The organism is Streptomyces showdoensis, from assembly GCF_039535475.1.
Taxonomy (GTDB): Bacteria; Actinomycetota; Actinomycetes; order Streptomycetales; family Streptomycetaceae; genus Streptomyces; species Streptomyces showdoensis.
In genome coordinates this window covers 1-115343 of record NZ_BAAAXG010000026.1, presented here as the reverse complement: position 1 = coordinate 115343, position 115343 = coordinate 1, and the positions used below count along the sequence as shown (strand labels likewise).

The following is a 115343-nucleotide window of genomic DNA, read 5'->3' as shown; positions in this document are numbered from 1 at the left end:
GCGCACGGCATCACCGACGACGTGCCCCTCACCTGGGGCGAGCAGATCGACGTCCAGCCCATCGGCGCCTTCGGCCACGGCGAGGAACTGACCGAACAGGCCGTCGCCGCCTACGTCGCCAAATACGCCACCAAAGCAGCCGAGACCACCGGCACCGTGGACCACCCCGTCGGCAACAAGGAAGCACTCGTCCTCTTCGGCATCCCAGACCACCCCCGGCGCCTGATGGAAGCCTGCATGGACCTGGACGCCGCCTATCCGGACCGGCGGCTCCGCGCCTGGGCCCACATGCTCGGCTTCCGCGGCCACTTCTCCACCAAGTCCCGCCGCTACTCCACCACCCTCGGAGCTTTACGCCAGGTCCGCGCCGACTACCGCGCCACCCAACAGCGCACCGCCCTCGGCCTGCCCGACCCCGACGAACACCCGGAGTCCACCCTCCTCGTCGTCGCCCACTGGACCTACGCCGGCCACGGCCACACCCCCGGCGAATCCTGGCTCGCCGCCAACATCCACCGCGACATCCAGCACAACCGCGAAACCGCCCGTGAGATCCGCGCTGAACTCGACCTGGAGGGGGAGCTGACGTGAAAGACGAGCTCATGACCGTTCGCCAGATCCTCGCCGAGCTGGGTGGAGTCTCGCGGCGGACCTTCTACCGCTGGCGTGAGCTGGGGCAGGGGCCGGCGGCCTTCAAGCTCCCCAACGGAGAGCTCCGAGTCTGGCGGAGCGACTTCGCCACGTGGCTTCGAGAGCTGGAGGCGGCTGCGTGAAGTCGCTTGATGTGAAGGTCTGGAGCGTCCGTAAGCGCGACACCAAGACGCCCTCGTACGGCGTCCGCTGGTCGGTGGCAGGCAACGTCTTCTCGGAGTCCTTCCGTACCAAGGCGCTTGCAGATCACTACCGCGCGAAGCTCATGAGAGCGATGCGGGACGGCGAAGAGTTCGACATAGAGTCGGGCCTGCCTGCCTCGATGGAAGAGAAGAAGTCGGCCGTGTCCTGGTACGACTTTGCCCTCAGGTATCTCGCGTTGAAGTGGCCGCATGCCGCCCCCAATACGCGAGACGGCATCAATGAATCGCTCACCAGCGTGACGGTGGAACTCTTTGATGACCGTCCTGGGCGGCCGGCCGACGAATTGATCCGCAGAGCCCTGCGCAACTGGGCCTTCGTGCTCCCTGGGCCTGGCGAGCGAGAGGTGCCGGACGACGTGAGGAACGTCCTTCACTGGGTATCCAAGGCGTCTCGGCCGCTCGGTGATCTTGCTGAACCTGCCACGGCCCGCGCGGTGCTCGATGCTCTGAAGCTGAAGCTCGATGGGACTGCGGCCGCAGCGGAAACCGTGCGCCGTAAGCGTCGGACCCTCGTGAATGCGGCGAACTATGCGGTGGATCTGGGGGAGCTGCGGGAGAACCCGATCACGGCTGTCCGCTGGCAAAAGCCGAAGGTGTCCAATCAAGTCGACCCGCGGGTCGTCGCCAATCCGGAGCAGGCTCGAAGCCTCCTGACGGCTGTTTCCTATGTGGGTGGATACCGGCGCGCCCGCGGCCGTCGACTCGTCGGCCTCTTCGCCGCGATGTACTTCGGTGGCTTTCGCCCGGCAGAAGCCGTCGGTCTTGCCGAGACGGACCTCGTCCTGCCCGAGCAAGGTTGGGGCTCGGCCCTCCTCCATCGGACTCGACCGTCAGTCGGCAAGCGGTGGACTGATTCGGGGGAGACCCACGACGACCGCGGGCTGAAGAACCGACCGACTGAGGACGTTCGCCGTGTGCCTATTCCGCCGCATCTGGTGGCCGTTCTCCGTGACCACTTGGCCACCTTTGGCACCGCGGTCGATGGGCGCCTGTTCTTCAGCGAGAAGGGCTCGGTGGTCCCCTCCTCGACCTACTACCGGGTGTGGCAGGAAGCCCGGCTTCTCGCGCTGCCACCGGCCGTCGCTGCCTCGCCGCTCGCGAGTCGGCCGTACGACCTCCGGCACTCGGCGCTTTCGACCTGGCTCAACGCGGGTGTCGATCCAACTGAGGTGGCCGAGCGCGCCGGCAACAGCGTCGAAGTCCTGCTGACCCGCTACGCGAAGTGCCTCGATGGGCGCCAGGACGTCGCCAACCGGCGCATCGAGGACCTGCTCCGCGAGTACGAGTGACGGCACCTGACCCGTTCAAGGCCCCTTGGCATCCTGCCTGGGGGCCTCGTCGTTTTGCCGCGCCCACCTGGGGCGTTGCTCCACTGACCCGTCCACGCCTCGTCCACAGCCCCCGACATACGGCCGCTCAGCGCGGCACACGGCTGCACAAACAACAAGACCCCGCGCCCAGCGTTTCCGCTGATCACGGGGTCTTTTGGCACTTCCTGCGAAGTGCCCCCGGCAGGATTCGAACCTGCGCACACGGCTCCGGAGGCCGTTGCTCTATCCCCTGAGCTACGGGGGCGTCCGCCGCGTTCGGCGGCGACGGGTAGAACCCTACCAGCTCGTGGGGCGTGCCTGTGAACAGGTATTTCCGTCGCGTCACCAGGGGGTGTTCCCCCGCACGGGTCGGAAGTGGGCAAAAGCCGGACGCGGCCCTTTCCGTAGACCTACTCTCGACGTGTGTCAGGCGTGTCCGGGCGGGTGCTCGTTGTCGATGACAACAGGGTGATCCGCCAGCTGATCAGGGTCAATCTCGAACTCGAGGGGTTCGAGGTGGTGACCGCGGCCGATGGTGCCGAGTGTCTGGATGTCGTGCATCAGGTCTGTCCTGATGTCGTCACCCTCGATGTCGTCATGCCCCGGCTGGACGGGTTGAAGACCGCCGCTCGGTTGCGGTCCGATCCGCGGACCAGTCATCTCCCCGTGGCGATCATCAGTGCCGGCACCGAATACGAGAGGGAGGGCTCCGCCGCCTCCGGCGTGGACGCCTTCCTCGCCAAGCCCTTCGAGCCGTCCGAGCTCGTGCGGGTCGTGCGTCAGCTCATGCACCGTGAGCGCCGCGGCCGGCACGGCGAGGGGGCCGGGCAGGAGCAGGAGGGCGGCGACGAGCCGCCCGCAGCCAGCAGAGCGCGCGGGGGCCGGGTCCGGTAGGGCGGAGACCGGGGCGGGGCGGTTTCGGAGGGGTGGGCGCGGGCTCACCGCCCACATGCCGAAACCGGTTCGCGTTCTGACCCCCCTCCTCCCCTAGGCTGGTCCCGTGACCCCCGCGGACCTCTCCCTCACCGTGCTGCACGCCGTGCGCCGTGCGGTCGACGAGGGTGCGCTGCGGGTCGACGTGCCCGCGGGCGTCAAGGTCGAGCGGCCCCGGCCGGGTGGTGTCGGCGACTACGCCAGCAGCATCGCCCTCAGCCTCGCGCGGCCCTCCGGGCGCCGGCCCCTCGACGTGGCGGGGATCCTCCAGGAGCGGCTGCACGGCAGCCCCGGGATCCGCGCCGTCGACATCACCGGGCCCGGCTTCCTCAACTTCACCCTCGACGTCGGACAGGGCGGACGGCTCGTCCGGGAGATCGGGGCCGCCGGGCTGCGGTACGGCTACGGGGACGCCCTCGGCGGCGAGCCCGTGCGGCTCGCGCCCTCCGGCGAGGCCCGTGCCCGTGTCGTCGGCGAGACGGTGCTCCGGCTGCTCCGCAGCCAAGGGGCCGACGCCGGGACCGGTGACGGGGGTCAGGACGACGAGCGGGTGCACGTGGTTCCCGCCGCCTACGAGCCCGAGGTCCTCGGGGTCGACCCCGCCCGCTGGGCGCTTCTCCGGCCCGCGCCCCAGGACCACGCCCTGCCCGGCGCCCCCCTCCTCGTCCAGCACGAGCGCAACCCCCTCTTCCGCGTGCGGTACGCCCACTCCCGGGCCCGGGCCCTCCTGCGCAACGGGGCCCAGCTCGGGGTCCGGCCCGCGTACGAAGGGGAGGGCGAGCAGGGCAGTGGCGGGTCCGAGCTCGTCGCGGTCCTCGCCGATCACCCCGGGGTCCTGCTCTCCGCCGCCCGCCACCGCGCCCCCGACCGGCTCGCCCGGCACCTCGAAGGCGTCGCGGACGCGCTCCTCTCGTTCCAGCACACCGTTCTGCCCCTCGGTGACGAGAAACCCTCGGCCGCCCACCGTTCCCGGCTCGCGCTCGCCGAAGCCGCCGGGACGGTGCTCGCCGGTGGCCTCTCCCTGCTCGGCATCAGCGCACCCGACCAGATCTGAAAGAGCCAGTCGCCATGAGCCGTTCCGCACACCCCGCCGGGCCCCGTCACGCCGATGTCCTCCCCGAGGGGCACTACTCCGCTCCGCCCGCCGACCTCAACCAGCTCGACCCCAAGGTCTGGGCACGGACCGTCGGGCGCGACGAGCGGGGGGTCGTGACCGTCGGCGGGATCGGAGTCGACGCCCTGCAGCGGGAGTTCGGCACGCCCGCCTACTTCCTCGACGAGGACGACTTCCGGGCACGCTGCCGCGCCTGGGCCGACGCCTTCGGCAAGGACGCGGACGTCTTCTACGCCGGCAAGGCGTTCCTCTCCCGGGCCGTCGTCCGGTGGCTCAAGGAGGAGGGGCTGAACCTCGACGTCTGCTCCGGGGGCGAGCTCAGCACCGCGCTGTCCGCGGGGATGCCCGCCGAGCGGATCGCCTTCCACGGGAACAACAAGAGCGAGGAAGAGATCCGGCGGGCCGTCGAGGTGGGGGTCGGGCGGATCGTGCTCGACTCCTTCCAGGAGATCGTCCGGGTCGCGCACGTCGCGCAGTCGCTCGGCAAGCGCCAGCGGGTGCAGATCCGGGTGACCGTCGGCGTCGAGGCGCACACGCACGAGTTCATCGCCACCGCCCACGAGGACCAGAAGTTCGGCATCGCGCTGGCCGGCGGGCAGGCCGCGGAGGCCGTGCGGCGGGCGCTCTCGCTCGACGGGCTGGAGCTCATCGGGATCCACTCGCACATCGGCTCGCAGATCTTCGACATGGCCGGCTTCGAGGTGTCCGCGCGGCGCGTCGTGCAGCTGCTCGCCGACGTGCGGGACGAGCACGGGGTCGAGCTGCCCGAGATCGACCTCGGCGGCGGGCTCGGGATCGCCTACACCTCGGACGACGACCCGCGGGAGCCGCACGACATCGCCAAGGCGCTCTCCGAGATCGTCACGCGCGAGTGCGAGGCCGCCGGGCTCGCCACCCCGCGGATCTCCGTCGAGCCGGGGCGCGCCATCGTCGGGCCCACCGCCTTCACCCTCTACGAGGTCGGCACGGTCAAGCCGCTGGAGGGGCTGCGGACGTACGTCTCCGTCGACGGCGGCATGTCGGACAACATCCGCACCGCGCTGTACGACGCCGAGTACAGCGTCGCGCTGGTCTCGCGCACGAGTGACGCCGAGCCCATGCTCGTACGCGTGGTCGGCAAGCACTGCGAGAGCGGTGACATCGTCGTGCGCGACGCCTTCCTGCCCGCCGACGTGGCCCCCGGCGACCTGCTCGCCGTGCCGGCCACCGGGGCGTACTGCCGCTCCATGGCGAGCAACTACAACCACGCGCTCCGCCCGCCCGTCGTCGCGGTGCGGGACGGCGAGGCGCGGGTCATCGTGCGGCGCGAGACGGAGGAAGATCTCCTGCGTCTCGACGTCGGGTGATGAAATAGTCGGGTGATGGAATCGATGTCTCACGATCCGGACCGAGGGCGGAATCGCCCGTCCGGTGAGTGAGACTGGTTCCCACCGTAGGAAACCGTAGAGATACGTAGATCGAGAAGTACCGAGAAACGAGGTCGGATGATGCGTACGCGTCCGCTGAAGGTGGCGCTGCTGGGCTGTGGAGTGGTCGGCTCAGAGGTGGCGCGCATCATGACGACGCACGCCGACGACCTCGCCGCGCGCATCGGCGCTCCGGTCGAGCTCGCCGGCGTGGCGGTCCGTCGACCTGACAAGGTGCGCGGGGGAGTCCCCGCCGAGCTGATCACCACCGACGCCACCGCCCTGGTCAAACGCGGGGACATCGACGTCGTCGTCGAGGTCATCGGCGGGATCGAGCCGGCCCGCACCCTCATCACCACCGCCTTCGAGCACGGCGCCTCCGTCGTCTCCGCCAACAAGGCGCTCCTCGCCCAGGACGGCGCGGCCCTCTACGCCGCCGCCGATCAGCACGGCGAGGACCTGTACTACGAGGCCGCCGTGGCCGGCGCCATCCCGCTGATCCGGCCGCTGCGCGAGTCGCTCGCCGGCGACAAGATCAACCGCGTGATGGGCATCGTCAACGGGACGACCAACTTCATCCTCGACAAGATGGACACCTCCGGGGCCGGCTACTCCGAGGCCCTGGACGAGGCCACCGCGCTCGGGTACGCCGAGGCCGACCCGACCGCCGACGTCGAGGGCTTCGACGCGGCCGCCAAGGCCGCCATCCTCGCCGGGATCGCCTTCCACACCCGGGTGCGCCTCGACGACGTCTACCGCGAGGGCATGACCGAGGTCACCGCGGCCGACTTCGCCTCGGCCAAGCAGATGGGCTGCACCATCAAGCTGCTCGCCATCTGCGAGCGGGCCGCCGACGGCGGTTCCGTCACCGCGCGCGTGCACCCCGCGATGATCCCGCTCAGCCACCCGCTCGCCTCCGTCCGCGAGGCGTACAACGCCGTCTTCGTCGAGGCGGAGGCCGCCGGGCGGCTCATGTTCTACGGCCCCGGGGCCGGCGGCTCGCCGACCGCGTCGGCCGTCCTCGGCGACCTCGTCGCCGTGTGCCGCAACAAGCTCAACGGGGCCAACGGCCCCGGCGAGTCCGCGTACACCCAGCTGCCCGTGAGCCCCATGGGCGACGTGGTGACGCGGTACCACATCAGTCTCGACGTGGCCGACAAGCCGGGCGTCCTCGCCCAGGTCGCGACGGTCTTCGCCGAGCACGGCGTGTCGATCGACACCGTCCGCCAGACGGGCAAGGACGGCGAGGCCTCCCTCGTCGTCGTCACCCACCGCGCGCCCGACGCCGCCCTCTCCGGGACCGTCGAGGCGCTGCGCAAGCTCGACACCGTGCGCGGTGTCGCCAGCATCATGCGTGTTGAAGGGGAGTAAGGACCCATGACCACCAAGGGCACCCACCAGTGGCGCGGCATCATCGAGGAGTACCGGGACCGCCTTCCGGTCACGGACACGACGCCGGTCGTCACGCTCCGTGAGGGCGGCACGCCGCTCGTCCCCGCTCAGGTGCTCTCCGAGCGCACGGGCTGCGAGGTGCACCTCAAGGTCGAGGGCGCCAACCCCACCGGCTCCTTCAAGGACCGGGGCATGACCATGGCCATCAGCAAGGCCAAGGAGGAGGGCGCGCAGGCCGTCATCTGCGCGTCCACCGGCAACACCTCCGCCTCCGCCGCCGCCTACGCGGTGCGCGCGGGCATGGTGTCCGCCGTGCTCGTGCCGCAGGGCAAGATCGCCCTCGGCAAGATGGGCCAGGCGCTCGTCCACGGCGCCAAGATCCTCCAGGTCGACGGCAACTTCGACGACTGCCTCACCCTGGCCCGCAGCCTCTCCGAGAACTACCCGGTGGCGCTGGTCAATTCGGTGAACCCGGTCCGCATCGAGGGCCAGAAGACCGCCGCCTTCGAGATCGTGGACATGCTGGGCGAGGCCCCCGACATCCACGTGCTGCCCGTGGGCAACGCCGGCAACATCACGGCGTACTGGAAGGGGTACAAGGAGTACGCCGCCGACGGCATCGCCGGCCGCACCCCGCGCATGTGGGGCTTCCAGGCCTCCGGCTCCGCGCCGCTCGTGCGCGGCGAGGTCGTCAAGGACCCGTCGACCATCGCCACCGCGATCCGCATCGGCAACCCGGCCTCCTGGGACTACGCGATCGCCGCGCGCGACGAGTCGGGCGGCTTCATCGACGAGGTGACGGACCGTGAGATCCTGCAGGCCTACCGCCTGTTGGCCGCTCAGGAGGGCGTCTTCGTCGAGCCCGCCTCGGCCGCCTCGGTGGCCGGCCTGCTGAAGGCCGCCTCGCAGGGCAAGGTCGACCCGGGCCAGACCATCGTCTGCACGGTCACCGGCAACGGCCTCAAGGACCCCGACTGGGCCGTCGCGGGCGCTCCGCAGCCCGTCACGGTCCCGGTGGACGCCGCGGCCGCCGCCGAGCGGCTCGGACTCGCCTGACCTCGGATGCCGTACGGTTCCTGATCAAGGGTCAAACCCGATCAGGAACCTACATAGGCGCACAGGTTGGCGCGCGACACGCATCGTGCGCCTCCTGTGCGCCCTATGTCGCCACAGAACCTTCCTTCGATAGGCTGTACCGAACCCGCCCCGTTGCATATGCGCGGTGTCGTTGCCGTTGTCGCCCCCGAGGCACGAGCGGCCCCCGGGTTCTCCGCACTTCCGCCGTCACCCCCGCAGTCACCTCGCAGTACATCCCCCCGAGCGATCCCCCGCGATCCCCGCAAGTCAAGGAGAGTCAACGAGCGATGGCCGGTCCCGCGTTCCGCGCCGCCGCCGTACGGGTGCGCGTCCCCGCCACCAGCGCCAATCTGGGTCCGGGCTTCGACGCCTTCGGCCTGTCGCTGGGGCTCTACGACGACGTCGTCGTCCGGGTCGCCGACTCCGGGCTGCACGTCGACATCGCCGGAGAGGGCACCGACACCCTTCCGCGCGACGAGAGCCACCTCCTCGTACGCTCGATGCGCACCGCCTTCGACCTGCTCGGCGGGCAGCCCCGCGGCCTCGAGGTCGTCTGCGCCAACCGCATCCCGCACGGCCGCGGCCTCGGCTCCTCCTCCGCCGCCATCTGCGCCGGCATCGTCGCCGCCCGCGCCGTGACCATAGGCGGCGACGCCCGCCTCGACGAGGCCGCGCTGCTCGAACTGGCCACCGAGATCGAGGGGCACCCCGACAACGTCGCGGCCTGCCTGCTCGGCGGCTTCACGCTCGCCTGGACCGAGGGCGGTGCCGCGCGGGCGATCAGGATGGAACCCTCCGATTCCATCGTTCCGGTGGTTTTCGTCCCCGGAAAGCCCGTGCTCACCGAGACCGCCCGCGGCCTGCTCCCGCGCACCGTCCCGCACGTGGACGCCGCCGCCAACGCCGGCCGCGCCGCCCTCCTCGTCGAGGCCCTGACCCGCCGCCCCGAGCTGCTGCTCGCGGCCACCGAGGACCGGCTGCACCAGGAGTACCGGGCCCCCGCGATGCCCGAGAGCATCGCCCTCGTGAACCGGCTGCGGGCGGACGGTGTGCCCGCGGTCATCTCCGGCGCGGGCCCCACGGTCCTCGCGCTGGCCGACCACGGAACGGCCGACAAGGTCGCGCTGCTCGCGGGCGAGGGGTGGGCCGCGAACCGGCTCGACCTCGATGCGCCCGGAGCGAGCGTCCTGCCGCTCGCGCCCTGACGGGCAGCCCGTGCGGCTCCTGAGCCGGGGCCGCACGGACACGAGATCGCCGGTGACGGAGAGGGGGAATGTTTGTTGGAGCCGGTAGTGTTAACCTCAAGTCTGCACCCGACGTCTTTGTGGCGCGGTGCTGAGTGTCCCCATCAGGGACCGCCAATTCTTCCGGGAGCCTCCTCCACTGCCTGAGCAGCCTGCCTGAGCAGATTCGAGCACGCTCCGGAACCGGCACGACACCCCTCGCTTTTCTTGTTCGAGGGCCGAGCAGGGGGCGCTCGGGCCGGACCCACAGCACGTTTTCTCTCTTCCGCCGTACCCGGCGGGACCACCGCCCCGACACGGTCCACCAAGCAGGACCGCTGCCGGACAGCACAACCGGTCGCCGAGCCAGATGGCCGACGTCCGCTCCAGGGAAGGACCCTTCGTGAGCGACACCACCGATCTGATGGGCGTGACTGCCGACAACAGTGTCGACGCCTCCGCGCCCGCCGCAGGTGCTGCCTCCGGCACCACCGCACGGCGCCGCCGCTCCGGCACCGGCCTCGAGGGCATGGTCCTGGCCGAGCTGCAGCAGGTCGCGTCCGGCCTCGGCATCAGGGGCACCGCGCGGATGCGCAAGAGCCAGCTGATCGAGGTCATCAAGGAGGCGCAGGCCGGTGGCGGCTCCGCCGCCCCCGCCAAGTCGGCCGACGCCGCCGAGACCAAGCCGAAGCGCCGCACCGCCGCCAAGGCCCGTACGAGCGAGGCCGAGGCCGCGCCGAAGGTCGAGAAGGCCGAGCCGGTCGCCCAGCAGCAGATCGAGATCCCGGGTCAGCCGGCCTCCGATGACGCCCCGGCCGGCGAGCGCCGCCGCCGTCGCGCCACCGCCCCCGCCGGTTCGCCGGAGGGCGAGGCCAAGGCAGAGGCCGCGCAGGTCGTCAAGACCGAGGCCCGCGCCGAGGCCAGGACCGAGACGCAGGGCGACGCCAAGGCCGAGGCCGCCGTCGACGCCGCCGAGGGCCGTGGCCGTCGTGACCGCGGCGAGCGGGGCGAGCGCGGTGACCGCCGCGACCGTCAGCGTGACCGCCGTGACCGCGGCAAGGGCGACGAGCAGCAGGGCGGCGGCCAGGGCGGCCAGCGCCAGCGTCAGGGCGGCCAGCAGGGCCAGGGCCAGGCCCAGGGCCCGCAGGGCAGCCAGCCGGCCGGCCCGCAGGACGACGACGACTTCGAGGGCGGCCGTCGCGGCCGTCGCGGGCGCTACCGCGACCGCCGTGGCCGTCGCGGCCGCGACGAGTTCGCCGCCGGCGAGCCGCAGGTCTCCGACGACGACGTCCTGATCCCCGTCGCGGGCATCCTCGACATCCTCGACAACTACGCGTTCATCCGGACCTCCGGCTACCTGCCCGGCCCGAACGACGTGTACGTCTCCCTCGCCCAGGTCCGCAAGAGCGGCCTGCGCAAGGGTGACCACGTCACCGGTGCCGTGCGCCAGCCGAAGGAGGGCGAGCGCCGCGAGAAGTTCAACGCGCTGGTGCGCCTCGACTCGGTCAACGGCATGGCGCCGGAGTCCGGCCGCGGCCGCCCCGAGTTCAACAAGCTCACCCCGCTGTACCCGCAGGACCGCCTCCGTCTGGAGACCGACCCGGGCGTGCTGACCACGCGGATCATCGACCTCGTGTCGCCGATCGGCAAGGGCCAGCGTGGTCTGATCGTGGCCCCGCCGAAGACCGGCAAGACCATGATCATGCAGGCGATCGCCAACGCGATCACCCACAACAACCCCGAGTGCCACCTGATGGTCGTCCTGGTCGACGAGCGTCCGGAAGAGGTCACCGACATGCAGCGGTCGGTCAAGGGCGAGGTCATCTCCTCGACCTTCGACCGCCCGGCCGAGGACCACACCACCGTCGCCGAGCTGGCCATCGAGCGCGCCAAGCGCCTCGTCGAGCTGGGTCACGACGTGGTCGTCCTGCTGGACTCCATCACCCGCCTGGGCCGCGCGTACAACCTCGCGGCGCCCGCCTCCGGCCGCATCCTGTCCGGTGGTGTCGACTCGACCGCGCTCTACCCGCCGAAGCGCTTCTTCGGTGCCGCGCGCAACATCGAGGACGGCGGCTCGCTGACCATCCTGGCCACCGCGCTGGTCGACACCGGCTCGCGCATGGACGAGGTGATCTTCGAGGAGTTCAAGGGCACCGGCAACATGGAGCTCAAGCTCGACCGGAAGCTCGCCGACAAGCGCATCTTCCCGGCCGTCGACGTCGACGCCTCGGGTACGCGCAAGGAGGAGATCCTGCTCGGCAGCGACGAGCTCTCCATCACCTGGAAGCTGCGTCGCGTGCTGCACGCGCTCGACCAGCAGCAGGCGATCGAGCTGCTGCTCGACAAGATGAAGCAGACGAAGTCGAACGGCGAGTTCCTGCTCCAGATCCAGAAGACGACGCCGGGAGCGGCGAACAACGACTGACGCGAGACGTCGGTCACACGGCGAGGGGCCGGCTCCGGCCCCGTAACCCCGCCGTGACCTGCACGAACGAACGCGCCCACCGTGTCCTCACGGTGGGCGCGTCCGCGTTACGGACCGTCGCTCATCGAAACCTCACAGGTACGTATGCAACCCTTTCGGGTGTTTCGCCATCACAGAAGGTGAAACCGAGGCCCGAGGGAAGACGATGAGCGAGCACAACCAGGGAAGCCGAATACGGGGTTCCGGCCGGCGCCGGAAGCCGCCCGCCAAGGGCCGCCGGGTGATGACCGTGGTGGCGTGGAGCACGGCCGCGCTCGTCGTCGTCGGCGGCGCCGGACTCGGATACCTGTACGTCAGGCTCGACGGCAACATCCAGAGCGTCGACATCAACGCCCAGCTCGGCAAGGACCGCCCCGAGGACGTCGACAACGGCTCGATGGACATCCTCGTCCTCGGCTCCGACTCCCGCTCCGGCGACAACGCGGCCTACGGCAAGGACGAGGGCGGCGCCCGCTCCGACACCGCGATGGTCGTCCACGTCTACGAGGGCCACAAGAAGGCCTCCGTGGTCTCCATCCCGCGCGACACCCTCGTCGACCGCCCGCAGTGCACCGACGCCAAGGGCGGCAAGGTGCGCGGCGAGCACCGTGCCATGTTCAACACGGCGTACGAGGTCGGCGGCCCGGCCTGCGCGGTCAAGACGGTCGAGGCGATGTCGGGGATCCGCATGGACCATTACATCGAGGTCGACTTCACCGGCTTCAAGAAGCTCATCGACAAGCTCGGCGGCGTCGAGATCACCACCACGCGGGCCATCAAGGACTCCAAGAGCCACCTCGACCTCGCGCCGGGCACCCACACCCTCGACGGCGAGCAGTCCCTCGGGCTCGTCCGCACCCGCAAGAGCGTCGGCGACGGCAGCGACCTCGGCCGCATCCAGCTCCAGCAGGCCTTCATGAAGGCCTTCGTCGACCAGGTGAAGAGCGTCGGCGTCTTCTCGAACCCCAAGACGCTCTACGACCTCGCCGACACCGCCACCAAGGCCATCACGCCCGACTCCGAGCTCGACTCGGTCAACGAGCTGATCGGCTTCGCCAAGGGCCTGTCCGGCCTCGGTGCCGACGACGTCCACATGATCACGCTGCCGGTCGAGTACGACCCGCGCGACCCCAACCGCGTGGTGCCGCTGGAGGCCCAGTCCCAGCAGGTCTGGAAGGCCCTCAAGGCCGACCGGCCGATCCCCGCCTCGGTCACCCGGGACGCCGCCACCGGCAAGGCCGAGGGCCTCGTGAAGTAGCCCCGGGACCGTCCAGGAATACTTCCGGCCACACCCCGGTTTTGGGAGATGCGGCCGGTCCTGGCAGACTGGTACGTCGGCCCCGGTTCACGCATGTGCATCCCGCACGGCGACCCGGTGCCCTCCCGAAACTAGGAGACACCTTGAAGCGCGAGATCCACCCCGAGTACGTCGAGACCCAGGTCAGCTGCACCTGCGGCGCGTCGTTCACCACTCGTAGCACCCTGACCGAGGGCACCATCCGTGCCGAGGTCTGCTCCGAGTGCCACCCGTTCTACACGGGCAAGCAGAAGATCCTCGACACCGGCGGCCGTGTCGCCCGCTTCGAGGCCCGCTTCGGCAAGGCTGCGGCCAAGAAGTAGCACGTCACTGCGCCGGTCCTTGGTCGCTCCCGCTCGGGGCACCGGACCGGCGCTTTGCCGTCCCCGCAGTCGTTCCCCGCAGCAGCCCTTTCCGAAAACACCCCAGGAGCACCCGATGTTCGAAGCGGTCGAGGAACTGGTCGGCGAGCACGCCGACCTCGAGAAGAAGCTCGCCGACCCTTCGGTCCACTCCGACCAGGCGAACGCGCGCAAGCTCAACAAGCGTTACGCGGAGCTGACCCCGATCATCGGCACCTACAAGGCGTGGAAGCAGGCGGCGGACGACATCGAGACGGCCAAGGAGCTGGCCGCCGACGACCCCGACTTCGCCGCCGAGGTCAAGGAGCTGGAGAAGCAGCGCGAGGAGCTGACGGAGAAGCTCCGGCTGCTGCTCGTCCCGCGCGACCCCAGCGACGACAAGGACGTCATCCTGGAGATCAAGGCCGGCGCGGGCGGCGACGAGTCCGCCCTCTTCGCCGGCGACCTGCTGCGGATGTACCTGCGGTACGCGGAGCGCATCGGCTGGAAGACCGAGATCATCGACGCCACCGAGTCCGAGCTGGGCGGCTACAAGGACGTCCAGGTCGCCGTGAAGACCAAGGGCGGCAACGGGGCCACCGAGCCCGGCCAGGGCGTCTGGGCGCGACTGAAGTACGAGGGCGGGGTGCACCGCGTGCAGCGCGTGCCCGCCACCGAGTCGCAGGGCCGCATCCACACCTCCGCGGCCGGCGTGCTGGTCACCCCGGAGGCCGAGGAGGTCGAGGTCGAGATCGTCGCGAACGACCTGCGCATCGACGTCTACCGCTCGTCCGGTCCCGGCGGCCAGTCCGTCAACACCACCGACTCCGCGGTCCGCATCACCCACCTGCCGACCGGCATCGTCGCCTCCTGCCAGAACGAGAAGAGCCAGCTCCAGAACAAGGAGCAGGCCATGCGCATCCTGCGCTCCCGGCTGCTCGCCGCCGCGCAGGAGAAGGCCGAGGCCGAGGCCGCGGACGCGCGCCGCAGCCAGGTCCGCACGGTCGACCGCTCCGAGAAGATCCGTACGTACAACTTCCCGGAGAACCGCATCTCGGACCACCGCGTCGGCTTCAAGGCGTACAACTTGGACCAGGTGCTCGACGGAGAGCTGGACCCGGTGATCCAGGCCTGTGTCGACGCCGACTCGGCCGCCAAGCTCGCCGCCGCGTAAGACGCGTATCTCGTCAGCCCCACCCGCACCACGGAGGACCAGCGTGAACCTGCTGCTTGCCGAGGTGGCCCAGGCCACCCAGCGGCTGGCCGACGCCGGCGTTCCCTCACCGCGTTTCGACGCCGAGGAGCTCGCCGCGTTCGTGCACGGCGTCAAGCGGGGGGAGCTGCACAACGTCAAGGACGCGGACTTCGACGCCCGCTACTGGGAGGCCATCGCGCGCCGCGAGGCGCGCGAACCCCTCCAGCACATCACCGGCCGGGCGTTCTTCCGCTACCTGGAGCTCCAGGTGGGCCCCGGCGTGTTCGTGCCGCGCCCCGAGACCGAGTCGGTCGTCGGCTGGGCCATAGACGCCGTACGGGCCATGGACGTCGTCGAGCCGCTCATCGTCGACCTGTGCACCGGCTCGGGCGCCATCGCGCTCGCCATGGCGCAGGAGGTGCCGCGCTCGCGCGTGCACGCGGTGGAGCTGTCCGACGACGCGCTCGTGTGGACCCGCAAGAACGCGGAGGGCTCGCGCGTCACGGTCCACCAGGGCGACGCGCTGGACGCCCTGCCGGAGCTCAACGGCCAGGTCGACCTGGTCATCTCCAACCCGCCGTACATCCCGCTCACCGAGTGGGAGTACGTGGCCCCCGAGGCCCGGGACCACGACCCGGACATGGCGCTGTTCTCCGGCGAGGACGGCCTGGACACCATCCGGGGCATCGAGCGCACCGCGCACCGGCTGCTGCGGCCCGGCGGGCTCGTCGTCATCGAGCACGCGGACACGCAGGGCGGCCAGGTGCCGTGGATCTTCAACGAGGAGGCCGGCTGGGCGGACGCCGCCGACCACCCCGACCTGAACAACCGGCCGCGCTTCGCGACGGCCCGCAAGGCAACGCCATGACCAGGCAGACCCGGCAGAACAGCTACGACGCGTACGAGAAGGCAGGCGAGTGATGGCTCGGCGATACGACTGCAACGAGGCGACGGACCGTGCGACGGGTCTGCGTGAGGCCGCGTCCGCCGTACGCCGCGGCGAGCTCGTCGTCCTGCCCACCGACACCGTGTACGGGATCGGCGCGGACGCCTTCAGCTCGGAGGCCGTCGCGGACCTGCTCGCGGCCAAGGGCCGCGGCCGGAACATGCCGACGCCCGTCCTGATCGGCTCCCCGAACACGCTGCACGGCCTCGTCACGGACTTCTCCGAGCAGGCCTGGGAGCTCGTCGACGCCTTCTGGCCCGGCGCGCTCACCCTGGTCACCAAGCACCAGCCCTCGCTCCAGTGGGACCTGGGCGACACCCGGGGCACCGTCGCGATCCGGATGCCGCTGCACCCGGTCGCCATCGAGCTGCTCACCGAGGTCGGCCCGATGGCGGTCTCCTCGGCCAACCTGACCGGGCACCCGTCGCCGGAGGACTGCGACGCGGCCCAGGGCATGCTCGGCGACTCCGTCTCCGTGTACCTGGACGGCGGCAAGACCCCCGGCATCGTGCCGTCGTCGATCGTCGACGTGACGGGCAAGGTGCCGGTGCTGCTGCGCGCCGGCGCGCTCAGCGCGGAGGAGCTCCGGAAGGTGGTACCCGACCTCGAGGTGGCGAATTGACCGCCCCTGAGGGGCGTGGCATAGCGGGGCACCCGAACGACGGCACCACCTTCCGCATCCTCCACGTCAGCACCGGCAACGTCTGCCGCTCGCCGATCACCGAGCGGCTGACCCGCCATGCCCTGAGCGACCGCCTCGGCGATCCGCTGGGCGGCGGCCTCATCGTGGAGAGCGCGGGTACCTGGGGCCACGAGGGCGCCCCCATGGAGGCCAACGCCGAGCTGGTCCTCGCGGACTTCGGCGCCGACTACAGCGGCTTCGTGGGACGCGAGCTCCTCGACGAGCACGTCATCCGCGCCGACCTGGTCCTCACCGCGACCCGCGACCACCGCGCGCAGGTCATCTCGATGGGCCACTCGGCGGGCCTGCGCACCTTCACCCTGAAGGAGTTCACCCGCCTCGTCCGGGCGATAGACCCGACGACCCTGCCCGACCCCCGCGACGGCCACGACACCATCGACCGCGCCCGCGCCCTGGTCCGCGCCGCCGCGGCTCTACGCGGGTGGCTCCTGGCCCCGTCGGCGGAGGCGGACGAGGTGAACGACCCGTACGGGGCGCCCATCACCTTCTTCCGCTCGATCGGCGACGAGATCAACCAGGCGCTGGACCCGGTGGTGACGGCGCTGACGGGCGTGGCGGCGAGGCGCTGACGCCACCTGGTGCCCACGACCGCCGGTCGGAGGCCGGCGCAGCGGCCCGAAGCCGGGGAGGCCCCCTGGGGCCGAGCGGTGCGAGGGGTGCGTGGAGGGCGGGACGGGGCCGTCAGCGCCTCGGTGGGGGGCTGCCGGGCCACGGGTGGCCCAGTGGGGCGGCGGGGGCGGCCCCGGGTGCCTACAGTGGATTTCTAGCCCGCTCACGCCCGGAGCCCCCCATGCCGGTCACCGCGCCTCCCGAGGTCGAGAACCAGAGTCCGAGCCCCCTCGACGTCCTGCGCCGCCAGGATCCCGAGATCGCCGACGTGCTGCTCGGCGAGGTGCGGCGGCAGGGGGACGGGCTGCAGTTGATCGCCGCCGAGAACTTCACCTCCCCGGCCGTCCTGGCCGCCCTCGGGTCGCAGCTCGCCAACAAGTACGCCGAGGGCTATCCCGGCGCCCGCCACCACGGCGGCTGCGAGTACGCGGACGCCGCCGAGCGGATCGCGGTCGACCGGGCCCGCTCGCTCTTCGGGGCCGAGCACGCCAACGTGCAGCCCCACTCGGGCTCCTCCGCCGTGCTCGCCGCCTACGCGGCGCTGCTGCGGCCCGGGGACACCGTGCTCGCGATGGGGCTCGCGTACGGCGGGCACCTCACGCACGGCTCGCCCGCGAACTTCTCCGGCCGCTGGTTCGACTTCGTCCCGTACGGCGTGGACGCGGAGACCGGGCTCGTCGACTACGAGCAGGTCGCCGCCCTCGCCCGGCACCATCGGCCGAAAGCGATCGTCTGCGGGTCGATCTCCTACCCGCGCCACCCCGACTACGGGATCTTCCGCGCCATCGCCGACGAGGTGGGCGCCTATCTGATCGCCGACGCCGCCCACCCGCTGGGCCTGGTCGCCGGCGGCGCGGCCCCGAGTCCCGTCCCGTACGCGGACATCGTCTGCGGCACCACGCACAAGGTGCTGCGCGGCCCGCGCGGCGGGCTGATCCTGTGCGGGGCGGAGCTGGCCGAGCGGGTCGACCGGGCGGTGTTCCCCTTCTCGCAGGGCGGGGCGCAGATGCACACCATCGCCGCCAAGGCCGTCGCCTTCGGCGAGGCGTCCACACCCGCCTTCACCGGGTACGCCCACCAGGTGGTCGAGCACGCCCGCGTGCTGGCCGCCGCGCTCGCCGCCGAGGGCTTCCAGCTGACCACCGGCGGCACCGACACCCACCTCATCACCGCCGACCCGGCGCCGCTGGGCCTCGACGGCCGCACCGCGCGGGCCCGGCTGGCCGCCGCCGGTGTGGTCCTGGACACGTGCGCGCTCCCGTACGGGGACGGCCGGGGCATCCGGCTCGGCACGGCGGCCGTGACCACGCAGGGGATGGGGTCGCCGGAGATGGCCCGGATCGCCGCGCTGTTCACCGCGGCGCTGCGCGACGACCCGCGGGAAACGGCCAGGGTGCGCGCCGAAGTGCGCGAACTCGCCGGGCGTTTTCCCCCGTATGGCCGGTAAAAGGCGGGACCCCGCAACCGTTCACGGTCCCCGTATGTCCTCAAGCATGGGGACGGCCCGGCTAGGGTGTGGGGCTGAGATGGCCAGCGATTCCTGTGGGGCAGCCCGTGCGTGATTACCTGCTGACGCTCTGTGTCACGGCCGCGGTGACCTATCTGCTGACCGGTCCGGTGCGGAAGTTCGCCATCGCGACCGGGGCGATGCCGGAGATCCGCGCCCGCGACGTACACCGAGAACCGACACCGCGGCTCGGTGGCATCGCCATGTTCTTCGGGCTGTGCGCGGGACTGCTGGTCGCCGACCACCTGCAGAACCTGAACAGCGTCTTCGAGCTGTCCAACGAGCCGCGCGCGCTGCTCTCCGGCGCCGCCCTGATCTGGCTGATCGGCGTCCTCGACGACAAGTTCGAGCTGGACGCGCTGATCAAGCTGGGCGCGCAGATGATCTCCGCCGGCGTGATGGTGATGCAGGGTCTGACGATCCTGTGGCTGCCCATCCCCGGCGTGGGCACGGTCGCGCTCACCCAGTGGCAGGGCACGCTGCTCACCGTCGCCCTGGTCGTGCTCACCATCAACGCCGTGAACTTCGTCGACGGCCTCGACGGCCTGGCCGCCGGCATGGTGTGCATCGCCGCCGCCGCCTTCTTCCTCTACGCGTACCGGATCTGGTTCGGCTACACGATCGAGGCGGCCGCCCCCGCGACCCTGTTCGCCGCGATCCTGATGGGCATGTGCCTGGGCTTCCTGCCGCACAACATGCACCCGGCGCGCATCTTCATGGGCGACTCGGGCTCGATGCTGATCGGCCTGATCCTGGCCGCCTCGGCCATCTCCATCACCGGGCAGGTCGACCCCGACGCGCTGAAGATCTTCGAGGGCTCGACCAAGGCGGCGACCCACGCGGCCCTGCCGGTCTTCATCCCGCTGGTGCTGCCGCTGACCATCATCGCGATCCCGATGGCCGACCTGGTGCTGGCGATCGTGCGCCGCACCTGGAAGGGCCAGTCGCCGTTCGCCGCGGACCGCGGGCACCTGCACCACCGGCTCCTGGAGATCGGGCACTCGCACAGCCGCGCCGTGCTGATCATGTACTTCTGGTCGGCCCTGATCGCCTTCGGCACGCTGGCCTACTCGGTGCACTCGACGTCGATGTGGATCGTCCTCACCGTGGTCTTCCTGAGCGCGGTCGGCCTCGTGCTGCTCCTGCTGCCGCGGTTCACCCCCCGGGCCCCGCGCTGGGCGGAGGCGGTCGTGCCGCCGCGCTACCGGCGCCGCAAGCACGTCCCGGTGCCGGAGACGGCGGCGGGCCTCGCGGGGGCGTCCGAGGTGCCGGAGGAGGAGCGGCTGCCCGTGCCGGCCGGGGTCAACGGCTCGACCGCCATCGGCAACCGCGCGCGCTTCTCCGACCGGAGTAAGGCCGGGGCGCGCGGTTGACGCACCCGTTTGCGAATGCCGCATCCGGTGCCAATACCAGACAAGCCACCCCGCTGTCCTGCACACACGGGCGCGTTAACTCTCAGGTGTGACAGTTGGCACACCCCCCGAGTAAAGACCTATTCAAATAGTTTGTGATACGGTTCACGAGACCCGGCGACAGTGCCGAAAGACCGTAGTGCGACGGTCTGTTGGCCCCGAGACCCACCTCGGACCGGGATTACGCTCGTCCTCGACGACACCATCGCCCCCTCCAGCAAGCGGAGACACCGCCATGCCGTCCAACGACGCACGCCTACTGCTGCACACCGCCGTACCCACCGCTGCCGCCGGCGCCATCGCGACCGTCGTCAGTGGTGTCGTCGCGGGCGGCAAGGGCGCTCTCGGCGCCGTCGTCGGCACCCTGGTGGTCATCCTCTTCATGGGCCTCGGGCTGGTGGTTCTGCAGCGGACGGCAAAGAAGCTCCCGCAGTTGTTCCAGGCCATGGGACTCATGCTCTACACGGCCCAACTGCTGGTGCTCTTCGTCTTCCTGGCCTTGCTGAAGGACACCTCGGCGTTCGACTTCAAGGCCTTCGCGTTCACGCTTCTCGCCACGACCGTGGTGTGGGTCGCCGCACAGGCCCGGGCCTACATGAAGGCCAAGATCATGTACGTCGACCCCGAGAACACCGGGTCGAAGTCGTGAAGGGTAGGGCCGGGATAAAGGCGAGTTCGGCTTCCTGCTATCGTCCGGTGCCAACTGCGGCACTGCGGGCGCGGGCATCCGAAACGGCGCCTGTCCCAGCGCGAGGCTCGATGCCGAACCGCCGCCCCCTTATCCGTAAGACCAGTCCAGTGCCGACCCGCGGCTGCGTGCCGCGCCGACACAACGAGGTTGCCGTACCTATGCGCCACGCTGAAGGAGCCCGCGGTGAGTGCTGACCAGACGCTTGCCTTCGACCCGGATTGCCACATCTTCACCGGATGCGGCTTCCCGGCGCCGGGCCTGCACACGTTCATGTACGAGCCGATCGCCACATGGGGAAGCTTCGAGTTCACGAAGCCCATGCTGCTCGCGATCCTGGGCTCGATCGTGGTCGTCGGCTTCTTCTGGGCCGCTTTTAGCAAGCCCAAGCTGATCCCCGGCAAGATGCAGATGGTCGGCGAGGCCGGTTACGACTTCGTGCGCCGCGGCATCGTCTACGAGATCATCGGCAAGAAGGACGGCGAGAAGTACGTCCCGCTGATGGTGTCGCTGTTCTTCTTCGTCTGGATGCTCAACCTCTGGTCGATCATCCCGCTCGCCCAGTTCCCGGTCACCTCGCTGATCGCCTTCCCGGCGGCCCTCGCGCTGATCGTGTACGTCCTCTGGGTCTCGCTGACCTTCAAGAAGCACGGCTTCGTCGGCGGCTGGAAGAACATCGTCGGCTACGACAAGTCGCTCGGCCCGATCCTTCCCCTGGTCGTCGTGCTCGAGTTCTTCTCGAACCTGCTGATCCGGCCCTTCACGCACGCGGTCCGACTGTTCGCGAACATGTTCGCCGGTCACCTGCTGATCGTGATGTTCTCGCTGGCGACCTACTACCTCATGCACGGCCTCGGCTTCGTCTACGCCGGCGCCTCGTTCGTGATGGTCCTCGTGATGACCGCCTTCGAGCTCTTCATCCAGGCCGTCCAGGCGTACGTCTTCGTCCTCCTGGCCTGCAGCTACGTCCAGGGCGCGCTCTCCGAGCACCACTGAGCCGGCCCGGCCTGCAGCACCACCCCCCAACCAACAGTCGTCCGGTGGCCAACCCCCACCGGGTCCTTGAAAGAGAAGGAAGAACCGGCATGTCCGCTCTCGAGACTCTCGCCGCCGTCAACGGAAACGTCGCCTCCATCGGCTACGGCCTCGCGGCCATCGGCCCCGGCGTCGGCGTCGGCATCATCTTCGGTAACGGCACCCAGGCCCTCGCCCGTCAGCCCGAGGCTGCCGGCCTGATCCGTACCAACCAGATCATGGGTTTCGCCTTCTGTGAGGCGCTTGCCCTCATCGGCATCGTCATGGGCTTCGTCTACAAGTAAGCCGGACCGACAGCCCGACCCTTTTTACGGAAGGCACTGATGTGAACGCTCTGCTTCTTGCGGAAGCGGCGGAGCCCCAGCCTCCGCTCATCCCGCATCTCGATGAGCTCGTCATCGGCCTGATCGCCTTCGTCATCGTCTTCGGCTTCCTCGCCAAGAAGCTCCTCCCGAACATCAACAAGGTTCTGGAAGAGCGCCGCGAGGCCATCGAGGGTGGCATCGAGAAGGCCCAGTCGGCCCAGATCGAGGCTCAGAGTGTGCTGGAGCAGTACAAGGCCCAGCTCGCCGAGGCCCGCCACGAAGCCGCGCGTCTCCGCCAGGAGGCGACGGAGCAGGGCACCGCGATCATCCAGGAGATGAAGGCGGAAGGCCAGCGCCAGCGCGAGGAGATCGTCGCGGCCGGTCACTCCCAGATCGAGGCCGACCGCAAGGCCGCCTCCGCCGCTCTGCGTCAGGACGTCGGCAAGCTCGCCACCGATCTGGCCGCGAAGCTGGTCGGCGAGTCCCTCGAGGACGTCGCCCGCCAGAGCCGCACCATCGACCGGTTCCTCGAGGAGCTCGAGGAGAAGGCCGAGGCCGTCCGATGAACGGAGCGAGCCGCGAGGCGCTGGGCGCCGCGCGCGAGGCCCTCGACGCGCTGACCGACAACACGTCGGTCGACGCGGCGGTGCTCGCCGGTGAGCTGGCCGCGGTCACCGCGCTGCTCCACCGCGAGGTGTCGCTGCGTCGGGTCCTGACCGACCCGGCGCAGGCGGGCGAGGCCAAGGCCGAGCTCGCGCGGCGACTCCTGTCCGGTCAGGTGGGCGGCGAGACCGTCGACCTGGTGTCCGGCATGGTCCGCTCGCGCTGGTCGAACTCCCGTGACCTGGTCGACGCGGCCGAGGAGCTGGCGAACATCGCCGACCTCACCGCCGCCCAGCGTGCGGGCGCCCTCGACAGCGTCGAGGACGAGCTGTTCCGGTTCGGCCGGATCGTCTCGTCCAGCCCCGAGCTCCGCTCGGCGCTGACGGACAAGTCGGCCACGGCCTCCGCCAAGGGCGAGCTGCTCCGCAGCCTGCTCGGCGGCAAGGCCAACGCCGTCACCGAGCGACTCGTCGTCCGTCTGGTGACCCAGCCCCGGGGACGTAGCCTGGAAGCGGGACTCGAGTCCCTGTCCAAGCTCGCCGCGGCGCGCCGGGACCGGATGGTCGCCGTCGTCACCTCGGCGGTGCCGCTGAGCGACCAGCAGAAGCAGCGCCTCGGTGCCGTGCTGGCCAAGCTGTACGGCCGCCAGATGCACCTGAACCTGGACGTGGACCCGGCGGTCCTCGGCGGGATCACGGTGCGGGTCGGTGACGAGGTCATCAACGGGACCATCGCGGAGCGCCTCGACGAGGCGACCCGGCGACTGGCCGGCTGACATCAGCCACTAGCAAGACAGCAACATGCGGCCCGGTTGGGCCGTGCAGAGATTGCAGAAGTTCCTGGGGGTCGGCCCCCAGACCCCTAAGAAACTTCGGGCCCAACAAGGAGAGCAGGGAACCCAGATGGCGGAGCTCACGATCCGGCCGGAGGAGATCCGGGACGCACTGGAGACCTTCGTCCAGTCGTACCAGCCGGACGCGGCCTCGCGCGACGAGGTCGGCACGGTCAGCCTGGCCGGTGACGGTATCGCGAAGGTCGAGGGTCTTCCCTCGGCCATGGCGAACGAGCTGCTGAAGTTCGAGGACGGGACCCTCGGTCTCGCGCTGAACCTCGAAGAGCGCGAGATCGGCGCGATCGTCCTCGGCGAGTTCAGCGGCATCGAGGAGGGTCAGTCGGTGCAGCGCACCGGCGAGGTCCTCTCCGTCGGTGTCGGTGAGGGATACCTGGGTCGCGTCGTCGACCCGCTCGGCAACCCGATCGACGGTCTCGGCGAGATCGCGACCGAGGGCCGCCGCGCCCTCGAGCTGCAGGCCCCGGGCGTTATGGCCCGTAAGTCGGTCCACGAGCCGATGGAGACCGGCTACAAGGCCGTCGACGCCATGACGCCGGTCGGCCGTGGCCAGCGTCAGCTGATCATCGGTGACCGTCAGACCGGCAAGACCGCGCTGTGCATCGACACGATCATCAACCAGCGTGACAACTGGCGCTCCGGCGACGTGAACAAGCAGGTCCGCTGCATCTACGTCGCCGTCGGCCAGAAGGGCTCCACCATCGCGTCCGTCCGCGGCGCGCTGGAGGAGGCCGGTGCCCTCGAGTACACGACCATCGTCGCCGCCCCGGCGTCGGACCCGGCCGGCTTCAAGTACCTCGCGCCGTACACCGGTTCCGCCATCGGTCAGCACTGGATGTACCAGGGCAAGCACGTCCTGATCGTCTTCGACGACCTGTCGAAGCAGGCCGACGCCTACCGCGCCGTGTCGCTGCTGCTGCGCCGCCCGCCGGGCCGTGAGGCCTACCCGGGTGACGTCTTCTACCTGCACTCGCGTCTGCTCGAGCGCTGCGCGAAGCTGTCGGACGAGCTGGGCGCCGGCTCGATGACCGGTCTTCCGATCGTCGAGACCAAGGCCAACGACGTGTCGGCGTTCATCCCGACCAACGTCATCTCGATCACCGACGGCCAGTGCTTCCTGGAGTCCGACCTGTTCAACGCCGGCCAGCGTCCGGCCCTGAACGTCGGTATCTCGGTCTCCCGAGTCGGTGGCTCCGCCCAGCACCCGGCCATGAAGCAGATCGCCGGTCGCCTCCGCGTGGACCTGGCCCAGTTCCGTGAGCTGGAGGCGTTCGCCGCCTTCGGTTCCGACCTGGACGCCGCGTCGAAGGCGCAGCTGGAGCGCGGTCAGCGCATGGTCGAGCTGCTCAAGCAGGCTCAGTACCAGCCGATGCCGACCGAGAACCAGGTCGTCTCCGTCTGGGCCGGCACCACCGGCAAGATGGACGACGTCCCGGTCGCCGACATCCGTCGCTTCGAGGCCGAGCTCCTGGCGTACCTGCGTCAGAGCCACTCCGGCCTGATGACCTCCATCCGTGAGGGCAAGAAGATGTCGAACGACACCCTGACGGCCGTCGCCGACGCCATCGCGGAGTTCAAGAAGCAGTTCGAGACCTCTGACGGCAAGCTGCTCGGCGAAGACGCCCCTGCCGCCGTCAACGTCTCGAAGTGACGACGGAAGGGACCTGACTCATGGGAGCGCAGCTCCGGGTCTACAAGCGTCGCATCAAATCCGTCACCGCGACGAAGAAGATCACCAAGGCGATGGAGATGATCGCCGCCTCGCGCGTCGTCAAGGCGCAGCGCAAGGTGCAGGCGTCGACCCCGTACGCCACCGAGCTGACCCGCGCGGTCACCGCGGTGGCCACGGGTGCGAACGACAAGCACGCGCTGACCACCGAGGCGGAGAACCCCAGCCGTGCCGCGGTCCTGCTCCTCGCGAGCGACCGCGGTCTGGCCGGCGCGTTCAACTCCAACGCCATCAAGGCGGCGGAACTGCTGATCAAGAAGCTGGAGAGCGAGGGTCGCGAGGTCGACGTCTACGTCGTCGGTCGCCGCGGTGTCGCGCACTTCAACTTCCGTGAGCGCAAGCTGTCCGACACGTGGACCGGCTTCACGGACGAGCCCTCGTACGCGGACGCCAAGAAGATCGCGGCGCCGCTGATCGAGGCGATCGAGAAGGACACGGCCGAGGGTGGTGTGGACGAGCTCCACATCGTCTACACCGAGTTCGTCTCGATGATGACGCAGACGGCGGTCGAGGCCCGGCTGCTGCCCCTCAGCCTCGACGAGGTGGCGAAGGACGCCGGCGAGTCGGACACGCTCCGCCCGCTGTACGACTTCGAGCCGTCGGCGGAGGACGTCCTGGACGCCCTCCTGCCGCGCTACGTCGAAAGCCGGATCTACAACGCGCTGCTGCAGTCGGCCGCTTCCAAGCACGCCGCCACGCGTCGTGCGATGAAGTCGGCGACCGACAACGCGGGAGACTTGATCAACAACCTCTCCCGACTTGCCAACGCGGCCCGACAGGCCGAAATCACCCAGGAAATCAGCGAGATCGTCGGTGGCACCGCAGCCCTGGCCGACGCGACCGCGGGGAGTGACAAGTAATGACGACCACTGTTGAGACGGCCGCCGCCACGGGCCGCGTCGCCCGGGTCATCGGCCCGGTCGTCGACGTGGAGTTCCCCGTCGACGCGATGCCGGAGATCTACAACGCCCTTCACGTCGAGGTCTCCGACCCGGCCGAGGACGGCGCCAAGAAGACGCTGACGCTCGAGGTCGCGCAGCACCTCGGTGACGGCATCGTCCGTACCATCTCGATGCAGCCCACCGACGGTCTGGTCCGCCAGGCCCCCGTGGTCGACACCGGCGACGGCATCACGGTGCCCGTCGGCGACGTCACCAAGGGTCGCGTGTTCAACACGCTGGGCCAGATCCTGAACGAGCCCGAGGCCGAGTCGGAGGTCAGCGAGCGCTGGTCCATCCACCGCAAGGCCCCGGCGTTCGCGGACCTCGAGTCGAAGACCGAGATGTTCGAGACCGGCCTGAAGGTCGTCGACCTTCTCACCCCGTACGTCAAGGGTGGAAAGATCGGTCTGTTCGGTGGCGCCGGTGTCGGCAAGACCGTTCTGATCCAGGAAATGATCATGCGTGTGGCCAAGCTGCACGAGGGCGTTTCCGTCTTCGCCGGCGTCGGCGAGCGCACCCGTGAGGGCAACGACCTCATCGCGGAAATGGAAGAGTCCGGCGTTCTGGACAAGACCGCGCTGGTCTTCGGCCAGATGGACGAGCCCCCGGGCACCCGTCTCCGCGTCGCCCTCGCCGGTCTGACCATGGCGGAGTACTTCCGCGATGTGCAGAAGCAGGACGTGCTGTTCTTCATCGACAACATCTTCCGCTTCACCCAGGCCGGTTCCGAGGTGTCGACCCTGCTCGGCCGTATGCCCTCCGCGGTGGGTTACCAGCCGAACCTGGCCGACGAGATGGGTCTCCTCCAGGAGCGCATCACCTCGACCCGTGGTCACTCGATCACCTCGATGCAGGCGATCTACGTCCCCGCCGACGACCTCACGGACCCGGCGCCGGCGACCACCTTCGCCCACCTCGACGCGACGACGGTTCTCTCCCGTCCGATCTCCGAGAAGGGCATCTACCCGGCCGTGGACCCGCTGGACTCCACGTCCCGGATCCTGGACCCGCGCTACATCGCGCAGGACCACTACGACGCCGCCACGCGCGTCAAGGGAATCCTGCAGAAGTACAAGGACCTCCAGGACATCATCGCGATCCTCGGTATCGACGAGCTGAGCGAGGAGGACAAGCTCGTTGTCCACCGCGCCCGCCGTGTCGAGCGCTTCCTGTCCCAGAACACCCACGCGGCGAAGCAGTTCACCGGCGTGGACGGTTCGGACGTTCCGCTCGACGAGTCGATCGCCGCGTTCAACGCGATCTGCGACGGTGAGTTCGACCACTTCCCGGAGCAGGCCTTCTTCATGTGTGGTGGTCTCGAGGACCTCAAGAAGAACGCCAAGGAGCTCGGCGTCTCCTGAGCCCCGTGCTCGCCTGAGGGGGGCGGGAGACGTTCCCGTCCCCCTCTTCACGCCCTTTAGAATTGATCCCAACACCCGGCAGCACCGCCGGGTGGTGACCCGAGGAGCCACCCTTGGCTGCTGAGCTGCACGTCGAGCTGGTCGCAGCGGACCGGAGTGTCTGGTCCGGCGAGGCCACCCTGGTCATCGCGCGTACGACCTCCGGCGACATCGGCGTCATGCCCGGTCACCAGCCGCTGCTGGGTGTGCTGGAGTCGGGCCCCGTGACCATCCGTACGAGTGAGGGCGGCACGGTCGTGGCCGCCGTCCACGGCGGTTTCCTGTCGTTCGCCGATGACAAGCTGTCTCTGCTCGCGGAGATCGCCGAGCTGTCGGACGAGATCGACGCCCAGCGCGCCGAGCGCGCGCTGGAGCGCGCGAAGACGGAGTCGGACGCCGCCGCCGAGCGGCGCGCCGAGGTCCGGCTGCGCGCGGTATCGGTCCGCTAGCGGACCGCGCGAGAGCCCAAGCCCTCAGCCGCGGCACGGCTGGAATTTTCCAGACCGTGCCGCGGCTGAGGCGATGCAGATGCAGGTTGTATTCGGTACGGCCGGGTCCACCGGTTACGGGACGCAGCGAGGAGGTCGGTGAAGATGTTCCTCGCTCTGCTCGTGTGCGGCCTGGTCGTCGCACTGGTGGTGATCGGGCTCTTCGTCTTCGGCTTGCGCCGGAGGCTGATCCAGCGGGCCGGCGGCACCTTCGACTGTTCGCTGCGGTGGAACATCGGAGAGGAGCCGGACCCCTCCGGCAAGGGCTGGGTCTACGGCGTCGCCCGCTACAGCGGTGACGAGATCGCCTGGTTCCGCGTCTTCTCGTACGCCCCCCGCCCGCGCAGGGTCCTGGAGCGCTCGGCCATCGAGGTCCTGGAGCGCCGGATGCCCGAGGGCGAGGAGGAGCTGGCGCTGCTCTCCGACTCGGTGATCCAGGGCTGTCTGCACCGCGGCACCCGCCTGGAGCTGGCGATGAGCGAGGACGCGCTCACCGGTTTCCTGGCCTGGCTGGAGGCGGCGCCTCCGGGCCAGAGGGTCAATGTCGCCTGATTCCTTCTGTTCCGTCCGGCCCGGCGAGTGCCATGTGTGGACCGCCCGGGCCGTTTCCGTGTCCGCGTCCGCTCACCTCTGCGCGCTCCTCGACGCCCGCGAGCGCCGGGTGTACGAGTCGCTGACCGGGGAGCCGGTCCGCGCGCAGTACCTGACCGCGCACGCGCTGCTGCGCTCGGTGCTCGGCGCCGCCCTGGACCGGGATCCGGCGGGGCTCGCCTTCGCCGCGGGCCCGCACGGCAAGCCGTACCTCACGGACGCTCCCGTCGAGTTCTCGATCTCCCACTCGGGCGAGCTGGTGGCGGTGGCGCTGTCCGCCGACGCGCCGGTCGGCGTGGACGTCGAGCGCATCACCGAGCTGGCCGAGCTGCCGCTGCCGGTGCTCTCGGAGCGGGAGCGGGCCGTCTTCGACCGGGTGCCGGGGCCGGCCCGGGCGGTGGCCTTCACCTCGTACTGGGTGCGCAAGGAGGCCGTGCTGAAGGCGACGGGGGAGGGGCTGCGGGTGGATCCCGCCCGGCTCACGGTCTCCGCGCCGGACCGGCCGGCCGAGCTGCTGGCCTGGCGGGGCCGGGACGACGTACAGCCGCACCCTGAGGTGCGGCTGTACGACCTGGATGCCGGGGAGGGGTACCGGGGAGCCGTGGCCCTGCTGGGCGGGGCGCATCGGATCGTCCGGCACGACGGGGGCGGCGTGCTGCACCGCCCCCGCCGGATCGTGGGCTAGTTCAGCCCGCTGTTGATGGCGCCGACCAGCTCGCCGTTGCTGGTGTCGCCGCTGAACTCCCAGAAGAAGGCGCCGCCGAGGCCCTGGTTCTTGGCCCAGCTCATCTTCGAGGTGACGGTGGCCGGGGTGTCGTAGCTCCACCAGTTGGTGCCGCAGTGGGCGTAGGCGGTGCCGGCGACGGTCCCGTTGGACGGGCAGGAGTTCTTCAGGACCTTATAGTCCTCGATGCCCTGCTCGTAGGTGCCCTGGGCCGGTCCGGTGGCGGTGCCGCCGGGCGCGGACTGGGTGACGCCGGTCCAGCCGCGGCCGTAGAAGCCGATGCCGAGCAGCAGCTTGTTGCCGGGGACGCCCTTGGCCTTGAACTTGGCGATGGCCTCGGCGGAGTTGAAGCCCTGCTGCGGGATGCCGGCGTACGAGGTCAGCGGGGAGTGCGGGGCCGTCGGGCCCTTCGCCGCCCAGGCGCCGAAGAAGTCGTACGTCATGACGTTGAACCAGTTCATGTACTGCGCGGCGCCCGCGTAGTCGGTGGCGTCGATCTTGCCGCCGGTGGAGGCGTCGGCCGTGACGGCCGCGGTGACCAGGGCGTTCGCACCGAACTTGGCGCGCATGGCCTGCATCATGTTCTTGAAGGCGGCCGGACCGCTGGTGTCGCAGGACAGGCCGCAGGCGTTCGGGTACTCCCAGTCGAGGTCGATGCCGTCGAAGACGTCGGCCCAGCGCGGGTCCTCGACCAGGTCGTAGCAGGACTGGGCGAAGGCGGTCGGGTTCTGGACGGCCTGGCCGAAGCCGCCGGACCAGGTCCAGCCGCCGAAGGACCAGATGACCTTGATGTTCGGGTAGGCCTTCTTCAGCTTGCGCAGCTGGTTGAAGTTGCCGCGCAGCGGCTGGTCCCAGGTGTCGGCGACGCCGTCGACGGACTGGTCGGCGGTGTAGGCCTTGTCGTAGTCCGCGTAGGAGTCGCCGATCGTGCACTTGCCGCCGGTCACGTTGCCGAAGGCGTAGTTGATGTGCGTGATCTTCGACGCGGAGCCGGAGCTGGCGATGTTCTTCACGTGGTAGTTGCGCCCGTAGACGCCCCAGTTGGTGAAGTAGCCCATCTTCACGACGTTCGGGGGCGGGGTGCCGCCTCCGCCGCCCGTGGTGCGGACCGGGGTCGCGGCGCTCGCCGGGCCGGTCTGGTCGATGCTGTCGCGGGCGACGACCGTGTAGCTGTAGTCGGTGCCGGCGGTGAGCCCGCTGTCCGTGTACGTGAGGGCGGTCGTGGTGGTGACCTTCGTGCCGTCGCGCAGCACGTCGTAGTTCTTGACGCCCTTGTCGTCGGTGGCGGCGGCCCAGGTGAGCTTCACCGAGGTGTCGGTGATGGCCGAGGCGACCGGGGTGCCGGGGGCGGAGGGCGGGTTGTCCCCGGGCTGGGTGGAGCCGTCGCAGGAAGCGCCGTTGATCTTACAGCCGCTGGGCGCGCCGGAGCCGCTGCCGTTGAAGCCGAAGGAGACGGTGGCGCCGGGGGCGAGGGTGCCGTTCCAGCTGATGTTCTTGGCGGTCCAGTGGGTCCCGGAGCTGGTGACGGTGGCGTCCCAGGCGGAGGTGACCGCGGTGCCGGAGGGGTAGTCCCATTCGACGGTCCAGGAGGAGAGCGTGGTGGTGCCGGTGTTCTTCACCGTCCACTTGCCCTCGAAGCCGGAGCCCCAGTCGGAGACCTTGGTGTACGTGGCGGTGGCCGAGGTGGCGGCCTCCGCGGGGGCGGCGAGGCCGATCATGGCGGCCAGTGGCAGGACGAGGGCGGTCAGACCGGCGGCAGCCCGGTGTCTGAACCCTGCTCTGCGCGTCGGTGCTTGAGTGCTCAACGGTGCTCCTCAAGTTGCGGACGACAAGGGTGGGGGTGGTCCGAAAAGGTGCGCGCGCCCGCCGAGCGTAGAAAGGTCTGGACCAGCCGTCAAGAGGTCCAGACCAACGTTGGAACGGTCTCTCTCAGATATTTCCCCTCGAGTCATGGCCTCCGGCTCGGATTCCCAACTCCTGCGCCAGCACCGCCGCTTGGACCCGGCTGCGCAGCTCCAGCTTCCCCAGCACCTTGCTGACGTGGGTCTTCACCGTGGCCTCCGCCATGTCGAGGCGGACCGCGATCTCGGCGTTCGACAGGCCCGAGCCCAGCGCCGCGAGCACCTCCCGCTCCCGGGGCGTCAGCCGGTCCACGATCCCCGGATCGACCGTGGGCTCGGGGCGGCGCGGGGCCGCGAACTCGGCGATCAGCCGACGGGTCACCGCCGGTGCGATCAGCCCCTCGCCCCCCGCCACCGTCCGCACCGCCGCGATCAGGTCCTTCGCGTCCGCGTTCTTCAGCAGGAAGCCCGAGGCCCCGGCCCGCAGCGCCCCGAACACGTACTCGTCCAGGTCGAAGGTGGTCAGCACCAGGACGTCCGCCAGCCCCTCGGCCACCACCAGCCGGGTCGCCGTCACCCCGTCCATCCGGGGCATCTGCACGTCCATCAGGACCAGGTCCGGGCGCAGTTCGCGGGCCAGCTCCACCGCCCGCTCGCCGTCCGCGGCCTCGCCCACCACCTCGATGTCCGGCGCACTGCCCAGGATCAGCACGAGTCCCGCGCGCACCGCGCTCTGGTCCTCGGCGACCACGATCCGGATCGTCATGTCTCCACCGTCCTCTCCTCGGCGGGCAGCTCGGCCCGCACCCGCCAGATCTTCGTCCCGTCCGCGTCCGGCACGGGGCCCGCCTCGAACTCCCCGCCGAGCAGCGCCACCCGCTCCCGCATCCCGACCAGGCCGGCCCCCGACCCGGGGGCGCGGGGCCCGGGCCGGTCCCCGAACGGGCTGGTCACCCGTATCGTCAGGGCCCGCGCGTCGCGGGCCAGGGTGACCGTGACCGTCCCGGCCACCGCGTGCTTGAGGGCGTTGGTCAGCGACTCCTGCACGATCCGGTACGCGGCCAGCTCGACCGGCGCCGGCAGCTGCTCCCCGGTCTCCTCGCGGGTGTCGTCGAGCCGGAACGCCAGCCCGCTGGGCGCGCCGTTCGTCCGGGCCTGGGCCACCAGCGCGTCCAGGCCGGAGAGCCGGGGCACGGCCGCCGGCCCGGTGTCCTCGGCGCTGTCCCGGAGCAGGCCGATCAGCCGCCGCATCTCGGCGAGCCCCGCGACGCTGTTCTCCCGGATCACGCCCAGCGCCTGCCGGGTGGTGCCCGCGTCGTCGATCGAGAGCGCGGCGGTGGAGTGGATCGCGATCGCCGAGAGGTGGTTGGCGACCATGTCGTGCAGCTCCCGGGCCATCCGGGCGCGCTCGGCGACGACCGCCTGGGCCCGGTCCATCTCGGCCAGCAGCGCGGTCTGTTCGGCGCGCAGCCGCGCCGAGTCGGCCGCCTCCCGGTGGTTGCGCACGATGGCGCCGGTGACCGCGGGCAGGAACGACACCATGCCGCTGACCACCCCGACCAGCAGGGCGATCGCGTTCTGCCACCACACGAGCAGGACGATCGTCAGCGCGACGGTGATCAGCCCCGTCGTGTACGGGATCCGCTTGGCCGAGGTGGGCGTCCCGTAGACCACGGCGGCATAGACCACGTCCGTGAACATGAGCACGGTGACGAGGTTGCCGTTGGTGAACTGGTCGCCGACGATCGCGAGGGTGCCGACGGTCAGCGCGGTCCGGGGCGCGGTCCGGCGCAGCGCCTCCATGGCGGCCATGACCACGAGCGGGATGAGCGTCGCCCAGGACTGCGGGAAGACGTTGTCGACCTTGTTGTAGAGCCCGAACGACCACAGCAGCAGGCCGCAGGCGAGACCGCAGGCGCCGATGAAGACGTCGTCGCGGTGCGGACGGGGGAGGCGGGGGAGGGGCACCCCTCCATCCAACACGCTGCCCGGGGCCGGGACGTCCACGGACGGGCCGAGCCGCCCCTCCGTCGAAGGATGTAGACGCGGTTCCTCACCGACGACGACGAAAGCGGCCCGGGCGGGCGGGACGCTGGTGGGGTACCGAAAGGGGAGACCCGTGATCGTCACGCTGATCGTGCTCTGCGAGGTCGGATTCTGGGTCCTGCTGGCCGCCGGACTCGCCGCCCGCTACCTGCTGAAGATGCCGCGCCTCGGCCTGGCGCTGCTGCTGTGCGAGCCGCTCCTGGAGGTCGTGCTGCTCGTCGCCACGGCGATCGACCTCAAGAACGGCGCCGACCCGAGCTGGAAGCACGGGCTCGCCGCGCTCTACATCGGCTACACCGTGGGCCACGGCCACCGCACGGTGCGCTGGCTCGACGGGCACGCCGCCCACCGCCTCGGCGGCGGCCCGCCGCCCGAGGGGCCGCCGCGCTACGGGACGGCCCGGGCCCGCCACGAGGGCCGGGTGTGGCTCGGCTCGGTGGTGGCCGCGTCCGTCGCGAGCGGTCTGCTGCTGCTGGCCGCCTGGTACGTGGGCGACTCGGGGAACACCGAGTCCCTCAAGGGCTGGATCGTCGCCGCCTGGCGGGCGGCCGGCATCCACGGCCTGATCGCGCTGTCGTACGCGGTCTTCCCGAAGAAGGCACCGAAGGTGGAGGAGCGGCCGCCGTCTCCTGAGCAGGCCCGCGAACCCGCTCCGGAGCCCGCCCGCGAACCCGCTCCGGAGCGGGCCCGGAAGCCCGCGCAGGGTCCGTCAGCGCTCCCCGCCCGGGACCCACAGCACGTCCCCGACCTCCTTGTTCGCCGTCCGGGCGAGGATGAAGAGCAGGTCCGATAGCCGGTTGAGGTAGGTGGCGGTCAGCGGGTTCATCGTCTCCCCGTGGACCTCGATCGCCGCCCACGTGGAGCGCTCCGCCCGCCGGACCACCGTGCACGCCTGGTGCAGCAGCGCCGCGCCGGGCGTGCCGCCGGGCAGGATGAAGGAGCGCAGCTTGTCGAGCCGCTCCAGGAACAGGTCGCAGTCCGCCTCCAGCTTGTCGACGTACGACTGCTCGACGCGCAGCGGCGGGTACTGCGGGTCGGGGACGACCGGGGTCGACAGGTCCGCGCCCACGTCGAACAGGTCGTTCTGGACGCGGACCAGGACCTTCACGACGTCCTCGTCGAGCCGGCCGAGCGCGATGGCCGTGCCGATGACGGCGTTGGCCTCGTTGGCGTCGGCGTAGGCGGAGATCCGCAGATCCGTCTTGGCGGTCCGGCTCATGTCGCCGAGGGCGGTGGTGCCCTTGTCGCCGGTGCGGGTGTAGATGCGCGTCAGGTTGACCATGGGGCCAGCCTAGTTACGCGTGGGCCTTCTTGAAGGTGCGTGTGCCCACCGTCACGGCGAGTGCCGCGAGGCCGACGGCGACCAGCACGCCGTACAGCATCGTCGTGCCCGTGTACCGCCCGACGTAGGCGTCCCGGACCGCGTCCACCAGGTAGCGGAAGGGCATCAGGTGCGAGAGCACGTCGAGCCAGCCGGGGGCGAGCGCCATCGGCAGCATCAGCCCGGACAGCAGCATCGACGGGACGGCGAGCGTGTTGACCGCCGGGCCGAACTCCTGCGGGCTGCGCAGCTTCAGCGCCAGCGTGTACGAGAGCGAGGCCAGCGCGAAGGTCAGCAGCGCCACGAAGGCGAAGCCGATCAGGATGCCGGCGAGCGGTGCCCGCAGGCCCATGAGCAGGGCGGCGAGCACGAGCAGCACGGCCTGGAAGACGAAGAGGCCGGTGTCCCGCAGGACCCGGCCGAGGAGCAGCGCGAGCCGGCTCGCCGGGGTGACGCGCATCCGGTCGAGGACGCCCCAGTTCTTCTCCATGATGACGGCGAAGCCGGCGAAGGAGGCTCCGAAGAGGCCGAGCTGGAGCAGCAGTCCGGGGACCAGGACCTGCCAGGAGTCGCCCGCGCGGCCGAGCGGCAGGCCGGTGAGCAGGGGGCCGAAGAAGAGCAGGTAGAGCAGCGGCATCAGGACGCCGAAGAAGATCTGGAACGGCGAGCGCAGGGTCTGCCGGGCGTAGCGGGCGAAGAGCACCGCGGTGTCGTGGACGAGCATCGGTGGGGGCTCCTAGACGGCGACGGGCGTGGTGTCGGCGGGCGCGGGGGCGCGGCCGGTGAGGGCGAGGAAGGCGTCCTGGAGGGTGTCCGCGCCGTGCTCGGCCTTGAGCGCGGCGGGGGTGCCCTCGGCGGCGACGACGCCCTGGTCGACGACCACGAGCCGGTCGGCGAGGGCGTCGGCCTCGTCGAGGTAGTGGGTGGTCAGGACGACGGTGGTGCCGTGCTCGTCGCGCAGCCGCCGCACCAGCGCCCACAGGTCGGCGCGGCTGCCCGGGTCGAGGCCGGTGGTCGGCTCGTCGAGGAAGAGCAGCTCCGGGCGGTGGGTGAGGCCGAGGGCGAGGTCGAGGCGCCGCCGCTGGCCGCCGGAGAGGGCGGCGGTGGAGCGGTCGAGGAGCCCGGTCAGGCCGAGCTCCTCGGCGAGCTCCTCGGCGCGGGCCCGCGCGCGGGGGCGGGGGAGTCCGTAGAGGCGGCCCTGGAGCACGAGTTCGGAGCCGACGGTCTCCTGCGGGTCGACGCCGCCGGACTGGGCGACGTAGCCGATCCGGCGCCGCACGCCGACGGGGTCGCGGATCAGGTCGTGGCCGGCGACGGTGGCGGCGCCGCCGGTGGGCGGCAGGAGCGTGGTGAGCATCCGCAGCGTGGTGGTCTTGCCGGCCCCGTTGGGGCCGAGGAAGCCCAGGATCTCGCCGGTCCGCACGGTGAGGTCGATCCCGCGGACGGCGTGGACCTCGCCCTTGGGCGTGCGGAAGGTCCGGGACAGCCCGGAGGTGCTGATGATTGGCATGGTGACCACAAAAACAGAGTCTCTTAAATTTTGCAACGCCTCCAAAATTTCAGGACCCCTAGGATGGGGGCATGGCTGAGGGGCTCAGGGAGCGCAAGAAGCGCCAGACGAAACAACGGATCTCGGACATCGCGACCGGGCTCTTCCTGGAGCGCGGCTTCACGGCCGTCACGGTCGCGGAGATCGCGGAGGCCGCGGACGTCTCCGTCAACACCGTGTACAACTACTTCCCGGCCAAGGAGGACCTCTTCCTCGACCGGATGGAGGGCATCACCCACCGGCTGGCCCGGATGATCCGCGGCCGGGACCCGGGCGAGTCCGCGGCCCGGGCCGTGCTGCGCGAGATCCGCGGCCATGTCACCGCCGTCTCGCCCGCGTACGGGCTGATGGACGGCTACGACGCCTTCATGCGCGTGATCGACGACGCGCCCACCCTCAAGGCCCGGCTCTTCCACCTCCAGCAGGAGGTCCGCGAGGCCACCGTCGCCGCGCTCCGGGAGGACGCCGGCGCGCCCGCGGACGACCCGATGCCGCTGCTCGTCGGGGGCCAGATCGCCTGGATCCAGGACACCGTCATCGCCTTCATCAGCGCCGAGATGACCGCGGGACGCAAGGCGGGCGAGGTCTCCCGCGAGGCCCTCGACCTGCTCGACGAGATCGAGGACCTGCTGGGCGCGAGAGTGCTGGACTACGCGGTGCGGACCGGCTGAGCGGCCAGGACCCCCGCCGCCAGCGCGTGGGCCGCCCGGACCGCCTGCTCCTCGGTGGTGAAGCGGCCGAAGCCCACCCGGATGCTGCCCCGGATCCGCTCCGGCGGCAGCCCGATCGCGGTCAGCACGTGGGAGGGCTCCTGCGCCGAGCTGTTGCACGCCGAACCCGAGGACACGGCGACCGCGGTGACCTCCAGGAGCAGCTGCTGCGCGTCCGCCCCCTCGAACGACAGGTTCACCGCCTGCGGCAGGAACCCCACGCCCGTACCGCTGTTGAGCGTGTACGGCACGAGCCCGGCCAGCTCCGCGAGGAACCGCCCGCGCAGCGCCGCCAGCCGGCCCGCCTCCCGCTCGCGTCCCGCCGCGAGGAGTTCCACTGCCCTGCCGAGGCCGATCACCGCGGCCGTGTTGAGCGTGCCGGCCCGCAGCCCGCGCTCCTGGCCGCCGCCGTGCAGCAGCGGCACCAGCGGCGCCTCGTCCGACAGCGCGTTGGAGACGTACAGGACGCCGATGCCCTTCGGGCCGTAGATCTTGTGCCCCGAGAAGGTCAGCAGGTCCACGCCCAGCTCCCGCACGTCCACCGGGAGGGTGCCCACGCCCTGGGTGGCGTCGCAGTGCAGCGGCACTCCGGCCGCCCGGGTCAGCTCGGCGATCCGGGCGACCGGCTGGATCGTGGAGACCTCGTTGTTGGCGAGCATCACCGACACCAGCGCGGTCTCCGGCCGCAGCGCCGCCGCCACCCGGGCCGGATCCACCCGGCCCTCGGCGTCCACCGGCAGCACGGTCACCTCGTGGCCGCCCGCCCGCAGCGAACGGCAGGTGTCCAGCACGGACTTGTGCTCCACCGCCGTCGTCACCACGTGCCGGACCGGCGCGCCGGAGCCGGTGCCGACGACGCCCTTGACGGCGAGGTTGTTGCCCTCGGTGGCGCCCGAGGTGAAGTAGATCTCGCTGCGCGCGGCCCCGAGGAACCGGGCGACGGTGCCGCGCGCCCGCTCCACCTCGCGGAAGGCGCGGATGCCGGCCGCGTGCGGGCTGGACGGGTTGGCGAAGCACTCGGTGGCGGCCGTGTGCATCGCCTCGGCGACCGCCGGGTCCATCGGGGTGGTCGCCTGGTGGTCGAGATAGATCGTCGCCATGTCGCGCTCCCCTCAGAAGTCGTACGCGGTGTAGGTCAGGGCGATCGGGTCGGCGCACTCCGCGTCGGCGAAGACCAGCGTGATCTCCTCCTCCGACGTGCCCCGGGTGCGCAGGTAGATCTCGGCGCCCTTGGTCACCTTGTCGCGGTCGGCCAGGGAGTTGACGTCGACGACATGGCGGCGCGGGCAGTCGGGGAAGGCCCGCAGCCGGGCGAAGTAGCGCGCGAAGTACTCGGCGACGATCAGCGGGCAGCGCGGCACGACGTGGTCGTCCTTGACCACGCCGGCGAGCACCTTGGCGTAGCTCCGGGAGCGGAACAGGATCTCGTCGCCCTCGCGGGAGAAGGGCGGTTCGAGCGCGGAGCCGCGCACGGCGTGCTTCATGGCGCGGGCGGCACGGTTGCGCAGGGTCCGCTCGCGGGTGACGGAGTACGTGATCCCGGCCGCGGCCGCCGCGGCGTCGAGCGGCGCGAGGTCGAGCACCTCGGGGGCGGCCGTGCCCGGGGCCGGGACCGTACAGACCTCGGTGGAACAGGACAGGCCGAGGTCGTTGACGATGACGTCGTAGAGGACCTTGTTGCCCCGGTGCAGCCGGCGGGCCACGGCCCCGGTCTCCAGGGCGAGGTCGAAGGAGTTCAGTGAGAAGGCGCCGATCCCGGCGGCGGTCTCGAAGTAGCCGCCGGCGACGAGCAGGGCCGTGCGGGTGGTGCGGGAGACGGTCTCCAGGAGGGGCGCGACGCGGGCGGCGCGCTCGGTGCTCAGGGTGGTGGGGCTCATGTCTGGTGCACTCCGTTCTGCTTCGGGGAAGTTCGATCGGACGGTGCTTCGGACGGTGCTTCGGACGGTGTTCCGGGCGTGGATCCGGACGGTCTTGACGATGTGTCGGATACGGATACGGATACGGATACGGATACGGGGTCGAGGTCGGGGGCGGGGTCCTCCGGGGGCGTGGCGGCGCCCACGCCCGTGCCGATCGCCGCGCCCACCACGCAGAGCACGGCGGCCCACTGGAGCGGCGAGAGGCGTTCGCCGAGGAGGGCCAGGCCCACCAGGGCGGCGATGACCGGCTCGACGGTGGAGAGCACCGCGAAGACCCGCGGCGGCAGCCTGCGCAGCGCGGCGAACTCCAGCGAGAACGGGATCACCGTGGTCAGCACGGCCACCCCGAGCGCCGCGCCCAGCACGGCCGGCTCCGTGAGCACCGCGAGCGGCGGCAGCCCGAGCGCCGGCGCGGTCGGCAGCGCGAGCACGGCGGCCACGCCCAGGCCGAGCGCGAGCCCCGCGCCGCCCGGGACGGCCCGCCCGACGCGGGCGCCGAGCAGGATGTAGCCGGTCAGGGCGGCGCCGGTGAGCAGGGCCGCGGCGAGCCCGACCGGGTCGTCCAGGCCCCGCGTGCCGCCGAGCACCAGCAGTCCGGCCGCCGCGAGCAGCACCCAGAGCCGGTCGAGGGCCCGCCGCGAGGTCAGCGCGGCGAGCAGCAGCGGCCCGCTGAACTCCAGGGTGACCACCACGCCCAGTGGGAGGCGGGAGGTGGCCTCGTAGAACGCGAACTGCATGACGGTGAAGACCGCTCCGTACGGCAGCAGCAGCCGCCAGTGGGTGCGCAGCAGCCGCAGCGCGGGCCGGGAGAACAGGCAGAGCAGGGCCGCGGAGAACAGCAGCCGCAGCAGGGTGGCCCCGGTCGGTCCGATCTGCTCGAAGAGCGTCTTGGCGAAGGCGGAGCCGAATTGCAGGCTGACCATGCCGGCGAGCAGCAGAAGCGGCGCGGGGGCGGCTCTCGGGTCGTAGCGACGCATGACACACGATCATATACCCCCCAGGGGTATGGGGTCAGGTGATGTCGGCCGCCGTCGGGGTGTCGCGAGTGTGACGTCCGTCAAACCGGGCGTGACGCGCATTACTTCAGGGTCACTTGGCGCCCCGGGCCCGCTAATCTCCGCCGAAGAGCCAGAAGTGAACAGTTGTCGTGGGCATTGAGGGGTGGAAGACGTGGCAGGGAAGCTCGCCGTCATCGGGGCCGGACTCATGGGGTCCGGTATCGCGCAGGTCTCGGCCCAGGCAGGCTGGGACGTCGTCCTGCGTGACGTCACCGACGCCGCGCTGACCCGGGGCACCGACTCCGTCAAGGCCTCCTACGACCGCTTCGTCGCCAAGGGCAGGCTGGACGCCGCCGAGGCCGAGGCCGCCCTCGGGCGGATCACCGCCACCACCGAGCTGGAGGCCGTCGCCGACGCCGACATCGTGGTCGAGGCGGTGTTCGAGAAGCTGGAGGTCAAGCACGAGATCTTCCGCGCCCTCGACAAGGTCGCCAAGGACGGCGCCGTGCTCGCCTCCAATACCTCCGCCATCCCGATCACCAAGATCGCCGCGGTGACGGAGCGCCCGGAGTCCGTGGTCGGCACCCACTTCTTCTCGCCGGTCCCGATGATGCAGCTCTGCGAGCTCGTCCGCGGCTACAAGACGAGCGACGCCACCCTCGCCACCGCGCGGGAGTTCGCCGAGTCCGTCGGCAAGACCTGCATCGTCGTCAACCGCGACGTCGCCGGCTTCGTCACCACCCGCCTCATCTCGGCGCTGGTCGTCGAGGCCGCCAAGCTGTACGAGTCCGGCGTGGCCACCGCCGAGGACATCGACATCGCCTGCAAGCTGGGCTTCGGGCACGCGATGGGCCCGCTCACCACCACCGACCTCACCGGCGTCGACATCCTCGTCAACGCCACCAGCAACATCTACACCGAGACCCAGGACGAGAAGTTCGCCCCGCCGGAGCTGATGCGCCGGATGGTGGACGCGGGTGACATCGGGCGCAAGAGCGGGCAGGGCTTCTACACGTACTGATTCCGCTCGGGGGGTCGGTGCGGAGTCCGCACAGGGGTCCGACCGCCCCCCGCACCATCGCCCCTCGGGGTGAATTTCGATATCGGTTCGCTTACAAGGCGCAACGCTTCTGCCGATGCGGCAGTCAGTCGTTGCGAAGACGGGCACACGACGGAGCACTCTCGGGGAGCGCATATGCACATCAGGGGCGACCACGTCGAGCTGGTCGTCGGGGGCCGCCTCGACGTCCGCAGCGCGGCGGACGCCCGTACGGTCCTGCACTCGGCCGTCGACGACGGAGTCGGCGACCTCGTGCTCGACCTGACCGGTCTCGACTCCTGGGACGCCACCGGGCTCGGGGTCATCATGGGCGCCCACCGCAGAGCCGGCCGCTGCGGCCGCCGGCTGGTGCTGCGCGGGGTGCCGCCCCAGATGCAGCGCCTCCTCGTCGCCACCCGGCTGCACCGCATCCTCGCCATCGAGGGCGGCCTCGCCGCGGAGTCGCTGCCGCGCGTGTGACCGCGCCCGCCGGTGACCCGGGTGACCGTGTGACTCCGGCGCACGTGTGAAGCCGTTGTGGAAACCAGGCGTCACGCTCAATCCTCACAAGACCGTGACGTCTTGGTCTCCACGGCACCCCGCCTGTTCCCGGAGGTGGGACAACCGTCTAGGGTCGGCTCTCGCCTGCACATCGCCCGCCGCTTGGGAGCTCGACCATGGACCCGATCAACCGGGGACCCGAGGAGTACGGTCACGACACCGAGGGCGAGGACGCCCGCCCCGGACACGCCGCCGCGCTCGTCCCCGCGTCCACCACCCCCGCCCGGGTCCGCACGGCCCGCGTCGTCGCCGGCGGACTGCTGCTCACCGTCAACCCCGTCGACGGCAGCGAGATCGAGGTGTGCCCGCCCGGCGAACAGCCCCCGGCCCCCCGCCGCCGCACCGCCGAGGAGCGCGCCGAGGCAGCCCGCGCCGCCGCACCCCCCGTACCGCCCGGTCCCGCGGCCCCCGCCCTGCCCCTGCTGGAACGGCAGGAGCAGCGCGAACTCCTGGTCGAGCACCTCACCCGGGGCCGCTCCGCGCGCCTCACCGGTCCCGCGGGCTCCGGCCGCAGCACCCTCCTCGCCGCCGTCGCCGCCGACTGCGCCGACATCGCCCCCGACGGCGTCGTCCACCTCTCCGGCCACCACCGCACCCCCACCGAGCTGCTGTACGAGCTCTTCCACACCGTCCAGTACGCGCCCGGCTTCCGGCCCGACCGCGAGGAACTCCTCATCGAGGTGCGCCGCATCGGCGCGATCGTCCTCGTCGACGACCTGGAGTTCGGCGGCACCGCCCTGGACGACCTGCTCGCCGCCACCCCCGACTGCGCCTTCCTCTTCGGCGTCACCCCCGACACCCCCGCCGCCTCCCCCGAGGCCGCCCTCGAAGAGGTCGCCCTCGAAGGACTCGGCCGCGCCGCCGCCGTCGAGCTCCTGGAGAGCGCCGTCGGCCGCGCCCTCACCGAGGAGGAGGCCAACTGGGCCGGCGACCTCTGGTTCGAGTCCGAGGGCCTGCCGCTGCGCTTCGTCCAGGCCGCCGCCCTGCTCCGGCAGCGCGACCGGCTCCGGGTCGCCCCCGCCGAGTTCGACGCCTTCGGCGCCCTGGAGGAGGCCTTCGGTCCCTCCGGCGGCACGGCGGCGCCCGGCACCCCGGCCCCCGTCGCCGCCGACGACCCCGACGTCGAGGTCCGCGACATACCGCTGCCCAGCCTCGGCGAGGGCGCCGCCCCGGCCTCCCTGCTCGCCTCCCGGCTCAGCCGCGCCGCCCAGGACACCCTGCGCTTCGCCGTCGCCCTCGGCGGCGAGGTGCCGCACCAGGCGCACCTGCCCGCCCTCGTCGGCGACACCCACGCCGACGCGGCCCTCGGCGAACTCATGGGCTGCGGGCTGCTCTCGCCGGTCGGCTCCCGCTACCGCCTCGCCGCCGGAGTCCTCACCCAGCTCCTCGCCCAGGGGTACGAGGAGGACGCCGGCGGCCGCGCCCACACCGTCGCCCAGCACTACGCCTGGTGGGCCGGGCACCCCTCCGTCACCCCCGAGCGCGCCACCGCCGAGGCCGACGCGCTGCTCGCCGCCCTCGGTGCGATCGTCCCCGGCACCGAGGCCGAGCACCAGGCGACCGCCGTCCAGCTCGCCCGCGCCGCCGCGCCCGCCTTCGCCGCCGGCCTCCACTTCGGCGCCTGGGAGCGGGCCCTGCGCGGCGGCCAGGAAGCCGCCCGGCGGGCCGGAGAGGTAGCCGAAGAGGCGTACTTCCACCACGAGTTGGGCATCCTCGCGCTCTGCGCCGGCAGCCTCCAGCGGGCCCGCGCCGAACTGGAGGCCTCCATCGGCCTGCGCGGCGCCCTCGCCGACAAGCGCGGCACCGTCGCCGGCCGCCGCGCCCTCGCGCTCGTCGCCGACCTCACCGGCGAGTCCGCCCCGGTCGAGCCCGCGCCGCCGGCGGCCCCCGACACGCCCGCCGGGCCCGCCCGGCGCGAGGGACCGGCCTCGCCGCCCCGCGGCGTCCCGGTGACCGCCCCGCCGCCGGCCAAGCCCGCCTTCCCCGCCCTGGCCGCGCCCACGGACTACTCCGGCTTCTCCGGGTTCTCCGGCCCGTCGGGGGCTCCCGCCTTCCAGAAGGCCCCGCCGACGGTGCCGACGCCCGCCGGCCCGCTCGCCGCCGCGTCCGCCGCCTTCCCCGACGACGCCCCGACCGTCCTCACCGCCCCGGTCGGGGACGAGGACCGCCCCGGGCTGCGCAAGGGCATCCTCGCCGGCGCCCGCCGCAACCTGGCCGCCGTCGGCGCGGGCGCCCTGCTCGTCGCCGTCCTCGGCACGGTCGTCACCATCGGCGCCACCTCCGGCAACGACGAGCACCCGGCCAACGACCGGGTCACCTCCGACAGCACCGCCGACCAGGGCGACGGCACCGGGGACGGCACCCCCGGCGACGACGAGCCGACCGAGGACTCGACCAGCGGCCCCTCGGACCCGGCCGCACCCGGCCCCACCGGCACGGCCACCCCGGGCGGCAGCGGCACCCCGGGCACCCCGACGGCCTCCGTCGGCACTCCGACCGCGACCGGCAGCGCCACCCCGAGCGGCCCGGCCGCGACGACGACGGCGCCGCCCAAGCCGACCCTGTCGCCGACCAGGACCAGCCCGCCCACGAATCCGCCGACCACCCCGCCGACCACGCCGCCCACGACCCCGCCGACGACGCCGCCGACCACCGACCCGACGACGACGCCGCCCACCCAGAACCCCACGGGCTCCGCCTCCGCCTCCCGCTCCGAGTCCGCCCCCGCGGCCACCGGCGGGACCCCGGGCTGACCCGCCGACCCCGCGTACGACGAAGGCCCGGGTGCCGTCCGCACCCGGGCCCTTCTCGTACCTGTGTACGTACGGTCAGAACAGCCGCAGCTTGTCGTCCTCGATGCCGCGCAGCGCGTCGTAGTCGAGCACCACGCAGTCGATCCCGCGGTCGTTGGCGAGCACCTTCGCCTGCGGCTTGATCTCCTGGGCCGCGAAGATGCCCTTGACCGGTGCCAGGTGCGGGTCGCGGTTGAGCAGCTCCAGGTAGCGGGTCAGCTGCTCGACGCCGTCGATCTCGCCGCGGCGCTTGATCTCCACCGCGACCGTCGCCCCGTCGGAGTCCCGGCACAGGATGTCCACCGGGCCGATCGCCGTCGGGTACTCGCGGCGGACCAGCGTCCAGCCCTCGCCCAGCGTCTCGATGCGGTCCGCGAGCAGCTCCTGCAGGTGCGCCTCGACGCCGTCCTTGATCAGACCGGGGTCGACACCCAGCTCGTGCGAGGAGTCGTGGAGGATCTCCTCCATCGTGATGATCAGTTTCTCGCCCGCTTTGTTGATCACGGTCCAGACGGCCGCCTCGCCGTCACCACCGTCGTAGCTCTCCTTGAGGGTGCACGGCGGCGACATCCAGTTGAGCGGTTTGTACGCGCGGTCGTCCGCGTGGATGGAGACGCTGCCGTCTGCCTTGACCAGGATCAGACGGGGCGCGGAGGGCAGGTGGGCGGTGAGCCGGCCGGCGTAGTCCACGGAACAGCGGGCAATGACGAGACGCATGGTCCGCAACGCTACAAGACGGACGCCTTCCGGCGCGATTCGGGCCGTAACGCCCGCCCGGCGCACGCCCAACGACCGTCACTTATTGGCCGGTTGTGTGCCCAATCTCCTGGTGCGGGCAGACCGGCGCGCTTACCGTGGAAGACAGGAGGTCGCCGCGTGTGCACGCTGCGTGCGCGCCGTCGGCCCCTGTCCCTGCCCGCAAGACCCCGCCCGTCGGGGTCGCGAGAGGAGAACCCATGTCGCTCGACGTCTCACCGGCGCTGTTGGAACAGGCCGAGCGAGGCGAGGTCGACGAAGCCGACTTCGTCGACTGCGTCCGGACCTCCCTGCCCTACGCATGGGAGATGATCAGCGCTCTGGTGGCACAGCTGAAGGTCGACGGCGGCGAGTTCGCCGACAACCAGACGCCGCCGCCGAATGAGCAGGCACGTGGTCAGCTGTTGCGCGCCCTGGCGAGCGATGCCATCCGCGGTGCGCTCCAGCGGCACTTCGGGGTGCGCCTCGCCTTCCAGAACTGCCACCGCGTGGCGGTCTTCCCGCTGGACCCCTCCGTGGACGAGCGGCTCGCCCGCTTCACCTCGATACGGGGCCAGCTCCTCAACCAGTCGCCCGAACTGCGCGACTGCTGACAAGGCCTGGTGCTGCCGCTCCGCATCGCGGGAGAGCGAAGAGATGCCGGAGCGGCAGCACGGTCCTGCCTCACCCCCAGGGGGTCAGACGAGCAGCGGGAGCACCTCGGCGCCCAGGCGCCGCACGTTCTCCTCGGTGGCGGCGAGCTCGCCGGAGCCCTCGGCGAGCAGGGCGAAGCGGGTGATGCCGGTCCGCTCCGCCGTCGCCGCGAGCCGGTCCGCCGCGAGCCGCGGGGTGCCCACCGGGTGCAGCCCGCACAGGAGCTCCGTGTACGCCACCGGGTCGCGCATCGCGCGGTGCCTGCCGTCCACGGTCACATGGGCGTCAAGCCCTTGCTTCAGCCAGCCCGGCATCGCCTTCACCAGAGCCTCCGCCGCGTCCGCGCCGCGGTCCGCGAGCTGGACCACCCCGGCCGAGACATGGCCGGCGCCGATCCGCGCGATCTCGTCCGGGTCCCGCCCGGCCTCCCGCGCGCACCGCCTCCACAGGGCGACCGCCTCGGCCTTCTCCTCGTCCCCGCAGTGCATGCCGAGGAGCATCGGCAGCCCCCGCTCGGCGGCGAGCCGCACGCTCGTCGGCGAGGTGCAGGCGACCACCACCTCGGGCGAGGCCGGCCCGCCGATCAGCTCGCCGGGGCCCGGCACGACCGCCACCTCACGGAAAGCGAATCGTTCCCCCTGGGCGCCGACCCGGGGCTCCCGGAGCCAGCGGAGCAGCAGGTCGAGCGATTCGGGGAAGCCCTGCTCGTACGCGGGGAGCCCCGCGCCGAACACCTCCAGGTCCACCCACGGGCCCCCGCGGCCCACTCCGAGGGTGAACCTTCCCCCGGAGGCCACGTGCAGCAGCGCCGCCTGCTCGCCCAGCGCGACCGGGTGCGCGCTCGGCAGCACGCTGACCGCCGTGCCGACCCGCAGCCGGCGGGTGCGCCCGAGGAGCAGCCCGGCCAGGGTGACGGCCGACGGGCAGACCCCGTACGGCACGAAGTGGTGCTCGGCGAGCCAGACGGAGTCGAGCCCCGCCTCCTCGGCCGCTTCGGCGGTCCGCACCGCCCGGTGCAGCGCCTCCTGCTGACCCTGGCCCGGGAACTGGGCGGCCAGCACGAACGTACCCACGCGCATCGCCTTCTGCCTCCTTGCGGCCGACGCGTTCGCCCCCTCGCGAACCCCTCGCGGACTTCCCGTCGTACCGGCAACAACGTCTGACACGTGCCAAAGGCAACGGGCGTTCATGAAGTTCTTGCGATTTTCGGCTGATCCGCCGCGGCCGGGTGCGGAGCGACCCCGTCGCGGCCCGTAGGCTGGACGGAACCTTCAGTGTCTACGCCCCCGTGAGGTGTCGAAGTGTCCCCGCGCCACAACCGCGCCCGAGGCGGTGCGAACCCCGATCCGCAGGGCGAGCAGGGCGACCGGTACGGCGGCTCGCAGCGCAGCGAGACCTGGCAGGGCGAGGAGTGGTACGTCCGCCATGTCGCCGGCGCGAGCGCGCCCGGCAAGCGCTACCGCTGCCCCGGCTGCGACCAGGAGATCCCCGGCGGCGCCCCGCACGTGGTGGCCTGGCCCGAGTACGGGGGAGTGGACGACCGCAGGCACTGGCACAAGGCCTGCTGGAACGCGAAGGACCGCCGCACCAGCCGGGTGCAGCGGTCCCGCAACGCGCCGAAGTACTGAGCGGGCCGGCGGCTCACACGTCCCGGCTGTTCAGCAGCGCGAAGGCGCCGCCGAACACCACGGCCGTGACGCCCGCCATGATCAGCAGCGGCTCCCAGCCCGCCGGGCCGTTCTCGCCGAACGGCGCGGTCTCGCTGTACAGGGCGATCATCTGCGAGGGGATCGCGTAGGTGAACAGGAACTCCTGTACCGACTTCAGCGCCTCGGAGAACATGAAGAGGGCCGCCACCAGCGGGAGCAGCAGCAGGCCGATCATCACCGTGATCGCACCCGCCGAGTGCCGGATGAGCGTGCCCATCGCCAGCGACAGCAGGCCGAGCATGGCGAGGTAGGCGCCCGCCCCGACCGTCGCCCGCAGCCACTCGGCCCCCGTCGGCGCCACCGCGGTGTCCACGATCGCGACCTGCGCGACGGCCACGAGGGTCGCGATCACGGTGGTGACCGTGAAGACCAGCAGGAAGAAGACGATCGCCTTCGCCGTGAGCACCCGGGCCCGGCTCGGGCAGGCCGTCAGGGTGGTCCGGATCATGCCGGTGCCGTACTCGGAGGCGATGGTCAGGACGCCGAGCGTGATCACGCAGATCGAGGCCGGCAGCATCCCGAAGAAGCCGAAGCCGAGCGCGGACTCCTCGCCCATCGGGGCCTTGGAGGCCGAGGCGATGGCCGCGACGCCCAGGCCGATGGAGAGCATCAGCAGCACCATGACCCCCAGCGTCCACATGGTGGAGCGCACCGAGCGGATCTTGGTCCACTCGGAGGCCAGCGCGTCGCCGAGGTGCGCCTTGCGGACCGGGATCGGGGAGACGTAGGCGTACGGGGTCGTCATCGGGCTTCCTCGGGGTTCTGGCCCTGCTGCGGGTTCTGCGGGGTGGCGTACGGGTTCTGTCCGGGCGGCGGCGGGGCGTACCAGCCCTGCTGCGGCACCTCGGGGACCGCGTACCCCTCCGGCTGCGGGAGCCCGTACGGCTGCGGCTGCGGCGCCTGGAGGTGGGCGAGCCGGTCGTCGGTCGAGCGGTAGTCGACGGCGCCCTGCGTCATCCGCATGTACGCCTCCTCCAGCGAGGCCTGGTGCGGCGAGAGCTCCCACAGGCGGACGTCCGCCCCGTGCGCGAGGTCGCTGATCCGGGGCAGCGCGAGCCCGGTCACGCGCAGCGCGCCGTCCGGCTCCGGCATGACCTGGCCGCCGGCCTCGGTGAGCACGGTGGTCAGCTTCTCCCGCTGCTGCGGCTCCGTCCCCGGGGTGCGGACCCGGGCGAAGTCGGCGGAGTTCGCCGAGATGAAGTCGGTCACGCTCATGTCGGCGAGCAGCTGGCCTCGGCCGATCACGATCAGGTGGTCGGCGGTCAGCGCCATCTCGCTCATCAGATGGCTGGAGACGAAGACCGTCCGCCCCTCGGAGGCCAGCTTCTTCATCAGGTTGCGCACCCAGAGGATGCCCTCGGGGTCGAGGCCGTTGACCGGCTCGTCGAAGAGCAGCACCTGCGGGTCGCCGAGCAGCGCCGCGGCGATGCCCAGCCGCTGCCCCATGCCCAGCGAGAAGCCCTTGGAACGGCGCTTGGCGACGTCCTGGAGGCCCACGACCCCGAGCACCTCGTCGACCCGCTGCGCCGGGATGCCGGCCAGCTGGGCGAGCGACAGCAGGTGGCTGCGGGCGCTGCGGCCGCCGTGCACGGCCTTCGCGTCGAGCAGCGCGCCGACCTGCCGGGGCGCGTTCGGCAGGCTCCGGAAGGGGTGACCGCCGATGGTCACCCGGCCGGAGGTCGGCGTGTCCAGGCCGAGGATCATGCGCATGGTCGTGGACTTGCCCGAGCCGTTGGGGCCCAGGAAGCCGGTGACATGGCCGGGCCTCACCTGGAAGGAAAGGTTGTACACGGCCGTCTTGGCGCCATAGCGCTTCGTCAGGCCGACTGCCTCGATCATTCTCCAGCCCCATCGACAGGTCAGGTCGTCGTCGGGGCGTGGCGGCCGGTGGCCGGAGCCCCCCGTATGAGCTAGGAGCTTATCCAGCCGTTGACGGTTCCGACGAAGCGGAACCGTTACCTCTCGGCGCTCAGCGAGGGCGGGAGCGAACCGGCCGGGCCGGACGAGGGCTCAGGCGTCGCGGTTCTTCAGGACCAGGTAGCCGCCGAGCAGTGCGGCCACCACCCAGATCAGCATGATCCCGAGGCCGCCCCACGGGCCGTACGGCGCCTCGTCCGAGCCCATCGCGTCCGGCACGACCTGCATGATCTTGGCGCCGGCCTGGTCGGGGAAGTAACGGGCGACCTCCTTGGCCTTCGGCACCGCCGACAGGATCTGGGAGATCAGGAAGAAGAAGGGCACCAGGATGCCGAGCGACAGCATCGAGGAGCGCAGCATCGTCGCCACGCCCATCGAGAAGATCGCGATCAGGCCCATGTAGAGCCCGCCGCCGACCACCGCCCGCAGCACGTTGTCCGCGCCCAGGGTGGTGCGGTGCTCGCCGAGCAGGGCCTGGCCGAGGAAGAAGGAGAGGAAGCTGGTCGCCAGGCCCACCACCAGGGCGAGCCCGCCCGCCACGGCGATCTTCGAGAAGAGGAAGCTCGCCCGCTGCGGGACGGCCGCCAGCGAGGTGCGGATCATGCCCGAGGAGTACTCGGTGCCGACCACCAGCACGCCGAAGACCACCATCGCCAGCTGCCCGAGCACCATCCCGGAGAAACTGAGGAAGGTGGGGTCGAAGGTCGCCCGCTCGACGTCGGACAGCTTGGCGTACTGGGAGCTCATCAGCGCGCACAGCGCCGCGCTCATCGCCACCGTCACGAGCAGGGCGCTCGCCAGCGTCCAGATGGTCGACGCGACCGTTCGGATCTTGGTCCACTCCGACTGGAGGACCGCGGATGCCGCTGCCATCGATCAGGCTCCCTCGAAGCTCTCGCCCCAGCGGGGCCCGTCGACCGGGGCGTGGGGCACGCCCCCGCCGCCGTGTACGTCCGTCCCGTGCGCGTGGTACTCCACCGCGCCCGCCGTCATCTGCATGAACGCCTCTTCGAGCGAGGCCCGCTGGGAGCTCAGCTCGTGCAGCACGATCTGGTGGGAGGCCGCCAGCTCGCCCAGCTTCTCCGTCGTCGTCCCGTCCACCTCCAGCGTCCCGCCGCCCGCCTCGACCGCGACAAAACCGTTCGCGTGCAGCAGGTCCCGCAGGCGTTCCTGTTGCGGGGAGCGCAACCGGACGTAACTCCGGGAATTCTGCTGGATGAAATCCGCCATCGACGTGTCGGCCAGCAGCTTTCCCTGCCCGATGACGATGAGATGATCCGCCGTCAGCGCCATTTCACTCATCAGATGGCTGGAAACGAAGATCGTCCGGCCGTCCGCGGCGAGCGCCTTCATCAGATTGCGGATCCAGTGAATTCCCTCGGGGTCCAGACCATTGACGGGTTCGTCGAACATCAGGATCTCGGGATCACCGAGCAACGCCGAGGCGATACCGAGCCGTTGCCCCATACCGAGCGAGAAGCCCTTCGACTTCTTCCGCGCCACCGCCGTCAGACCGACCAGATCGAGCACCTCGTCGACCCGCCGCGCCGGGATGCGGTTCGACTGGGCCAGGCACAGCAGGTTGTTGTACGCCGAGCGGCCGCCGTGCATCGCCTTGGCGTCGAGCAGCGCCCCGATGTACTTCAGCGGCTCCTGGAGCTCCCGGTAGTGCTTGCCGTCGATCCGGACCGTCCCGCTCGTCGGGTTGTCCAGGTCGAGCATCATCCGCATCGTGGTCGACTTGCCCGCCCCGTTCGGCCCCAGGAAGCCGGTGACGACGCCGGGCCGCACGGTGAAGCTGAGACGGTCGACCGCGGTCTTCGACCCGTACCGCTTGGTGAGGCCCTCAAGCTCGATCATGCGTACCAACCTAAGGGCACGCGAAACCCCCCGCCACCGGAATGGCAGGGGGTTTTCGGGAACTCCTGACGGCCCGGGGGCCGCCGGCGACTAGCGCGACTGCTGGGCGGGGACGCCCGCGGTGCGCTCGTCGTCGATCGGGGAGCCGGCCGCGGCCACCGCGGCACCGGTCAGCGTGGCCAGCATCTCGCGGACGTTGGTCAGCTGCGCGTTGATGGAGTCGCGGCGGTTCGTCAGCGCCGCCAGCTCGCGCTCCGATTCGCTGCGGATCCGGTCGGCCTTGGCGTTCGCGTCGGCCACGATGTCCTCGGCCTGGCGCTGCGCGGTCTCCACCGTCTGGCGGGCCCGGCGCTCCGCGTCCGTCCGCAGCTTCTCGGCCTCCAGGCGCAGCTGCTCCGCCCGGTGCTCGATCTCCGCCAGACGCTTCTCGGCCTTCGCCTGACGCGCGGCCAGGTCCCGCTCCGACTGCTCCCGGCGCTTGGCCAGGTTGGTCTCGAAGTCCGCGGCGGCCTGGGCCGCCTTGGCGCGGGTCTCCTCGAAGAGGGCGTCCGCCTCCTCGCGCTTCGACTGCGCGTCCTTCTGCGCCTCGGAACGCAGCGAGTTGGCCTCGCCCTGCGCCTTCTCGACGATCCGGACGCCCTCGTCCTCGGCCTTCGCCTTGCGCTCGGCCGCGAAGGACTCCGCGTCGTTGCGCACCTGCTGGGCGGCCGACTCGGCCAGCTCGCGGTGCTGCTCGGCGGCGCGACGGGCCTCCTCACGCAGGTCCTTCGCCTCCTCCTCGGCCAGCCGCAGGATCTTCTCGACCCGCGCGCCGAGACCGGCGTACGACGGCTCGGCGTCGCTGACCTGGGCCTGGGCGTTCTGCGTTTCGAGGTGGAGTTCCTCGATGCGCTTTTCCAGAGAGGTGATCCGCGACAGAGCGCTGTCACGGTCGGCGACGAGCTTGGTAATGCGGTCGTCCACCTGACCGCGGTCGTAACCACGCCGCACGAGCTCGAAGCCGAAGGGGGAGGATGTGTCGCTCATGAGGTTCCTGTCGAAAGAGACCGGTGAGGTGTTAGAGGGAATCCTAGGGGCCGAAGCGGCGTGTCATCGAGCGTATGCCCGTTTGATCTGGAGAATGTCCAGCCTTTTGAGTGGCTAGCTCTCCGAGGACTTGCCACTCGAACGAGTGGACCCCGCGGACGCGCCCGCCTTGACCGTCTGGGCGCCGCCGGACTTCGCCCCACCGCCCGGCGCCTCGAAAGACTCCAACGCTTCGAGGACGTCCTGGACACGGGAGATCTCGGCATTGATGCTCTCGCGCCGACGGACCAGCACCTCCAGCTCGCGCTTGCCCTCCTCGACGAGCCGCTCGGCCTCCTGCTCCGCCTCCGCCTTGATCTTCTCCGCCTCCGCGACGAGCGAGGCCTTCTTCTGCTCGGCCTCCTTGAGGAGCGCCTCCGCCCGCTTCACCGCGGCGATGCGCACCTTGCTCGCCTCGGAACTCGCCTCGGAGAGCATCTCCTTGGACTTCTCCTCGGCCTCCGCCCGCTGCTCGGTCGCCGCCGTCACCAGCTTGTCCACGCGCTCGCCGGCCGTCTTCATCTGCTCGGCCGTCTCGCGCCGCGCCCGCTCGTGCAGCTCCTCGATCTCACCCTCGACCCGGCCGCGCAGCTCCTCCGCACGGTCCCTTATGGCCGTGGCGTCGCTGCGCGCCCCGATCAGCAGCTCGTCCGCGTCCGTACGGGCCTTCTCGACCAGCGAGTTGCCCTCGATGGTCGCCTCGGCGACGATCCGCTCGGCCTCCTTGCGGGCCGCGCCGACCATCGTGTCCGCCTGCGACTCCGCCTCGGTGGTGGCGCGCAGCGCCTCCTCCTGGGCCTTCGCCATCAGCTGGTCCGCCTGCTCGGCCGCGTCCGCCCGCTTCTTCGCGCCGGCCTCCCGGGCCTCGTCGAGCGTGCGGTCCGCCTCGGCACGCGCCTCGGAGCGCATCTCCTCGGCCGCCGCCTCGGCCTCCGCCCTGACCCGCTCCGACTCCACGCGGATCCGCTCCGCCTCGGCCGTGGCCTCGGCGACCAGCGTGTCGGCCTGCTCGGCCGCGTCGGCCCGCCGCTTGTCGGCCGCCTGCCGGGCCTCGTCCAGGACCTGCTCGCCGTCGGCGCGGGCCGCGGCGCGCAGCGCCTCCGCCTCCGCCTCGCCGTCGGCCTTGACCTGCTCGGCCTCGGCCCGCAGCCGGGCCGCGTCCTGCTCGGTGCTCTCCAGCAGCTCGACGGCCTCGGTCGTGATCCGCTCGGCCTCGGCCGTGGCCTCGGCGACCAGGGCGTCGGCCTGCTCGGCCGCGTCGGAGCGCCGCTTGTCGGCCGCCTGCCGGGCCTCGTCCAGAATCCGGTCGGCGTCCTCCAGCGCGGCCGTGCGCAGCGCCTGCGCGTGCGCCTCGCCGTCCACCTTGACCTGTTCGGCCTCCGTACGGAGCCGGGTCGCGTCCTGCTCGGTGCTCTCCAGGAGCTCTGCGGCCTCGGTCGTGATCCGCTCGGCCTCGGCCGTGGCCTCGGCGACCAGGGCGTCGGCCTGCTCGGCCGCGTCGGAGCGCCGCTTGTCGGCGGTCTCCCGGGCCTCGTCCAGGACCAGCGCGGCCTCGGCGGTGAGCCGCTCGGCCTCGGCCGTCGCCTCGCCCACGAGCGCGTCGGCCTGCTCGGCCGCGTCGGAGCGCCGCTTGTCGGCCGCCTGCCGGGCCTCGTCCAGGACCTGCTCGGCCTCGGCCGTGATCCGCTCGGCCTCCGCGCGCGCCTCGCCGACCACCGTCTCCGACTGGGCGGCCGCCTCCGAACGGATCCGGTTGGCGTCGTCCCGGGCGTCCGCACGGGTGCGGGCCGCGTCCTGCTCGGACGAGGCCAGCGCGTCCGTCGCCTCGGTCCGTACCCGCTGCGCGTACTCCGCGGTGTCCGCCCGCAGCTTCTCCGCCTCCGCGAGGGCGTCCGTGACCGTCCGCTCGGCCAGCGCCTTCGCCGCCTCGGACTCCTCCCGCGCGCGCTCGCGGGTGCGGTTCGCGTCCTCGGTGGCCCGCTCCCGCTCCTCGTACGCGTCGGCGCGGACCCGGTCCGCCTCCTCCTGCGCCTCGGTCCGGGTGCGCTCCGCCGCGTGCTCGGCCGCGCTGCGCAGCCCGGCGATCTCCTCCTCGGCCGTCTCGCGCAGCCCGGAGACCGAGTCCCGCACGTCCTGGGCGGTCTGCTGGGCGCCGGACACCAGCTCCGTGGCGCGGGCGTCGGCCTCCTCGACCAGGCGGTGCGCCTCGGCCTGGGCCTCCTCCACCCGCTTGCGCGCGGAGGCCAGCAGCTCCTCGCTCCGCTCCCGGGCGTGCTCGCGCTCCCGGTCGGCCTCGGACCGCGCCGAGTCCAGCGTCTCCTCGGCCTCCCGGCGGCGCCGGTTGGCCTCCTCCTGCGCGGCGGCCAGCGCCTCCGCGGCCTCGGCGGCGACCCGCTCGGCGGCGGACGCGGCCTCGGCCCGCACCCGGTCGGCGGTCTCCTGCGCCTCGGACCGCAGCCGCTCGGCCTCGGCCCCGGCCTCCTCGCGCAGCGTCGTCGCCGCGGACTCCGCCTCGGCCCGCGCGGTGGACGCGTCCTGGGACGCCTCCGCGCGCAGCCGCTCGGCCTCCTGCTCGGCCTGCGCCTGCAGCGTCCGGACGCGCTCCGCGGCCTCCGCGCGCTGCCGCTCGCTCTCCTCGGCGGCCTCGCGCCGGATCCGCTCGGCCTCGGCCCGCGCGTCGGTCAGCTCCTCGCCGGCGGCCGACAGCTTTGCCTCCGCCTCGGTGTGCAGCCGGGTCAGCTCCTCGGCCGCCTCCGCCTGCCGGGCCGCGGCGGCCCGCTCGGCCTCGTCGCGCACGGCGACGGCGATCTCCTCGGCCGCCTCCTTGACCGACTCGGCCTGCTCCTCGGCCTCGGCGCGCATCCGCTCGGCCTCGGCGCGGGTGCGCTCCAGCGTCTCCTCGGCCTGGGTGCGCAGGGTCTGCGCCCGCTCCACGGCCTCGCCGCGGACCCGCTCGCTCTCGGCGCCCGCGCTCGTCCGCAGTTCCTCCGCGTCCCTGCGGGCCTTGGTCAGCAGCTCCTCGGCGGTCTTCGCCGACTCCTCGATCTGGCCGACGGCCTCGCGCCGGGCCTCGCCGCGGATCCGCTCGCCCTCGGCGATCGCCTCGGCCCGCAGCTGCTCGGCCTCGCCGCGCAGCCGGCGCGCCTCCTCCTGCAGCTCGACCGTCTTGGCGCGGTACTCCTTGGTGTCGTCCTTCGCCGAGCCGAGCAGCTCGTCGGCCTGCTCCTCGGCGGTGGACCGCAGCCGGTCCGCCTCGGCCTCTGCCTCGCGCCGGATCCGCTCGGCCTCCTCGGCCGCCTTGCGGGTGGTCTCCTGGGCGTCCTGCGACGCCTTGCTCAGGACCTCCTCGGCGGTCCGCGCGGCCTTGGCGAGCGCGGCGGCGGAATCCTCGGCGGCGACCGTACGGGCCTTCTCCGAGGCCTCCGAGACCAGCTTCTCGGCCTCGGCGGTCGCCTCGCGCAGCTTCTCCCCGGCCTGCTCCTTGAGGGCCTCGGCCTCCTTGGTGGCCTCGCCGACCAGGCGCGCGATCTCCGCCTTCGCGGTGCGGGTGCGCTGCTCGTTGACCGACTCGGCGGAGGCGAGCTGCTTCGCCGCCGACTCCTTGGCCTCGCTGAGCGCCCGCTCGGCCTCCGTACGGGCCTCGCGCAGCCTCTCCTCGGCCTCCTGGAGGCGCTGCTCCGCCGCCCGGGACAGCTCGGCGGCCTCGCGGCGGGCCTGCTCGGTCTCGGCGGTGGTGGCCGAGCGCAGCTGCTCGGCGTGGCTGGTGGCCTCCTGGGCCTGGCTGGAGGCGGCGCCCAGCATCCGCTCGGCGTCCTTGCGGGCGCGCAGCAGAATCGCTTCCGCCTCGGCACGGGCCGCCTCGGCCTCGGTACCGATCCGGCGACGGGTCTCCTCGGCGACCCGGGCCGCCTCGGCGCGCGCGGCGGCCAGCGACTGCTCGGCCTCGGCGCGGGACTCCTCCATCAGCCGGCGGGCCTGCGCCTCCGTACGGGCCCGCAGCTGCTCGGCCCACGCCACGTTCTCGTTGACGTGCGACTCGACGGTCTGGCGGCGCTCGTTCAGCTCCTGGTCGAGCTGCTGGCGGCGCGTGACGGCCTCGGTGTGCAGCTCCGACTGGAGCCGGGCCTGCTGCTCCGCGTGCTCCTGCAGGATCCGCTGCGTCTGGGCGCGCGCCTCCCGCAGCTCGCGCTCGGCGTCCTGGCGCAGCTGCTCGGCCTGCACCTGCGCGTTGCGCAGCATCTGCTCGGCCTGGTAGCCGATGTCCGCACTGTCGTACGCGGGCCGCGACGCGATGGTGCGGCGCGCCTCGTGGAGCTTGGCGCGCAACACCTCGACCTGGTAGCCGAGGTCCTCGGCGTGCTGGACGGCCTTCTCCCGCTCGGTCTTCAGCCGGTCCATCTCGGCTTCGAACCGCGAGAGGTGGTCGTCTTCAGCTCGCTGGCTCTCCTGGCGTTCGTAGCCCCGCACTGCGCGGTCCCATCCTTCCCCGAGCTCTTCGAGCAGGGGAGACCCCAACCCTGGTCGCAACTCCAGCGGTCACGCCCTCACGGACGAGGACGGACCCCCGGGGAATCGTGGCAGATCGGACGACCCCGACATCCCGACTTCGGTGCCGTGCGCACACGGCTCCGACCGGCCCCGGCCCGGAGTCGCCCACTCTACCGGGCCGGGAATCCGGAGGTCAGTGCTCCGCTGAGGAGTGGTCAGCCGAGGGCTCCGCCGAGGTGACCAGTTCGGTCAGCACGCCGTGGCAGTCCTTGGGGTGCAGGAAGGTGATGCGGGAGCCCATGGAACCGATCCGCGGCTCGTCGTAGAGCACCCGGACGCCCTTGCCGCGGATGGCCTCCGCGTCCCCGTCCACGTCCGCGGTGCCGAAGGCGATGTGGTGCACGCCCTCGCCGTTCTTGGCGAGCCACTTGCCCACCGCCGAGTCCTCCCGGGTCGGCTCCAGGAGCTGGAGGTAGGAGGCCCCGCCGTCCGAGGTCTCGTTGATCTTGAGCATGGCCTCGCGGACGCCCTGCTCCTCGTTGACCTCTTCGTGGAAGACCTCGAAACCGTACGTGGCCTTGTAGAACGCGACGGTCTCGTCGAGGTTCCGGCAGGCGATTCCGATGTGGTCGATTCGCGTCAGCATGCCTCCAGTGCAGCGCCGGGCGGATGGTTACGCAACGTGCGCGCGATCACACCGGCAGGCCGGTGACCCGGCGCGGCACCGCTCAGTACATTGGCGGTAAACCCTCGTTCACTCCTCATCCCAAGGGGCTGTGCCTCATGTCTGGAACGACCGGTACCACCTCAGTGATCGTCGCGGGCGCCCGCACGCCCATGGGTCGCCTGCTCGGCTCGCTCAAGTCCTTCTCGGGCGCCGACCTCGGCGGTTTCGCGATCAAGGCCGCCCTGGACCGTGCCGGCATCGGCGGCGACCAGGTGCAGTACGTGATCATGGGCCAGGTGCTGCAGGCGGGCGCCGGGCAGATCCCCGCCCGCCAGGCCGCCGTCAAGGCCGGCATCCCGATGAACGTCCCGGCCCTCACCGTCAACAAGGTGTGCCTCTCCGGTCTCGACGCCATCGCGCTCGCCGACCAGCTGATCCGCGCGGGCGAGTTCGACGTCGTCGTCGCCGGCGGCCAGGAGTCCATGACCAACGCCCCGCACCTGCTGCCCAAGTCCCGCGAGGGCTACAAGTACGGCGCCATCGAGATGCTCGACGCCATGGCGTACGACGGTCTGACCGACGCCTTCGAGAACATCGCCATGGGCGAGTCGACCGAGAAGCACAACACCCGCCTGGGCATCCCGCGCGGGGTCCAGGACGAGATCGCCGCCCTGTCGCACCAGCGCGCCGCCGCCGCCCAGAAGAACGGCGTCTTCGAGGCGGAGATCACCCCGGTCGAGATCCCGCAGCGCAAGGGCGACCCGGTCGTCTTCTCCCAGGACGAGGGCATCCGCGCCGAGACCACCGCCGAGTCCCTCGGCAAGCTCCGCCCGGCCTTCGCCAAGGACGGCACCATCACCGCCGGCACCTCCTCGCAGATCTCCGACGGCGCGGCCGCCGTGGTCGTCATGAGCAAGGCCAAGGCGGAGGAGCTGGGCCTGGAGTGGATCGCCGAGATCGGCGCCCACGGCAACGTGGCCGGCCCGGACAACTCGCTCCAGTCGCAGCCGTCCAACGCCATCCTGCACGCCCTGAAGAAGGAGGGCCTGGAGGTCGCCGACCTGGACCTGATCGAGATCAACGAGGCCTTCGCCGCGGTCGCCCACCAGTCAATGAAGGACCTCGGCGTCACCCCTGAAAAGGTGAACGTCAACGGCGGCGCCATCGCGCTCGGCCACCCCATCGGCATGTCCGGCGCCCGCGTGGTGCTGCACCTGGCCCTGGAGCTCAAGCGGCGCGGCGGCGGCGTCGGCGCGGCCGCGCTGTGCGGCGGCGGCGGCCAGGGCGACGCCCTGATCGTGAAGGTTCCCGGCAAGTAATCCGTCACCTCAAGGAGCACCGCAGATGGTGGACGTCCCCGCACTGGTCGCCCAGGCACGGGAGGGCCGGCCGCGCGCCGTGGCCCGGCTGATCTCGCTCGTGGAGGGGGCGTCCCCGCAGCTGCGCGAGGTCATGGCGGCGCTCGCGCCGCTGACCGGCAACGCGTACGTGGTGGGCCTGACCGGCTCGCCCGGCGTCGGCAAGTCGACCTCGACCTCGGCGCTGGTCACCGCGTACCGCCGGGCGGGCAAGCGGGTCGGCGTGCTCGCCGTCGACCCGTCCTCGCCGTTCAGCGGCGGGGCGCTCCTCGGCGACCGGGTGCGCATGTCGGAGCACGCCTCCGACCCGGGCGTCTACATCCGCTCCATGGCCACCCGAGGGCACCTGGGCGGCCTCGCCTGGTCCGCCCCGCAGGCGATTCGGGTGCTCGACGCGGCCGGCTGCGACGTGGTGCTCGTGGAGACCGTCGGCGTCGGCCAGTCGGAGGTGGAGATCGCCTCCCAGGCCGACACCTCGGTGGTGCTGCTCGCGCCGGGCATGGGCGACGGCATCCAGGCCGCCAAGGCGGGCATCCTGGAGATCGGCGACGTCTACGTGGTCAACAAGGCGGACCGGGACGGCGCCGACGCCACCGCCCGCGAGCTCAACCACATGCTGGGCCTCGGCGAGGCCCGGGGGCCCGGCGACTGGCGTCCCCCGATCGTCAAGACCGTCGCCGCCCGAGGCGAGGGCGTCGACGAGGTCGTGGAGGCCCTGGAGAAGCACCGCGCCTGGATGGAGGAGCACGGCGTCCTGGCCGAGCGCCGCCGGTCCCGCGCGGCGCGCGAGGTCGAGACGATCACCATCACGGCGCTGCGCGAGCGGATCGGCGACCTGCACGGCGACCGCCGCCTGGACGCGCTGGCGGAGCGCATCACGGCCGGCGAGCTCGACCCGTACGCGGCCTCCGACGAGCTGATCGACAGCCTGACGGGCCACTGAGCGCGCTCTCACGGCCCACGCGGGAGGGCCCGGCACCTGCAAAAGGTGCCGGGCCCTCCCGCGTGTCCGGGGATCCCGTCCTACGGCTTGCCCCGGCGCCCGCGCAGCTGCTCGGCGACGGGCTTGAGCGACTCGTGGAGCTCGGAGAGCGCGGCGGTGCTCAGCAGGTCGATGAAGTGCTTGCGCACGGACTCGACGTGGTGCGGCGCCACCTTGCGCATGGTCTCCATGCCGTGATCGGTCAGCACCGCGTACAGCCCGCGCCGGTCCGACTCGCAGTTCTCGCGCCGCACCAGACCGGCGTTCTCCATCCGGGTGATCTGGTGCGAGAGCCGGCTCTTGGACTGGAGCGTCGCCGCGGCCAGGTCGCTCATCCGCAGCCGACGCTCGGCCGACTCGGACAGATTCACCAGAATCTCGTAGTCGTTCATGGTCAGGCCGAAGGGCTGGAGGTCCTTCTCCATCTGGTACGTCAGCATCCTGTTGACGTCGAGGTAGGTGCGCCAGGCGCACTGCTCGGCATCGGTGAGCCAGGGGGTGGCCGTCTCGGTCTCCATATATGGATTCTACCTAAGAAGTTGAAAACTTGACGAAGTGGGAAGGTGTGACGCGGAGCACCCGGACCTGGCCCCCGAGCCCCGGCCGACGGGCGCAGACGTTCGAGGACGTCACACTCCGCAGACTACCGCTCACTCAGCGCCCGGCATGAGGGCCGGATCGAGCCTGGGCCGGAATCCGACCTTCACGCGATGACCACCCGTTCGCACGGTTCCGGGAAGGCCGCCGGTGACGGTGCCCCCGCATCGTCATTCTGACGCCCGCGGCCGACACCGTGCGAGGCGACGGCGGCGGGCGCCCGCCACACCCGCCGATTCACAGGCCGAAGCGACGCTGGAGGTCCCCGAGCTGTCCGGGAAGGCGCGGCACCTGGCCGAGGGGGCCCTGGCCGGAGCCGGGTGCCCCGTGGCCGCCCGGAACGCCCGGCTGGGCGCCCGGCTCGCCGATGGCGCGTTCCGGCATGAGGAGCTCCGTGGACTGGAGGAGGACCGTGCCCGCGCCGACGAACTCGAACTGGTGCTCCTCGCCCGAGGTGCCGCCGAGGCCCGTCAGGGCCCGGACGCCGCCCATGACGCCGGTCATGTAGCCGTGGTCGTAGTGGTGGCAGGGCGAGGGGCAGTCGGCCCAGCCGACCAGGGCCTGCGGGTCGACGCGGAGCGGGGGTTCCATGAAGACCACCGGGCCGTTGGAGGCGGCGACGAACTTGCCCGTGCCGATGAGCGTGACGAAGCCCGGCACGATCGACTGCTTCAGGGCCAGCGTCGGCTGGTAGGCCAGCAGGTTGCCCGAACGGATCGTCAGGTTGCCCTCGTCGAGGTCGTACGAGTTCACGTCGAAGGCCCGGTCGGCCAGGAGCATCTTGCCGCTGCCCTCGGCCACCACCCAGTCGCTCGCGTGCAGCGGCGAGTGGAAGGAGGTGCGGACCAGCCGGTCGAGCCGGCCGTGGCCGATGCCGTTGAACTCGATGCGCCCGTAGTAGGCGATCATCTTGCCCTTCTGCAGGAACCACTGGGAGCCCTTGAGCTCCACGCAGAAGGTGTACGGGTTGACGTTGTCGTCGGACGGGAGGGAGTGGGGGTCGAGGACGACCGGGCCGCCGGATGACAGGGTGCTCACAGCTTCTCCTCCGAGGCCTGGACGTACACCGCGCCGCTCCCGCTCAGCTCCAGCTGGAACGCCTCGCCCGAGCCGCGGCCCACCATGTCGCGCCAGCCCAGCGCGGTGGAGAGCTTGTTGCGGACGTCGCCGTGGTGGGCGACGTAGGCCTGCGGGTCCACGTGGACCGGGCGACCGGGGGCGATGGGGAGTTCGACGACTCCGCCGTGGGCCATGACCGCGACCGAACCGTGGCCGCGCAGGGTGGTGGTGAACAGGCCCTGGCCGGTGACCTGGCCGCGGACCATGCCCATGACGCCGCCCTGGGAGCCGAGGAACATGGTGCCCTGCTCCAGCGTGCCGTCGAAGGCGAGGAGCCGGTCGGCCTCGACGTACAGGGTGTCGCCGGTCAGGCCGATGACCTGGATGTGGTGGCCGCCGTGGCCGAACATCACGGTGCCGCTGCCCTCGACGGTCATCAGCGGGGTCGCCTCGCCGGCCACCCGGCGGCCGATCATCGACATCAGGCCGCCCTGGCCGCCGGAGATGTTCGGCGTGAACGTGACGTCGCCGCGATAGGCGAGCATCGCGCCGCGCTGGCTGAAGAGCCGCTGGCCCGGGATCACCGTGGCCTCGACCATCTTGGAGTTGATCTCGCGGAAGGGCATCAGACGTCGCCCCCGATCGTGTTCCGCTCGCTGGGCTGCACGTAGACGAGCCCGTCGCCCTCGAAGCGGATCTGGAAGGCCTCGCCGCCGCCCTCGCCCATGAGGGTGCGGAAGGTCACACCCGACTGGAAGTGCTGCTGGAGGTTGCCCTGGTGGGCGATGTACGCGCCGGGGTCGACGTTGAGCGGGTACTGCGGGGTGACGCGGAGCACGACCGCGGGGCCGTCGGACATGATCGCGGCCTGCCCGGTGCCCTCGACGGTCGTCGTGAACAGGCCGTTGCCGGTCGCTCCGCCGCGCAGACCCGTGAAGGTCGTGCCGGTGCGCAGGCCGGCGTCGGTGCACAGGAGGTTGCTGGACTCGACGTACAGCTTGTCGCCGTGCAGCTGGACGAGGTTGATCTCGGAGGCGCGGTCGGCGAACCAGCAGGTGCCCTGCCCGCGGACCTCCATCACCTCCATCTGCTCGCCGGTGAGCCGGCGGGTCACCATGCCGCGCAGGCCCTCGCCGCCGCCGGACATCTTCTTGAACGCCATCTGGCCGTCGTAGGCGACCATCGAGCCGTTCTTCGCCTTCACGGCGTCGCCGGTCATGGACACGGCGAGCACTTTGCTGCCTTGGAGTCGGAACATTGCCACGGTGGTGAAGGTACTGGGCCCCCGGTTAAAGGGACAGCAAAGTCGCCGTGCACAATGGGACGGCCCTTGTGCATCCGTTCACAAGATCGAACGAAGGTGACCCCTCCCGTGGACATCAAGACCGCCTCCTCCCTGCACCGGCTCCGCCTCGTCTCGGCGCCGGAGGCCGTGTCCTTCCTGCTGCTGCTCGTCTGCTCGGTCCTCAAGCGGACGACGGACTTCAACGCGGTGCCGGTCATGGGCGCGATCCACGGCATCCTGTTCGTCCTGTACGTGCTGTTCTGGCTGGACGCCTGGAACCGCACCAAGTGGAGCTTCGGCACGGCCGCGCTCTACTTCGTGCTCTCCGTCCTCCCGCTCGGCGGCTTCTTCGCCGAGCGCCGGCTCAAGCGCGAGGCCGAGGCCGCCGTCACGGCCTCTCGCGCCCGTCGTGAGGCCGCGGTGAAGGCATGATCGTCGCGTTCTCGGTGACCCCGCTGGGCGTGGGGGAGGAGGTCGGCGCGTACGTCGCCGACGCGGTCCGGGTCGTACGGGAGTCGGGGCTGCCGAACCGTACCGACGCGATGTTCACCTCGATCGAGGGCGAGTGGGACGAGGTCATGGACGTCGTCAAGCGCGCCGTCGCCGCCGTGGAGGCGCGGGCGCCCCGGGTCTCGGTCGTGCTGAAGGCGGACATCCGGCCCGGTGTCACGGACGGTCTGACCTCGAAGGTCGAGACGGTCGAGCGGCACCTCGGGGCCTGATCGCCGCCTCGGGTGAACGCCGCCCCTCGGGTGAACGCCGCCCCTCGATGAACGCCGCCCCTCGGTGAACGCCGTCCCTCGGTGAAACGCCGGCGCGAGCCGGCGGACGCCGACGAAGGCTCGCGGCCCCCGGTCCTGGTCAGGGCCGGGGGCTTCTTCGTGCCCGCCGCTTGAGCGGGTGCTCAAAACTCGCTACTGTCCCTCTTGAGCGGTCGCTCAAAGCGACGCTCGGCAAGGGGGAGGGGCCATGGGGCTCTACGTCGAGGCGCGCGTGCGCACGGACCTGGACACGCTCTGGGAGCGGAGCCAGGACCCGGCGCTGCACCAGCGGTGGGATCTGCGGTTCACCGAGATCGCGTACCTGCCGGACGCCGAGGGCGAGCCGCGGCGGTTCCGGTACGCCACGCGCGTGCTGCCCTTCCTGGTCGTCGCCGGCACCGGTGTCTCCGCGGGGGAGCGCCACCGGGCCGGCGGCGACCGGGTCTCCGCCCTCCGCTTCTCCTCGCCGCATCCGCTGTCCCTGCTCGCCGAGGGCAGCGGCTACTGGCGTTACGTGCCCGAGCGGGACGGCGTCCGCTTCCTCACCGGCTACGACTACCGGCCGCGCTGGGGGCGGTTTGGGCGGATCGCCGACCGGCTGCTCTTCCGGCCGCTGATGGGCTGGGCCACCGCCTGGTCCTTCGACCGGCTGCGGCTGTGGTGCGAGCACGGGGTGACCCCGGAGCGGGCCCGCGCGCACTGGCTGCTGGAGGTCCTCGCCCGGGTCCTGCTCGTGGCCGTCCCGGTCACGGCGGGCGCGCTGCCGCTCGGCGCGGTCTCGCTCGCCGCGGTGCCGCTGACCGTCCTCGGACTCGTCGCCGCCCTGCTCGTACCGCCGTCCCCGCGCACCCCGGCGGCCCGCCGGTGCCTGCGGACCGCGTCGTCCCGGAGCCGCGCGCCGCGGCTCCTCGCCACCCTGGAGGGGCCGTGAGCTCGATCTTCCGCACCGCCATGGGGAAGGCGGCCTTCGGGCGGCTGCACCCGGAGCTGCGGCGGCGCTTCTCCGTCGGGCTCGCGAGCGGCGAACTGTGCGTCGGGCGGGGCGTCATGGAGCGGATCTGGCACGGGCGGGGGCCCGTGCGGCCGCTGATCCGGCCCTTCCTCGCACTCGGCGGCACCCGCAACATCCTGCTCCCGCGCACCGGGCGCGACGTCCCCTTCACCATCGAGAACGTGCCGTACCTCGACTCGTACGGGCGGGAGACCGTCACCTTCGTGCGGACCTTCGCGCTGCCCGGCGGGCCGCGCCGGTTCGACGCGACGATGGTGCACAGCCCCGAGCGCGGCTGCGTGCTCGACTACCTCGGCACCCACCAGCACCTCGCCAGCGAGCTGCGGATGTCCGCCGAGCCCGACGGCTCGCTGCTCATCCGCTCCGGCGAACACCGCTTCCGCGAGGGCCCGGTGGACCTGCGGGTGCCCGGACTCGTCGGCGCGGACGCCGAGGTGCGGGAGTCCTTCGACGAGGACACCGGCCGCTTCCGGATCCGGGTGCGGGTCGTCAACCGGTTCGTGGGTCCGCTGTTCGGCTACGAGGGGTCGTTCGCGGCCGAGTACGCCCCGGTGCGGGAGCACGGGGTGCGGGCGGGGCTGCGTCCGGTGCGCGAGGAGGTGCGGGCATGAGCGCCGAGGACACCCGGGAGCGACTGCTCGACGGGGCGCTGCGCACGCTCGTCGAGCAGGGGATCACCAAGACCTCGGCGCGCTCGGTCGCGGCCACCGCGGGCGTCAACCAGGCGCTGATCTTCTACCACTTCGGCTCGGTCGACGAGCTGCTCTCCGCGGCCTGCCGCCGGGGTGCCGAGCAGCGGGTCGCCCGCCATCGCGAGCGGTTGCGCGCGGTGCGCAGCCTGTCCGAACTCCTCGCGTTCGGGAGGGAGATGCACGCCGAGGAGCGGGCGGCCGGGCATGTCGCCGTGCTCGGGCAGCTGCTCGCCGGGGCGCAGACCCACCCCCGGCTGGCGCCCGCGACGGCCGCCGGGCTGGATCTGTGGATCGAGGAGATCGAGGGGGTGCTGCGGCGGGTGCTCGCCGGCGGCCCGGTCGAGGGCCTGGTCGATCCGGCCGGGCTCGCCCGGGCGGTGGCCGCCTCCTTCGTGGGGATGGAGCTGTACGAGGGGGTCGACCCGGACGGGGCCGCCGCCGCCCTCGACGCGCTCGAACAGCTGGGCGGGCTGATGGCCGCGCTCGACGAGCTGGGACCCGTCGCGCAGAAGGCGGTCCGCTACGCGTTGCGCCGTCGGAGTGACATTCCGTAAAAACCCCCGCTCGGCCGAATCCAGTCGACACGCCGGTCACTGTCCCTTTTCGTGGGGCTATCGACCCGTTCGAGACAGCTGGAGGCACCGTGCGGCCGGGAGGCTACGACTACGACACCTACAGCGAACTCGCCGGCCCCCTCACGGAGGCGGACCCGGACCCGGCGCCCTACCGGGTGCGGTACCGGAGCCTGCTGTCGAAGGAGCCGCACCGAATACGGGCCGTCCTCCTCATGGGGCTCGCGCCCCTGCTGTCGGCGCTGCTGCTGGCCTATCTGGTCTGGCCGAGCCACTGGACCGTCCGCGAGGGCGACGACCGCTGGCGGGTTCCGTACGACACCGTGATGCTCGTGTCGATCGGGCTCATCTGCTTCTTCATGCTGGTCAACGTCACCTCGATCGCGCACGCCACCCTCGTCGCCCGCGACCCGGTACCCGTGCGCGCGCGGAAGGGCACCCGGGTCGCCTTCCTCACCACGTACGTGCCGGGCAAGGAACCGCTCTCCATGGTCCGCGCCACCCTCCGGGGCGCGGTCCGGCTGGTGCACGACGGGCCGCTCGACGTCTGGCTGCTCGACGAGGGCGACGACCCCGGGGCCAAGGCCCTGTGCGAGGAGCTCGGCGTCCGCCACTTCACCCGGGCCGGCGTCCCCGAGTGGAACCGCCGCAAGGGCGTCCACAAGGCCCGCACCAAGCACGGCAACTACAACGCCTGGCTCGCCGTGCACGGCGACGCCTACGAGTTCTTCGCCTCCGTCGACACCGACCACGTGCCGCTGCCGAACTTCCTGGAGCGGATGCTCGGCTACTTCCGCGACCCCGACGTCGCCTTCGTCGTCGGCCCGCAGGTGTACGGCAACTACAGCTCCGCCGTCACCAAGGCCGCCGAGTCCCAGCAGTTCCTCTTCCACGCGCTCATCCAGCGGGCCGGCAACCGCTACCGCGCACCCATGTTCGTCGGCACCAACAACATCGTGCGGATCGCCGCCCTGAAGCAGATCGGCGGCCTGTACGACTCGATCACCGAGGACATGGCCACCGGCTTCGAGCTGCACCGCCGCAGGAACCCGGCGACCGGGCGCTTCTGGCGCTCCGTCTACACCCCCGACGTCCTCGCCGTGGGGGAGGGGCCCGCCTCCTGGACCGACTTCTTCGGCCAGCAGCTGCGCTGGTCCCGCGGCACCTACGAGACGCTGCTCAAGCAGTACTGGAAGGCGCCCTTCCGTACCCCGCCCGGCCGTCTCCTCAACTACACGCTGATGCTCGTGTACTACCCGATGACCGCGGTCAACTGGTTCCTCGGCGTCCTCAGCTGCGTCCTCTTCCTGTGGCTCGGAGCCTCCGGCACCCAGGTCTCCTCCGCGGTCTGGCTGATGATCTACAGCGACGCCGTCGCCCTCCAGATCGGCCTCTACCTGTGGAACCGGCGGCACAACGTCTCGCCCCACGAACCCGAGGGCTCCGGCGGCCTCGCCGGCATGGCGATGTCCGCGCTCTCCGCGCCGGTCTACCTCACGGCCCTCGGATCCGCCGTGCTGCGCACCCGCGGGCGCTTCGTCGTCACGCCCAAGGGCGGCGAGGCCAGCCCCGACCGGCTCCTCACCTTCCGCATCCACCTCTTCTGGGCCGCGGTCCTCGGCGCCTCCCTGGTGGCCTCCGTCCACTTCGGGCACACCCACGTGGCCATGCGCACCTGGGCGGTCCTCGCCCTCGCCATCAGCCTCGCGCCGCTGGTGATCTGGAGCGTCGGCAGCCTGCGCGGCCGGCGCCGCGCCCGGCTCCGCGAGCTGGCCAGGGCCAGGGCGCGCGCCCGCGGCCGGGCCGACGCCGCCGAGGGCGTGGCCCTCGCCGCCCCGCCGCCGCCCGCGCCCACGACGACCGGAGGGAACTGAGCCATGGCCTACCGGCCGTCCAAGCAGTTCAAGAAGACCCTGTTCGGCAGCGGCGCCGTCCTCGTCCTCGCGGCGCTCAACGCCCCGGCGGCGGTCTCCTTCGCCACCGAGAAGTACCACGCCTACAAGATCGCCCAGCCCGGCTACAAGCGGCAGTTCGGCTCCTGGGCGGTGGTCGACGTCCCCGACGGGCTGCGCATCAACGCCATCCACGCGGCCCTGCTGCACACCGGCAAGGTGCTGCTGATCGCGGGCTCCGGCAACAGCCAGCAGAAGTTCGACGCCGGCACCTTCGAGACCGTCCTCTGGGACCCGGTGAGGAACACCTTCAAGAAGATCCCCACCCCCGAGGACTTCTTCTGCGCCGGCCACGCCGCACTGCCCGACGGGCGCCTGCTGGTGGCCGGCGGCACCGCCCGCTACGAGGTCCTCGACGGCGAGGTCACCAAGGCCGGCGGCGGCATGCGGGTCAAGAACGAGAGCCCCGACCGGGCCGTCACCCTGAAGAAGGGCACCCTCTTCCGGTCCCCGTCCGGTGTCGAGTACGTCTCCAGGACCGACGTCACCGTCCCCAAGGCGAAGCGCGAGTTCGAGATCTCGTACTTCGCCTCCGGTCAGATGAAGCCCTGGAAGACCAAGGTCACCGCGGCCGAGTCGCGGGTCTTCGTGGAGGCCGTGGAGGCCGGCCCGCAGGCGCTGACCACGGAGGCCGCGCAGTACGAGGTGGTCGGGCTCAAGGGCGAGGACGCCGACAACGTCTACGGCCTCGCGCAGAAGCTCACCACCGAGAAGCAGGACTTCCAGGGCATCAAGGCCGCCTACGAGTTCGACCCCAGGGCGGAGCGGTACGTCCCGGTCGCACCCATGCGGGACGCCCGCTGGTACCCGACCCTGGTCACCCTCGCCGACGGCAAGGTGCTCGCGGTCTCCGGACTCAACGACGTCGGCGACGTGGTCCCCGGCGACAACGAGATCTACGACCCGAAGACCAAGAAGTGGACCAAGGGCCCGTTCCGCTACTTCCCCACTTACCCCTCGCTCTTCCTCACCAAGGGCGGCAAGCTCCTCTACACCGGGTCCAACGCCGGCTACGGCCCCGCGGACAAGGGCCGCGAGCCGGGCCTGTGGGACCTGAAGAAGAACTCCTTCACCAAGCTGGGCGGCCTCACCGACCCCGACCAGCTGGAGACCTCCGCCTCCCTGCTGCTGCCGCCCGCGCAGGACCAGCGGGTGATGGTCCTCGGCGGCGGCGGGGTCGGCGAGTCGCCCGCCGCCACCGCCCGCACCTCGATCGTCGACCTGTCCACGGAGGGCCCGGTCTTCCGCGACGGACCCGCGCTGCCCCAGGGCACCCGCTATCTGAGCAGTGTGCTCATGCCCGACGACACCGTCTTCACGAGCGGCGGCTCCGGGGACTACCGCGGCCGCAGCGGCAGCGACATCCTCAAGGCCCAGTTCTACGACCCGAGGACCAACGCCTTCGCCCCCGCGGCCGACCCCACCGTGGGCCGCAACTACCACTCCGAGGCGCTGCTGCTGCCCGACGGCCGGGTCGCCACCTTCGGCTCGGACCCGCTCTTCGACGACAGCGACAACACCAAGCTGGGCACCTTCGAGCAGCGCATCGAGGTCTTCACCCCGCCCGCCCTGTACCGGGGCGGCGCCGACCGGCCGGTGCTCGGCGAGGGCCCGCAGGAGCTCGACCAGAACGGGCGCGCGACGTTCAAGACCGGGGACGCCGGCCGGATCGCGGCGGCCCGGCTGATGCGGCCCAGCGCCGTCACCCACACCACCGACGTCGAACAGCGCTCGGTGGCGCTGGGCCTGAGCAAGGGGCCGGACGGGCTGACCGTCACCGTCGAGGTCCCGAAGGACCGCACCCTGGTGCCGCCCGGCTGGTACATGGTGTTCGTCACCGACCGGGACGGGATCCCGTCCGAGGCCAAGTGGATCCGGGTGGGCCAGGGCTGAGCGGTCCGGGGCGGTCCAGGGCGGCCCGGGGCGGTCCAGGTGCTCCGGGTGCCTGGGGCCCTCCCGGTCCGTCAGGTCCCTCCGGGTCCGTCAGGTCCCTCCGGGTCCGTCAGGTCCCTCCCGGTCCGTCAGGTCCCTCCGGGTCCCCCAGGTCCGTCAGGCCTTCGCGCGGCGGGCCAGCCCCAGCGCGTAGTCGGGCCACCAGGTGCCGGCGGCCGGGCCGCCCCGGCAGGTGCCGTCCGAGTCGCCGGGCCGCTTGATCCACAGATAGGCGTCGACCAGCTCGTCCCCGGTCCGGTCGGTCGGCGGCACCCCGAGCGAGCGGCCGGGCGGGTTGCACCAGCCCTCGGGCCGGTCGCCCGGCAGCGGGCCGTCGCCGTTGCGGCTGGTGTCCACGGTGAAGTGGGTCCCGCCGAGCAGCCGGGAGAGACCGGCGCCGAAGCCCCGGACGACGTCGTTGGTCTGGAAGTTGGAGACGTTCAGCGCGAAGCCGTCGGCGCGCGCGATGCCCGCCCGCCGCAGCGGCTCCACCAGCTTGTCCGGCCGCTCGATCCAGGCCGGGTTGCCCGCGTCCAGGTAGACCCGGGTGCGCGGCTGCCGCTTGAACCGCTCGACCGCCTCCGCCAGCAGTCCGAGCCGCTCCTCGTGGTGCTGCGGCGGAGTGCAGCCGTCCACGATGTGCGGCACCGCGTCCGGCTCCAGGACCACCACCGCGGGGGCGTCGCCGATCGCGCCGGCGAAGGCGTCCACCCAGCGCCGGTACGCCTGGGCGTCGTGCGCCCCGCCGGCCGAGTACAGGCCGCAGTCGCGGTGCGGGATGTTGTACGCGACGAAGACCACGGTCCGCAGCCCGGGCGCCGCGCCCCGCACCGCCTTCGCCACCTCCGGTACGGGGTCGTCGCCGGCCGGCCAGTCGGCGACCGGCCGCTCCGAGATGCGCTTCAGGAGCCTCGCGTCCTCCGTCCGGCCCTGCGCCTCGTACTGCCGCACCTGCCGGGCCGCGTCGCTGTCCGGGTCCACCCAGAAGGGGGAGCCGCTCGTGGGGGCCGCCTCGCCGCGCGAGGCGGGCGGCCCCACGGGGGCGACGGGGGACCCGTCCCGGCCGCAGCCGGTGAGCAGCAGCGCGGCGAGGAGGGCGAGGGCGGCGGTGGTGACGGAGCGACGGGACATCCGGCCCCCAGGGTCGGGATTCGGGACGGCAGGCAGGCGGGCGTGAACGGGCGTCGGCGGGCTCCGGCGGACGTCGCCGGGGCGCGCGCGAGCCGGTCCGAGGGGACAGACCGGGGCCATCCTGGCATAACGGTCAGTCGGCTTCCGGCTGCGACACCGCGAGGGCGATCCCCAGCGGCGTCCGTTCGTACAGCACCTGGTGGCCGTAGCGCCGCGAGGCCAGCAGGCCCGCCGCCCGCAGCACCGACAGGTGCGCCGACACCGAGGAGGGGGCGAGGCCGAGACGGTGGGCCAGCGCCGTCGTCCCGGCCGGCTCCTCCAGCGCGCACAGCACGTCCGCCCGGGCCCGCCCGAGCAGCCGGGCCAGCGCGTCCGGGGTCCGGTCGCGGGCCTCCGTCCACAGCGCGCCGATGCCCCGCGCCGGGTACGCCACCGTCGGCTGCCACGGCGGATCGAACCCGCTCACCACGTCGGGCCAGGTGAACACCGAGGGCAGCAGCACCAGCCCCTGCCCGTCCAGGGCCCGCACGTGCTCGCCGTGGTAGTCCACCGTCAGCGTCGAACTCTCCTCCGACCAGCCGAAGGCCGGGTGCAGCTCGCTCAGCAGCCGCTCCAGACCGCCCTCGGCGAGCCGCCGCGAGTGGTACGCCACGTCCGCCTCCAGGAGCGCGCGCAGCCGCGGCCACTCCGGCTCGACCAGCGCCTCCCAGGCGCGCTCCAGCAGATCGGCGAGCCGCTGCAGGGACCCGGCCGGATCGCCGAGCATCCGCCGCCCCTCCGCGCTGTCGGCCGCCCCCGGGGTCTCGGCCAGCGCCCGCCGGACGTCGTCCAGGACCAGGGCCGGATCCGTCTCCCGTACGGCCGCGATCTCCCGCTCGAAGGTCGCCGTGGGCCCGATGGGCGGCGGGTACAGGAAGTCCGGGCTGTGCCCGTGCAGCGGCATCAGCAGCTGCAGCGGCCCCAGGTCCACCCCGGCCGCGGCCTCCGCGATCCGCCGCAGCCACGGCAGGTGGTACCCCTGCTGGCGCGGCCGGGCGAGCACCCGCACCGCGCAGTGGGTCTCCCACAGCGGCGAGATCGCGAACCGGATGCGCAGCGGATCGGCCTCGCCGAAGTGCAGGTGGTACGGCACGGCACGCCTCCGGCCCCGGAAGATTCGGCTGGGTCCGAAAGTCTAGGGTCGGGACGGCCCGGCCCGCACCCTCCTGTCATGCCCACGAACGACACCCGGGTGCCCGGAGCTGCGCCCGCCCCCGGCCCCGCCCCCGCGTCGCCCGCCCCCGCCCCCGTCGCTCCCGCGTCGCCCGGATACTCCGCCGTCTTCGCCGTGCGCGAGTTCCGCTTCGTCTTCGCCGCCCACCTCTTCTCCCTGCTCGGCGTCGTCGTCAGCGAGCTCGCCCTCACCGTGCTCGTCTACGAGCTCACCCGCTCCCCGCTGCTCTCCTCGCTCACCTTCGCCCTCGGCTTCCTGCCCTACCTGCTCGGCGGCACCCTCCTCGCCGGCGTCGCCGACCGCTACCCGCCCCGCCGGGTCCTCGTCGTCTGCGACCTCGTCTGCGCCGGCTGCGTCGCCCTCATGGTCCTGCCGGCCACCCCCGTCGCCGCCCTGCTCGTGCTGCGCTGCGCCGTCGCCGCCGTCGCCCCCGTCTTCAACGGCACCCGGATCGCCACCCTCGCCGACATCCTCGGCGAGGGCGAGCTCTTCGTCCTCGGGCGCTCGCTGCTGCGGATCGTCTCGCAGAGCGCCCTCCTCGCCGGCTTCGGCGTCGGCGGCCTGCTGCTCACCGTGCTCACCCCGCGCGGCGCCATCGCCGTCACCGCCGCCACCTTCCTCGCCTCCGCCCTGCTGCTCCGCTTCGGCACCGCCCGCCGTCCGGCCCGCGCGCCCGAGCGGCGCGAGGGGCTCGGGGCCACCTGGGGCGTCCTGAAGGACCGCCGGATCCGGGCGCTCATGCTGCTGTTCTGGGTCCCGCCGCTCTTCTTCGTCGTGCCGGAGGCGCTCGCCGCCCCCTACGCCGACGAGATCGGCGTCTCCACCGCAGCGCTCGGCCTCCTCATGTGCGCGGTGCCGGCCGGCACGATCCTGGGCGAGCTCCTCGCCGGCTCCGCCCTCAGCGTCGCCGCCCGCTCCCGGATCGTCCACCCGCTCCTGCTGACCGGCTTCCTCCCCTTCCTCGTGTACGCGCTGCGCCCGGGCCTCGCGCTCGCGGCCGCCGCGCTCTTCCTGGCCGGGGCGGCCGGCGCGTACAGCCTCGGCCTGGACGCCTGGTTCGTGGCCGCCGTCCCGGAAGAGCTGCGCGGCCGGGCGATGACCCTGATGACCGCCGGCATGATGACCGTCCAGGGCCTCGGCATGGCCGGCGCCGGGCTGGCCGCCGAGTTCGTCCCCGTCCACACCGTGGTCGCGGGCACCGGCGTCCTCGCCACCCTGTGCGTCCTCGGGCTGGTCCTCGAAGTGCGGGCGACCGAAAGGCGAGACGCGGCTGACCGTCATATGACCAGTGGGTAAGGTCGACGCGTGCCGAAGCCGCTCAGTCTCCCGTTCGACCCCATCGCCCGCGCCGACGAACTCTGGCAGCGGCGCTGGGGTCCGGTCCCCTCGATGGCCGCGATCACCTCGATCATGCGCGCCCACCAGATCCTGCTGGCCGAGGTGGACGCGGTGGTCAAGCCGTACGGGCTGACCTTCGCGCGCTACGAGGCGCTGGTGCTGCTCACCTTCTCCAAGGCCGGGGAGCTGCCGATGTCCAAGATCGGCGAGCGGCTGATGGTGCACCCCACCTCCGTGACCAACACGGTGGACCGCCTGGTGAAGTCCGGCCTCGTCGCCAAGCGCCCCAACCCGAACGACGGCCGCGGCACCCTCGCCACCATCACCGACAAGGGCCGCGAGGTGGTCGAGGCCGCCACCCGGGACCTGATGGGGATGGACTTCGGGCTCGGGGTGTACGACGCCGAGGAGTGCGCCGAGATCTTCGCGATGCTGCGCCCGCTGCGGGTCGCGGCGAACGACTTCGACGAGGGCTGACCCCGGGGCCGGTCCGGATGCGGGCAGGGACCCGGCGGAAGATCGCCCGGAACGTGCCGTTACGCTCGTCGGCATGAAATCCAGCGTGCTGACCCGCTACCGCGTCATGGCGTACGTGACCGCGGTCATGCTGCTCGTGCTCTGCACGTGCATGATCTTCAAGTACGGGTTCGACATGGGCGAGGACGTGACCTTCGCGGTCTCCCAGGCCCACGGCGTCCTCTACATCATCTACCTGATCTTCGCCTTCGATCTGGGCTCCAAGGCCAAGTGGCCGTTCGGCCGGCTCCTGTGGGTGCTGGTGTCCGGAACGATTCCCTTCGCCGCCTTCTTCGTCGAGCGCAAGGTCGTCCGCGACACGCTTCCGCTGGTCAGCGGCGCGCAGCCGGTTCCCGCCAAGGTCTGAGGCCGGGCCCGGACCCACCCCCGCACTGATGTGCGGGGGTTTCCCATCGACATTTACTAGGACGTCCTAGTAAATTCGAAGCATGGACGCTGACGCCATCGAGGAAGGCCGCCGTCGCTGGCAGGCCCGTTACGACAAGGCCCGCAAGCGCGACGCCGACTTCACCACGCTCTCCGGCGACTCCGTGGAGCCGGTCTACGGCCCGCGCCCCGGGGACGCCTACGAGGGGTTCGAGCGCATCGGCTGGCCCGGTGAGTACCCCTTCACCCGCGGACTCCACCCGACCGGCTACCGCGGCCGGACCTGGACCATCCGCCAGTTCGCCGGCTTCGGCAACGCCGAGCAGACCAACGAGCGCTACAAGATGATCCTGGCCGCCGGCGGCGGCGGGCTCTCGGTCGCCTTCGACATGCCGACCCTGATGGGCCGCGACTCCGACGACCCGCGCTCGCTGGGCGAAGTCGGCCACTGCGGCGTCGCCATCGACTCCGCCGCCGACATGGAGGTCCTCTTCAAGGACATCCCGCTCGGCGACGTCACGACCTCGATGACGATCTCCGGCCCGGCCGTCCCGGTCTTCTGCATGTACCTGGTCGCCGCCGAGCGCCAGGGCGTCGACCCCGCCGTGCTCAACGGCACGCTGCAGACCGACATCTTCAAGGAGTACATCGCGCAGAAGGAGTGGCTCTTCCAGCCCGAGCCGCACCTGCGCCTCATCGGCGACCTCATGGAGCACTGCGCGGCCGGCATCCCCGCGTACAAGCCGCTCTCGGTCTCCGGCTACCACATCCGCGAGGCCGGGGCGACGGCCGCGCAGGAGCTGGCCTACACCCTCGCCGACGGCTTCGGCTACGTCGAGCTCGGCCTCTCCCGCGGCCTGGACGTGGACGTGTTCGCGCCCGGCCTGTCCTTCTTCTTCGACGCGCACCTCGACTTCTTCGAGGAGATCGCCAAGTTCCGCGCCGCCCGCCGGATCTGGGCCCGCTGGATGAAGGAGGTCTACGGCGCCAAGACCGACAAGGCGCAGTGGCTCCGCTTCCACACCCAGACCGCCGGTGTCTCGCTCACCGCGCAGCAGCCGTACAACAACGTCGTGCGCACCGCGGTCGAGGCCCTGTCCGCCGTCCTCGGCGGCACCAACTCGCTGCACACCAACGCCCTCGACGAGACCCTCGCCCTCCCGAGCGAGCAGGCCGCCGAGATCGCCCTGCGCACCCAGCAGGTGCTCATGGAGGAGACCGGCGTGGCCAACGTGGCCGACCCGCTGGGCGGCTCCTGGTACGTCGAGCAGCTCACCGACCGGATCGAGGCCGACGCCGAGAAGATCTTCGACCAGATCAAGGAGCGCGGCCTGCGCGCCCACCCGGACGGCAGGCACCCGATCGGACCGATCACCTCCGGCATCCTGCGCGGCATCGAGGACGGCTGGTTCACCGGCGAGATCGCCGAGTCGGCCTTCCGCTACCAGCAGTCCCTGGAGAAGGGCGAGAAGCGGGTCGTCGGCGTCAACGTCCACCACGGCTCGGTCACCGGCGACCTGGAGATCCTGCGGGTCAGCCACGAGGTCGAGTGGGAGCAGGTCCGGGTCCTGGGCGAGCGCAAGGGCCGCCGCGACGACGCGAAGGTCACGGCCTGCCTGGACGCGATGCTGGCCGCGGCCCGGGACGGCTCCAACATGATCGGCCCGATGCTGGACGCGGTACGGGCCGAGGCCACGCTCGGCGAGATCTGCGACGTGCTGCGCGAGGAGTGGGGCGTCTACACGGAGCCCGCGGGCTTCTGACCGGCTGAGCCGGGAGCGTCGAGCCGCCGTACGGTCCTTCCGGGCCGTGCGGCGGCTTCGGCACGCCCGCCGCCGGCGGCCTGTCGTTCGGCTGCCCCGGATACCCCGGCTGCCCCGGATACCCCGGCTGCCCCGGCTATCCGGGCTGCCCGGCCTGCTCCGCAGCCGCCGAGAGGCCGCCGAGCAGCAGAGCGGTGAGGCTCTGCACCCAGGCCTCGTCCACCGGTTCCGCGCTGACCAGCGCCCGGTGCACCACCGCTCCCGCGACCACGTCGAAGATGAGGTCGTCGATCGCCTCGACGGCCAGCGGGTCGCGCTCCCCGGGGAGCTCCCCCCGCTCCTGGGCGCGCTGGCGGCCCTCCAGGACCAGGCGCTTCTGCCGGTCCACGATCGAGGTGCGGATGCGCTCGCGCAGCGGCTCGTCGCGGGTGGACTCGGCGACCACCGCCATCAGGGCGGTCTTGGTCTCGGGGCGTTCGAGGAGCGCGGCGAACTGGAGCACCACATGGGCGATGTCGGCCTGGAGGGAACCCAGGTCGGGCAGTTCGAGTTCGTCGAAGAGGACGGCGACCGCGTCGACGACGAGTTCGTTCTTGTTGGCCCAGCGCCGGTACAGGGTGGTCTTGGCGACCCCGGCCCGGGTCGCGACGTCGCCCATCGTCAGCTTGGACCAGCCCAGCTCCACCAGAGCCGCCCGGGTCGCCTCCAGGATGGCCGTGTCGGCCTCGGCGGAACGGGGGCGTCCGGATCGGGCGCGGGAGCGGGTGCGGCTACACATGGAGGTCGACCATACCCGCCGGTAGGTATTGCGCCAGGGGACCGTGATGTGAGGCAGTTCACCATCCCGCCCTCCCCACGGCCGGGGGTCGAGGATTACGCTACGACCCGTAGCGAAAGGCTTTTCAGGGGCCGGCTCGCGACAACCACCGCGCCGGGTGGGGACCCGGCGCAGACGAACAGCGATCCGTGCCGTCCCTCCGTGGACGGCACGGTTCAGCCATGGCTTACCGGTTACGCGCGCGGAAGGGGGAGGATGTAGCCATGCAGCCCCGAAACATGTCCATGAGCGGCGTCGTCGACCTCGCCGCGGTGAAGGCGGCCGGAGAGGCCAAGGCGAAGGCCGAGCAGGCCCGCGCCGAGTCCGCCCGGCAGGGCGGGACGCCCGCCGTCGCACCTTCCGCCCTGGTGATCGACGTAGACGAGGCCGGATTCGAGCGCGATGTGCTCCAGCGCTCCGCCGAGGTCCCGGTCGTCATCGACTTCTGGGCCGAGTGGTGCGAGCCCTGCAAGCAGCTCGGCCCCCTCCTGGAGCGCCTCGCCGTCGAGTACAACGGCCGCTTCCTGCTCGCCAAGGTCGACGTCGACGCCAACCAGATGCTGATGCAGCAGTTCGGCATCCAGGGAATTCCGGCCGTTTTCGCGGTGGTCGCCGGCCAGGCCCTTCCGCTCTTCCAGGGCGCGGCCCCCGAGGCGCAGATCCGCGAGACCCTCGACCAGCTGGTCCTGGTCGCCGAGGAGCGCTTCGGCCTGACGGGCATCCCGGTGGACCCGGCCGCCGAGGGCGCGGACGCCGACCCGGCGGCCGTGCCGGTCGGCCCGTACGACGCCCTGCTCGAAGCCGCCATGTCCGCGCTGGACGCCGGTGACATGGCCGGCGCCGTCCAGGCGTACAAGAACGTGCTCGCGCACGACCCGGAGCACCCGGAGGCCCGGCTGGGGCTCGCCCAGGCCGAGCTGCTCGCCCGGGTGCAGGCGATGGACCCGCAGGCGGTGCGCAAGGCCGCGGCCGAGGGCCCGGCCGACGTCGCCGCGCAGATCGCCGCCGCCGACCTGGATCTGGTGGGCGGTCACGTCGAGGACGCCTTCGGCCGGCTGGTCGAGACCGTGCGCCGCACGGCGGGCGAGGACCGGACCGCGGTGCGGCTGCGGCTCCTGGAACTGTTCGAGGTCATCGGTGCCGACGACCCGCGGGTGACCGCGGCCCGGCAGGCCCTGGCGAGGGCGCTGTACTGAGCCGCTCGCCCCGTCCGTACGGGGGCGATTTGGCGACACGGTGACAATCGGCGGCCGCGCTTTACCAAAACTTGGTAATCGCGGCCGCTGTTACTTGCAGTAAATCGAACCCGGATTTCTGTCCGGATTACTCCTCCCTCATCACGCTTTGTCGCGTCACGCTAGGGCACCGTGTGTGGCGGTCCGGCGTCAGCCCGTCGTGCCGTGGTTATCAGGCCGTTACTAGCGAGTAACGAACCCCCTTGTGCGGGGGCCCGGAATGGACCACGATCGGCGACGCTCGGTCCGATGCCGCACCAGTGGCAGCGGGTCCCCACCGAGCGGGCCGGCGGCGGTGCCGCCGGTCGTGGACAGGGGGGTTCCTGCTCTGACCGGCAGGGCCTGTCCAATCCGGCCGCGCGCACGGCGTGGTCAGTGGTTGTCGCTCGGGGGTGATCGCCGGTGATTCGGACGCACGTCGTGCCGCCTGAGCCCTCGGCGCTCCCCTTCCCGAGGACGTAGCACTTCTCCCATCCCAGGACGGGCCCGGGGCCCATCCGGAGATGTACGTCCGAGAAGGAGGAATTCTCATGAAGTCCCAGGTTCGTGGCGGGACCAGATGGAAGCGGTTCGCCGTCGTCATGGTGCCGAGCGTGGCCGCGACGGCCGCGATCGGCGTCGGCCTGGCTCAGGGCGCGCTCGCCGCGTCCTTCAGCATCTCCGGCCAGGAGTTCAAGGTGAAGGCCGACAGCCTCGTCGGCAAGGACTTCGTCCAGTACGGCAGCGTCGACGCCGGCAAGGACCTCGAGGGCAAGGACTTCGCGGCTCCGGTCGCCGTGTCCGGCTTCTCCGAGGCCTGGATCTCCAACATGTGCCAGTCCGTCGTGACGCCGAACGTCCCGTTCGTCGGCGACGTGACGCTGGTGCTGACGGCCGGCACCAAGGACAAGAAGCCGGTCTACGCGAAGGACATCTACCTGGATGTCACCGAGCTGAAGGCCGACGCCGAGTTCGGCAACATCGACATCGGTGTCGCCGCCGGCAAGCTCGCCAAGGCGGACGGCAAGCCGGGCATTCAGCCGGGCACCAAGGCCAACCCGTACGGCTTCGGCCAGCGCGCGGAGGACGCCAAGCTCACCGACGTCCACCAGAAGGCGTGGGCCACCACCGCCGCGACGTTCAAGCTGCCGAACCTCGACCTTTCCCTGCACCGGGGCAAGGGCGCCGGGGTCGAGTGCTACTGATGCCGACGTCCCTCCGGGACTGACGCGTCCAGGGTGCGGGGCCGTCGCGTACGGCCCCCACCCGCTCGGCAGCGAGCCTTCTTCTCCACCTCTTTCAGCAACACCGCTTCCAGGGAGCTGTTTCCATGAGCGCCGAGTCCACTGCTTCCAGCGGAGTCCCCCACGACAACCGGTTCAAGGTCTGGCGGCAGACCCGGCCCTTCTGGGCGGGACTGTTCACCATGATCGGCGGCGTACCGATCGCCTACCTCCCGTACGGGGACATGCGGCTCGGCAACGTCACGCTCGCGATGAAGACGACGGCCGGCGCCGGAGCGCTGATCATCGGCGTCCTGCTCATCACGCTCGGCCTGACGATGTGGTTCCAGCCCCTCGTCCGGGTCTTCGCGGGCGTCGCGGCGATCGTGCTCGGGCTTGTCTCCATCCCCGTGTCGAACTTCGGCGGTCTCGTCATCGGCTTCCTCTTCGCCCTCGTCGGCGGCGGGATGTCGGTGTCCTGGGCGCCGGCGCCCCCGGCCCCCGAGCCCGTGGCGGGCTTCGACGAGGGCGGGGAGAGCGGGGCCCCGGCCGAGGCCATGGCCGCACCGGTCGAGTACGCGCACCTGCACGACGGCACGACGCAGCCCGTGATCCCGCAGCAGGGTCCCGAGGCGCCGGCGGCCGAGACGACGATCGAAGCCAACGGCGGGAGGAACAGTGCGGGGTGACGCATCACAGTCGGCGGCGGAGACGCCGAGAGGACCGCGCCACGCGGCACCGCGCAAGTCCCTGCTGAACAAGATCCACGTCCCCGCGGGCAAGGCGATGGCCCTCGCGGCCATGCCCACCGCGGTGCTGGTCGGCATGGGCCTCACGCCCCGGCTGGCCCTCGCCGACGACAAGGACATCCCCTTCGCGCCCGGCCCGTGCGTGACCCGCTCGGACGAGCCGACGGACGAGGCGAGCACCAAGCCGGACGAGACCGGGAGCCCCGGCCCCACGGCGAGCGCGAGCGCCACCGAGACGGCCAAGCCCGACCCGACCGGCTCCGCGACCACCGCCCCGGAGCCCACCGCGACCGGCGGCGCGACCACCGGCGCCGACCCGAAGAAGGACCCGAAGACGGACCCGACCCAGGCGCCCGCGCCCAAGTCGACGCCCGTCGCGCCCGCGCCGACCAGGTCGGTCAACCCGCTCGACCCGCTGGGCCTCGGCGACGCGCTCAAGGACCTGTTCGACGGACCGGACAAGACCACGGCGCCGGCCCCCGCCCCGACCACCTCGGCACCGGCCGCGCCCAAGCCGACGACGTCCGCCCCGGAGACCCCGAAGGGGACGACGCCGCCCGCGACCGGCACGACCGGCACCGCCGGCAAGACCGGCACGACCGCCGACAAGGCGGCCGACAAGACCAAGGCCGCCATCAGGTCCGCCGCCGAGAAGGCCGGCGCGAAGACCGAGGAGCTGCCGGAGTCCGCCCAGGGCCTCGACGCCAAGAAGGACGAGGACATACCCGAGGGCGCGAAGCCGCGCTTCCCGTGTCCCGAGCCGGACCCGCAGGCGCTCGCCGACGCGCAGCTGGAGCCGGGCATCCCGCTGCTGCCGGACGACCCGTGGCTCCTGGAGACCTCGCTGCTCACCCTGCGCGGCCTGGACTACAAGGGCATCGTCGAGGTCAAGACGGGCAGCGGGAAGATCAAGAAGGTCCTCAAGTTCACCGCGGACGAGATCGACATCAAGGACCTGCACCAGCTGACGGTGCACTCCGACGGCCTGACCGGCCACGTCCGCTCGGACCAGGGCTCGACCTCCACGATCCGGCACGGCACGGTGACCATGTACACGGAGCAGCTGAAGGGCAATCTCTTCGGCCTCATCCCGGTCACCTTCAGCCCCGAGACCCCGCCCCCGCTCAACGTCCCCTTCGCCTTCTTCTCCCACGCGAAGGTGACCCAGGCGGGCCAGTTCGGCGGCACCCTGAAGGTCCCGGGCCTGCGGAACACGATCGAGCGCAGCTGAACCCGGCCGGGCCGGGACACGACGGAGCGCCCGTCCCCCTTGGGGGGACGGGCGCTCCGTCGTGCCGCGTCGGCGTCAGTCGCGGTCGCCGCCACCGAGGTGGTGCACCCGGACCATGTTGGTGCTGCCGGGGGACGCCGGGGGGCGAACCGGCGGTGATGATCATCGTGTCGCCGGCGTTGAAGCGCTGCAGCTTCAGCAGCTCGGCGTCGACCAGCTCGACCATGGCGTCGGTGGTCTCCACGAACGGGGCCAGGAAGGGCTCCACGCCCCAGCTCAGGGTGAGCTGGTTGCGGGTCGACTCCTCGGTCGTGAAGGCGAGGATCGGCTGCGAGGCGCGGTAGCGGGAGAGGCGGCGGGCGGTGTCGCCGGACTGGGTGAAGGCGATCAGCGCCTTGCCGCCCAGGAAGTCGGCGATCTCGCAGGCCGCGCGGGCGACCGAACCGCCCTGCGTGCGCGGCTTCTTGCCCGGGACCAGGGGCTGGAGGCCCTTGGAGAGCAGCTCCTCCTCGGCCGCGGCGACGATCTTCGACATCGTCTTCACGGTCTCGATCGGGTACGCGCCGACCGAGGACTCCGCCGACAGCATGACCGCGTCCGCACCGTCCAGGATCGCGTTGGCGACGTCGCTCGCCTCGGCGCGGGTCGGACGGGAGTTGGTGATCATCGACTCCATCATCTGGGTCGCGACGATGACCGGCTTCGCGTTGCGGCGGCACATCTCCACGAGGCGCTTCTGCACCATCGGGACCTTCTCCAGCGGGTACTCCACCGCGAGGTCGCCGCGCGCGACCATGACCGCGTCGAAGGCGTCGACGACGGCGGCCATGTTCTCGACCGCCTGCGGCTTCTCCACCTTGGCGATGACGGGGACCCGGCGGCCCTCCTCGTCCATCACCTTGTGGACGTCCTTGACGTCGTTGGCGTCCCGGACGAAGGAGAGGGCGACCATGTCGCAGCCCATCCGCAGCGCGAAGCGGAGGTCCTCGACGTCCTTCTCGGACAGGGCCGGGACGTTGACCGCCGCGCCGGGCAGGTTGATGCCCTTGTGGTCGGAGATGACGCCGCCCTCGATGACGACGGTCTTGACCCGCGGGCCGTCGACCTCGACGACGCGCAGCTCGACGTTGCCGTCGTTGATGAGGACCTGGTCGCCCTTGGCCACGTCGCCGGGCAGGCCCTTGTACGTGGTGCCGCAGATCGATTTGTCGCCGGGGACGTCCTCGGTGGTGATGGTGAACTCGTCACCGCGCACCAGCTCGACGGGGCCCTCGGCGAAGGTCTCCAGACGGATCTTGGGGCCCTGGAGGTCGGCGAGCACGCCGACGGCGCGGCCGGTGTCGGCCACCGCCCTGCGGAGACGGTCGTACCGCTCCTGGTGCTCTGCCTGGGTCCCGTGGCTCATGTTGAATCGGGCCACGTTCATGCCGGCCTCGATGAGAGCCTTCAGCTGCTCATAGGAGTCGACGGCGGGGCCCAGCGTGCAGACGATTTTGGAACGGCGCATGAGGCGGATCCTATCGGTTTGTTTCACTGCGGAATATTCCGTCTGGTGGAAAGTACAAATGGGCGGGGGGCCGCTCAGGCGTTCACTCCGTCGGGCGACGTTTCGTGCACGAGTGCGTAGCTCTGCCGGGCGATCTCCAGCTCCTCGTCCGTGGGCACCACGGCGACCGAGACCCGGGCGTAGACCGGCGAGATGATCCGGGGCTCGTCGGAGCGCACGGCGTTGAGCTCGGCGTCCACCGCCAGGCCCAGCTCCTCCAGGCCGGCGATCGCGGCCTCGCGGACCGGGACGGCGTTCTCGCCGACCCCCGCCGTGAACACGACCGCGTCCACCCGGCCGAGCACGGCGTAGTACGCACCGATGTACTTCTTGAGCCGGTGCACGTAGATGTCGAAGGCGAGCGCGGCCCGCGCGTCGCCCTCGTCGATCCGGCGCCGGATCTCGCGCATGTCGTTGTCGCCGCAGAGCCCGACGAGCCCGGACCTCTTGTTCAGCAGGGTGTCGATCTCGTCCGCCGACATCCCGGCCACCCGCTTGAGGTGGAAGGTGACCGCCGGGTCGATGTCGCCCGAGCGGGTGCCCATGACCAGGCCCTCCAGCGGGGTCAGCCCCATCGAGGTGTCCACGCAGCGCCCGCCGGCCACCGCCGAGGCGGAGGCCCCGTTGCCGAGGTGCAGCACGATCACGTTCACCTCCTCGGGCGTCTTGCCGAGCAGCTTCGCGGTCTCCCGGGAGACGTACGCGTGCGAGGTGCCGTGGAAGCCGTAGCGGCGGATCCGGTGGGCGTCCGCGGTCTCCACGTCGATCGCGTACCGCGCCGCCGACTCCGGCATCGTCGTGTGGAACGCCGTGTCGAAGACCGCCACCTGCGGCAGGTCCGGGCGCAGCGCCTGGGCCGTGCGGATGCCGGTCAGGTTGGCCGGGTTGTGCAGCGGCGCCACCGGCACCAGCCGCTCGATCTCGGCGAGCACCTCGTCGTCGACGACCGTCGGCTCGGTGAAGCGGAGCCCGCCGTGCACCACCCGGTGGCCGATCGCCGCCAGTTCGGGCGAGTCCAGGCCGAGTCCGTCCGCCGCCAGCTCCTCGGCCACCGCCTTCAGCGCCGCCGCGTGGTCGGCGATCGGGCCGTTCTTCTCGCGCTTCGCGCCGCCGCCGCCCAGCAGCGGGGTGTGCGCGAGCCGCGAGGTCTCCTCGCCGATCCGCTCGACCAGGCCGACCGCCAGGCGGCTGCCGTCCTTCATGTCGAGCAGCTGGTACTTCACCGACGAGGAGCCGGAGTTGAGGACGAGGACCCGGGTGGGGACCTGGGCGGGGGTGGTGGTCATGCGGGGAGCTCCTGACCCTGGGCGGGGTTCTGGGACTGGATCGCCGTGATGGCGACGGTGTTGACGATGTCGCTGACGAGCGCGCCGCGCGAGAGGTCGTTCACGGGCTTGCGCAGACCCTGCAGCACCGGGCCGACGGCGACCGCGCCGGCCGAACGCTGCACGGCCTTGTAGGTGTTGTTGCCGGTGTTGAGGTCCGGGAAGATCAGCACGCTGGCCTGGCCGGCCACCTCGGAGCCGGGCAGCTTGGTCGCCGCCACCGAGGGCTCGACCGCCGCGTCGTACTGGATCGGACCCTCGATCCGCAGCTCCGGGTGACTCTCGCGGACCAGCTTGGTGGCCTCGCGCACCTTGTCGACGTCGGCGCCGGAGCCCGAGGTGCCGGTGGAGTACGAGAGCATCGCGATCCGCGGCTCGACGCCGAAGCGGGCGGCGGTGGCCGCGGACTGCACGGCGATGTCGGCCAGCTGCTCGGCGTTCGGGTCCGGGTTGACCGCGCAGTCGCCGTAGACGAGGACCTTGTCGGCCAGGCACATGAAGAAGACCGAGGAGACGATCGAGGCGTCCGGCTTGGTCTTGATGATCTCGAACGCGGGCCGGATGGTGGCGGCGGTGGAGTGCACCGAGCCGGAGACCATGCCGTCGGCCAGGCCCTCCTGGACCATCAGGGTGCCGAAGTAGTTCACGTCCGACACCACGTCGTACGCCAGCTCCACGGTGACGCCCTTGTGGGCGCGCAGCGCCGCGTACTTCTCCGCGAAGGAGTCGCGCAGCTCCGAGGTCTGCGGGTCGATCAGCTGGGTCTCGCCCAGGTCCACGCTGAGGTCGGCGGCCTTCTTGCGGATCGTCTCGACGTCGCCCAGCAGGGTGAGGTCGCAGACGTCGCGGCGCAGCAGCACGTCGGCGGCGCGCAGCACCCGCTCCTCGGTGCCCTCGGGCAGCACCACCCGGCGGCGGTCGGCGCGGGCCTGCTCCAGCAGCTCGTGCTCGAACATCATCGGGGTGACCCGGCCGCTGCGGGCGACCGAGATCCGGCGCAGCAGGTCGGCGGTGTCGACGTGGCGCTCGAACAGGCCGAGGGCGGTCTCCGCCTTGCGGGGCGTCGAGGCGTTCAACTTGCCTTCGAGGGCGAAGAGTTCGGCGGCGGTGGGGAAGCTGTTGCCCGGTACGGAGATGACCGGGGTGCCGGGCGCCAGGCGGGCCGCCAGGGTGAGGATCTCGTCGCTGGGCCGCTCGTTGAGCGTGAGCAGCACGCCGGCGATCGGCGGGGTGCCGGCGGAGTGCGCGGCGAGCGCGCCGACGACCAGGTCGGCCCGGTCCCCGGGGGTGACGACCAGGCAGCCGGGGGTCAGCGCGTTGAGGAAGTTCGGCAGCATGGCCCCGCCGAAGACGAAGTCGAGCGCGTCGCGGGCGAGCCCGGCGTCGTCGCCGAGGACCACCGAGGCGCCGAGCGCGTGGGTGATCTGGGCGACGGTCGGCGCGGCGAGGGCCGGCTCGTCGGGCAGCACGTAGCAGGGCACCGGCAGCCGGGCGGCGAGCCGCTCGGCGATCACCGCCCGGTCCTCGCCGGCCACCCGGTTCACCACCATCGCGAGCACGTCGCAGCCGAGCCCGTCGTAGGCGCGGAAGGCGTTGCGGGCCTCGGCCCGTACGGACTCGGCCGTCTGGCCCTTGCCGCCGACCACCGGTATCACCGAGGCGCCGAATTCGTTGGCGAGCCGCGCGTTGAGCGCGAGCTCGTCGGGGACCTGGGTGCCGGCGAAGTCGGTGCCGAGGACGAGCACGACCTCGTAGTCGCGGGCGACGGCGTGGAAGCGGTCCACGAGCCGGGAGACCAGCTCGTCGGTGCCGCGCTCCGCCTGGAGGTCGCTGGCCTCGTGGTAGTCCATGCCGTAGACGGTCGACGCGTCCTGGGTCAGCCGGTAGCGGCTGCGCAGCAGGTCGAACAGACGGTCGGGTCCGTCGTGCACGAGCGGACGGAACACCCCCACGCGGTCCACCTGGCGGGTGAGGAGCTCCATGACTCCCAGCTCGACGACCTGGCGGCCGTCCCCGCGGTCGATCCCGGTCACGTACACGCTGCGCGTCACGCCGTCGTCTCCTGATGTCGGTCGAGGTCCGGTGGAGGCCACCGAGGTCCCGTCGAGTGTCGATCGAGTGGCACCAGTGTCAATCGAGTGGGTTCAAAAAACACCGATAGGGTGGCATTGCCCTCTTGACAATACCCCTGTGGGTGGATAGGACGCCCGCCGGACGGAGGGCCCGAAGGGGTGGGACCAAAGGCCCCGGAAGGCCCATCGGCGCCGGGCGCGCGGAGTAGCAGCGAGCGCGTCGGCACGCCACGCCGTGTGAGAATCGACGAGGCTCACACGTACCACTACCGAGCAGGAGACACAGCACGATGCGCATCGGAGTTCTCACCGCAGGCGGCGACTGTCCCGGCCTGAACGCAGTGATCCGGTCGGTCGTGCACCGGGCGCTGACCGGCCACGACGACGAAGTCATCGGCTTCGAGGACGGGTTCAAGGGTCTCCTCGACGGCCACTACCGCCCCCTGGACCTCAACGCCGTCAGCGGCATCCTCGCCCGCGGCGGCACCATCCTCGGCTCCGCCCGCCTGGAGCGGAACCGGCTGCGCGAAGCCGCCGAGTCCGCCCCCGACTTGGCCCGGAAGTACGGCATCGACGTCCTCATCCCGATCGGCGGCGAGGGCACCCTGACCGCCGCCCGGATGCTCTCGGACGCCGGCATGCCCGTCGTCGGCGTCCCGAAGACGATCGACAACGACATCTCCTCCACCGACCGCACCTTCGGCTTCGACACCGCCGTCGGCGTGGCCACCGAGGCCATGGACCGCCTCAAGACCACCGCCGAGTCCCACCAGCGCGTGATGGTCGTCGAGGTCATGGGCCGGCACGCCGGCTGGATCGCCCTGGAGTCCGGCATGGCCGGCGGCGCCCACGGCATCTGCCTCCCCGAACGGCCCTTCCAGGTCGACGACCTCGTGAAGATGGTCGAGGAACGCTTCGCCCGCGGCAAGAAGTTCGCCGTCATCTGCGTCGCCGAGGGCGCGCACCCGGCCGAGGGCTCGATGGAGTACGGCAAGGGCGAGATCGACCAGTTCGGCCACGAGCGCTTCCAGGGCATCGGCAACCAGCTCGCCGTCGAGCTGGAGCGGCGCCTCGGCAAGGAGGCCCGCCCGGTCATCCTCGGCCACGTCCAGCGCGGCGGCACGCCGACCGCGTACGACCGGGTGCTCGCCACCCGCTTCGGCTGGCACGCGGTGGAGGCCGCCCACCGCGGCGAGTTCGGCCGGATGACCGCGCTGCGCGGCACGGACATCCAGATGGTCCCGCTGGCCGAGGCCGTCACCCGGCTGAAGACCGTCCCCGAGGACCGCATGCGCGAGGCCGAGTCGGTCTTCTGACGCCCGCTCGCGCCGAGGGCCCGCACGGATCCCCGTGCGGGCCCTCCGGCACGTCCCTCCGGCCCCCGCGAGCGGGACCAAGGTCCCGACTTGTCCCGGACGCCCCCCGGCCCCGATCGTCCCCCCGTGGACGATCGGGGCCGAATCCATGCTTGAGCCCCGTGGCGCGATCAACAAGGCTTGAGGCTGTCCGGGACATGTCCCAACGAGGGGAGCGGCGCGCCATGACGACGGGGGAGCGGGTTCCCGACCCGCGGGCGGCGCGGAGCCCGGCCGAGTTCATCGCGCGGCTGCAGGACCTGAAGGACTGGTCCGGACTCACCTACCGCGAGCTGTCGGCCCGCGCCGAGGCCGGCGGCGACGTCCTGCCCCGCTCGACCGTCGCCAACATGCTGGCCCGCACCACCGTCCCGCGCGAGGAACTGCTCGGCTGCTTCGTCCGCGCCTGCGGCCTCGGCCCCGGCCAGGCGGAGGAGTGGGAGACGGTACGGGCGGAGCTCGCGGCCCGGGGGAGACACGGCCCCGCGGGGGACGAGGAGCCCGCCGAGGACGCGGCGCACGCGGGAGGCACGGGGCCCGCGGCGGGCGCCGCCGAAGGGGCCGCGGCCGAGGGCGCCGCCCCCGCCGGGCCGCCCCCCGCCTGGCCCTCCGCCGCCGAGGACCCGGCCGCCGGTCCCGATCCCGAGTCCGGCCCGCGCTCCCGGCTGCGCCGCGCCCTGGTCGGCGCCGTCGCCGTGGCGGGCCTCGTCCTCGCCGCCGTCAGCGTCGTCGCCTTCGTACGGGACGACACGGGGACCGGCCACGCGCACCGCCCGGTGCTCACCGCGCCCGCCGAGGGCCCGGTGCGGATCCGGGTGATCGGTTCGGACCTCTGCCTCAACGAGCGGCGGGGCAGCCGCGACGGGCAGATCTACCAGCGGCCCTGCGCCGGCGCGGAGGTCCCCCGCTACGAGCTGAAGCGGCTCGGCGGGGACCGGTGGCGGATCGTCTCGGTCCACCCGGACTTCCCCGTGGGCTGCTCCGGCATCCCGTCCGGGGGCCGGATACCGTACGCCGCGCTCGAGGACTCCGAGTGCGGCGACCCCACCCGCGTGGAACGCTTCACCCTGGAGCCGCACGGCTCCCCGGTCACCGGCTACCGCATCGTCCCGGTCGGCTCCGCGACCCCCGGCAGCTGCGTCACCGTCGTCGGCGACCGCATGGCCGAGTGGTCCCGGCTGACCCAGGCGCCCTGCGCGGCGGACGCCCGGGGCCAGCTGTTCAGCTTCGACCGGCGCTAGGTCGTGTCCTTCGGATCAGGCCGGATGACACGGCCGAGCGGGTTCCACCAGCCGGGTGCGCAGCGCCGCCACCACGGCCGGGTCGAGACCGACGTGGCCGGTGACGTACCCGTGCACCGAGCCGTACTCCGCGCGCAGGTCCGCGAGGACCAGCCGCATGATCTCCTCGGGCGCCCGCCCGTACCCCGGCCAGCGCAGCTCGCGGCCCGGGTGTGCGGCCCTCCAGTCGGCGACGAGCCGTTCGGTGGCCAGCTCGGTCAGGGCGAAGTCCGCCAGGATCTGCTCGTCGGAGACGTCGAGCAGCGCCAGGACGAGCGCCGCGAGCAGTCCCGTTCGGTCCTTCCCTGACGCGCAGTGGAAGACCAGCGGGCCCTCGGCCGCGGCGATGAGCTCCAGGGCCTCCCGCAGTTCCGCGGCGCCGTCGAGGGCGACCTCGGCGAAACGGTCGGCCAGGTAGCGCCAGGGATCGAGCGCGGGGTCGATCTCGGCCTGGTCGTAGGGCCGGTGCTCGATGCTGAGGTTGTGCCAGGCCTGCGGCTCGCCCTCGGGGTGGCGGCCCTTGGCCGCGATCTCCCACGGGTAGCGCAGGTCGATCACGGTGGCCACGTCCAGCTCGCGGAAGAGCTTCAGATCGGCTTCGGCGCCGGGGCCCGCCAGCTTGGCGAGCGAGTCGGAGCGGTAGAGGGTCTCCCACCGCACGGTCCCGCCGTCGGCGGTCCGATAGCCGCCCAGGTCACGGAAGTTGTGCAGCCGTTCGAAGGGTATGTGTCGTCTCACGGCGTCACTGTACGGCGCCGGCCCGCTACCCGACGAGGGCCCAGAAGCGGTCCATGATGCCGTCGAGGTACGCCCGCCCCTCGTCGCCCGTCGAGCCCGAGGCGCCCCAGCTGCTGGTGGCCGCCATCTTGGCGTGGTAGTCGGTGTGCAGCCGCTGGAGCGCGTTCTCGACGGTCCGCTTGGGCAGCGGCAGCAGCTTCACCACCGGCTTCACGTAGGCCTGCCAGCGGGTGGTCGCCGCGTCCCGCAGCAGCGCCGTGAGCTTCTCGTCGCCGCCGGTCGCGGTGAGCAGGGCGCGCGGGCCCAGGCCCAGGGTCCCGGCGAGGGCGGCGGTCTGGCGCTCGTTGCCGCTCCAGCGCCCCGACTCCTCCATCCGCAGGTACGCGCCGGGCTCCAGGCCCACCCGGCGGGCCAGGTCCTCGGGGGCCAGGCCCCGGGCCATCCGGTGCTCGCGCAGGGTGGTGGCGGAGGCGAGGAGCTCGGCGGGGGCGCACCACAGGACGCCGGCGAGGGCGGTCAGCTCCTGCGCGCTGGGGGTGACCCGGCCGCGCTCCCAGGCGATGACGGTCTCGGGGGCGACGACGAGCCCGTACTGGGCCCGCAGGCCGTAGGCGACGTGTCCGGGGGCCATGCCGAGGCCCTCGCGCAGACGGCGTGCGGCGAGGGCGTTGAAAGGCGGGGTGGGTTGGTGCACGCTGACACCGTAGGAGCGGAGGGTGAGCGCTGGCTACGGTGCGTTCGCCCAACCCTCACGATCGTAGGAACATCGGAACCGATCGGTAATCGGCCAGTCACCGAGCGATATCCGGCCATCGGTGACCGATTACCGGTGACCGCTCGCCCCCGGCGCGCTGAGCCAGCGGTACTGCAGCTCCGGCCGTCCGATCTGACCGTACTGCGGGGCCCGGGCCGCCCGCCCCTCGTTCACCAGATGTTCCAGGTAGCGGCGGGCGGTGATCCGCGAGATCCCCACGGCCGCGCCCGTCTCCGCCGCGGTCAGCCCCTCCGCCGCGGCCCGCAGGCTCCGGGTCACCGCCTCCAGGGTCGGCGCGCTCAGGCCCTTGGGCAGCGAGGCCGGCTGCGGGGTGCGCAGGGTCGCGAGCGCCCGGTCCACCTCGTCCTGCCCCGAGGCCTCGCCGGCCGCCGCCCGGAACTCGGCGTAGCGGGCGAGCCGGTCGCGCAGGGTCGCGAAGGTGAACGGCTTCAGGACGTACTGGACGACCCCGAGCGACACGCCCTCCCGGACGATCGCGAGGTCGCGCGCCGAGGTCACGGCGATCACGTCCGCGGAGTGCCCGGCCGCGCGCAGCGCCCGCAGCAGCTGGAGCCCGTGCCCGTCCGGCAGGTAGAGGTCGAGCAGGATGAGGTCCACCGGGGTCCGCTCCAGCAGCCGCACGGCCGCGGCCCGCGAGTGGGCCACGCCGACCACGCTGAAGCCCGCCACCCGCCCCGCGTACAGCGCGTGCGCGTCGGCGGCCACCGGGTCGTCCTCGACGACCAGCACCCGGATGCCGGTGCCCGCGGCGCTCATGCGCCCACCTCCGCGGCGGTCCGGGCGGCGGCGGCCCGCCGCAGGGGCAGCCGGGCGGTGAACTCCGCGCCGCCCAGCGGGGATCCGGCCAGCGTCAGGGTGCCGGAGGCGCGCGTCACGGCCTGGTGGACCAGGGCCAGGCCGAGTCCGCGGCCCGGACCGCGGGTGGACCAGCCGCGGTCCAGGACGGCCGCGCGGTCCTCGGGCCGCACGCCCGGCCCCGAGTCGCCCACCTGCAGCAGCAGTTCGCCGTCCCGCGCGAGCGCCGTCACCGTCACCCGGGCGGACGGGGTGCCGCCCGCCGCCTCGACGGCGTTGTCGACCAGGTTGCCGAGGATCGTCACCAGGTCCCGGGAGGGCAGCGACACCGGCAGCACCCCGTCGTCGATCCGGCTGGTCTCGGTCAGGACCAGCTCCACGCCCCGCTCGTTGGCCTGCGCCGCCTTGCCGAGCAGCAGGGCCGCGAGGACCGGTTCGCCGACCGCGCTCACCACCCGGTCGGTCAGCGCCTGGGCCAGCTCCAGCTCGGCCGTGGCGAAGCCGACCGCCTCCTCGACCCGGCCGAGCTCGATCAGCGAGACCACGGTGTGCAGCCGGTTGGCCGCCTCGTGGGCCTGCGAGCGCAGCGCCTCCGTGAAGCCCCGCTCCGAGTCCAACTCACCCGAGAGCGCCTGGAGTTCGGTGCGGTCCCGGAGGGTGACCACGGTGCCCCTGCGCTCCCCGCCCACCACCGGGCGGGTGTTGACGACGAGCACCCGCTCGTCCGTCAGGTGCAGCTCGTCCACCCGCGGCTCGGAGGAGAGCAGCGCCCCGGTGAGCGGCGCCGGGAGGCCGAGCTCGGCCGCCGGGCGCCCGACGGCGTCCGGGCCGAGGCCGAGCAGCTCCCGCGCCCCGTCGTTGATCAGTGCGATCCGCCGCTGCCCGTCCAGCATCACCAGGCCCTCCCGCACGGCGTGCAGCGCGGCCTCGTGGTAGTCGTGCAGCCGGCTCAGCTCGGTCGCGTTCATGCCCTTGGTGTGCCGCCGGAGCCGGGCGTTGATCACGTACGTGCCGGCGCCGCCCAGCGCGAGGGCCGCGCCGGCCATCCCGAACAGCGCCGTGACCTGCTCGCGCATCTGCTCGCTGATCTTCTCGATGGTGATGCCGGCGCTGACCAGGGCCACCACCCGGCCGTGGTCGAAGACCGGGGCGACCGTGCGCACCGAGGGGCCGAGCACGCCCAGGTGCGTCTCGGAGAAGGTCTCGCCGCGCACCGCCCGGTCGATGTGCCCGAGGTAGGTGCGGCCGATCTGCGCGGGTTCCGGGTGGGTCCAGCGGGTGCCGTCCGGCGCCATGATGACCACGAAGGTGACGCCGGCGTGCCCCCGCAGCGCCTCCGCGTACGGCTGGAGCACCGCGCTCGGGTCCGCCGAGCGCGCCGCCGCCACCACCGAGGGCGAGTCGGCCACGGCCGAGGCGGTCGCCTGCGACTGGCGGCGCGCGGTCTCCTCGGCCTGGGCGCGGTCCGTCACGTACGCGAACACGGCGCAGCCCGCGACGACGGCGGCCATCAGCACGACCTGCATCGCGAAGAGCTGGCCGGCGAGGCTGCGGGGCCGGGGGAGGGGGAGGCGCATGCGGCAAGTGTGCCTGGCCGGTTCGCGCCCCCGTACCGCCGGTCCGAATCGTGCCGCGACCGAGACGTGCGGCCCGGGCGCGGCCCCGCGGGCCGCTTGCGAACGCACCGGCCGTGAACGAAAGGCACGCAAGCGTGACCCCGGTCACAGGGCTGGTGGATAGTCGCGGGGTCCACCGGGACGTGGACGACCCCTGCGTACGAGGAGGAGCCCGTGGCCGCACGACGGGACCGCACCCACTATCTGTATCTGGCCGTCATCGGCGCCGTCCTGCTGGGCATCGCCGTCGGCTTCCTGGCGCCCGGCGTCGCCGTCGAGCTGAAGCCGCTCGGCACCGGCTTCGTCAGCCTGATCAAGATGATGATCTCGCCGATCATCTTCTGCACGATCGTGCTCGGCGTCGGTTCGGTCCGCAAGGCCGCCAAGGTCGGCGCCGTCGGCGGTCTCGCCCTCGGCTACTTCCTGGTGATGTCGACCGTCGCCCTCGCCATCGGCCTGCTCGTCGGCAACTTCCTGGAGCCCGGTTCCGGCCTGCACCTCACCAAGGACCTCGCCGAGGCCGGCGCCAAGCAGGCCGCGGGCGCGAGCGAGGGCACCGCCGACTTCCTCCTCGGGATCATCCCGACCACCATGGTCTCCGCCTTCACCGAGGGCGAGGTGCTGCAGACCCTGCTGGTCGCCCTGCTCGCGGGCTTCGCGCTGCAGGCGATGGGCGCGGCCGGCGAGCCGGTGCTGCGCGGCATCGGGCACATCCAGCGGCTGGTCTTCCGGATCCTCGGCATGATCATGTGGGCCGCCCCGGTCGGCGCCTTCGGCGCCATCGCCGCCGTGGTCGGCGCGACCGGCATGGACGCGCTGAAGTCGCTCGCCGTCATCATGATCGGCTTCTACGTGACCTGCGCGCTCTTCGTCTTCGTCGTCCTCGGCACGCTGCTGCGGCTCGTCGCGGGGGTCAACGTCTTCGCCCTGCTGAAGTACCTGGGCCGCGAGTTCCTGCTGATCCTCTCCACCTCCTCCTCCGAGTCGGCGCTGCCCCGGCTGATCGCGAAGATGGAGCACCTGGGCGTCAGCAAGCCGGTGGTCGGCATCACCGTCCCGACCGGCTACTCCTTCAACCTCGACGGCACGGCCATCTATCTGACGATGTCCTCGCTCTTCGTCGCCGAGGCGATGGGCAACCCGCTCTCGGTGGGCGAGCAGATCTCCCTCCTCGTCTTCATGATCATCGCCTCGAAGGGCGCGGCGGGCGTCACCGGCGCCGGTCTCGCGACCCTCGCCGGCGGCCTCCAGTCGCACCGCCCCGACCTGGTCGACGGCGTCGGCCTGATCGTCGGCATCGACCGCTTCATGAGCGAGGCCCGCGCCCTCACCAACTTCGCGGGCAACGCCGTGGCCACCGTCCTCGTCGGCACCTGGACCAAGGAGATCGACAAGGCCCGGGTCGCCGAGGTGCTGGCCGGGAAGGTCCCCTTCGACGAGACCACCCTGGTCGACGACGGCCACGGCCCGTCCGCCGTGCCGGACCAGCGCGCCGACGAGGGCGAGGAGCGCGCCCGCGCGGGCGTGTGAGGCTCCGGGTCCCGGGCCTTGAGCCGGATCCGGGCACCGGAAGCGGATCGACCCCGGCCGTTCCCCCGGCCGGGGCCGTTCCGCGCACCTCGCGGACCGATCCGGGCCGATCCGGGCCGACCCGAACCGACCCGCACCGACCCGGACCGATCCGGGCCGACCCGAACCGATCCGGGCTGACCAGGACCGACCCGGGCGGGACCCGAAAGACGGGACCTAGGAGAACGGGATCCGGACCACCGAACGGTTCCCGGTGCCCAGGGTGCTGGGCCCGTTGCCGATCGCGTTCCACACCTCGACCCTGACCCGGCCGTTCACCAGGTTCCCGAGCGTTCCCGTGGCCGACAGCAGACCGGCCGCCTCCGTGTAGTGCTCGTCGCCGGGCACCGGATCGGTGGCGAAGTAGCGGTACGTCTCCACCCGGTCCCAGCTCCCGTCGCCAGTCCGGTCGTAACTGACCCGCACCTGCTGCCCGTTGGCGACCACCGTGCCGGCGTCCACCAGGAGGTCGAAGCGGGTCGCGCCGCCGTCGTAGGTCCGGGTCACCGGGCCCGAGGTGAAGACCTGCGGAGTGACGGGCGTCCCGTCGTGGTTGGCCCCGCCCGCCGAGGCGAGGGCGACCGTGCCGCCCGGGGCCTGCGCGTCCCCGGCCCCGCCGTCGCCGCGCAGGTACAGCATCGAGGAGCCCGAGGGCGGCGGGGTGGTCGGGGGCGTCGTCGGGGGAGTGGTCGGCGGTGTCGTGGTCGTGCCGCCCTTGGTCCACACCGCCACGTAGTCGACCAGCATCGGCCGCCCGGGCACCGTCGCGGCCGTCGGGGTCCGGCCCGCCAGCGCGTCCGGGAACGCCCCGCCGACCGCCAGGTTGAGCAGCACGAAGTAGCCGGCGTGGCCCGTCATGTCGGCCCAGGCGGTGGCGCCGACCCGGGTCTCGTCCACGCTGTGGAAGAGCTGCCCGTCCACGTACCAGCGCAGCGCGTTCGGGGAGACCGAGCGGTCCCACTCGAAGCGGTAGGTGTGGAAGCCGGACTGGCAGGTCGAGCCGGGGCAGGCGCGGCTCGCGCCGATGCCGGTGGTCTCGCCGCAGGGGCCGCCCGGGTTCACCCCGCAGTGCAGCACGCCCCACACGGAGTCGAGCCCGTTGACGTTCTCCATGATGTCGAACTCGCCGATGGCCGGCCAGTTCCAGTAGTTGCCGCGGTACGGCGAGCCGAGCGCCCAGAACGCCGGCCAGTAGCCGAGGGCCGCGTCGCCGGTCACGTTCGGCATCTGAATGCGGCCCTCGATGCGCAGCGTGCCGCCGGCCGGGGCCTTGAAGTCGGACCGCTTCGTCTCGATCCGGCCCGAGGTCCAGTTGCCGGCCGCGTCCCTGAGCGGGGTGATCCGCAGGTTGCCGGTGCCGTCGAGGCGCACGTTGTCGGGGCCGGCGGTGTACTCCTGGACCTCCCCCGTCCCCCAGTTCGCGGGGCCGCCGGGGTAGTTGTGCCCGGTGTCGATCTGCCAGCGGCCCGCGTCGGGCAGGGCGCGGTCGGGGCCGTCGAAGTCGTCGCTCCACTGGAGCGTCCAGCCGGGGGCGGGCGGCACGGCACCGCGGGCCGTACCGGTGCCGCCGAGGCCGAGGAGGGCGCCGCCGGCGAGGGCGGCGGCGAGGAGGGAGGCGAGCAGGGGGGTGCGTCGGGCGCGGCTCAAGGGGAGCACCTCCGGTGGGGGGCGTGGGGGGCCTGCGAGGTCGTGAGAGCGCTCTCAAGTTGCTTTTGTAGGTGAAGGCACCGGCCCCGTCAATGGGTCCGGCGCCTTCACCTCTCACACCCCCAGCTCCGCCAACTCCGCCTCCGTCAGCACCAGTTCGGCCGCCAGCGCCGAATCGCGCGCCGACTCCGGGCGGCTGGCCCCCGGGATCGGCAGCACGTTTCCCGGCCGCGCCAGCAACCAGGCGAGCGCCACCCGCTGCGGGCTCACCCCGCGCGCCCGGGCCACCCGGTGGAAGGCCCCGAACTCCGGGTCCTCCTCCTGGGCCGAGGAACCGTCGAGGGAGCTGCGCGAGATGCCGCCGAGCGGGCTCCAGGGGAGGAAGGCCAGGCCCAGCTCCGCGCAGAGCAGCAGCTCGGCCTCGGCGTCGCGGACGGCCGGCGAGTAGCGGTTCTGCACCGACACCAGCCGCTCGCCCAGGATCTCCCGGGCCAGCCGGATCTGCCCGGTGTCCACGTTGGAGATGCCGGCCAGCCGGACCGTGCCCGCGTCCAGCAGCTCCCTCATCGCGCCGAGTGATTCGGCGTACGGGACGGCCGGGTCCGGCTTGTGCAGCTGGTACAGGCCGAGGGGGGTGGTCCCGAGCCGGCGGGCCGAGGCCTCGGCCGCCCTCCGCAGGTGTTCCGGCCGCCCGTCGACCGTCCAGCCGCCGTCGGCACTCCGGCCGCGGCCGCCCTTCGTGGCCACCAGCACCGCGTCCCGGTCGCCCCCGTAGGCCGCGAGCGCCCGGGCCACGAGCCGCTCGCCCGCGCCCGGCTCCCCGCCCGGCGGGTGGTAGGAGTCGGCCGTGTCGAGCAGGGTCACCCCGGCGTCCAGGGCCGCGTGGACGGTGGCGAGGGCGCGGGCCCCGTCCGGGTGCCCCTCGATGGACAGGGGCATCGTGCCGAGCCCGACGGCACCGACGGCCACCCCGCCGAGGGCGCGCTGCCGCATCACGCGCCCGCCCCCGCCGCCACGGTCTCGGAAACGGCCCGCGCGAGCCATTCCGAGGAATGCCGGAAACGGTATCCGAGCCCCTCGGCACGGGAATTGTCCATTCCATAGGAACGGGCGAAGGAGAACGGGGAGACCGCCCCGACCTCGACCACCTCGAATACGGTCCTGCCGCCCACCTGGGATTCGATCTCGGCGCAGATCTCGGCAGTGGTCAGCGGTCCGTGGGAATGCGCGTTGACGGGGCCGGTGAATGCGGCCTCGGCCGCCCAGGCGAGGAATGCGGCGATCTCCTCCACGTACACATAGGTCGCCGGCCGGTTCACCGGCGGCACCGCGATCGGCTCGCCCGCCCGGATCCGCCGCACGTAGTGGTCCAGCCGCCCGGTGAAGTCGTCGGCGCCGCCGAGCACGTGCGCCACCCGCACCGAGGCCCACGGGAACTCCGTACCGCCCGCGAACACCGCCTCGGCCTGCCGCTTCCCCTCGCCGTAGTGCGCGTCGAGGAACTCCGGGTCCTCCCACGGCAGCCCGGTGTCGACCGTCACCGAGCCCAGGTCGAGGGCGTCCTCCGGGACCGGGACGGCGGAGTCCTCGTACGCGTACACCTCCACCGTCGAGGTCATCAGATAGCGCCCGGTCCGCCCCGCGAAAACCCGCCGGGCGATCTCCGCCTGGCGCGGGGTGTAGCAGACCTGGTCCACCACGACGTCGAAACTCCGCCCGTCGAGGGCCTTCTCCAGCGCGGCCTCGTCGTTCCGGTCGGCGACCAGCCGCACGGTCCCCTCCGGAGCCGCGGAAGAACCGCGATTGAGCACCGTCACCCGGTGTCCGGCGTCGAGCAGGCGCGCGATCAGTCGCTTTCCGAAATAGCGGTTCCCGCCGATGATCAGAATGTCCATGGCTCAAGTGTTACGTTGTGCGCTCGCCATCTGAAGGGGGAGACATGGGAGTTCGGGCCGTCGCGCCGAAGGAACCTCGGCAGCTGCGCGCCGCCGCCGTCGAAACGACGGCGGGCGCTCTCGACCCCATCGACCGGCAGATCCTGGACCTGCTCCAGAGCGACGGCCGGATCAAACTCAGCGAGCTCGGCCGCCGGGTCCGGCTCAGCCCCGCCGCCGTCACCGAGCGGGTCCGCCGTCTGGAGAACTGCGGCGCGATCACCGGCTACGGGGCGCAGGTCTCCGCCGCCCGGCTCGGCTACGGCATCCAGGCCTTCATCCGGGTGAACCCGCACGGCGGTTACACCCTCAAGCACCCCCGCACCCTGGAGCTGATGGCCCGCCCCGAGGTCCGCGAGGTGCACCACGTGGTCGGCGAGGACTGCTGGATCCTCAAGGTCGCGGTGACCGACACCGTGCACCTGGAGGAGGTCCTGGAACAGGTCTCCGCGCTGGGCCGCACGACGACGTCGATCGTGCTCACCTCGCCGGTCGAGCGGAAGCCGCTGCTGCCGCCGGGGGCTTGACAGACCGCGGGATCCGTCGTTGAGATGGAGGCACTCGCGTCGCGTGTCGGTCCGCGCTGGAAAGCGGAGACATGGAGGCAAGAGGACCGTAGGGACGGCTTTGCCCCTCCACTTCGACTCCCGCGTCATCGACGCGTTCCGCACCCGTGCCGGCCGGCCCGGCAGCCCCTTCGAGGGACGGGTGCCCCTCCCTCTCACCCCCACCGGCGCCAGGTCCGGGACACCGCACACGACTCCGCCCGGTTCCGCCCGGGCCGTCCCCGTGGCCGCCCTCCACCGGGAGCGCCCCTGAACCGGCCGGGCGCGGGGCCGGTGGGCTCTCTGCTTGCCTTGACGTCGGCGTCAAGGATTACGTTCGGGGACATGCGAATCGGCGAGCTTGCCGAGCGGGCGGGGACGACCACGCGGACTCTGCGCTACTACGAGTCCCGGGGTCTCCTGACCGCACGGCGCACGGAGAACGGTTACCGCTCCTACGACGAGGACGACCTGCGGCTGCTCCAGCAGATCCGGACCCTGCAGGACTTCGGGTTCGACCTGGAGGACGCCCGGCCGTTCGTGGACTGCCTGCGGGCCGGGCACCCGGCGGGCGACGCGTGCCCCGCGTCGCTCGACGTGTACCGGCGCAAGCTGGCCGAACTCGACGGGCTCATCGAGCAGCTGAAGGAGGTGCGCGCCCAGGTCGGCGCGCAGCTCCTGCGGGCCGAGGCGGAACTGCCGGGCGGCCCGGAACCACGATGCGAACTGGGAGGAGCGACGGAATGACGTACGCGGAGGGCCTGGCACAGGTCACGGACGCGGACTTCGACACCGAGGTCCTGGGCGCCGGAACGCCGGTGCTCGTGAAGTTCACCGCGCAGTGGTGCGGACCGTGCCGGCAGCTGAAGCCGGTGCTCGGCGCCATCGCGGCGGAGGTGGGGGAGGAGCGGCTGCGGATCGTCGAGATGGACGTGGACCACAACCCGCTCACCACGGTGCGGTACGGGGTGCTGGGGACCCCGACCCTGCTGGTCTTCGACCGGGGCGAGCCCGTGAGGTCGCTGGTGGGCGCCCGCCCCAAGCGCCGGCTCCTTGAGGAGCTGGCCGACGTCCTGGAGCCGTCCCGGGCGTAGGGGTTGCCCGGGGCGGGGGCGGCGTCACGCTCCACCCCGCCCGGCCCCCGGTCCTACCGCCCGGCGATCCCGGCCAGCAGCCGCGCGGCCGTCGCCGCCCCGTCCTGGTCGAAGTCCGCGGCCACGGCGGCGGCCCGCTCGCGGGTCTCCGGGGCCAGGGCCGTCCCCAGCGCGGCGGACAGGGTCGCGAAGGCCGGCGTCGGGCCCTCGTGCGCCGCGCCGATGCCCAGGGCGGAGACCCGCTCGGCGAAGTACGGCTGGTCGCCGCCCTGGGCCACGATCACCTGGGGCGCGCCCGCCCGGGTGGCGGTGGTCGTGGTGCCCGCGCCGCCGTGGTGCACGACGGCGGCCACCCGGCGGAACAGCGCCTGGTGGTTGGCCTCGCCGACCGTGAAGCAGTCGTCCCCGGCGTCGGCCGGGGCCAGCTCGGCCCAGCCGCGCGAGAGCAGCACCCGGCGGCCGTGCGCCCGGACCGCCTCGACGGCCGCCCGGGCGACCTCGTGCGGATCGCGTACGGGCACGCTGCCGAAGCCCACGTACACGGGCGGTTCGCCGGCGTCCAGGAAGGCCGTCAGGCCGGCGGGGAGCGGGCGCTCGTCCGGGAGCACCCACGCGCCGGTCTGCACCACGTCGAGCTCCGCGGGCCGCCGCCACGGGGCGAGGACCGGATCCGCGGCCAGCCACGGCCGGTCGGTGAACACGTGGTCGCGGATGTCGTCCACCGGCGGCAGGCCGACCGACACCCGGTGGCCGTTGACCGCCTCGCCGAACACGTCCTGCGCGTCCCTGGCGTCCCGCCGCCACAGCGCCGCGTTGTCGGTGACGTCCGCCGGGAGCGGCCGGCCGGGCCGCGGGATCGGCGGGTGGTGCGGGGACGGCAGGCTGACCGGCTGGTAGCTCGCGTAGACGTAGGGGATGCCCAGCTTCTCGGACACCGACTTCACCCCGGCCACGGCCGGGACCAGGCCGGTCGCGAGGAGCACGTCGCACCCCTCCGCCACGGCGGAGACGTTCTCGTGGAACGCGGCGACCAGTTCGGCGGCCCGTCGGGGCACCCCGCCGGGCGAGGGCGGGACCTTGCCGCTCACCAGGTCGCGCACCGAGGCCCCGGTCGGCACCATCTCGACCCCGACCCCGGCGAGCCGCTTCGCGAACTCCTCGTCGGGCGGCGCGCACACCAGCACCCGGGCGCCGAGTCCGCCCAGCCGCACCGCGAGCCCGACCAGCGGCTCGACACCCCCGCGCGAGTCGTACGCCGACAGCACCACACGCATGACGTTTCCCCCGTCATCGTCCGCGGACACAAAAAAGCCCCGGACTAGAATGGACAGTCGGGGTGGGGTCTCGCGTATATTAATAGATTCCGTGTCTGGACATGGAAAAGACACGGAGAAGTTCAATACACGCACTGTATCGCGCCGGGAGTCGAATTGTCAACCGAGGAATTTCGGAACGAACAGCGATTCATCAACGAGCTGTACGCACGACTCGACGACCTGAGGGACCAGGCCGAGGCCGGAGTCGCGCGGGCGCTCGCCACCTCCGGGGAGGGCAGCGCGCAGGCACGGCTGGAGCGGGACGTGCTCGTCGCCGAGCAGTCCGGGCTGCTGGCCGCCTTCAACGCGGGCGAGACCGGGCTCTGCTTCGGCCGGCTCGTCTTCCAGGACGGGCGCGACCACCACATCGGCCGGATCGGCATCCGCGAGGACGACCCGAACCGCACCCCCCTCGTCGTCGACTGGCGCGCCGAGATCGCCCGGCCCTTCTACCTCGCCACCGGATACGAGCCCATGGGCCTCAGCCGCCGGCGGCACATCACCACCCAGGGCCGTGAGGTCGTCTCGCTCCACGACGAGGTGCTCGACCTCGCCGACGCCACCCGCACCGGGCACGAGAGCCGGGACGCCGACGAGGTGCTGCTCGCCGCGCTCGACGCCGCCCGCACCGGCCGCATGCACGACATCGTGCAGACCATCCAGGCCGAGCAGGACGCCATCATCCGCTCCCCGCACCGCGGGGTCCTCGTCGTCGAGGGCGGCCCCGGCACCGGCAAGACCGCCGTCGCCCTGCACCGCGCCGCCTACCTGCTCTACGCCCACCGCGAGCAGCTCGCCAAGCGGGCCGTGCTCATCGTCGGCCCCAACCCCGCCTTCCTCGGCTACATCGGCAACGTGCTGCCCTCCCTCGGCGAGACCGGCGTCCTGCTCGCCACCCCGGGCGAGCTCTTCCCCGGCGTCCGCGCCACCGGCACCGACACCCCCCGCGCCGCGGCCGTCAAGGGCTCCGCCGTCATGGCCGGGGCCCTCGCCGCCGCCGTGCGCGACCGCCAGCAGGTCCCCGAGCGCGGCGAGCCGCTGACCGTCCCGCACGAGGACGGCGACCTGGTCATCGACTGGGACATGGCCCTCGAAGCCCGCCACAAGGCCCGCGAGACCTTCCTCCCGCACAACCTCGCCCGCCCCTACTTCGTCTTCCAGGTCCTCGACGCCCTGGCCGAGCAGCTCGCCGACCGCATCGGCGCCGACCCCTACGGCGGGCCGAACTTCCTCGGCCCCGACGACCGCGCCCTGCTGGCCAAGGGCGTCGCCGCCAACCCCGAGGTGCACGCCGCCCTCGACACCCTCTGGCCGGAGCTCACCCCGCAGGAGTTCCTCGCCGACTACCTCGCCGAGCCCACCCACCTGGACGAGGCGGACGCCGAGGAGATCCGGCGCACCGGAGACGGCCCCTGGACCCCCGCCGACGTGCCCCTGCTCGACGAGGCCGCCGAACTCCTCGGCGAGGACGACTCCGCCGCCCGCGCCGCCGAGGAGGCCGAGCGGCAGAAGCAGATCCAGTACGCGCAGGGCGTCCTCGACGTCTCCTTCGCCTCCCGCACCTACGAGTTCGAGGACAAGGAGGAGCTCGACAAGGACGCCTCCGAGGTCCTCTCCGCGCACGACATCATCGACGCCGAGCGCTTCGCCGAACGGCACGAGGAGGCCGACCACCGCAGCGCCGCCGAGCGCGCCGCCGCCGACCGCACCTGGGCCTTCGGGCACATCATCGTCGACGAGGCCCAGGAGCTCTCCGCGATGACCTGGCGGCTCCTCATGCGCCGCAGCCCGACCCGCTCCATGACCCTGGTCGGCGACCCCGCCCAGACCGGCGACCCGGCCGGCGTCGGCTCCTGGGAGGGGATTCTCGCCCCGTACGTGGAGGACCGCTGGGAGCTCGTCCGGCTCGGTGTCAACTACCGGACCCCGGCCGAGATCATGGCCGTCGCCGCCGAGGTGCGGCGCGCCGCCGACCCGGCCTTCGAGCCGCCCCGCTCGGTCCGCTCCACCGGCGTCGAACCCTGGGACCGGACCGTCGAGGACCCGGTCAAGGAGACCGCCGACGCGGTCGCCGCCGAGCCGCGCGGCGAGGGCCGGCTGGCGGTGATCGCCCCGGTCGCCCTCCACCCGGCACTGCTCGCCGCCCTGCCCGACGCCTCGTACGGGCCGAAGCCCGACCTCACCCGGCCGGTCGTGCTGCTCGACCCGCGCCAGGCCAAGGGCCTGGAGTTCGACACCGTCCTCGTCGTCGACCCCGACGGCATCCGGGACGGCGCCACGCACGGGATCAACGACCTGTACGTGGCGCTCACCCGGGCCACCCAGCGGATGGGCGTGATCAGGCCGGCCTGAGCCACACCGTCGCCAGCGGCGGCAGCGTCATCCGCAGGCTCGCCGAACGCCCGTGCCACGGCACCGACTCGGTCTTCACCGGGTCGGTGCCCACCACGTCCCCGCCGCCGTAGCGGGCCGCGTCCGTGTTCAGCACCTCCGCCCAGGCCGCGCACGTGTCCGGCACGCCCAGCCGGTAGTCGTGCCGCACCACCGGGGAGAAGTTGCAGACGGCGAGCAGCGGGGAGCCGCAGGCGTCGAAGCGGAGGAAGGCGAAGACGTTGTCCTCGGCCGCGTCGCCCACCACCCACTGGAAGCCCTCGGGCGAGGTGTCCCGCTCCCACAGCGCCGGGGTGGCCGCGTACACCGTGTTGAGGTCGCGCACCAGGTCCCGCACCCCCCGGTGGTCGGCCTCCGCCCCGTACGACGGGTCGAGCAGCCACCAGTCGGGGCCGTGGTCCACCGACCACTCCGCGCCCTGGGCGAACTCCTGCCCCATGAAGAGCAGCTGCTTGCCCGGGTGGGCCCACATGAAGCCCAGGTAGGCCCGGTGGTCGGCGCGCTGCTGCCACCAGTCGCCGGGCATCTTCGACACCAGTGACCGCTTGCCGTGCACGACCTCGTCGTGGGAGATCGGCAGGATGTAGTTCTCGCTGTACGCGTACACCATCGAGAAGGTCATCTCGTGGTGGTGGTACTTGCGGTGCACCGGCTCCTTGGACACGTAGCCCAGCGAGTCGTGCATCCAGCCCATGTTCCACTTCATGCCGAAGCCGAGCCCGCCGAAGCCGCCCGGGCCGACCTGGTCCGTCGGCCGGGTCACCCCGTCCCAGGCGGTGGACTCCTCGGCGAAGGTGACGACGCCCGGGCAGCGCTTGTACACGGTGGCGTTCATCTCCTGGAGGAAGGCCACCGCGTCCAGGTTCTCCCGCCCGCCGAACTCGTTCGGCAGCCACTCGCCGTGCTCCCGCGAGTAGTCCAGGTAGAGCATCGAGGCGACCGCGTCGACCCGGAGGCCGTCGAGGTGGAAGCGCTCGCACCAGTACACGGCGTTGGCGACCAGGAAGTTGCGCACCTCCTTGCGCCCGTAGTCGAACTCCAGCGTCCCCCAGTCGGGGTGGGCCGAGCGGCGCGGGTCCTCGTGCTCGTACAGCGGCCGCCCGTCGAACTCCGCGAGGGCCCAGTCGTCCCGCGGGAAGTGCGCCGGCACCCAGTCCATCAGGACGCCGATCCCGGCCTGGTGCAGCGCGTCCACCAGGAACCGGAAGTCGTCGGGGGTGCCCAGGCGGGCCGTCGGCGCGTAGAAGCCGGTGACCTGGTAGCCCCAGGAGCCGTGGAAGGGATGCTCGGCCACGGCCATGAACTCGACGTGGGTGAAGCCGAGATCGCGCACGTAGCCCGGCAGCTGCTCGGCCAGCTGCCGGTACGAGAGGCCCGGCCGCCAGGACGGCAGGTGCACCTCGTACACCGACAGCGGCGCCTCGTGGTGCGGCCGCTCCCCGCGCCGCTCCATCCACTCCGCGTCCCCCCACACGTGGTGGTCGTCCGTCACCACCGACGCGGTGTTCGGGGGGCACTCGGTGCGCCGGGCCATCGGGTCGGCGCGGACCGTGTGCGAGCCGTCCGGGCGGGCGATGTCGAACTTGTACAGCGCCCCCTCGCCCACGCCCGGCACGAACAGCTCCCACACGCCCGAGGAGCCGAGCGAGCGCATCGGCAGCCCGCTGCCGTCCCAGTACGTCCAGTCCCCGGTGACCCGCACGCCGCGGGCGTTCGGCGCCCACACGGTGAAGCGGGTGCCGGCCGTGCCCTGGTGGGTGACGACCCGCGCGCCGAGCGCCGTCCACAGCTCCTCGTGGCGGCCCTCGCCGATCAGGTGCAGATCGAGCTCGCCGAGCGCGGGCAGGAAGCGGTACGGGTCGTCGACGACCAGCTCGTCCGCGTCGTACCGCACCCCGAGCCGGTACTCGGGCACCTTGCGCAGCAGCGGCACGACCCCGGAGAACAGCCCGTCCCCGTCGTCGTGGAGCGGGACCCGCCGCCCCTTCGGCAGGAGCACGGCCACCTCCTTCGCCCACGGCCGGAGCACCCGCACCGCGATCCCGCCCTTGACCGGGTGGGCGCCGAGCACCCCGTGCGGGTCGTGGTGCTCGCCGGCGAGCAGCCGGGCCCGGTCACCGGGGTCCAGCGGCGGCGCCTGCCGCGAGCCGTCTGCCGTCTTGCCTGCGGGGCGGGGGGTCACCGGGGTGCCTCCTGGAGGGCGAGGGGAACGGGGGTACGAGGACGCAACGGCGCCGCGCCGCCCGGGGACACTCGGCCGAACGGTGCGAGTCGCCTCCACCGCAGGCCCGCGCCCCGGCCGGTTCGGCCGAACGGGGTCATGACGTGCTCGACAGGCGTTCGATGGCGGCCATCGGGACCGGCAGCCAGTCCGGCCGGTGCCGGGCCTCGTAGACGACCTCGTACACCGCCTTGTCGGTCTCGTAGGCGCGCAGGAGCGCCGGATCGTCGCGCGGGTCGGTGCCGGAGGCCTCGGCGTAGCCCGTGCAGTACGCGGCGCGGCAGCGGGCCGCCCAGTCGGCGTTCCAGGGGCGGTGGGTGCGGGCCGCGTAGTCGAAGGAGCGGAGCATGCCGGCGATGTCGCGGACGGTCGGCTGCGGGCTGCGCCGCTCGTCGAGCGGCTTGGCGGGCTCGCCCTCGAAGTCGATCACCGCCCAGGCCCCGTCGGAGCCCCGGAGGGTCTGGCCGAGATGGAGGTCGCCGTGGATGCGCTGGAGCCGGCCCGAGCCGAGGGCGTCCTCCGCCGCGGCGAAGACGGAGCGCAGCCCCGGCACGTGCGGGAGCAGGGCCGGGACGGCCTGGGCGGCGGCGTGCAGCCGCGCGTCCATGGCCGCGGCCAGGTGACGGGACTGGGCCCGGTGCAGCCGCTCCGTGGGCAGGGCGGTGGCGAGCGCCAGGTGGACCTCGGCGGTGGCCCGGCCGAGGGCGAAGGCCTCGTCGGTGAACTCCCGGCCGTCGGCCAGCGCGTCGAGCGCCAGCCGCCAGCCGTCGCGCGAGTCGCGCAGGTACGGCTGGAGCACCCCGAGCGTCGCCGCGCCCGTCTCGAACCAGGCGACCGGCGCCGGCACCCGGGCGCAGCCCGCCCCGGCCAGCGCGAGCGGCAGCTCGAGGTCGGGGTTGGCGCCGGGGCTGACCCGCCGGAAGATCTTCAGGATGAACGAATCTCCGTAGACGAGGGACGAGTTGGACTGTTCGGCGTCCAGGACGCGGGGGGCGAGGGCGGGCGGCAGCGCCGCCGTGGTGTGGAAGTTGAGCGGGCCGATCCGGCCCGGGGCGCGCAGCCGCTCGTAGAGCAGTCCGGCGAGCCGCGGGTCGCGCAGCCCCTCGTAGACGGCCCGTCCGGCGAGCGGGCCCTGCCGGATCCGCCCGATCAGGGCGGGGGCGAGGCGCGGCGGCAGCTGGGGCCGCACGCCGAGGAGCAACTGGTAGCAGTCGGCGGGCGTTCCGGCCGGGCGGCCCGGCTGTTCGACCCGTACGAGCAGATGGAGGAGTCCGGGTCCGGCGCCGTCCAGCGGCAGCAGCTCGGTGGCCGCGTCCAGGGTGAATCCGGTGACCCGGCGGCCCTTGCCCGCGAACCACCGCTGCCGGGGCAGCCAGCCGTGGAGCAGGGGCGTGAGCGACGGGAGGAGGGCGTCCGGGGCCCGGGTGGTGGATGCGGCGGTCTCCGGCATGGCATCGCGTCCTTTCCCCGGGGCGCGCAATTGGGCTTCGTATGCGTTCAAATGCGCAGAGTGTCCCGGATGGCGGCTTCGGCTGTCCGGATGTGCGGGACGTGTCGGAGGGGGAAGATCCGTATGGGCCCGGCAAGAAGGCCCGTATGGACCTGAAGTGCGTGTGGGACACAGTTCCCGGTGTGGGGCGGGGGAAACCGCCCCACACGGGACAGAACTGAATTGACGGTACTTCAGGACCGCTTGAGGCGGAACCAGTAGAACCCGTGCCCGGCGAGGGTCAGCAGGTAGGGCAGCTGCCCGATCGCCGGGAACTCCACCCCGCCGATCAGCTCCACCGGCCGCACCCCGGCGAACCGGCGCAGGTCCAGCTCGGTGGGCTGGGCGTGCCGGGCGAAGTTGTTCACGCACAGCACGAGGTCGGCGTCCAGCCCCTCTTCGGGGGCGGTCTCGCGCAGGAAGGCCAGCACCGCCGGGTTGGTCGAGGGGAGCTCCGTGTACGTCCCCGTCCCGAAGGCGCGGTTCTGCTTCCGGATCTCGATCATCCGCTTCGTCCAGTGCAGCAGCGAGGACGGCGAGGCCATCCCCGCCTCCACGTTGGTCACCTGGTAGCCGTGGACCGGGTCCATGATGGCCGGCAGGTAGAGCCGCCCCGGGTCGCAGGAGGAGAAGCCCGCGTTGCGGTCCGGGGTCCACTGCATCGGGGTGCGCACCCCGTCCCGGTCGCCCAGCCAGATGTTGTCGCCCATGCCGATCTCGTCGCCGTAGTACAGCACCGGGGAGCCCGGCAGCGAGAAGAGCAGGGCGGTGAACAGCTCCATCTGCTTGCGGTCGTTGTCGAGGAGCGGGGCGAGCCGCCGCCGGATGCCGATGTTGGCCCGCATCCGCGGGTCCTTGGCGTACTCGGCGTACATGTAGTCGCGCTCTTCGTCCGTGACCATCTCGAGCGTGAGCTCGTCGTGGTTGCGCAGGAAGATGCCCCACTGGCAGCCGGAGGGGATCTCCGGGGTCTTCGCCAGGATCTCGGAGACCGGGTGGCGGGACTCGCGGCGCACCGCCATGAAGATGCGCGGCATCACCGGGAAGTGGAACGCCATGTGGCACTCGTCGCCGCCGGAGCGGAAGTCGCCGAAGTAGTCGACGACGTCCTCCGGCCACTGGTTCGCCTCGGCGAGCAGCACCGTGTCCGGGTAGTGCTCGTCGATCTCCTTGCGGACCCGCTTGAGGAAGCTGTGGGTGGCGGGCAGGTTCTCGCAGTTGGTGCCCTCCTGCTGGTACAGGTACGGCACCGCGTCGAGCCGGAAGCCGTCGATGCCCAGGTCCAGCCAGAAGCGCAGCGAGGACATGATCTCCTCCTGCACCGCCGGGTTCTCGTAGTTGAGGTCCGGCTGGTGGGAGAAGAAGCGGTGCCAGTAGTACTGCTTGCGGACCGGGTCGAAGGTCCAGTTGGAGGTCTCGGTGTCGACGAAGATGATCCGGGCGTCCGCGTACTGCTTGTCGTCGTCGGCCCAGACGTAGTAGTCCCCGTAGGGGCCGTCGGGATCGCTGCGCGACTCCTGGAACCACGGGTGCTGGTCGCTGGTGTGGTTCATGACGAAGTCGATGATGACGCGCATCCCGCGGGCGTGCGCCGCGTCCACGAACTCCACGAAGTCGGCGAGGTCGCCGAACTCGGGCAGCACCGAGGTGTAGTCGGCGACGTCGTAGCCGCCGTCCCGCAAGGGGGACCTGAAGAAGGGCGGCAGCCAGAGGCAGTCGACGCCGAGCCACTGGAGGTAGTCCAGGCGGGACGTGATGCCCTTCAGGTCGCCTACTCCGTCGCCGTTGCTGTCCTGGAAGGAACGGACCAGGACCTCGTAGAAGACCGCCCGCTTGAACCATTCGGGATCACGGTCCTTGGCGGGGGTGTCCTCGAAGGTGTCGGGGACGGGTTCGTTGACAGTCATGATGTGGGTGACCCTCCGGTCTGCGGGGACGGTCGCAGGACGAGTACGTGCGCGGGCGTGACGCCCGGCTCTAGGCGCACGTAGGCGTGCCTGCCCCAGTGATAGGTCTCGCCGGTGAGCTCGTCGCGCACCGGCACGGTCTCGTGCCAGTCCAGGCCGAGTTCCGGCATGTCCAACGAGACCGTGGCCTCCTGGGTGTGGTGGGGGTCGAGGTTGGCGACCACCAGAACGGTGTTCGAACCGCTGCGCTTGGAGTACGCGATCACGGCGTCGTTGTCGGTCGTGTGGAAGGTCAGGTTCCGCAGCCGGTGCAGCGCGGGGTTGCGACGCCTGATCCGGTTCAGGGCGGTGATCAGCGGGGCGATCGAGGCGCCCGAGCGCTCCGCCGACTCCCAGTCACGGGGCCGGAGTTGGTACTTCTCCGAATCCAGGTACTCCTCGCTGCCGTCCCGCAGCGGGGTGCCCTCGCACAGCTCGTACCCGGCGTACATGCCCCAGGTGGGCGAGAGGGTGGCGGCGAGTACCGCCCGCACCTCGAAGGCCGGCCGGCCGCCGGTCTGGAGGTAGGCGTGCAGGATGTCCGGGGTGTTCACGAAGAAGTTGGGCCGCATGTGGGCGGCGGCCTCCCCGGAGAGTTCGGTCAGGTATTCCGTGAGCTCCTCCTTGGTGTTGCGCCAGGTGAAGTACGTGTACGACTGCTGGAAGCCGACCGCGCCCAGGGTGTGCATCATCGCTGGCCGGGTGAAGGCCTCCGCCAGGAAGATCACGTCCGGGTCTGCCCGGTTGATCTCGCCGATCACCCGCTCCCAGAACACCACCGGCTTGGTGTGCGGGTTGTCGACCCGGAAGATCCGCACCCCGTGGTCCATCCAGTGCCGCAGCACCCGGACGGTCTCGGCGACGATCCCGTCCATCCCGTCGCCGGCCGCGTCGAAGTCGATCGGGTAGATGTCCTGGTACTTCTTCGGCGGGTTCTCCGCGTAGGCGATCGAGCCGTCCGGGCGACGGGTGAACCACTCCGGGTGCTTCTCCACCCACGGGTGGTCGGGGGAGCACTGGAGCGCGAAGTCCAGCGCGATCTCCAGGCGCAGCTCGCGGGCCCGGGCGACGAAGGCGTCGAAGTCCTCGATCGTGCCGAGGTCCGGGTGGACCGCGTCGTGGCCGCCCTCCGGCGAGCCGATCGCCCACGGCACGCCCACGTCCTCCGGGCTCGCCGACAGCGAGTTGTTCGGGCCCTTGCGGTGGGTGACGCCGATCGGGTGGATCGGCGGCAGGTAGACCACGTCGAAGCCCATCGCGGCGATCGCCAGCAGGCGCTCGGCGGCCGTCCGGAAGGTGCCGGGCCGGGTCCGGCCGCGGACCTTGCGCACCCCCTCGGACCGCGGGAAGAACTCGTACCAGGAGCCGTACAGCGCCCGCTCCCGCTCCACCCGCAGCGGCAACGCGGGCGAGGCGGAGAGCAGTTCGCGCAGCGGGTGCCGCTCCAGGGCGTCCAGGACCCGCGGGGCGAGGGCCGCCGCGAGCCGGACCGCGGCCGGCCGGGACTCGTCGCGCAGCGTGTCCGCCACGGCGAGCACCGCCTCGCGGCCGCCGCCCTTCTTCGGCACGCCCTTGGCGGCCCGTTCGTGCAGCTCGGCCCCCTCGGCGAGGACCAGCTCGGAGTCGATCCCCGCCGGGATCTTGATCTTCGCGGTGTGCCGCCAGGTCGCCAGCGGATCGCTCCAGGCCTCGACCGTGTACGACCAGGAGCCCTCGGCGTCCGGGGTGACCTCGGCGCCCCACCGGTCGGTGCCGGGGGCCAGCTCGCGCATCGGGGTCCAGGGCCCCGGCCGGCCGGAGGGGCCGCGCAGCACCACGTTGGCGGCGACGACGTCATGGCCCTCGCGGAAGACCGTGGCCGAGACCTCGAAGGTCTCGCCCACCACCGCCTTCGCGGGGCGGCGGCCGCAGTCGACCAACGGGCGGACGTCCAGTACGGGAATGCGTCCCATGAGCGGATTCACAGCATCACCTGACGGTTTGCGGGGGTGCGGGTGGTGGTGCGCTCTTTCTAGCTCCGTCGACGGCCGGCGGGTTGCGGGCATGACCGCTCCTGTGCGCGTTCACTCGGATGGCGGGTCTGGAGGGAGTAAGAAGGGGTACGGGGAGGAGCCTTCCCATCGATTTCGGGTGGGCAATCCGGCGCTTTGTTAACTACTAGGGCGTAGCCGGACCGGCAAGAACACGTCCCGGACAAGAAACCGGTCCCGTCCTTGTCGGACGGCACCGGTTCCTCCCGGTCCCGGTCGTGCCACCGGCCCCGGGCGGCCACCGTGTGTGCTTCCGTTCACGAGGCGGCGGGCCGCCCCTCCGGGCCGCCCCCGCCCGCCCGCACCAGCCGGGGCCGCCCCGCCGCCCCGGCCGCCGCGACCCGTTCCGGCCGCCGCGCCGGGGACCGGTCGAACACCTTGTGCCGCAACGGCACATGACGCCCCGGCAGCCCCGGGGCACGGCCGAAAGCCGCCGCCGGGCCCGGGCCGGCCGGGCCCCGGGGCCCCCGGGGCGCCCGCCGTGCCCCGCGCGCGCCGTAGCGGCGCCCGGCTCCTTCGCCTAACCTCCGCGACGGAACCCCGGACGCACAGCGTGGTGCTTCCGCTCCGCTCCGTCACACCCTGCGAAGGTGGAACACGTGAAGGCAATCCGTCGATTCACCGTGCGCCCCGTCCTCCCCGACACCCTTCGACCCCTCGCCGACCTGGCGCGCAACCTGCGCTGGTCCTGGCACGACCCCACCCGCGAGCTCTTCGACTCCCTCGACCCGCTCGGGCACGGCGACGGCGACCCCGTCCGCGTGCTCGGCGCCATCGACGCCGGACGCCTCGCCGCGCTCGCCGCCGACCAGGACTTCCAGACCCGGCTGCGGGCCGCCGCCGAGGACCTCGACCACTACCTCCACGAGCCCCGCTGGTACCAGCGGCAGCCCGGCGAACCGCCCGCCTCGATCGCGTACTTCTCGCCCGAGTTCGGCGTCACCGCCGCCCTGCCCCAGTACTCCGGCGGCCTCGGCATCCTCGCCGGCGACCACCTCAAGGCCGCCAGCGACCTCGGCGTCCCGCTCATCGGCGTCGGACTGCTCTACCGCCACGGCTACTTCCGCCAGTCCCTCTCCCGCGACGGCTGGCAGCAGGAGCACTACCCCGTCCTCGACCCCGGCGAGCTGCCCGTCACCCTGCTGCGCGAGCCCGACGGCAACCCCGCCCGGATCACCCTCGCCCTGCCCGGCGGCCGCAGCCTGCACGCCCACCTGTGGGTGGCCCAGGTCGGCCGGGTCCCGCTGCTCATGCTCGACTCCGACGTCGAGGAGAACGCCCCCGGCGAACGCGAGGTCACCGACCGGCTCTACGGCGGCGGCAGCGAGCACCGGCTGCTCCAGGAGATGCTGCTCGGCATCGGCGGCGTCCGCGCCGTCCGCACCTGGTGCCGGCTCACCGGCACCCCCCGCCCCCGAGGTCTTCCACACCAACGAGGGCCACGCCGGCCTGCTCGGCCTCGAACGCATCCGCGAACTGGCCGGACAGGGACTCGACTTCGACGCCGCCCTGGAGACCGTCCGGGCCGGCACCGTCTTCACCACCCACACCCCCGTCCCGGCCGGCATCGACCGCTTCGACCGGGCCCTGGTCGCCCGCCACCTCGGCGAGGACGGCGAACTCGCCGGCGTCGACGTCGGCCGCGTCCTCGCGCTCGGCGACGAGACCCCCCTCGGCGGCGAGCCCGGCGTCTTCAACATGGCCGCCATGGGCCTCCGGCTCGCCCAGCGCGCCAACGGCGTCTCCACCCTCCACGGCGCCGTCAGCCGCGCCATGTTCGCCGGACTCTGGCCCGGCTTCGACGGCGACGAGATCCCCCTCACCTCCATCACCAACGGCGTCCACGCCCCCACCTGGACCGCCCCCGAGGTCGCCCGGCTCGCCCCCGACGCCGACGACCGCACCCTGTGGGAGCTCCGCCGCACCCTCCGCGAGCGGCTCGTCACCGACGTGCGCCGCCGGGTACGGGCCTCCTGGCGGCAGCGCGGCGCCGCGGCCGCCGAACTCGGCTGGACCGACACCGTCCTCGACCCCGAGGTCCTCACCATCGGCTTCGCCCGCCGGGTCCCCTCGTACAAGCGGCTCACCCTGATGCTGCGCGACAAGGACCGGCTCCGGGCCCTGCTGCTCCACCCCGAACGCCCCGTGCAGCTGGTCGTCGCCGGCAAGGCGCACCCCGCCGACGACGGCGGGAAGCGGCTCGTCCAGGAACTGGTCCGCTTCGCCGACGACCCGCGGGTGCGGCACCGGATCGTCTTCCTCCCCGACTACGGCATGGGCATGGCCCGCGGGCTCTACCCCGGCTGCGACGTCTGGCTCAACAACCCGCTGCGCCCCCTGGAGGCCTGTGGCACCAGTGGCATGAAGGCCGCGCTCAACGGCTGCCTCAACCTCTCCGTCCTGGACGGCTGGTGGGACGAGTGGTTCGAGCCCGACTTCGGCTGGGCGATCCCCACCGCCGACGGGGCCGCCGCCCTCGACGAGGACCGCCGCGACGACCTGGAGGCCGCCGCCCTCTACGAGCTGATCGAGCGCCGGGTCGCGCCCCGCTTCTACGACCGCGGCCCCGACGGGGTGCCGGCCGGCTGGACCACCATGGTCCGGCGCACCCTCGGCGACCTCGGCCCCCAAGGTGCTCGCCGACCGCATGGTCCAGGAGTACGTGACGCGGCTCTACGCCCCCGCGGCCGCCGCCCACCGGGCGCTGGGCCCCGCCGAGGCCCGCGCGCTCGCCGCCTGGAAGGCCCGGGTGCGCGGCGCCTGGCCGAAGGTGTCCGTCGACCACGTGGAGATCGGCGACGGCCTGGAGGACGCCGAACTGGGCGCCACCCCGGCCGTCCGCGTCCGGGTGTCCCTCGGCGAACTCACCCCCGACGACGTCGAGGTCCAGGCCGTCACGGGCCGGGTCGACCCCGACGACCGGCTCCTCGACCCCCGGACGACCGTCCTCAAACCCGCCGCCGGCCCGGACCTGGAGGGCAGGGTCCCCTACGGGGGCGCGCTCTCCCTGGACCGCACGGGCCCCTTCGGCTGCACGGTCCGCGTGCTGCCGGCCCACCCCCTCCTCGCCCACCCCGCCGAACCGGGCCTGCTCGCGCTCCCGGCGGAGACGAACGCCGAGAACGGGGGAGTGATCCTGCGCTAGACCGCCGGACCGGGGCGGGGGGCCGGCCTCACGGCACCTCCGCCCGGTCCGCGAGCCGCCCGCCGGCGAAGCAGAGCCGGTACACCGGGATCGCCGCCAGCATCGTCGCCCGGTAGTACAGGCACTCGTCCATCCCGGGCGGCTCCGCCGGCGCCCGCTGCGGGCGCCCGTCCAGCGGCCGGTCGGGCAGCCACTCGCCGACCTCCGAGCGGGTCTGCCCCAGCCGGATGCGGGCGTAGTCCTCCGGCTCCAGATACGACCGGTGCTGGGTGTAGAGGCCGACGCCCGCCATCAGCAGCCCCAGCGCCACGAGCAGGGCGAGCGGGATCCAGATCGCCCGCGCGAGCCCGCGCCGCACCTCGCGGCGGGCCCGGTCCAGCTCCCGCGCCGACCGGGGCGCGGCGGGGCGCGGCGCGGGCGGCCGCAGCGGCAGGGCGGCGGAGAGTTCGAAGCCGCCCTCGGCGGTGACCCGCTGGGCGAGCGTGCCGCCCGCGAGCCGCACCCGCTCGTCGAGACCGACCAGCCCGCTCCCACCGGAGGCGAGCCCGGACCGCCCCCGCCCCGGGGGCCCGCTGACGACCCGGACCCGGACGAGCTCGGCGGAGGGCGGGGCGCCGGCGCGCCCGGGAGCCCCGTCCAACTCCCGTCCGGCGTGCCGGTCCGGGGCCCGGCCCGTGTGCCTCCCGGTGTCCCGGCCCGTGCCGCGGTCCGGGCTCCGGTCGGCGGCCCGCCCGGTGCCGGGTCCGCCGTCCCGTGCGGGGTCCCGTCCGGCGTCCCGTTCCACGGACACCTCGACCCGCGCCCCCGGCGCGTGCTTGGCCGCGTTGGTGAGACCCTCCTGGACCACCCGGTGCACGGCCCGCGCCGTCATCTCCGCGAGCGGGGCCGCGCCCGCCGCGGCGTCCCCCGCCGACTGGACCAGCGCCACCTCCATCCCCGAGGCGCGGGCCCGGGCGACCAGTTCGGCGACGGACTCGTCCGCCGGGGCGACCGGCGCCGCCGTCGCCTCCTCGTCGCCCTCGCGCAGCACCCCGATGATGTCCCGCAGCCGCCCCGTCGCGTCGGCCGCCGCCCGGCGCAGCTCGCCCGCCGCCCGCTGCTGCTCGGCGCCGAGGGCCGGATCGACCTCCAGGGCACCCGCGCGGACCGCGATCAGGGCCAGGTCGTGCCCGAGCGAGTCGTGCATGTCGCCGGCGATCCGGGACCGCTCGCGCAGCCGCTCCCGGTCGGCGACGGCCGCCTGTTCGCGCTCCATCCGGTCGGCCAGCTCCCAGCCGCTGCGCACCAGCCGGTCGTACTGGCGCGCGTACCGCCCGATCAGCCAGGGCGCGACGACCGCGAGGGCCAGCGACAGGACCAGCGCGAACCAGATCACCAGCGGCCGGCCTGTCAGCCCGACCAGCACGAGGCCCACGACGGGCACCGTCCCGAACAGCCACAGCGCCGGCCGGGTCGCCGCCGCCCGGCGCCCGGCGAGATAGCCGAAGGCGACCAGGGCCAGCGTGTACGCGGGGGTGAACAGCTCCGGGCTGGTGGCCAGCGAGGCCGCCACCGCGAGCGCCAGCGACGCCGTGGGGCGGCGCCGGCCCACGGCCACGCACACCGCGAGCAGCGCCACGCCGATGCCGACCCGGGGCCACGAGCCGCCGTCGTTCGGGTCCGACTTCAGCAGCACGGGGACGCAGAGCAGCAGCCACAGCGCGAGGTCGAAGGCCCGCGCGC

Annotated in this window: 99 protein-coding genes, 1 tRNA gene and 3 pseudogenes (1 of these 103 running past the window's edge); 61 read left to right on the top strand and 42 right to left on the bottom strand. The window is 72.3% G+C overall.

Features of this window, described 5'->3' with window-relative positions; all coding sequences use genetic code 11:
* The 3 genes in view from repSA to ABD981_RS13055 are tightly spaced (at most 11 nt apart) and all read left to right on the top strand, a layout consistent with a single transcriptional unit that may run on beyond the window.
* On the top strand, positions 1–591 hold the 3' portion of the coding sequence (gene repSA, locus ABD981_RS13065; RefSeq protein WP_046909129.1) for a replication initiator protein RepSA. Its footprint begins 813 nt before the window's first position; the window shows 591 of its 1404 coding nt (coding positions 814–1404); its start codon lies beyond the left edge, outside the window; its stop codon occupies positions 589–591.
* Positions 592–602: 11 nt separating this feature from the next.
* Positions 603–773 (top strand): helix-turn-helix transcriptional regulator, encoded by a 171-nt coding sequence (locus ABD981_RS13060; protein ID WP_046909197.1) that lies wholly within the window; start codon positions 603–605, stop codon positions 771–773.
* Complete coding sequence (locus tag ABD981_RS13055) at positions 770–2143, top strand: tyrosine-type recombinase/integrase (RefSeq protein WP_046909130.1); 1374 nt, start codon at positions 770–772, stop codon at positions 2141–2143. The genes ABD981_RS13060 and ABD981_RS13055 overlap by 4 nt, the downstream gene beginning before the upstream one ends.
* Positions 2144–2357: 214 nt before the next feature.
* Here the strand turns inward: ABD981_RS13055 and ABD981_RS13050 are convergent.
* Positions 2358–2429: transfer RNA gene (locus tag ABD981_RS13050), tRNA-Arg, on the bottom strand.
* A gap of 158 nt (positions 2430–2587) precedes the next feature.
* Here ABD981_RS13050 and ABD981_RS13045 point away from each other — a divergent pair.
* From ABD981_RS13045 to ABD981_RS12920, 26 genes are all read left to right on the top strand, one after another.
* Positions 2588–3058, top strand: a complete 471-nt coding sequence (locus ABD981_RS13045; RefSeq protein ID WP_123954685.1) for a response regulator — start codon at positions 2588–2590, stop codon at positions 3056–3058.
* A gap of 106 nt (positions 3059–3164) precedes the next feature.
* Positions 3165–4151: an ArgS-related anticodon-binding protein NrtL gene (gene nrtL, locus ABD981_RS13040; protein ID WP_046909132.1), complete on the top strand. Its 987-nt coding sequence runs from the start codon at positions 3165–3167 to the stop codon at positions 4149–4151.
* 14 nt (positions 4152–4165) lie between these two features.
* Positions 4166–5557: a diaminopimelate decarboxylase gene (gene lysA / locus ABD981_RS13035; protein ID WP_046909133.1), complete on the top strand. Its 1392-nt coding sequence runs from the start codon at positions 4166–4168 to the stop codon at positions 5555–5557.
* Between the two features lie 138 nt (positions 5558–5695).
* Positions 5696–6988, top strand: a complete 1293-nt coding sequence (locus tag ABD981_RS13030) for a homoserine dehydrogenase (protein ID WP_046909134.1) — start codon at positions 5696–5698, stop codon at positions 6986–6988.
* A gap of 6 nt (positions 6989–6994) precedes the next feature.
* The gene (gene thrC / locus ABD981_RS13025) at positions 6995–8065 is read left to right on the top strand and encodes a threonine synthase (protein ID WP_046909135.1); all 1071 of its coding nucleotides are present in this window, start codon (positions 6995–6997) and stop codon (positions 8063–8065) included.
* A 308-nt stretch (positions 8066–8373) separates the two neighbouring features.
* Positions 8374–9291, top strand: a complete 918-nt coding sequence (thrB, locus tag ABD981_RS13020) for a homoserine kinase (protein WP_046909136.1) — start codon at positions 8374–8376, stop codon at positions 9289–9291.
* Between the two features lie 421 nt (positions 9292–9712).
* On the top strand, positions 9713–11734 hold the full coding sequence (rho, locus tag ABD981_RS13015; RefSeq protein WP_276205591.1) for a transcription termination factor Rho: 2022 nt from the start codon (positions 9713–9715) through the stop codon (positions 11732–11734).
* 205 nt (positions 11735–11939) lie between these two features.
* Positions 11940–13031 (top strand): LCP family protein, encoded by a 1092-nt coding sequence (locus ABD981_RS13010; protein WP_046909138.1) that lies wholly within the window; start codon positions 11940–11942, stop codon positions 13029–13031.
* Positions 13032–13174: 143 nt separating this feature from the next.
* Positions 13175–13393 (top strand): 50S ribosomal protein L31, encoded by a 219-nt coding sequence (gene rpmE, locus ABD981_RS13005; protein ID WP_046909139.1) that lies wholly within the window; start codon positions 13175–13177, stop codon positions 13391–13393.
* 115 nt (positions 13394–13508) lie between these two features.
* Positions 13509–14585 (top strand): peptide chain release factor 1, encoded by a 1077-nt coding sequence (gene prfA, locus ABD981_RS13000; RefSeq protein WP_046909140.1) that lies wholly within the window; start codon positions 13509–13511, stop codon positions 14583–14585.
* Between the two features lie 43 nt (positions 14586–14628).
* Positions 14629–15474: a peptide chain release factor N(5)-glutamine methyltransferase gene (gene prmC / locus ABD981_RS12995; RefSeq protein WP_046909141.1), complete on the top strand. Its 846-nt coding sequence runs from the start codon at positions 14629–14631 to the stop codon at positions 15472–15474.
* Positions 15475–15526: 52 nt separating this feature from the next.
* Complete coding sequence (locus ABD981_RS12990; RefSeq protein WP_046909142.1) at positions 15527–16174, top strand: L-threonylcarbamoyladenylate synthase; 648 nt, start codon at positions 15527–15529, stop codon at positions 16172–16174.
* Positions 16171–16824 carry an arsenate reductase/protein-tyrosine-phosphatase family protein gene (locus tag ABD981_RS12985; protein ID WP_046909143.1) on the top strand — a complete coding sequence of 218 codons (654 nt, stop codon included), beginning with the start codon at positions 16171–16173 and terminating at the stop codon, positions 16822–16824. The genes ABD981_RS12990 and ABD981_RS12985 overlap by 4 nt, the downstream gene beginning before the upstream one ends.
* Before the next feature lie 221 nt (positions 16825–17045).
* Positions 17046–18311: a serine hydroxymethyltransferase gene (locus tag ABD981_RS12980; RefSeq protein WP_046909144.1), complete on the top strand. Its 1266-nt coding sequence runs from the start codon at positions 17046–17048 to the stop codon at positions 18309–18311.
* Positions 18312–18418: 107 nt separating this feature from the next.
* Complete coding sequence (locus ABD981_RS12975) at positions 18419–19744, top strand: MraY family glycosyltransferase (RefSeq protein WP_046909145.1); 1326 nt, start codon at positions 18419–18421, stop codon at positions 19742–19744.
* A 274-nt stretch (positions 19745–20018) separates the two neighbouring features.
* Entirely contained in the window at positions 20019–20432 is a 414-nt protein-coding gene (locus ABD981_RS12970; protein ID WP_046909146.1) for a Cg1360 family ATP-synthase-associated protein, read from the top strand.
* Positions 20433–20657: 225 nt separating this feature from the next.
* Positions 20658–21467 (top strand): F0F1 ATP synthase subunit A, encoded by an 810-nt coding sequence (gene atpB, locus ABD981_RS12965; protein ID WP_046909147.1) that lies wholly within the window; start codon positions 20658–20660, stop codon positions 21465–21467.
* 89 nt (positions 21468–21556) lie between these two features.
* A complete protein-coding gene (gene atpE, locus ABD981_RS12960) occupies positions 21557–21790 on the top strand; it encodes an ATP synthase F0 subunit C (protein WP_010474382.1) in 234 nt (77 codons plus the stop codon).
* Positions 21791–21831: 41 nt separating this feature from the next.
* Positions 21832–22377: a F0F1 ATP synthase subunit B gene (locus ABD981_RS12955; RefSeq protein ID WP_046909148.1), complete on the top strand. Its 546-nt coding sequence runs from the start codon at positions 21832–21834 to the stop codon at positions 22375–22377.
* The gene (locus ABD981_RS12950) at positions 22374–23189 is read left to right on the top strand and encodes a F0F1 ATP synthase subunit delta (protein WP_046909149.1); all 816 of its coding nucleotides are present in this window, start codon (positions 22374–22376) and stop codon (positions 23187–23189) included. Before ABD981_RS12955 ends, ABD981_RS12950 begins: the two co-directional genes overlap by 4 nt.
* Before the next feature lie 127 nt (positions 23190–23316).
* On the top strand, positions 23317–24915 hold the full coding sequence (gene atpA, locus ABD981_RS12945) for a F0F1 ATP synthase subunit alpha (protein ID WP_046909150.1): 1599 nt from the start codon (positions 23317–23319) through the stop codon (positions 24913–24915).
* A 20-nt stretch (positions 24916–24935) separates the two neighbouring features.
* Positions 24936–25853 (top strand): F0F1 ATP synthase subunit gamma, encoded by a 918-nt coding sequence (locus ABD981_RS12940; RefSeq protein ID WP_046909151.1) that lies wholly within the window; start codon positions 24936–24938, stop codon positions 25851–25853.
* Positions 25853–27295, top strand: coding sequence for a F0F1 ATP synthase subunit beta (gene atpD / locus ABD981_RS12935; RefSeq protein WP_046909152.1), 1443 nt, complete (start codon positions 25853–25855; stop codon positions 27293–27295). The genes ABD981_RS12940 and atpD overlap by 1 nt, the downstream gene beginning before the upstream one ends.
* Positions 27296–27408: 113 nt before the next feature.
* Complete coding sequence (locus ABD981_RS12930; RefSeq protein ID WP_046909153.1) at positions 27409–27783, top strand: F0F1 ATP synthase subunit epsilon; 375 nt, start codon at positions 27409–27411, stop codon at positions 27781–27783.
* A gap of 144 nt (positions 27784–27927) precedes the next feature.
* A complete protein-coding gene (locus tag ABD981_RS12925; protein ID WP_046909154.1) occupies positions 27928–28374 on the top strand; it encodes a DUF2550 domain-containing protein in 447 nt (148 codons plus the stop codon).
* A 58-nt stretch (positions 28375–28432) separates the two neighbouring features.
* Positions 28433–29098, top strand: coding sequence for a 4'-phosphopantetheinyl transferase family protein (locus tag ABD981_RS12920; protein ID WP_165590965.1), 666 nt, complete (start codon positions 28433–28435; stop codon positions 29096–29098).
* Here ABD981_RS12920 and ABD981_RS12915 read toward each other — a convergent pair.
* The 3 genes from ABD981_RS12915 to ABD981_RS12905 form a co-directional block, all read right to left on the bottom strand.
* A complete protein-coding gene (locus ABD981_RS12915; protein WP_382748400.1) occupies positions 29095–30942 on the bottom strand; it encodes a glycosyl hydrolase family 18 protein in 1848 nt (615 codons plus the stop codon). The two genes, ABD981_RS12920 and ABD981_RS12915, sit on opposite strands and share 4 nt — an antisense overlap.
* A gap of 124 nt (positions 30943–31066) precedes the next feature.
* Positions 31067–31744 carry a response regulator gene (locus ABD981_RS12910; protein WP_046909157.1) on the bottom strand — a complete coding sequence of 226 codons (678 nt, stop codon included), beginning with the start codon at positions 31742–31744 and terminating at the stop codon, positions 31067–31069.
* Positions 31741–32946 (bottom strand): sensor histidine kinase, encoded by a 1206-nt coding sequence (locus ABD981_RS12905; protein ID WP_046909158.1) that lies wholly within the window; start codon positions 32944–32946, stop codon positions 31741–31743. The genes ABD981_RS12910 and ABD981_RS12905 overlap by 4 nt, the downstream gene beginning before the upstream one ends.
* A gap of 151 nt (positions 32947–33097) precedes the next feature.
* On the opposite strand from ABD981_RS12905, the pseudogene ABD981_RS12900 reads away from it, so the two are divergent.
* A pseudogene (locus tag ABD981_RS12900) lies at positions 33098–33658 on the top strand (hypothetical protein); the annotation flags it as partial.
* 75 nt (positions 33659–33733) lie between these two features.
* Here ABD981_RS12900 and ABD981_RS12895 read toward each other — a convergent pair.
* The 3 genes from ABD981_RS12895 to ABD981_RS12885 are packed head-to-tail and all read right to left on the bottom strand — an operon-like array spanning position 33734 to position 35855.
* Entirely contained in the window at positions 33734–34306 is a 573-nt protein-coding gene (locus ABD981_RS12895) for a cob(I)yrinic acid a,c-diamide adenosyltransferase (RefSeq protein WP_046909160.1), read from the bottom strand.
* Between the two features lie 13 nt (positions 34307–34319).
* On the bottom strand, positions 34320–35069 hold the full coding sequence (locus tag ABD981_RS12890; protein ID WP_046909161.1) for an ABC transporter permease: 750 nt from the start codon (positions 35067–35069) through the stop codon (positions 34320–34322).
* Between the two features lie 12 nt (positions 35070–35081).
* Positions 35082–35855, bottom strand: a complete 774-nt coding sequence (locus ABD981_RS12885; protein ID WP_046909198.1) for an ABC transporter ATP-binding protein — start codon at positions 35853–35855, stop codon at positions 35082–35084.
* 71 nt (positions 35856–35926) lie between these two features.
* Between ABD981_RS12885 and ABD981_RS12880 the strand changes: the two genes are divergently transcribed.
* A complete protein-coding gene (locus tag ABD981_RS12880) occupies positions 35927–36565 on the top strand; it encodes a TetR/AcrR family transcriptional regulator (RefSeq protein WP_046909162.1) in 639 nt (212 codons plus the stop codon).
* On the opposite strand, the gene ABD981_RS12875 is transcribed toward ABD981_RS12880, so the two are convergent.
* Genes ABD981_RS12875 through ABD981_RS12865 form a run of 3 tightly spaced genes read right to left on the bottom strand, consistent with a single transcriptional unit; the run spans position 36544 to position 39500 of the window.
* Entirely contained in the window at positions 36544–37704 is a 1161-nt protein-coding gene (locus ABD981_RS12875) for a cysteine desulfurase family protein (protein WP_046909163.1), read from the bottom strand. The two genes, ABD981_RS12880 and ABD981_RS12875, sit on opposite strands and share 22 nt — an antisense overlap.
* 12 nt (positions 37705–37716) lie before the next feature.
* Entirely contained in the window at positions 37717–38481 is a 765-nt protein-coding gene (locus ABD981_RS12870; protein WP_046909164.1) for a hypothetical protein, read from the bottom strand.
* Complete coding sequence (locus tag ABD981_RS12865) at positions 38478–39500, bottom strand: EamA family transporter (protein ID WP_123954687.1); 1023 nt, start codon at positions 39498–39500, stop codon at positions 38478–38480. The genes ABD981_RS12870 and ABD981_RS12865 overlap by 4 nt, the downstream gene beginning before the upstream one ends.
* 193 nt (positions 39501–39693) lie before the next feature.
* Here ABD981_RS12865 and ABD981_RS12860 point away from each other — a divergent pair, with 193 nt between their 5' ends.
* The 3 genes from ABD981_RS12860 (at position 39694) to ABD981_RS12850 (ending at position 43874) form a co-directional block, all read left to right on the top strand.
* Positions 39694–40542 (top strand): 3-hydroxyacyl-CoA dehydrogenase family protein, encoded by an 849-nt coding sequence (locus ABD981_RS12860; protein WP_046909165.1) that lies wholly within the window; start codon positions 39694–39696, stop codon positions 40540–40542.
* A 174-nt stretch (positions 40543–40716) separates the two neighbouring features.
* Positions 40717–41040, top strand: a complete 324-nt coding sequence (locus tag ABD981_RS12855) for an STAS domain-containing protein (protein WP_024761898.1) — start codon at positions 40717–40719, stop codon at positions 41038–41040.
* A gap of 197 nt (positions 41041–41237) precedes the next feature.
* Entirely contained in the window at positions 41238–43874 is a 2637-nt protein-coding gene (locus ABD981_RS12850) for an ATPase AAA (protein ID WP_046909166.1), read from the top strand.
* A gap of 75 nt (positions 43875–43949) precedes the next feature.
* Here ABD981_RS12850 and nucS read toward each other — a convergent pair whose 3' ends face one another.
* Positions 43950–44630 carry an endonuclease NucS gene (nucS, locus tag ABD981_RS12845; RefSeq protein WP_046909167.1) on the bottom strand — a complete coding sequence of 227 codons (681 nt, stop codon included), beginning with the start codon at positions 44628–44630 and terminating at the stop codon, positions 43950–43952.
* 239 nt (positions 44631–44869) lie between these two features.
* On the opposite strand from nucS, the gene ABD981_RS12840 reads away from it, so the two are divergent.
* A complete protein-coding gene (locus ABD981_RS12840) occupies positions 44870–45262 on the top strand; it encodes an SCO5389 family protein (protein WP_046909168.1) in 393 nt (130 codons plus the stop codon).
* Positions 45263–45346: 84 nt separating this feature from the next.
* Here ABD981_RS12840 and ABD981_RS12835 read toward each other — a convergent pair whose 3' ends face one another.
* On the bottom strand, positions 45347–46381 hold the full coding sequence (locus tag ABD981_RS12835; protein ID WP_046909169.1) for an LLM class flavin-dependent oxidoreductase: 1035 nt from the start codon (positions 46379–46381) through the stop codon (positions 45347–45349).
* A 222-nt stretch (positions 46382–46603) separates the two neighbouring features.
* Here ABD981_RS12835 and ABD981_RS12830 point away from each other — a divergent pair, with 222 nt between their 5' ends.
* Positions 46604–46930 carry a hypothetical protein gene (locus tag ABD981_RS12830; RefSeq protein WP_046909170.1) on the top strand — a complete coding sequence of 109 codons (327 nt, stop codon included), beginning with the start codon at positions 46604–46606 and terminating at the stop codon, positions 46928–46930.
* A gap of 13 nt (positions 46931–46943) precedes the next feature.
* Here ABD981_RS12830 and ABD981_RS12825 read toward each other — a convergent pair whose 3' ends face one another.
* The 7 genes from ABD981_RS12825 to mce form a co-directional block, all read right to left on the bottom strand.
* Complete coding sequence (locus ABD981_RS12825; protein WP_046909171.1) at positions 46944–47756, bottom strand: ABC transporter permease; 813 nt, start codon at positions 47754–47756, stop codon at positions 46944–46946.
* Positions 47753–48850, bottom strand: a complete 1098-nt coding sequence (locus tag ABD981_RS12820) for an ATP-binding cassette domain-containing protein (protein WP_046909172.1) — start codon at positions 48848–48850, stop codon at positions 47753–47755. The genes ABD981_RS12825 and ABD981_RS12820 overlap by 4 nt, the downstream gene beginning before the upstream one ends.
* 171 nt (positions 48851–49021) lie before the next feature.
* Positions 49022–49801 carry an ABC transporter permease gene (locus ABD981_RS12815; protein WP_046909173.1) on the bottom strand — a complete coding sequence of 260 codons (780 nt, stop codon included), beginning with the start codon at positions 49799–49801 and terminating at the stop codon, positions 49022–49024.
* 3 nt (positions 49802–49804) lie between these two features.
* Positions 49805–50788 carry an ABC transporter ATP-binding protein gene (locus tag ABD981_RS12810; RefSeq protein ID WP_046909174.1) on the bottom strand — a complete coding sequence of 328 codons (984 nt, stop codon included), beginning with the start codon at positions 50786–50788 and terminating at the stop codon, positions 49805–49807.
* A 90-nt stretch (positions 50789–50878) separates the two neighbouring features.
* Entirely contained in the window at positions 50879–51814 is a 936-nt protein-coding gene (locus tag ABD981_RS12805; RefSeq protein ID WP_046909175.1) for a coiled-coil domain-containing protein, read from the bottom strand.
* Positions 51815–51928: 114 nt separating this feature from the next.
* Complete coding sequence (gene scy / locus ABD981_RS12800) at positions 51929–56320, bottom strand: polarized growth protein Scy (protein ID WP_046909176.1); 4392 nt, start codon at positions 56318–56320, stop codon at positions 51929–51931.
* Between the two features lie 214 nt (positions 56321–56534).
* Positions 56535–56987, bottom strand: coding sequence for a methylmalonyl-CoA epimerase (gene mce / locus ABD981_RS12795; RefSeq protein ID WP_046909177.1), 453 nt, complete (start codon positions 56985–56987; stop codon positions 56535–56537).
* A 137-nt stretch (positions 56988–57124) separates the two neighbouring features.
* On the opposite strand from mce, the gene ABD981_RS12790 reads away from it, so the two are divergent.
* The gene (locus ABD981_RS12790; RefSeq protein WP_046909178.1) at positions 57125–58327 is read left to right on the top strand and encodes an acetyl-CoA C-acetyltransferase; all 1203 of its coding nucleotides are present in this window, start codon (positions 57125–57127) and stop codon (positions 58325–58327) included.
* Positions 58328–58352: 25 nt separating this feature from the next.
* Entirely contained in the window at positions 58353–59309 is a 957-nt protein-coding gene (gene meaB / locus ABD981_RS12785) for a methylmalonyl Co-A mutase-associated GTPase MeaB (protein ID WP_046909179.1), read from the top strand.
* A gap of 80 nt (positions 59310–59389) precedes the next feature.
* On the opposite strand, the gene ABD981_RS12780 is transcribed toward meaB, so the two are convergent.
* The 4 genes from ABD981_RS12780 to ABD981_RS12765 all read right to left on the bottom strand — a co-directional run bounded on the left by ABD981_RS12780 (position 59390) and on the right by ABD981_RS12765 (position 62262).
* Positions 59390–59866, bottom strand: coding sequence for a MarR family winged helix-turn-helix transcriptional regulator (locus ABD981_RS12780; RefSeq protein WP_046909180.1), 477 nt, complete (start codon positions 59864–59866; stop codon positions 59390–59392).
* 316 nt (positions 59867–60182) lie between these two features.
* Positions 60183–60983 (bottom strand): AIM24 family protein, encoded by an 801-nt coding sequence (locus tag ABD981_RS12775; protein ID WP_240495307.1) that lies wholly within the window; start codon positions 60981–60983, stop codon positions 60183–60185.
* Complete coding sequence (locus ABD981_RS12770) at positions 60980–61630, bottom strand: AIM24 family protein (RefSeq protein ID WP_046909181.1); 651 nt, start codon at positions 61628–61630, stop codon at positions 60980–60982. Before ABD981_RS12770 ends, ABD981_RS12775 begins: the two co-directional genes overlap by 4 nt.
* Complete coding sequence (locus tag ABD981_RS12765; RefSeq protein WP_046909182.1) at positions 61630–62262, bottom strand: AIM24 family protein; 633 nt, start codon at positions 62260–62262, stop codon at positions 61630–61632. Before ABD981_RS12765 ends, ABD981_RS12770 begins: the two co-directional genes overlap by 1 nt.
* A gap of 114 nt (positions 62263–62376) precedes the next feature.
* On the opposite strand from ABD981_RS12765, the gene ABD981_RS12760 reads away from it, so the two are divergent.
* The 7 genes from ABD981_RS12760 (at position 62377) to glxA (ending at position 69171) form a co-directional block, all read left to right on the top strand.
* Entirely contained in the window at positions 62377–62721 is a 345-nt protein-coding gene (locus ABD981_RS12760) for a DUF3817 domain-containing protein (protein WP_046909183.1), read from the top strand.
* On the top strand, positions 62718–63011 hold the full coding sequence (locus ABD981_RS12755; protein ID WP_046909184.1) for an MTH1187 family thiamine-binding protein: 294 nt from the start codon (positions 62718–62720) through the stop codon (positions 63009–63011). Before ABD981_RS12760 ends, ABD981_RS12755 begins: the two co-directional genes overlap by 4 nt.
* Before the next feature lie 247 nt (positions 63012–63258).
* Positions 63259–63981: a hypothetical protein gene (locus ABD981_RS12750; protein ID WP_046909185.1), complete on the top strand. Its 723-nt coding sequence runs from the start codon at positions 63259–63261 to the stop codon at positions 63979–63981.
* Positions 63978–64673 (top strand): DUF4166 domain-containing protein, encoded by a 696-nt coding sequence (locus tag ABD981_RS12745; protein WP_046909186.1) that lies wholly within the window; start codon positions 63978–63980, stop codon positions 64671–64673. The genes ABD981_RS12750 and ABD981_RS12745 overlap by 4 nt, the downstream gene beginning before the upstream one ends.
* Positions 64670–65308, top strand: a complete 639-nt coding sequence (locus ABD981_RS12740) for a TetR/AcrR family transcriptional regulator (RefSeq protein WP_046909187.1) — start codon at positions 64670–64672, stop codon at positions 65306–65308. The genes ABD981_RS12745 and ABD981_RS12740 overlap by 4 nt, the downstream gene beginning before the upstream one ends.
* An 89-nt stretch (positions 65309–65397) precedes the next feature.
* Positions 65398–67200: a glycosyltransferase family 2 protein gene (locus ABD981_RS12735; RefSeq protein WP_046909188.1), complete on the top strand. Its 1803-nt coding sequence runs from the start codon at positions 65398–65400 to the stop codon at positions 67198–67200.
* 3 nt (positions 67201–67203) lie between these two features.
* Positions 67204–69171 carry a radical copper oxidase GlxA gene (gene glxA / locus ABD981_RS12730; protein WP_046909189.1) on the top strand — a complete coding sequence of 656 codons (1968 nt, stop codon included), beginning with the start codon at positions 67204–67206 and terminating at the stop codon, positions 69169–69171.
* Positions 69172–69327: 156 nt separating this feature from the next.
* On the opposite strand, the gene ABD981_RS12725 is transcribed toward glxA, so the two are convergent.
* Complete coding sequence (locus ABD981_RS12725; RefSeq protein WP_046909190.1) at positions 69328–70341, bottom strand: glycoside hydrolase family 6 protein; 1014 nt, start codon at positions 70339–70341, stop codon at positions 69328–69330.
* A gap of 133 nt (positions 70342–70474) precedes the next feature.
* On the bottom strand, positions 70475–71473 hold the full coding sequence (locus ABD981_RS12720; protein WP_046909191.1) for an ArsR/SmtB family transcription factor: 999 nt from the start codon (positions 71471–71473) through the stop codon (positions 70475–70477).
* Positions 71474–71551: 78 nt separating this feature from the next.
* Between ABD981_RS12720 and ABD981_RS12715 the strand changes: the two genes are divergently transcribed.
* The 4 genes from ABD981_RS12715 (at position 71552) to icmA (ending at position 75558) form a co-directional block, all read left to right on the top strand.
* Positions 71552–72850 (top strand): MFS transporter, encoded by a 1299-nt coding sequence (locus ABD981_RS12715; RefSeq protein WP_345529166.1) that lies wholly within the window; start codon positions 71552–71554, stop codon positions 72848–72850.
* 9 nt (positions 72851–72859) lie between these two features.
* Positions 72860–73369, top strand: a complete 510-nt coding sequence (locus ABD981_RS12710; RefSeq protein WP_345529164.1) for a MarR family winged helix-turn-helix transcriptional regulator — start codon at positions 72860–72862, stop codon at positions 73367–73369.
* Between the two features lie 73 nt (positions 73370–73442).
* A complete protein-coding gene (locus ABD981_RS12705; RefSeq protein ID WP_345529162.1) occupies positions 73443–73775 on the top strand; it encodes a DUF3817 domain-containing protein in 333 nt (110 codons plus the stop codon).
* An 82-nt stretch (positions 73776–73857) separates the two neighbouring features.
* The gene (gene icmA / locus ABD981_RS12700; protein ID WP_345529160.1) at positions 73858–75558 is read left to right on the top strand and encodes a coenzyme B12-dependent isobutyryl-CoA mutase large subunit; all 1701 of its coding nucleotides are present in this window, start codon (positions 73858–73860) and stop codon (positions 75556–75558) included.
* Between the two features lie 136 nt (positions 75559–75694).
* Here icmA and ABD981_RS12695 read toward each other — a convergent pair whose 3' ends face one another.
* On the bottom strand, positions 75695–76336 hold the full coding sequence (locus tag ABD981_RS12695) for a TetR/AcrR family transcriptional regulator (protein ID WP_345529158.1): 642 nt from the start codon (positions 76334–76336) through the stop codon (positions 75695–75697).
* 263 nt (positions 76337–76599) lie between these two features.
* On the opposite strand from ABD981_RS12695, the gene ABD981_RS12690 reads away from it, so the two are divergent.
* The 4 genes from ABD981_RS12690 to ABD981_RS12675 all read left to right on the top strand — a co-directional run bounded on the left by ABD981_RS12690 (position 76600) and on the right by ABD981_RS12675 (position 80792).
* Positions 76600–77571, top strand: coding sequence for a tetratricopeptide repeat protein (locus tag ABD981_RS12690; protein WP_345529156.1), 972 nt, complete (start codon positions 76600–76602; stop codon positions 77569–77571).
* A gap of 569 nt (positions 77572–78140) precedes the next feature.
* The gene (locus ABD981_RS12685; RefSeq protein ID WP_345529154.1) at positions 78141–78794 is read left to right on the top strand and encodes a DUF6230 family protein; all 654 of its coding nucleotides are present in this window, start codon (positions 78141–78143) and stop codon (positions 78792–78794) included.
* A 125-nt stretch (positions 78795–78919) separates the two neighbouring features.
* A complete protein-coding gene (locus ABD981_RS12680; RefSeq protein ID WP_345529152.1) occupies positions 78920–79501 on the top strand; it encodes a DUF6114 domain-containing protein in 582 nt (193 codons plus the stop codon).
* Positions 79491–80792, top strand: a complete 1302-nt coding sequence (locus ABD981_RS12675; RefSeq protein WP_345529150.1) for a hypothetical protein — start codon at positions 79491–79493, stop codon at positions 80790–80792. The genes ABD981_RS12680 and ABD981_RS12675 overlap by 11 nt, the downstream gene beginning before the upstream one ends.
* A gap of 75 nt (positions 80793–80867) precedes the next feature.
* Here the strand turns inward: ABD981_RS12675 and pyk are convergent.
* From pyk to pta, 3 genes and pseudogenes are all read right to left on the bottom strand, one after another.
* Positions 80868–82299 (bottom strand): annotated as a pseudogene (gene pyk / locus ABD981_RS12670) (pyruvate kinase).
* Between the two features lie 74 nt (positions 82300–82373).
* Positions 82374–83624 (bottom strand): acetate kinase, encoded by a 1251-nt coding sequence (locus ABD981_RS12665; RefSeq protein ID WP_345529148.1) that lies wholly within the window; start codon positions 83622–83624, stop codon positions 82374–82376.
* Complete coding sequence (gene pta / locus ABD981_RS12660) at positions 83621–85714, bottom strand: phosphate acetyltransferase (RefSeq protein WP_345529146.1); 2094 nt, start codon at positions 85712–85714, stop codon at positions 83621–83623. The genes ABD981_RS12665 and pta overlap by 4 nt, the downstream gene beginning before the upstream one ends.
* Before the next feature lie 311 nt (positions 85715–86025).
* On the opposite strand from pta, the gene ABD981_RS12655 reads away from it, so the two are divergent.
* Complete coding sequence (locus ABD981_RS12655) at positions 86026–87051, top strand: ATP-dependent 6-phosphofructokinase (protein ID WP_345529144.1); 1026 nt, start codon at positions 86026–86028, stop codon at positions 87049–87051.
* A gap of 224 nt (positions 87052–87275) precedes the next feature.
* Positions 87276–88331 (top strand): RICIN domain-containing protein, encoded by a 1056-nt coding sequence (locus ABD981_RS12650; RefSeq protein WP_345529142.1) that lies wholly within the window; start codon positions 87276–87278, stop codon positions 88329–88331.
* A 15-nt stretch (positions 88332–88346) separates the two neighbouring features.
* Here the strand turns inward: ABD981_RS12650 and ABD981_RS12645 are convergent, their stop codons facing one another.
* The 4 genes from ABD981_RS12645 to ABD981_RS12630 form a co-directional block, all read right to left on the bottom strand.
* Positions 88347–89108: a tyrosine-protein phosphatase gene (locus ABD981_RS12645; protein WP_046912063.1), complete on the bottom strand. Its 762-nt coding sequence runs from the start codon at positions 89106–89108 to the stop codon at positions 88347–88349.
* Positions 89109–89133: 25 nt separating this feature from the next.
* Entirely contained in the window at positions 89134–89739 is a 606-nt protein-coding gene (locus ABD981_RS12640; RefSeq protein ID WP_382748423.1) for a helix-turn-helix domain-containing protein, read from the bottom strand.
* 192 nt (positions 89740–89931) lie between these two features.
* Complete coding sequence (locus tag ABD981_RS12635; RefSeq protein WP_046912065.1) at positions 89932–90639, bottom strand: response regulator; 708 nt, start codon at positions 90637–90639, stop codon at positions 89932–89934.
* Positions 90636–92255: a sensor histidine kinase gene (locus ABD981_RS12630; protein ID WP_046912066.1), complete on the bottom strand. Its 1620-nt coding sequence runs from the start codon at positions 92253–92255 to the stop codon at positions 90636–90638. The genes ABD981_RS12635 and ABD981_RS12630 overlap by 4 nt, the downstream gene beginning before the upstream one ends.
* Before the next feature lie 213 nt (positions 92256–92468).
* On the opposite strand from ABD981_RS12630, the gene ABD981_RS12625 reads away from it, so the two are divergent.
* Positions 92469–93824 (top strand): cation:dicarboxylate symporter family transporter, encoded by a 1356-nt coding sequence (locus tag ABD981_RS12625; protein ID WP_046912067.1) that lies wholly within the window; start codon positions 92469–92471, stop codon positions 93822–93824.
* A 216-nt stretch (positions 93825–94040) separates the two neighbouring features.
* On the opposite strand, the gene ABD981_RS12620 is transcribed toward ABD981_RS12625, so the two are convergent.
* The 3 genes from ABD981_RS12620 to ABD981_RS12610 all read right to left on the bottom strand — a co-directional run bounded on the left by ABD981_RS12620 (position 94041) and on the right by ABD981_RS12610 (position 97405).
* Entirely contained in the window at positions 94041–95519 is a 1479-nt protein-coding gene (locus ABD981_RS12620) for a glycoside hydrolase family 16 protein (RefSeq protein ID WP_046912068.1), read from the bottom strand.
* 105 nt (positions 95520–95624) lie between these two features.
* Positions 95625–96503, bottom strand: a complete 879-nt coding sequence (locus ABD981_RS12615) for an aldo/keto reductase (RefSeq protein WP_046912069.1) — start codon at positions 96501–96503, stop codon at positions 95625–95627.
* On the bottom strand, positions 96503–97405 hold the full coding sequence (locus ABD981_RS12610) for an NAD-dependent epimerase/dehydratase family protein (RefSeq protein WP_046912070.1): 903 nt from the start codon (positions 97403–97405) through the stop codon (positions 96503–96505). Before ABD981_RS12610 ends, ABD981_RS12615 begins: the two co-directional genes overlap by 1 nt.
* 44 nt (positions 97406–97449) lie before the next feature.
* Here ABD981_RS12610 and ABD981_RS12605 point away from each other — a divergent pair, with 44 nt between their 5' ends.
* The 3 genes from ABD981_RS12605 (at position 97450) to ABD981_RS12595 (ending at position 99083) form a co-directional block, all read left to right on the top strand.
* The gene (locus ABD981_RS12605) at positions 97450–97971 is read left to right on the top strand and encodes an Lrp/AsnC family transcriptional regulator (RefSeq protein ID WP_123955219.1); all 522 of its coding nucleotides are present in this window, start codon (positions 97450–97452) and stop codon (positions 97969–97971) included.
* Positions 97972–98334: 363 nt separating this feature from the next.
* Positions 98335–98736 carry a MerR family transcriptional regulator gene (locus ABD981_RS12600; protein ID WP_046912072.1) on the top strand — a complete coding sequence of 134 codons (402 nt, stop codon included), beginning with the start codon at positions 98335–98337 and terminating at the stop codon, positions 98734–98736.
* Positions 98733–99083 (top strand): thioredoxin family protein, encoded by a 351-nt coding sequence (locus ABD981_RS12595; RefSeq protein ID WP_046912073.1) that lies wholly within the window; start codon positions 98733–98735, stop codon positions 99081–99083. The genes ABD981_RS12600 and ABD981_RS12595 overlap by 4 nt, the downstream gene beginning before the upstream one ends.
* A 53-nt stretch (positions 99084–99136) precedes the next feature.
* Here the strand turns inward: ABD981_RS12595 and ABD981_RS12590 are convergent, their stop codons facing one another.
* Positions 99137–100357 (bottom strand): glycosyltransferase, encoded by a 1221-nt coding sequence (locus tag ABD981_RS12590; RefSeq protein WP_046912074.1) that lies wholly within the window; start codon positions 100355–100357, stop codon positions 99137–99139.
* Positions 100358–100513: 156 nt separating this feature from the next.
* On the opposite strand from ABD981_RS12590, the gene ABD981_RS12585 reads away from it, so the two are divergent.
* Entirely contained in the window at positions 100514–102751 is a 2238-nt protein-coding gene (locus ABD981_RS12585) for a HelD family protein (protein WP_046912075.1), read from the top strand.
* Here the strand turns inward: ABD981_RS12585 and glgB are convergent.
* From glgB to ABD981_RS12565, 4 genes are all read right to left on the bottom strand, one after another.
* Positions 102738–104972, bottom strand: coding sequence for a 1,4-alpha-glucan branching enzyme (glgB, locus tag ABD981_RS12580; RefSeq protein WP_046912076.1), 2235 nt, complete (start codon positions 104970–104972; stop codon positions 102738–102740). The genes ABD981_RS12585 and glgB overlap by 14 nt on opposite strands.
* A 136-nt stretch (positions 104973–105108) precedes the next feature.
* Complete coding sequence (locus tag ABD981_RS12575; RefSeq protein WP_046912077.1) at positions 105109–106461, bottom strand: maltokinase N-terminal cap-like domain-containing protein; 1353 nt, start codon at positions 106459–106461, stop codon at positions 105109–105111.
* A gap of 233 nt (positions 106462–106694) precedes the next feature.
* On the bottom strand, positions 106695–108407 hold the full coding sequence (treS, locus tag ABD981_RS12570; protein ID WP_046912078.1) for a maltose alpha-D-glucosyltransferase: 1713 nt from the start codon (positions 108405–108407) through the stop codon (positions 106695–106697).
* Positions 108404–110398 (bottom strand): alpha-1,4-glucan--maltose-1-phosphate maltosyltransferase, encoded by a 1995-nt coding sequence (locus ABD981_RS12565; RefSeq protein WP_240495484.1) that lies wholly within the window; start codon positions 110396–110398, stop codon positions 108404–108406. Before ABD981_RS12565 ends, treS begins: the two co-directional genes overlap by 4 nt.
* A 677-nt stretch (positions 110399–111075) precedes the next feature.
* On the opposite strand from ABD981_RS12565, the pseudogene glgP reads away from it, so the two are divergent.
* A pseudogene (glgP, locus tag ABD981_RS12560) lies at positions 111076–113621 on the top strand (alpha-glucan family phosphorylase).
* 28 nt (positions 113622–113649) lie between these two features.
* On the opposite strand, the gene ABD981_RS12555 reads toward glgP, so the two are convergent.
* The coding region (locus ABD981_RS12555; protein ID WP_345529129.1) for a sensor histidine kinase at positions 113650–115343 on the bottom strand (1694 nt) is incomplete at its 5' end.

Bases quoted from the DNA above. Each gene is read 5' to 3' on its own strand.
- ABD981_RS13060 (WP_046909197.1), top strand. From the start codon at position 603: ATGACCGTTCGCCAGATCCTCGCCGAGCTGGGTGGAGTCTCGCGGCGG.
- lysA (WP_046909133.1), top strand. From the start codon at position 4,166: ATGAGCCGTTCCGCACACCCCGCCGGGCCCCGTCACGCCGATGTCCTC.
- ABD981_RS13030 (WP_046909134.1), top strand. From the start codon at position 5,696: ATGATGCGTACGCGTCCGCTGAAGGTGGCGCTGCTGGGCTGTGGAGTG.
- thrC (WP_046909135.1), top strand. From the start codon at position 6,995: ATGACCACCAAGGGCACCCACCAGTGGCGCGGCATCATCGAGGAGTAC.
- thrB (WP_046909136.1), top strand. From the start codon at position 8,374: ATGGCCGGTCCCGCGTTCCGCGCCGCCGCCGTACGGGTGCGCGTCCCC.
- ABD981_RS13010 (WP_046909138.1), top strand. From the start codon at position 11,940: ATGAGCGAGCACAACCAGGGAAGCCGAATACGGGGTTCCGGCCGGCGC.
- prfA (WP_046909140.1), top strand. From the start codon at position 13,509: ATGTTCGAAGCGGTCGAGGAACTGGTCGGCGAGCACGCCGACCTCGAG.
- ABD981_RS12990 (WP_046909142.1), top strand. From the start codon at position 15,527: ATGGCTCGGCGATACGACTGCAACGAGGCGACGGACCGTGCGACGGGT.
- ABD981_RS12980 (WP_046909144.1), top strand. From the start codon at position 17,046: ATGCCGGTCACCGCGCCTCCCGAGGTCGAGAACCAGAGTCCGAGCCCC.
- ABD981_RS12970 (WP_046909146.1), top strand. From the start codon at position 20,019: ATGCCGTCCAACGACGCACGCCTACTGCTGCACACCGCCGTACCCACC.
- atpE (WP_010474382.1), top strand. From the start codon at position 21,557: ATGTCCGCTCTCGAGACTCTCGCCGCCGTCAACGGAAACGTCGCCTCC.
- ABD981_RS12950 (WP_046909149.1), top strand. From the start codon at position 22,374: ATGAACGGAGCGAGCCGCGAGGCGCTGGGCGCCGCGCGCGAGGCCCTC.
- atpA (WP_046909150.1), top strand. From the start codon at position 23,317: ATGGCGGAGCTCACGATCCGGCCGGAGGAGATCCGGGACGCACTGGAG.
- ABD981_RS12940 (WP_046909151.1), top strand. From the start codon at position 24,936: ATGGGAGCGCAGCTCCGGGTCTACAAGCGTCGCATCAAATCCGTCACC.
- atpD (WP_046909152.1), top strand. From the start codon at position 25,853: ATGACGACCACTGTTGAGACGGCCGCCGCCACGGGCCGCGTCGCCCGG.
- ABD981_RS12925 (WP_046909154.1), top strand. From the start codon at position 27,928: ATGTTCCTCGCTCTGCTCGTGTGCGGCCTGGTCGTCGCACTGGTGGTG.
- ABD981_RS12910 (WP_046909157.1), bottom strand. From the start codon at position 31,744: ATGACGATCCGGATCGTGGTCGCCGAGGACCAGAGCGCGGTGCGCGCG.
- ABD981_RS12895 (WP_046909160.1), bottom strand. From the start codon at position 34,306: ATGGTCAACCTGACGCGCATCTACACCCGCACCGGCGACAAGGGCACC.
- ABD981_RS12890 (WP_046909161.1), bottom strand. From the start codon at position 35,069: ATGCTCGTCCACGACACCGCGGTGCTCTTCGCCCGCTACGCCCGGCAG.
- ABD981_RS12885 (WP_046909198.1), bottom strand. From the start codon at position 35,855: ATGCCAATCATCAGCACCTCCGGGCTGTCCCGGACCTTCCGCACGCCC.
- ABD981_RS12880 (WP_046909162.1), top strand. From the start codon at position 35,927: ATGGCTGAGGGGCTCAGGGAGCGCAAGAAGCGCCAGACGAAACAACGG.
- ABD981_RS12875 (WP_046909163.1), bottom strand. From the start codon at position 37,704: ATGGCGACGATCTATCTCGACCACCAGGCGACCACCCCGATGGACCCG.
- ABD981_RS12870 (WP_046909164.1), bottom strand. From the start codon at position 38,481: ATGAGCCCCACCACCCTGAGCACCGAGCGCGCCGCCCGCGTCGCGCCC.
- ABD981_RS12865 (WP_123954687.1), bottom strand. From the start codon at position 39,500: ATGCGTCGCTACGACCCGAGAGCCGCCCCCGCGCCGCTTCTGCTGCTC.
- ABD981_RS12855 (WP_024761898.1), top strand. From the start codon at position 40,717: ATGCACATCAGGGGCGACCACGTCGAGCTGGTCGTCGGGGGCCGCCTC.
- ABD981_RS12850 (WP_046909166.1), top strand. From the start codon at position 41,238: ATGGACCCGATCAACCGGGGACCCGAGGAGTACGGTCACGACACCGAG.
- nucS (WP_046909167.1), bottom strand. From the start codon at position 44,630: ATGCGTCTCGTCATTGCCCGCTGTTCCGTGGACTACGCCGGCCGGCTC.
- ABD981_RS12840 (WP_046909168.1), top strand. From the start codon at position 44,870: ATGTCGCTCGACGTCTCACCGGCGCTGTTGGAACAGGCCGAGCGAGGC.
- ABD981_RS12835 (WP_046909169.1), bottom strand. From the start codon at position 46,381: ATGCGCGTGGGTACGTTCGTGCTGGCCGCCCAGTTCCCGGGCCAGGGT.
- ABD981_RS12825 (WP_046909171.1), bottom strand. From the start codon at position 47,756: ATGACGACCCCGTACGCCTACGTCTCCCCGATCCCGGTCCGCAAGGCG.
- ABD981_RS12820 (WP_046909172.1), bottom strand. From the start codon at position 48,850: ATGATCGAGGCAGTCGGCCTGACGAAGCGCTATGGCGCCAAGACGGCC.
- ABD981_RS12815 (WP_046909173.1), bottom strand. From the start codon at position 49,801: ATGGCAGCGGCATCCGCGGTCCTCCAGTCGGAGTGGACCAAGATCCGA.
- ABD981_RS12810 (WP_046909174.1), bottom strand. From the start codon at position 50,788: ATGATCGAGCTTGAGGGCCTCACCAAGCGGTACGGGTCGAAGACCGCG.
- ABD981_RS12805 (WP_046909175.1), bottom strand. From the start codon at position 51,814: ATGAGCGACACATCCTCCCCCTTCGGCTTCGAGCTCGTGCGGCGTGGT.
- mce (WP_046909177.1), bottom strand. From the start codon at position 56,987: ATGCTGACGCGAATCGACCACATCGGAATCGCCTGCCGGAACCTCGAC.
- ABD981_RS12790 (WP_046909178.1), top strand. From the start codon at position 57,125: ATGTCTGGAACGACCGGTACCACCTCAGTGATCGTCGCGGGCGCCCGC.
- meaB (WP_046909179.1), top strand. From the start codon at position 58,353: ATGGTGGACGTCCCCGCACTGGTCGCCCAGGCACGGGAGGGCCGGCCG.
- ABD981_RS12780 (WP_046909180.1), bottom strand. From the start codon at position 59,866: ATGGAGACCGAGACGGCCACCCCCTGGCTCACCGATGCCGAGCAGTGC.
- ABD981_RS12770 (WP_046909181.1), bottom strand. From the start codon at position 61,630: ATGCCCTTCCGCGAGATCAACTCCAAGATGGTCGAGGCCACGGTGATC.
- ABD981_RS12765 (WP_046909182.1), bottom strand. From the start codon at position 62,262: ATGTTCCGACTCCAAGGCAGCAAAGTGCTCGCCGTGTCCATGACCGGC.
- ABD981_RS12755 (WP_046909184.1), top strand. From the start codon at position 62,718: ATGATCGTCGCGTTCTCGGTGACCCCGCTGGGCGTGGGGGAGGAGGTC.
- ABD981_RS12750 (WP_046909185.1), top strand. From the start codon at position 63,259: ATGGGGCTCTACGTCGAGGCGCGCGTGCGCACGGACCTGGACACGCTC.
- ABD981_RS12740 (WP_046909187.1), top strand. From the start codon at position 64,670: ATGAGCGCCGAGGACACCCGGGAGCGACTGCTCGACGGGGCGCTGCGC.
- glxA (WP_046909189.1), top strand. From the start codon at position 67,204: ATGGCCTACCGGCCGTCCAAGCAGTTCAAGAAGACCCTGTTCGGCAGC.
- ABD981_RS12725 (WP_046909190.1), bottom strand. From the start codon at position 70,341: ATGTCCCGTCGCTCCGTCACCACCGCCGCCCTCGCCCTCCTCGCCGCG.
- ABD981_RS12715 (WP_345529166.1), top strand. From the start codon at position 71,552: ATGCCCACGAACGACACCCGGGTGCCCGGAGCTGCGCCCGCCCCCGGC.
- ABD981_RS12705 (WP_345529162.1), top strand. From the start codon at position 73,443: ATGAAATCCAGCGTGCTGACCCGCTACCGCGTCATGGCGTACGTGACC.
- icmA (WP_345529160.1), top strand. From the start codon at position 73,858: ATGGACGCTGACGCCATCGAGGAAGGCCGCCGTCGCTGGCAGGCCCGT.
- ABD981_RS12695 (WP_345529158.1), bottom strand. From the start codon at position 76,336: ATGTGTAGCCGCACCCGCTCCCGCGCCCGATCCGGACGCCCCCGTTCC.
- ABD981_RS12690 (WP_345529156.1), top strand. From the start codon at position 76,600: ATGCAGCCCCGAAACATGTCCATGAGCGGCGTCGTCGACCTCGCCGCG.
- ABD981_RS12685 (WP_345529154.1), top strand. From the start codon at position 78,141: ATGAAGTCCCAGGTTCGTGGCGGGACCAGATGGAAGCGGTTCGCCGTC.
- ABD981_RS12680 (WP_345529152.1), top strand. From the start codon at position 78,920: ATGAGCGCCGAGTCCACTGCTTCCAGCGGAGTCCCCCACGACAACCGG.
- ABD981_RS12665 (WP_345529148.1), bottom strand. From the start codon at position 83,624: ATGACCACCACCCCCGCCCAGGTCCCCACCCGGGTCCTCGTCCTCAAC.
- ABD981_RS12655 (WP_345529144.1), top strand. From the start codon at position 86,026: ATGCGCATCGGAGTTCTCACCGCAGGCGGCGACTGTCCCGGCCTGAAC.
- ABD981_RS12650 (WP_345529142.1), top strand. From the start codon at position 87,276: ATGACGACGGGGGAGCGGGTTCCCGACCCGCGGGCGGCGCGGAGCCCG.
- ABD981_RS12640 (WP_382748423.1), bottom strand. From the start codon at position 89,739: ATGGCCCCCGGACACGTCGCCTACGGCCTGCGGGCCCAGTACGGGCTC.
- ABD981_RS12635 (WP_046912065.1), bottom strand. From the start codon at position 90,639: ATGAGCGCCGCGGGCACCGGCATCCGGGTGCTGGTCGTCGAGGACGAC.
- ABD981_RS12630 (WP_046912066.1), bottom strand. From the start codon at position 92,255: ATGCGCCTCCCCCTCCCCCGGCCCCGCAGCCTCGCCGGCCAGCTCTTC.
- ABD981_RS12615 (WP_046912069.1), bottom strand. From the start codon at position 96,503: ATGCGGCAGCGCGCCCTCGGCGGGGTGGCCGTCGGTGCCGTCGGGCTC.
- ABD981_RS12610 (WP_046912070.1), bottom strand. From the start codon at position 97,405: ATGGACATTCTGATCATCGGCGGGAACCGCTATTTCGGAAAGCGACTG.
- ABD981_RS12605 (WP_123955219.1), top strand. From the start codon at position 97,450: ATGGGAGTTCGGGCCGTCGCGCCGAAGGAACCTCGGCAGCTGCGCGCC.
- ABD981_RS12600 (WP_046912072.1), top strand. From the start codon at position 98,335: ATGCGAATCGGCGAGCTTGCCGAGCGGGCGGGGACGACCACGCGGACT.
- ABD981_RS12595 (WP_046912073.1), top strand. From the start codon at position 98,733: ATGACGTACGCGGAGGGCCTGGCACAGGTCACGGACGCGGACTTCGAC.
- ABD981_RS12590 (WP_046912074.1), bottom strand. From the start codon at position 100,357: ATGCGTGTGGTGCTGTCGGCGTACGACTCGCGCGGGGGTGTCGAGCCG.
- ABD981_RS12575 (WP_046912077.1), bottom strand. From the start codon at position 106,461: ATGCCGGAGACCGCCGCATCCACCACCCGGGCCCCGGACGCCCTCCTC.
- treS (WP_046912078.1), bottom strand. From the start codon at position 108,407: ATGACTGTCAACGAACCCGTCCCCGACACCTTCGAGGACACCCCCGCC.
- ABD981_RS12565 (WP_240495484.1), bottom strand. From the start codon at position 110,398: ATGGGACGCATTCCCGTACTGGACGTCCGCCCGTTGGTCGACTGCGGC.